86 protein-coding genes, 1 rRNA gene and 2 pseudogenes are annotated in these 93,831 nt (G+C 68.9%); 33 read left to right on the top strand and 56 right to left on the bottom strand.

Going from position 1 to position 93,831, the window contains the following annotated elements:
• Positions 1–109: 109 nt before the first annotated feature.
• Positions 110–1,192 (top strand): annotated as a pseudogene (locus ACWCO2_RS20015) (thiolase); the annotation flags it as partial.
• Positions 1,193–1,204: 12 nt separating this feature from the next.
• Complete coding sequence (gene fabG / locus ACWCO2_RS20020) at positions 1,205–1,933, top strand: 3-oxoacyl-ACP reductase FabG (RefSeq protein WP_450129248.1); 729 nt, start codon at positions 1,205–1,207, stop codon at positions 1,931–1,933.
• Between the two features lie 76 nt (positions 1,934–2,009).
• Here the strand turns inward: fabG and ACWCO2_RS20025 are convergent, their stop codons facing one another.
• Positions 2,010–3,161: a CaiB/BaiF CoA transferase family protein gene (locus ACWCO2_RS20025; RefSeq protein WP_450129249.1), complete on the bottom strand. Its 1,152-nt coding sequence runs from the start codon at positions 3,159–3,161 to the stop codon at positions 2,010–2,012.
• A 185-nt stretch (positions 3,162–3,346) separates the two neighbouring features.
• On the opposite strand from ACWCO2_RS20025, the gene ACWCO2_RS20030 reads away from it, so the two are divergent.
• The 4 genes from ACWCO2_RS20030 to ACWCO2_RS20045 all read left to right on the top strand — a co-directional run bounded on the left by ACWCO2_RS20030 (position 3,347) and on the right by ACWCO2_RS20045 (position 7,910).
• Positions 3,347–4,069: a GntR family transcriptional regulator gene (locus tag ACWCO2_RS20030; protein ID WP_450129250.1), complete on the top strand. Its 723-nt coding sequence runs from the start codon at positions 3,347–3,349 to the stop codon at positions 4,067–4,069.
• 94 nt (positions 4,070–4,163) lie between these two features.
• Positions 4,164–5,300 (top strand): N-methyl-L-tryptophan oxidase, encoded by a 1,137-nt coding sequence (gene solA, locus ACWCO2_RS20035; protein ID WP_450129251.1) that lies wholly within the window; start codon positions 4,164–4,166, stop codon positions 5,298–5,300.
• Positions 5,301–5,316: 16 nt separating this feature from the next.
• A complete protein-coding gene (locus ACWCO2_RS20040; protein ID WP_450129252.1) occupies positions 5,317–6,756 on the top strand; it encodes a sodium:solute symporter family protein in 1,440 nt (479 codons plus the stop codon).
• Positions 6,753–7,910 carry an NAD(P)/FAD-dependent oxidoreductase gene (locus ACWCO2_RS20045; protein WP_450129253.1) on the top strand — a complete coding sequence of 386 codons (1,158 nt, stop codon included), beginning with the start codon at positions 6,753–6,755 and terminating at the stop codon, positions 7,908–7,910. Before ACWCO2_RS20040 ends, ACWCO2_RS20045 begins: the two co-directional genes overlap by 4 nt.
• A gap of 43 nt (positions 7,911–7,953) precedes the next feature.
• On the opposite strand, the gene ACWCO2_RS20050 is transcribed toward ACWCO2_RS20045, so the two are convergent.
• The 3 genes from ACWCO2_RS20050 to ACWCO2_RS20060 all read right to left on the bottom strand — a co-directional run bounded on the left by ACWCO2_RS20050 (position 7,954) and on the right by ACWCO2_RS20060 (position 10,175).
• Positions 7,954–8,640, bottom strand: a complete 687-nt coding sequence (locus tag ACWCO2_RS20050; RefSeq protein ID WP_450129254.1) for a dienelactone hydrolase family protein — start codon at positions 8,638–8,640, stop codon at positions 7,954–7,956.
• Positions 8,641–8,783: 143 nt separating this feature from the next.
• A complete protein-coding gene (locus ACWCO2_RS20055) occupies positions 8,784–9,863 on the bottom strand; it encodes a J domain-containing protein (RefSeq protein WP_450129255.1) in 1,080 nt (359 codons plus the stop codon).
• A 57-nt stretch (positions 9,864–9,920) separates the two neighbouring features.
• Entirely contained in the window at positions 9,921–10,175 is a 255-nt protein-coding gene (locus ACWCO2_RS20060; protein WP_450129256.1) for a biotin/lipoyl-containing protein, read from the bottom strand.
• 568 nt (positions 10,176–10,743) lie between these two features.
• Here ACWCO2_RS20060 and efeU point away from each other — a divergent pair.
• From efeU to efeB, 3 genes are read left to right on the top strand one after another with little or no spacing between them, the layout of a single operon-like run.
• Positions 10,744–11,595, top strand: a complete 852-nt coding sequence (gene efeU / locus ACWCO2_RS20065; RefSeq protein ID WP_450129257.1) for an iron uptake transporter permease EfeU — start codon at positions 10,744–10,746, stop codon at positions 11,593–11,595.
• Positions 11,592–12,701: an iron uptake system protein EfeO gene (gene efeO, locus ACWCO2_RS20070; RefSeq protein ID WP_450129258.1), complete on the top strand. Its 1,110-nt coding sequence runs from the start codon at positions 11,592–11,594 to the stop codon at positions 12,699–12,701. The genes efeU and efeO overlap by 4 nt, the downstream gene beginning before the upstream one ends.
• Positions 12,698–13,927, top strand: coding sequence for an iron uptake transporter deferrochelatase/peroxidase subunit (gene efeB / locus ACWCO2_RS20075; RefSeq protein ID WP_450129259.1), 1,230 nt, complete (start codon positions 12,698–12,700; stop codon positions 13,925–13,927). The genes efeO and efeB overlap by 4 nt, the downstream gene beginning before the upstream one ends.
• 177 nt (positions 13,928–14,104) lie before the next feature.
• On the opposite strand, the gene ACWCO2_RS20080 is transcribed toward efeB, so the two are convergent.
• The gene (locus tag ACWCO2_RS20080; RefSeq protein ID WP_450129260.1) at positions 14,105–14,848 is read right to left on the bottom strand and encodes a methyltransferase domain-containing protein; all 744 of its coding nucleotides are present in this window, start codon (positions 14,846–14,848) and stop codon (positions 14,105–14,107) included.
• Positions 14,849–15,283: 435 nt separating this feature from the next.
• Between ACWCO2_RS20080 and ACWCO2_RS20085 the strand changes: the two genes are divergently transcribed.
• Positions 15,284–16,240 (top strand): lipid II:glycine glycyltransferase FemX, encoded by a 957-nt coding sequence (locus ACWCO2_RS20085; RefSeq protein WP_450129261.1) that lies wholly within the window; start codon positions 15,284–15,286, stop codon positions 16,238–16,240.
• Positions 16,241–16,265: 25 nt separating this feature from the next.
• On the opposite strand, the gene ACWCO2_RS20090 is transcribed toward ACWCO2_RS20085, so the two are convergent.
• The 9 genes from ACWCO2_RS20090 to ACWCO2_RS20130 form a co-directional block, all read right to left on the bottom strand.
• The gene (locus ACWCO2_RS20090; RefSeq protein ID WP_450129262.1) at positions 16,266–17,573 is read right to left on the bottom strand and encodes a lipopolysaccharide biosynthesis protein; all 1,308 of its coding nucleotides are present in this window, start codon (positions 17,571–17,573) and stop codon (positions 16,266–16,268) included.
• On the bottom strand, positions 17,570–18,703 hold the full coding sequence (locus ACWCO2_RS20095) for a glycosyltransferase family 4 protein (protein ID WP_450129330.1): 1,134 nt from the start codon (positions 18,701–18,703) through the stop codon (positions 17,570–17,572). The genes ACWCO2_RS20090 and ACWCO2_RS20095 overlap by 4 nt, the downstream gene beginning before the upstream one ends.
• Positions 18,704–18,710: 7 nt before the next feature.
• Positions 18,711–19,988, bottom strand: a complete 1,278-nt coding sequence (locus ACWCO2_RS20100; protein WP_450129263.1) for an O-antigen ligase family protein — start codon at positions 19,986–19,988, stop codon at positions 18,711–18,713.
• 1 nt (position 19,989) lies between these two features.
• Entirely contained in the window at positions 19,990–21,528 is a 1,539-nt protein-coding gene (locus ACWCO2_RS20105; protein ID WP_450129264.1) for a hypothetical protein, read from the bottom strand.
• Positions 21,529–21,554: 26 nt separating this feature from the next.
• On the bottom strand, positions 21,555–22,667 hold the full coding sequence (locus ACWCO2_RS20110; protein ID WP_450129265.1) for a glycosyltransferase family 4 protein: 1,113 nt from the start codon (positions 22,665–22,667) through the stop codon (positions 21,555–21,557).
• A complete protein-coding gene (locus ACWCO2_RS20115; protein WP_450129266.1) occupies positions 22,664–23,380 on the bottom strand; it encodes a phosphatase PAP2 family protein in 717 nt (238 codons plus the stop codon). Before ACWCO2_RS20115 ends, ACWCO2_RS20110 begins: the two co-directional genes overlap by 4 nt.
• Entirely contained in the window at positions 23,377–24,648 is a 1,272-nt protein-coding gene (locus ACWCO2_RS20120) for a nucleotide sugar dehydrogenase (RefSeq protein ID WP_450129267.1), read from the bottom strand. The genes ACWCO2_RS20115 and ACWCO2_RS20120 overlap by 4 nt, the downstream gene beginning before the upstream one ends.
• A gap of 101 nt (positions 24,649–24,749) precedes the next feature.
• Positions 24,750–25,028: a sugar transferase gene (locus ACWCO2_RS20125; RefSeq protein WP_450129268.1), complete on the bottom strand. Its 279-nt coding sequence runs from the start codon at positions 25,026–25,028 to the stop codon at positions 24,750–24,752.
• Positions 25,015–26,124, bottom strand: coding sequence for a DegT/DnrJ/EryC1/StrS family aminotransferase (locus ACWCO2_RS20130; protein ID WP_450129269.1), 1,110 nt, complete (start codon positions 26,122–26,124; stop codon positions 25,015–25,017). Before ACWCO2_RS20130 ends, ACWCO2_RS20125 begins: the two co-directional genes overlap by 14 nt.
• 491 nt (positions 26,125–26,615) lie before the next feature.
• On the opposite strand from ACWCO2_RS20130, the gene ACWCO2_RS20135 reads away from it, so the two are divergent.
• Together ACWCO2_RS20135 and ACWCO2_RS20140 are read left to right on the top strand one after the other, a co-directional pair.
• Positions 26,616–27,743 (top strand): Gfo/Idh/MocA family protein, encoded by a 1,128-nt coding sequence (locus ACWCO2_RS20135; RefSeq protein ID WP_450129270.1) that lies wholly within the window; start codon positions 26,616–26,618, stop codon positions 27,741–27,743.
• The gene (locus ACWCO2_RS20140) at positions 27,740–28,144 is read left to right on the top strand and encodes a cupin domain-containing protein (protein ID WP_450129271.1); all 405 of its coding nucleotides are present in this window, start codon (positions 27,740–27,742) and stop codon (positions 28,142–28,144) included. The genes ACWCO2_RS20135 and ACWCO2_RS20140 overlap by 4 nt, the downstream gene beginning before the upstream one ends.
• Positions 28,145–28,302: 158 nt before the next feature.
• Here ACWCO2_RS20140 and ACWCO2_RS20145 read toward each other — a convergent pair.
• Positions 28,303–28,479: pseudogene (locus tag ACWCO2_RS20145) on the bottom strand (LuxR C-terminal-related transcriptional regulator); the annotation flags it as partial.
• A gap of 15 nt (positions 28,480–28,494) precedes the next feature.
• Here ACWCO2_RS20145 and ACWCO2_RS20150 point away from each other — a divergent pair.
• The 4 genes from ACWCO2_RS20150 to ACWCO2_RS20165 all read left to right on the top strand — a co-directional run bounded on the left by ACWCO2_RS20150 (position 28,495) and on the right by ACWCO2_RS20165 (position 33,709).
• Positions 28,495–28,857 (top strand): multicopper oxidase domain-containing protein, encoded by a 363-nt coding sequence (locus ACWCO2_RS20150; RefSeq protein WP_450129331.1) that lies wholly within the window; start codon positions 28,495–28,497, stop codon positions 28,855–28,857.
• 260 nt (positions 28,858–29,117) lie between these two features.
• Positions 29,118–30,575: an amino acid permease gene (locus ACWCO2_RS20155; protein ID WP_450129272.1), complete on the top strand. Its 1,458-nt coding sequence runs from the start codon at positions 29,118–29,120 to the stop codon at positions 30,573–30,575.
• A 187-nt stretch (positions 30,576–30,762) separates the two neighbouring features.
• Positions 30,763–32,946 (top strand): RNA polymerase recycling motor ATPase HelR, encoded by a 2,184-nt coding sequence (helR, locus tag ACWCO2_RS20160; protein ID WP_450129273.1) that lies wholly within the window; start codon positions 30,763–30,765, stop codon positions 32,944–32,946.
• Positions 32,947–32,995: 49 nt separating this feature from the next.
• Positions 32,996–33,709, top strand: coding sequence for a Mut7-C RNAse domain-containing protein (locus ACWCO2_RS20165; RefSeq protein WP_450129274.1), 714 nt, complete (start codon positions 32,996–32,998; stop codon positions 33,707–33,709).
• A gap of 55 nt (positions 33,710–33,764) precedes the next feature.
• Here ACWCO2_RS20165 and ACWCO2_RS20170 read toward each other — a convergent pair whose 3' ends face one another.
• Positions 33,765–34,562: an SGNH/GDSL hydrolase family protein gene (locus ACWCO2_RS20170; RefSeq protein ID WP_450129275.1), complete on the bottom strand. Its 798-nt coding sequence runs from the start codon at positions 34,560–34,562 to the stop codon at positions 33,765–33,767.
• Positions 34,563–35,197: 635 nt separating this feature from the next.
• On the opposite strand from ACWCO2_RS20170, the gene ACWCO2_RS20175 reads away from it, so the two are divergent.
• Genes ACWCO2_RS20175 through ACWCO2_RS20185 form a run of 3 tightly spaced genes read left to right on the top strand, consistent with a single transcriptional unit; the run spans position 35,198 to position 38,353 of the window.
• Positions 35,198–36,781: a sodium:solute symporter family protein gene (locus ACWCO2_RS20175; RefSeq protein ID WP_450129276.1), complete on the top strand. Its 1,584-nt coding sequence runs from the start codon at positions 35,198–35,200 to the stop codon at positions 36,779–36,781.
• 34 nt (positions 36,782–36,815) lie between these two features.
• Positions 36,816–36,947, top strand: a complete 132-nt coding sequence (locus ACWCO2_RS20180) for a putative transporter small subunit (RefSeq protein WP_450129277.1) — start codon at positions 36,816–36,818, stop codon at positions 36,945–36,947.
• Positions 36,948–37,000: 53 nt separating this feature from the next.
• Positions 37,001–38,353: a flavin-containing monooxygenase gene (locus ACWCO2_RS20185; RefSeq protein WP_450129278.1), complete on the top strand. Its 1,353-nt coding sequence runs from the start codon at positions 37,001–37,003 to the stop codon at positions 38,351–38,353.
• A gap of 107 nt (positions 38,354–38,460) precedes the next feature.
• Here the strand turns inward: ACWCO2_RS20185 and ACWCO2_RS20190 are convergent, their stop codons facing one another.
• Both ACWCO2_RS20190 and ACWCO2_RS20195 read right to left on the bottom strand, forming a co-directional pair.
• Positions 38,461–38,745, bottom strand: a complete 285-nt coding sequence (locus ACWCO2_RS20190; RefSeq protein WP_450129279.1) for a DUF397 domain-containing protein — start codon at positions 38,743–38,745, stop codon at positions 38,461–38,463.
• On the bottom strand, positions 38,630–39,475 hold the full coding sequence (locus ACWCO2_RS20195) for a helix-turn-helix domain-containing protein (protein WP_450129280.1): 846 nt from the start codon (positions 39,473–39,475) through the stop codon (positions 38,630–38,632). Before ACWCO2_RS20195 ends, ACWCO2_RS20190 begins: the two co-directional genes overlap by 116 nt.
• A 433-nt stretch (positions 39,476–39,908) precedes the next feature.
• On the opposite strand from ACWCO2_RS20195, the gene ACWCO2_RS20200 reads away from it, so the two are divergent.
• Positions 39,909–40,157 (top strand): hypothetical protein, encoded by a 249-nt coding sequence (locus ACWCO2_RS20200; RefSeq protein ID WP_450129281.1) that lies wholly within the window; start codon positions 39,909–39,911, stop codon positions 40,155–40,157.
• Between the two features lie 79 nt (positions 40,158–40,236).
• Here ACWCO2_RS20200 and ACWCO2_RS20205 read toward each other — a convergent pair whose 3' ends face one another.
• From ACWCO2_RS20205 to ACWCO2_RS20215, 3 genes are all read right to left on the bottom strand, one after another.
• On the bottom strand, positions 40,237–41,898 hold the full coding sequence (locus tag ACWCO2_RS20205) for an ABC-F family ATP-binding cassette domain-containing protein (protein WP_450129282.1): 1,662 nt from the start codon (positions 41,896–41,898) through the stop codon (positions 40,237–40,239).
• A gap of 33 nt (positions 41,899–41,931) precedes the next feature.
• Positions 41,932–42,528, bottom strand: coding sequence for a TetR/AcrR family transcriptional regulator (locus ACWCO2_RS20210; RefSeq protein WP_450129283.1), 597 nt, complete (start codon positions 42,526–42,528; stop codon positions 41,932–41,934).
• A 276-nt stretch (positions 42,529–42,804) separates the two neighbouring features.
• Positions 42,805–43,782, bottom strand: a complete 978-nt coding sequence (locus ACWCO2_RS20215) for a M28 family metallopeptidase (RefSeq protein WP_450129284.1) — start codon at positions 43,780–43,782, stop codon at positions 42,805–42,807.
• A 294-nt stretch (positions 43,783–44,076) separates the two neighbouring features.
• Here ACWCO2_RS20215 and ACWCO2_RS20220 point away from each other — a divergent pair, with 294 nt between their 5' ends.
• Positions 44,077–45,372 carry a NupC/NupG family nucleoside CNT transporter gene (locus ACWCO2_RS20220; protein WP_450129285.1) on the top strand — a complete coding sequence of 432 codons (1,296 nt, stop codon included), beginning with the start codon at positions 44,077–44,079 and terminating at the stop codon, positions 45,370–45,372.
• Between the two features lie 53 nt (positions 45,373–45,425).
• On the opposite strand, the gene ACWCO2_RS20225 is transcribed toward ACWCO2_RS20220, so the two are convergent.
• Positions 45,426–47,399, bottom strand: coding sequence for a hydantoinase B/oxoprolinase family protein (locus ACWCO2_RS20225; RefSeq protein WP_450129286.1), 1,974 nt, complete (start codon positions 47,397–47,399; stop codon positions 45,426–45,428).
• 3 nt (positions 47,400–47,402) lie between these two features.
• Complete coding sequence (locus ACWCO2_RS20230) at positions 47,403–49,439, bottom strand: hydantoinase/oxoprolinase family protein (RefSeq protein ID WP_450129287.1); 2,037 nt, start codon at positions 49,437–49,439, stop codon at positions 47,403–47,405.
• A gap of 192 nt (positions 49,440–49,631) precedes the next feature.
• On the opposite strand from ACWCO2_RS20230, the gene ACWCO2_RS20235 reads away from it, so the two are divergent.
• Together ACWCO2_RS20235 and idi are read left to right on the top strand one after the other, a co-directional pair.
• Positions 49,632–51,185, top strand: coding sequence for a helix-turn-helix domain-containing protein (locus ACWCO2_RS20235; RefSeq protein WP_450129288.1), 1,554 nt, complete (start codon positions 49,632–49,634; stop codon positions 51,183–51,185).
• A 189-nt stretch (positions 51,186–51,374) separates the two neighbouring features.
• Positions 51,375–51,953, top strand: a complete 579-nt coding sequence (idi, locus tag ACWCO2_RS20240) for an isopentenyl-diphosphate Delta-isomerase (RefSeq protein WP_450129289.1) — start codon at positions 51,375–51,377, stop codon at positions 51,951–51,953.
• An 18-nt stretch (positions 51,954–51,971) separates the two neighbouring features.
• On the opposite strand, the gene ACWCO2_RS20245 is transcribed toward idi, so the two are convergent.
• Together ACWCO2_RS20245 and ACWCO2_RS20250 are read right to left on the bottom strand one after the other, a co-directional pair.
• Positions 51,972–52,112 carry a hypothetical protein gene (locus tag ACWCO2_RS20245; RefSeq protein WP_450129332.1) on the bottom strand — a complete coding sequence of 47 codons (141 nt, stop codon included), beginning with the start codon at positions 52,110–52,112 and terminating at the stop codon, positions 51,972–51,974.
• Positions 52,113–52,121: 9 nt separating this feature from the next.
• Positions 52,122–52,439 (bottom strand): hypothetical protein, encoded by a 318-nt coding sequence (locus tag ACWCO2_RS20250; RefSeq protein ID WP_450129290.1) that lies wholly within the window; start codon positions 52,437–52,439, stop codon positions 52,122–52,124.
• A gap of 167 nt (positions 52,440–52,606) precedes the next feature.
• On the opposite strand from ACWCO2_RS20250, the gene ACWCO2_RS20255 reads away from it, so the two are divergent.
• A complete protein-coding gene (locus ACWCO2_RS20255; protein WP_450129291.1) occupies positions 52,607–53,611 on the top strand; it encodes an iron-siderophore ABC transporter substrate-binding protein in 1,005 nt (334 codons plus the stop codon).
• Positions 53,612–53,620: 9 nt separating this feature from the next.
• Here the strand turns inward: ACWCO2_RS20255 and ACWCO2_RS20260 are convergent, their stop codons facing one another.
• Positions 53,621–53,806 (bottom strand): hypothetical protein, encoded by a 186-nt coding sequence (locus tag ACWCO2_RS20260; RefSeq protein ID WP_450129292.1) that lies wholly within the window; start codon positions 53,804–53,806, stop codon positions 53,621–53,623.
• A 344-nt stretch (positions 53,807–54,150) separates the two neighbouring features.
• Between ACWCO2_RS20260 and ACWCO2_RS20265 the strand changes: the two genes are divergently transcribed.
• On the top strand, positions 54,151–55,074 hold the full coding sequence (locus ACWCO2_RS20265; RefSeq protein ID WP_450129293.1) for a DMT family transporter: 924 nt from the start codon (positions 54,151–54,153) through the stop codon (positions 55,072–55,074).
• Between the two features lie 134 nt (positions 55,075–55,208).
• On the opposite strand, the gene ACWCO2_RS20270 is transcribed toward ACWCO2_RS20265, so the two are convergent.
• Positions 55,209–56,000: an ACT domain-containing protein gene (locus ACWCO2_RS20270; protein WP_450129294.1), complete on the bottom strand. Its 792-nt coding sequence runs from the start codon at positions 55,998–56,000 to the stop codon at positions 55,209–55,211.
• Positions 56,001–56,195: 195 nt separating this feature from the next.
• Between ACWCO2_RS20270 and ACWCO2_RS20275 the strand changes: the two genes are divergently transcribed.
• Positions 56,196–57,185, top strand: a complete 990-nt coding sequence (locus ACWCO2_RS20275) for an alpha/beta hydrolase (protein ID WP_450129295.1) — start codon at positions 56,196–56,198, stop codon at positions 57,183–57,185.
• 40 nt (positions 57,186–57,225) lie between these two features.
• On the opposite strand, the gene ACWCO2_RS20280 is transcribed toward ACWCO2_RS20275, so the two are convergent.
• On the bottom strand, positions 57,226–57,480 hold the full coding sequence (locus ACWCO2_RS20280; RefSeq protein WP_450129296.1) for a hypothetical protein: 255 nt from the start codon (positions 57,478–57,480) through the stop codon (positions 57,226–57,228).
• 70 nt (positions 57,481–57,550) lie between these two features.
• Between ACWCO2_RS20280 and ACWCO2_RS20285 the strand changes: the two genes are divergently transcribed.
• Positions 57,551–58,603: a DUF222 domain-containing protein gene (locus tag ACWCO2_RS20285; protein WP_450129297.1), complete on the top strand. Its 1,053-nt coding sequence runs from the start codon at positions 57,551–57,553 to the stop codon at positions 58,601–58,603.
• Between the two features lie 13 nt (positions 58,604–58,616).
• Here the strand turns inward: ACWCO2_RS20285 and ACWCO2_RS20290 are convergent, their stop codons facing one another.
• The 6 genes from ACWCO2_RS20290 to ACWCO2_RS20315 form a co-directional block, all read right to left on the bottom strand.
• The gene (locus ACWCO2_RS20290) at positions 58,617–59,264 is read right to left on the bottom strand and encodes a class II aldolase/adducin family protein (protein WP_450129298.1); all 648 of its coding nucleotides are present in this window, start codon (positions 59,262–59,264) and stop codon (positions 58,617–58,619) included.
• Positions 59,265–59,277: 13 nt separating this feature from the next.
• A complete protein-coding gene (locus tag ACWCO2_RS20295) occupies positions 59,278–59,769 on the bottom strand; it encodes a ribose-5-phosphate isomerase (RefSeq protein ID WP_450129299.1) in 492 nt (163 codons plus the stop codon).
• Positions 59,766–61,505, bottom strand: coding sequence for a dihydroxyacetone kinase family protein (locus tag ACWCO2_RS20300; protein WP_450129300.1), 1,740 nt, complete (start codon positions 61,503–61,505; stop codon positions 59,766–59,768). Before ACWCO2_RS20300 ends, ACWCO2_RS20295 begins: the two co-directional genes overlap by 4 nt.
• A 22-nt stretch (positions 61,506–61,527) precedes the next feature.
• The gene (locus ACWCO2_RS20305; protein ID WP_450129301.1) at positions 61,528–62,991 is read right to left on the bottom strand and encodes an FGGY family carbohydrate kinase; all 1,464 of its coding nucleotides are present in this window, start codon (positions 62,989–62,991) and stop codon (positions 61,528–61,530) included.
• The gene (locus ACWCO2_RS20310; protein ID WP_450129302.1) at positions 62,988–64,046 is read right to left on the bottom strand and encodes a 2-hydroxyacid dehydrogenase; all 1,059 of its coding nucleotides are present in this window, start codon (positions 64,044–64,046) and stop codon (positions 62,988–62,990) included. The genes ACWCO2_RS20305 and ACWCO2_RS20310 overlap by 4 nt, the downstream gene beginning before the upstream one ends.
• A 111-nt stretch (positions 64,047–64,157) precedes the next feature.
• Positions 64,158–64,856: an HAD family hydrolase gene (locus tag ACWCO2_RS20315; protein ID WP_450129303.1), complete on the bottom strand. Its 699-nt coding sequence runs from the start codon at positions 64,854–64,856 to the stop codon at positions 64,158–64,160.
• A 123-nt stretch (positions 64,857–64,979) separates the two neighbouring features.
• Between ACWCO2_RS20315 and ACWCO2_RS20320 the strand changes: the two genes are divergently transcribed.
• The 3 genes from ACWCO2_RS20320 to ACWCO2_RS20330 all read left to right on the top strand — a co-directional run bounded on the left by ACWCO2_RS20320 (position 64,980) and on the right by ACWCO2_RS20330 (position 69,830).
• The gene (locus ACWCO2_RS20320) at positions 64,980–65,768 is read left to right on the top strand and encodes a DeoR/GlpR family DNA-binding transcription regulator (RefSeq protein WP_450129304.1); all 789 of its coding nucleotides are present in this window, start codon (positions 64,980–64,982) and stop codon (positions 65,766–65,768) included.
• 167 nt (positions 65,769–65,935) lie between these two features.
• Positions 65,936–67,288 (top strand): MFS transporter, encoded by a 1,353-nt coding sequence (locus tag ACWCO2_RS20325; RefSeq protein WP_450129305.1) that lies wholly within the window; start codon positions 65,936–65,938, stop codon positions 67,286–67,288.
• 463 nt (positions 67,289–67,751) lie between these two features.
• Entirely contained in the window at positions 67,752–69,830 is a 2,079-nt protein-coding gene (locus ACWCO2_RS20330) for a prolyl oligopeptidase family serine peptidase (protein ID WP_450129306.1), read from the top strand.
• 47 nt (positions 69,831–69,877) lie between these two features.
• Here ACWCO2_RS20330 and ACWCO2_RS20335 read toward each other — a convergent pair whose 3' ends face one another.
• The 5 genes from ACWCO2_RS20335 to cmk form a co-directional block, all read right to left on the bottom strand.
• Positions 69,878–70,945, bottom strand: a complete 1,068-nt coding sequence (locus ACWCO2_RS20335) for a sensor histidine kinase (RefSeq protein ID WP_450129307.1) — start codon at positions 70,943–70,945, stop codon at positions 69,878–69,880.
• Between the two features lie 5 nt (positions 70,946–70,950).
• On the bottom strand, positions 70,951–71,628 hold the full coding sequence (locus ACWCO2_RS20340; protein ID WP_450129308.1) for a response regulator: 678 nt from the start codon (positions 71,626–71,628) through the stop codon (positions 70,951–70,953).
• Positions 71,629–71,743: 115 nt separating this feature from the next.
• Positions 71,744–73,174, bottom strand: a complete 1,431-nt coding sequence (gene der / locus ACWCO2_RS20345; protein WP_450129309.1) for a ribosome biogenesis GTPase Der — start codon at positions 73,172–73,174, stop codon at positions 71,744–71,746.
• Positions 73,171–73,845, bottom strand: a complete 675-nt coding sequence (locus ACWCO2_RS20350; protein ID WP_450129310.1) for a lysophospholipid acyltransferase family protein — start codon at positions 73,843–73,845, stop codon at positions 73,171–73,173. Before ACWCO2_RS20350 ends, der begins: the two co-directional genes overlap by 4 nt.
• Positions 73,842–74,564: a (d)CMP kinase gene (gene cmk, locus ACWCO2_RS20355; protein WP_450129311.1), complete on the bottom strand. Its 723-nt coding sequence runs from the start codon at positions 74,562–74,564 to the stop codon at positions 73,842–73,844. The genes ACWCO2_RS20350 and cmk overlap by 4 nt, the downstream gene beginning before the upstream one ends.
• Before the next feature lie 148 nt (positions 74,565–74,712).
• Here cmk and ACWCO2_RS20360 point away from each other — a divergent pair, with 148 nt between their 5' ends.
• Both ACWCO2_RS20360 and ACWCO2_RS20365 read left to right on the top strand, forming a co-directional pair.
• On the top strand, positions 74,713–75,195 hold the full coding sequence (locus ACWCO2_RS20360; RefSeq protein ID WP_450129312.1) for a cation:proton antiporter regulatory subunit: 483 nt from the start codon (positions 74,713–74,715) through the stop codon (positions 75,193–75,195).
• A 119-nt stretch (positions 75,196–75,314) separates the two neighbouring features.
• On the top strand, positions 75,315–76,493 hold the full coding sequence (locus tag ACWCO2_RS20365) for a cation:proton antiporter (protein WP_450129313.1): 1,179 nt from the start codon (positions 75,315–75,317) through the stop codon (positions 76,491–76,493).
• Positions 76,494–76,551: 58 nt separating this feature from the next.
• Here ACWCO2_RS20365 and ACWCO2_RS20370 read toward each other — a convergent pair whose 3' ends face one another.
• From ACWCO2_RS20370 to ACWCO2_RS20445, 16 genes are all read right to left on the bottom strand, one after another.
• Complete coding sequence (locus tag ACWCO2_RS20370; protein ID WP_450129314.1) at positions 76,552–77,310, bottom strand: pseudouridine synthase; 759 nt, start codon at positions 77,308–77,310, stop codon at positions 76,552–76,554.
• Positions 77,300–78,007: an SMC-Scp complex subunit ScpB gene (gene scpB, locus ACWCO2_RS20375; protein WP_450129315.1), complete on the bottom strand. Its 708-nt coding sequence runs from the start codon at positions 78,005–78,007 to the stop codon at positions 77,300–77,302. Before scpB ends, ACWCO2_RS20370 begins: the two co-directional genes overlap by 11 nt.
• A 135-nt stretch (positions 78,008–78,142) precedes the next feature.
• Positions 78,143–79,000: a segregation and condensation protein A gene (locus ACWCO2_RS20380; protein WP_450129316.1), complete on the bottom strand. Its 858-nt coding sequence runs from the start codon at positions 78,998–79,000 to the stop codon at positions 78,143–78,145.
• Positions 78,997–79,338 carry a hypothetical protein gene (locus ACWCO2_RS20385; protein WP_450129317.1) on the bottom strand — a complete coding sequence of 114 codons (342 nt, stop codon included), beginning with the start codon at positions 79,336–79,338 and terminating at the stop codon, positions 78,997–78,999. The genes ACWCO2_RS20380 and ACWCO2_RS20385 overlap by 4 nt, the downstream gene beginning before the upstream one ends.
• Positions 79,335–80,276 carry a ParA family protein gene (locus tag ACWCO2_RS20390; protein ID WP_450129318.1) on the bottom strand — a complete coding sequence of 314 codons (942 nt, stop codon included), beginning with the start codon at positions 80,274–80,276 and terminating at the stop codon, positions 79,335–79,337. Before ACWCO2_RS20390 ends, ACWCO2_RS20385 begins: the two co-directional genes overlap by 4 nt.
• Before the next feature lie 163 nt (positions 80,277–80,439).
• Complete coding sequence (gene xerD / locus ACWCO2_RS20395; protein ID WP_450129319.1) at positions 80,440–81,387, bottom strand: site-specific tyrosine recombinase XerD; 948 nt, start codon at positions 81,385–81,387, stop codon at positions 80,440–80,442.
• Between the two features lie 10 nt (positions 81,388–81,397).
• The gene (locus tag ACWCO2_RS20400) at positions 81,398–82,048 is read right to left on the bottom strand and encodes an NUDIX domain-containing protein (RefSeq protein ID WP_450129333.1); all 651 of its coding nucleotides are present in this window, start codon (positions 82,046–82,048) and stop codon (positions 81,398–81,400) included.
• A 124-nt stretch (positions 82,049–82,172) separates the two neighbouring features.
• A complete protein-coding gene (locus ACWCO2_RS20405; protein ID WP_450129320.1) occupies positions 82,173–83,879 on the bottom strand; it encodes a CTP synthase in 1,707 nt (568 codons plus the stop codon).
• Between the two features lie 187 nt (positions 83,880–84,066).
• The gene (locus tag ACWCO2_RS20410) at positions 84,067–85,005 is read right to left on the bottom strand and encodes a copper transporter (protein ID WP_450129321.1); all 939 of its coding nucleotides are present in this window, start codon (positions 85,003–85,005) and stop codon (positions 84,067–84,069) included.
• On the bottom strand, positions 85,002–86,186 hold the full coding sequence (steA, locus tag ACWCO2_RS20415) for a putative cytokinetic ring protein SteA (RefSeq protein WP_450129322.1): 1,185 nt from the start codon (positions 86,184–86,186) through the stop codon (positions 85,002–85,004). Before steA ends, ACWCO2_RS20410 begins: the two co-directional genes overlap by 4 nt.
• Positions 86,187–86,305: 119 nt before the next feature.
• Positions 86,306–88,111: a DNA repair protein RecN gene (gene recN / locus ACWCO2_RS20420; RefSeq protein WP_450129323.1), complete on the bottom strand. Its 1,806-nt coding sequence runs from the start codon at positions 88,109–88,111 to the stop codon at positions 86,306–86,308.
• 108 nt (positions 88,112–88,219) lie between these two features.
• Positions 88,220–89,113, bottom strand: a complete 894-nt coding sequence (locus ACWCO2_RS20425; protein ID WP_450129324.1) for an NAD kinase — start codon at positions 89,111–89,113, stop codon at positions 88,220–88,222.
• 11 nt (positions 89,114–89,124) lie between these two features.
• Positions 89,125–89,964: a TlyA family RNA methyltransferase gene (locus ACWCO2_RS20430; protein ID WP_450129325.1), complete on the bottom strand. Its 840-nt coding sequence runs from the start codon at positions 89,962–89,964 to the stop codon at positions 89,125–89,127.
• Positions 89,965–89,968: 4 nt separating this feature from the next.
• On the bottom strand, positions 89,969–90,196 hold the full coding sequence (locus ACWCO2_RS20435) for a hypothetical protein (RefSeq protein ID WP_450129326.1): 228 nt from the start codon (positions 90,194–90,196) through the stop codon (positions 89,969–89,971).
• A 94-nt stretch (positions 90,197–90,290) separates the two neighbouring features.
• On the bottom strand, positions 90,291–91,295 hold the full coding sequence (locus ACWCO2_RS20440) for an HAD-IIA family hydrolase (protein ID WP_450129327.1): 1,005 nt from the start codon (positions 91,293–91,295) through the stop codon (positions 90,291–90,293).
• Positions 91,292–92,224 carry a hypothetical protein gene (locus tag ACWCO2_RS20445; RefSeq protein ID WP_450129328.1) on the bottom strand — a complete coding sequence of 311 codons (933 nt, stop codon included), beginning with the start codon at positions 92,222–92,224 and terminating at the stop codon, positions 91,292–91,294. The genes ACWCO2_RS20440 and ACWCO2_RS20445 overlap by 4 nt, the downstream gene beginning before the upstream one ends.
• A gap of 45 nt (positions 92,225–92,269) precedes the next feature.
• On the opposite strand from ACWCO2_RS20445, the gene ACWCO2_RS20450 reads away from it, so the two are divergent.
• Entirely contained in the window at positions 92,270–93,556 is a 1,287-nt protein-coding gene (locus tag ACWCO2_RS20450) for a hypothetical protein (protein WP_450129329.1), read from the top strand.
• A 187-nt stretch (positions 93,557–93,743) separates the two neighbouring features.
• On the opposite strand, the gene rrf is transcribed toward ACWCO2_RS20450, so the two are convergent.
• Positions 93,744–93,831, bottom strand: a 5S ribosomal RNA gene (rrf, locus tag ACWCO2_RS20455); the annotation flags it as partial.

Here is a 93,831-nt window from a genome sequence, read left to right on the forward strand (position 1 = left end):
CCACCAAGCCCGCGCCCGCTGGTTCCACCACCGCACCCGACTCCGCCGCCGGATCCAACTCACATGACACCATCAAAGTGCGGCTGCCCTACTAGGGCAGGTCGCGCCGGGGTTGACCCCGCTGGACCTGGCCGGCCAAGCAACGGTGCGCGCTCTGGCCGATGCCGGGCTGAAAAAGTCCGATGTGGACGGTCTGTTCACCGCCTCCTCCTACTACCCGATGTCGGGCATGGACACCGCCGAGTACCTGGGCATCAGGCCGAAGTACGTCGACGGTTCGACCATCGGCGGCAGTTCCTTCGTCTCGCACGTGCTGCACGCGGCTGCGGCGATCAACGCCGGGATGATCGAGACGGTGCTGATCGTCTACGGCAGCACCCAGCGCTCCGACGGCGGGCGGCTGGTCTCGCCGTCCAAGCCCAACCCGTACGAGGCGCCCTACCGGGCCCGCCACCCGATCAGCATGTACGCGATGGCCACCGCGCGGCACATGCACCAGTACGGCACGACCCGCGAGCAACTGGCCGACGTCGCCGTCGCCGCGCGGCAGTGGGCGCAGCTCAACCCGGTGGCATTCGCGCGCGACCCGCTGACCCGCGAGGACGTGCTGGCGGCGCGGATGATCAGCGATCCGCTGACGAAGCTGGACTGCTGCCTGGTCACCGACGGCGGCGGCGCGGTGGTGCTGACCAGTGCGGATCGCGCCCGCGACCGGCCCGGGAAGCCGGTGTTCCTGCTCGGTGCGGGCGAGGCCGTCTCGCACCGCAGCATCTCGGCGATGCCGGACCTGACGGTCACCGCGGCGGCCGAGTCCGGCGACCGGGCGTTCGCGATGGCCGGGCTCGGGCCGCAGGACGTCGACGTGGTCGAGCTCTACGACGCCTTCACCATCAACCCGATCCTGTTCCTGGAGGACCTCGGGTTCTGCGCGAAGGGCGAAGGCGGCTCGTTCGTCGCCGAAGGCCGCATCGCGCCGGGCGGCAAGCTGCCGGTGAACACCAACGGCGGCGGGCTCTCCTACTGCCACCCCGGCATGTACGGGATCTTCACCATCATCGAGGCGGTGCGCCAGCTCCGCGGCGAGTGCGGCGCACGCCAGATCGAGGGCGCCGACGTGGCATTGGCGCACGGCAACGGTGGCGTGCTGTCCAGCCAGGTCACCGCGATCTTCGGCACCGAAAGCGCGCTCTGAAGGAGGATGTTGATGCTGCAGGACAAGGTCGTGGTGGTCACCGGTGGCGGTAAGGGAATCGGCTTCGCCATCGCCGAGAACTTCGTCGCCCAGGGCGCGAAGGTGGTGCTAGCCGACATCGACGGAGCTCAGGCCCAGAAAGCCGCGGAAGAACTCGATGGACCCGCGCTCGGCGTGGACTGCGATGTGACCGATCCGGACGCGGTGCAGGCGGCGATCGAGGCGGCCACCAGCGAGTTCGGTTCCCTGGACGTGATGGTGAACAACGCGGGCATCACCCGCGACGCCACCATGCGCAAGATGAGCCTCGACGACTTCGAAGCCGTCCTTGACGTGCACGTCAAGGGTGCGTGGCTGGGCACCCGGGCCGCGGCGGCGGTGATGCGCGAGCAGGGCAGCGGATCGATCGTGAACATCTCGTCGATCTCCGGCAAGGTCGGCATGATCGGCCAGACCAACTACAGCGCGGCCAAAGCCGGCATCGTCGGCCTGACCAAAGCAGCGGCCAAGGAGGTCGCGCACAGGGGCGTGCGGGTCAACGCGGTGCAGCCGGGCCTGATCCGCACGGACATGACCGCGGCCCTGCGCGAGGACGTCTGGAACGCCAAGCTGCAGGAGATCCCGATGCAGCGCGCGGGCGAACCGTCCGAAGTGGCCAACGTGGTGTTGTTCCTGGCCTCGGACCTGTCCTCCTACATGACCGGCTGCGTCCTGGAGATCACCGGCGGCCGCCACATCTGAACCCATCGGGCGGGGCGCACCACCATGCGCTCCGCCCGATGGAGATTCCAAATTTCCCTAAAATTGGGAAACCCGCTCAGCCCCCGGGCGGTTCGGCGTGGCCGTCGAGTTCGGCGAGGATGGCCTGCGTGTGCTCCCCGACCTCCGGGATCGGGTCCATGCGCGGCTCGCGCCCCGGCACCGTCACCGGAGGCAGCAGGGTGCGCAGCGGTCCGGCCGGAGAATCGACCTCGCGCCAGCGGTCACGCGCCTCCAACTGCGGGTGATCGGCGAATTCGGCGACGGTGCGCATCCGGGCGTTGGCGATGCCGACCTGCTCCAGCCGCTGCTCGATCTCCGCGCTGCTCATCGTCGCGAACACCGCCTCGATGGCGACGCCCAGCTCGAAGATGTTCGCCACCCGCTTCGGATTGGCGTCGAACCGCGGATCGCTGGCCAGCTCCGGCTGTTCGAGCACCTGCTCGCAGAACTTCACCCACTCCCGCTCGTTCTGCACGCCGAGGAACACCTTCCCGCCATCCCCCGCGGCGAACGGCCCGTAAGGCGCGATGGCTGCGTGCCGAGCTCCAGCCCGTGCCGGAGCAGCGCCGCTGTAGGAGTAGTAGTAAGGGAATCCCATCCACTCGCCCAGCGCATCGAACAGCGACACCTCGAACGCCGTGCCCTGCCCCGTGCGCTCGCGCTCGTACAGCGCGGTGAGCACGCCGGTGTAGGCGTACATGCCGCCCGCGATGTCCGCGGTCGAGATGCCGGTCTTGGCCGGCTCCTCGGGACTACCGGTGATGGACACGAGCCCGGTCTCGCACTGGATCAGCAGGTCGTAGGCCTTCTTGTCGCGGTACGGCCCCGAACTCCCGTAACCGGACAGGTCGCACACGATCAGCCGCGGGTTCTTCTCCCTCAGCTCGGCCGCACCCAGGCCGAGTCGAGCGGCCGCGCCCGGCGCGAGGTTCTGCACGAACACGTCCGCGCGGTCCAGCAGTTTGTCCATGACCTCGCGATCGGCCTCAGCCTTGAGGTCCAGGACGATGCTCTCCTTGTTGCGGTTGATCCACACGAAATGACTGGACAGCCCCTTCGCCGAGGTGTCGTAGCCGCGGGCGAAGTCCCCGGTGGGGCGCTCCACCTTGATCACCCGCGCGCCGAGATCGGCCAGTTGCCGGGTGGCGAACGGGGCGGCGACCGCCTGTTCCAGGGACACCACGGTCACGCCTTCCAGCGGAAGCATCGACCCGTTCTCCTTCCCACCGAGGATTTGTACGGCCAATCTCAGGTCAGCATTGCCCGCATGCCAGCTGCGTGTCAATGCCGCTACACGCCCTGCGAGCAACTATGGCCGTACATATCTCGGTGACTATTGCCCGCCCGAAACGAGTATTGACCGGTCAATTCACGGCGAGCTAGATTCCCCTCGTGGCAACCCCGGCCTACCTGCGCATCCGCACCGAACTGGAGCAGCGGATCCGCTCCGGCGTGTTGCCGCCCGGCACCCGGTTGCCGACCGAGGCCGAGCTGCAGCAGCAGCACTCGGTCAGCCGCGCGACCGCGCAACGGGTGCTGAGCGAGCTGGCGCAGGCCGGGCTGGTGGAGCGCCACCGGCGGCGCGGCACCTTCGTCGCCGAAGGGGCGCGGCAGGAGAGCCTGCTGCGCGTGGTGAATCCGGCGTTGCAGGGCCCGGAGATCCCGGGTCGGCACGCGGTGGAGTCGGCGGCAGTGATCCCGGCGTGCGACGCCGACGTCGAACTACCCGGCGTGCTCGACGACGCGCCGGTGAACCAGCTGCGGCGGCTGAAGTTCGACGTGGACGACAACCCGATCGCCGTCGAGCTCTCCGCGGTCCCGTTCTCGCTGGCACCACGAATGCTGGACGAGGACCTGGCCCACCTGACCGTGCACGACTACTTCGCCCGCACCGGCGTCCCGGCCGCGAAATCCCGCGTCTACATCGACCCTGTCCTGCTCGACGAGGCCAATGCGACCCGGCTGCACCTGCCCGCTGGTGGTGCGGTGATCCGGCTGCGCAGGCTGACCTGGCTGACCGACGGCAAGCTCGCCGAAGCCATGTGGCACATCATCCGCCCCGATCTGGTCGAGTTCTACCTAGAACGAACTGTTCTGTCCACATCGGACTCCTGATCCGGCTCTGCCTCAATCCTAGAACCCGACGCAACGCAATTTCCCGTGACAGTTTTGCCTAAAACTGCGCCATCTCAGCGTTCCTGGAGGGATCATGAGCAAACCTCGCGTCGCAGTGATCGGAACCGGCGTCATCGGCGCCATGACCGCCTGGAAGCTCGCCGAGCGCGGAGCAGACGTGCTCGCCTTCGACACCCACTCCCCCGGCCACGACCGCGGTGCCTCCGCCGGCGAGTCCCGCATCTTCCGCACCGCCTACAAGGAAGGATCGAACTACGTCCCGCTGCTCCAGCGATCCGAGCGGCTGTGGCGCGAGCTCGAACGCACCGCGAACGCCGATCTGCTGACGATGTGCGGAGGCCTGACCATCGGCCCACCGGACCACCCCGACGTCGCAGCAGTGCGGCAGTGCGCCGAGGAACAAGGGCTCGACCACGAGGTCCTCGACACCGAAACCGCCCGCCAGCGCTATCCCCAGCACCGGATCGACGACGACGAGGTCATGCTGTTCGACCCGGCCGCAGGAGTGATGCGCCCCGAACCCGCGGTGCAGGCCACGTTGCGAGCCGCCGAGCAGGCAGGCGCCGAGATCCTCCCCTACCACCGCATCACCGACGTCGCCGAAACCGCACGGGGATGGCGAATCGCCAGTGAGGGCAAGGAATTCGACGTCGACCACGTTGTGTTCGCCCCCGGACCGTGGACACGCGACCTGGAACCGCTGCACGCACTGCCCATCGAGATCCGGATCATCACCGCCTGCTGGTTCACCGCGCACGACACCGCCGTCCACCTGCCGGACCGGATGCCGGTCGGGATCCGCCGCCACCGCGAGATCGGGTTCTCCTTCTTCCCCGTTCTGGACGGCGTTTCGATCAAGATCATCCCGCACTACCTGGACCGGGAAACCCTGCGAGATCCGGATGATCTGCCGCGCAGCGCCGACCCCGAGTACGCCCGCGCGGCCGCCACAGCGGCAGAACGGCTGCTGCCCGGCGTGACCCCGCACCCGATCCGCATCGGCACCTACGCCGAGGGATTCACCCCGGACGAGCACGCCCTGCTCGGTCCGCTGCCCGGCCACCGCAACGCCACGGTCATGACCGGTTTCTCCGGCCACGGCTTCAAGCTCTCCCCCGTCTTCGGCGAGATCGGCGCCGATCTCGCGCTGCGCGGAAGCACTGAGCACGACATCGCCCAGCTGGACCCCAGTCGCTTCACGCGCAGATGACCACCGGAGGCGAATCATGCCCGCAGGATCGACCGGACAGATAATCGGGATCATCGTCGCCAGCCTGCTCGTGATCGGCTTCGGCGCGGCCATGTCCATCCACTTCGGACGGAAGGCGAAGAACTCGCAGGACTGGCTCTCCGCGGGCGAGTCGCTGCCGCTGATCGTCGTGATCATCACCCAGTTCGCCACCGCCACCGGCGGCGGGGTGCTGATCGCGCACGTCGGCATCGGATACAAGTCTGGCTGGTCGGTGTTCGTCTACGAGGGCTGCGTGCTGGTCGGCTTCCTCGTGCTGATGCTGATCGCGAAGTGGTTGCGGCAGCAGCGCTTCACCACCGTGCCGGACGTCATCACCCGCCTGTTCGGGCAGCACAAGCTGGTCACCGCCATCGCCGCACTGGCCGCACTGGTGGTGCCGTTCGGCTGGCTTGCCACCCAGTTCGTCGCCTTCGCACAGCTCTTCGGACAGCTCACCGGGGTCTCGCCGACCGTGCTGATCCTGCTGATCATGGCGGCATCGCTGCTGTTCGTGCTGCCGGGCGGGCTGACCTCGGTGGCGTGGACGGACTTCGTGTTCGGCATCTTCATGATCGTCATGTCGCTCGGCGTGGCGGCCTACGCCGTCCACCTGGCGGGCGGCTGGGGCCGCATCACCGAGACCGTGCCGCAGCGACTGTGGGGCTGGGAGGGCCTCACCGCCGTCGGCTGGGAGCAGATCTGGCTGTGGGTCGCGGCGATCCTGCCCGGCACGCTCACCAACCAGCTCTACTACCAGCGGGTTTTCGCCACCAAGAAGATCTCCGACGCCCGCCGCGGGCTCGGGCTGTCCGGCCTGACCATGCTCATCGGTGGCACCTACGCCGGTTGCATCGGGCTGGCGGTGCACTCGATGAACCCGGCTCTGACCAACGAGGAAGACGCCGCGGGCTGGCTGCTGACCCAGCTGCCGACCTGGCTGGTGGTCATCTTCGGCGCGTTCCTGGTGTCGACGATCGTGTCCACCACCGGTGCCGCACTGCAGTCCGTGGTGGCCAACCTGACCCGCGACGTGTACCAGAACATCGTCGGCAAGGAGCAGAGCGAACGGCAGACGGTGTCGCTGTCCCGGCTGATCACGGTCGGGGTGTCGATCCTGGCCGCGGTGCTGGCGATCCTGTTCCCCAAGGCGCTGACCTGGCTGGTCGCCACCTACGCCTACTCGGCGGCCGCGCTGGCCGCACCGATCTTCCTCGGCTACGCGCTGCACCAGCGCCGCCGCCTCGCCCCGATCGCCGCGATCAGCAGCATGATCGCCGGCATCGTCGGGTGCGCCGTCGCGCACGTTCTCGACACCACGGTCCCGTACGCGGTCTACGGAATCGGCGCGTCGGCGGTGGTGCTGCTGGTAATCGCGTTCGCCACGCCGGGGAAGCCCAGTGCAGATGTCCGCAGTGAACTAGTGAGGGAAGCATGAAGATCGCCGTGATCGGCCTCGGTGTGCTGGGCGCAAGCGCTGCCCGCGCGCTGGCGCTCGCGGGTGCCGAGGTGACCGTCTTCGAACGATCCGCACCGCTGGCCGGAACCTCCGGCACGTCGTTCGCCTGGACCAACTCGCACAACAAGAACCCGCGCTCCTACCACGATCTCAACGTCGCGGGCATGGCCGAACACGCCGAGCTGGCGAAGGGACCAGCGAACTGGTTCGTGCGCAATGGGAATCTGGAGTGGGCCGAGGACTCAGAAGGAGCCGAACGGCTCGCAGCCTCCGTCTCCGAGCTCACGGGCCGCGACTACCCGGTGGACTGGATCACGCCACAACAAGCCCGCGACCTCGTGCCCGACCTGCGACTACCGTCCAGCGTCCACGACATCGCCTACTACCCCACCGAAGGCCACATCTTCCCAGCACTGCTGGTTGCCCGGCTGTGGGGCGAAGCCCGGGAACGCGGCGCCGAACTCCGCTGCCCGGTAACGGTGCTCGGCGTGTCCGAAGTGGACGGACAAGCCAGCGTCGAGTTGTCCGACGGAAAAGCCGATTTCGACGCAGTACTGCTAGCAACAGGCCGCTGGACCGAACCCCTGACCGCATCATCCGGACACCGAATCCCGATGGCCGACCCGGACGCAGCAGGTTCAGCAACCGTCGGCCTGCTCGGCTACACCCGCCCCCTCACAACCCGCCTGGACCGGGTCCTGACCACGCCGCACCTCAACGTCCGCCCGGACGGCGCAGGCCGCTTGATCCTGCAAGGCCTGGACCTCGACGCACACGCAGACCCGGCCAACCCACCGTCCCCCAACGGCGACCACGCCCGAACCCTCTGCAACCGCCTCAACAACCTCCTCGCAGGAACCGAAGGCGCAGCCCTGGATTCCCTACGAGTAGGCCAACGCGCAATGCCCGCCGACGGCCTCACCATCGCCGGATTCCTCAACGACAAAGCCAAGATCTACACCCTGGCAACCCACAGCGGCATCACCTTGGGCCCCCTGCTCGGCCGCCTAGCCGCCCAAGAACTCCTCACCGGCGACCAAGAAGACGCACTGACCGACTTCCGCCCCCAACGCCTCATCGGCCAGTCCGACACACCCCCGCTGAAACCAGCCCGCTTCGCCGGCCAGCAGTAACCCGACCAGGCGACAGGAACCACCAGGGCAGACCTGGCCACGATCAGGTGAGGTGGCGGCGGAGGAAGTCGAGGGTGCGGGGCCAGGCCGTTTGGGCGGATTCTTCGTGGTACGAGGCGGGGTTCTGGTCGTTGAAGAAGGCGTGGCCGGCCGGGTAGAAGTAGATCTGCGGGCGGACCTGGGACTGCTGCTGGATCTTGTCGCGGAGTTCGCCGACCGCGTCCTCGCTGATCGTGCGGTCGTACTCGCCGAAGTGGCACAGCATCGGGGCGGTGAGACCGGAGAAGTCGGTGTCGGTTACCGAGGGCATGCCGTAGAAGGGTACCGCTGCGCCGACCCGGTCGCCCTGCTGCGCGGCGAGCACGATCGCGAACTTGCCGCCCATGCAGAACCCGACAGTGCCGACCGACGAGCTGCTCACCTGCTCGTGCCCCAGAAGGAAGTCGACCGCGCCTGCCAGGTCGCGGGCCGCGCGGTCAACCGGCAGCTGCTGCATCAACCGCGCGGCTTCCTGGCCGTCGTGGGTGGTGTGCCCGCCGTAGAGGTCCGGGGCGAGCGCGACGAATCCCTCTGCCGCCAGCCGGTTCGCCACGTCCGCGACGTGGTCGGTCAGCCCCCACCACTCCTGGATCACCACCACGCCCGGCCCGGTGCCGGACGGTGTCGCCAGGTAGCCGTGCGCGGTGCGCCCGTTGCTGGGGAAGCTGACGTTCTGGTGGGGGTTCGTCACCTTGGTACTCCTCTGACCGGACCGGTGGGCTGACTGGCACATGGTCGCGCCGGGCCAGGCTGATCGCACGTGCTCTGCCGGGGCGTCGACACCCGGGCAAGATCAACACCGTATCGAGGCACGCCCCGGCTGCCAACCGCCGATCAGTCGGAGATGACCTGATCGAGGACGGTGGTGAACGCTTCGCGGTCCACGCTGGCCGGGTCCTCGGCCAGCCAGCGACCGATCTCGCGGACGAACTGCGCCGGGGTCATCGGCGAGACCTGCCCGTCCTGCTCCACGGTGGTCACCTCACCGGAACGGCTCGGGTAGATCAGCACCGCGCCGCGCACCTCGACGCCGGGCAGCAGTTCCTCGAACGCCTCGACGCCTTCGGTCAAGCGGGTCGCGCCGCCGCGGAACGGATGGCCGTTGCGCCACAACGTGCCGTCCTCGTCGGCCGTGTAGTGGCCGGGCAGCCAGGTCTTGGACTCCACCAGCACGAGCCGGCGCCCGCACAGCACCGCGTGGTCGACGTCCTCGAACACTGAGCCGGGCCAGGCCAATCCGTGGAACACCCGCACCCCGGGCAACCGGGTCAGGTACTTGGCGCACAGCTCGGCGGTCAGCTGCTGCGCGCGGTTGTCCGGATCAGCAGTGTCGCGCAACCCGAAGGTCCGGCGTCCGCCGAAGTCCGCGGCGAACAACCGGTCGGCGCGGTGCGCGTGGATGTGCCGGCGCAGCAGCACCACGATCACCGCCCCGGACGTCACCAGCAGCGCGAGCCAACCGGCCAGCAGCGCGGCGGTCAGATCGACGGCCAGCCCTGCCGTCAGCAGCAGCGACCAACCGCCCACCAGTGCGAGCGTGGGCATGCGCTCCGGGCCGACCATCGGCAGGTACCGGATGCGCGCGTCCGGGTCGACGCCGTCCCACCACGCGATGTCGTCCAGCCGCAGTCGGGGCAGCCGCGGCACGTAGTTCGGGTCGTCGCCGAAGGTCCGGCGGGTACGACGAACCTTCGGCTCCGGGCTGCGCCGCTCTCCCCCACCGCCGTCGTAGCTCGCGCGGCGCACGGGATCGTTGAGGGTTTCGTAGGCCTCTTGCAGCAGGCGGAAGGTTCCCGCGGTGCCACCGACGTCGGGGTGCATGCTGCGGGCCAACGTCCGGTACGCGGACTTGATCTCGGTGGCGCTCGCATCCGGCTGCACGCCGAGCAGCTCGTAATAGTCGACCCCGCGCACGGCTCTCCTGCCTCCCACGACTGCGCGGCCATGATAGGGCTTGCGCCGAAAGCAAGATCAACCGCGTTGGGGTGTTTCGTCGACGAGCTCCGCTACGTCCTGCCCTCGGGTGACGTGGGCGCCGTCGACGAGCAGGAACCGGCTCACCGTGCCCGGGTTGTCGACCTTGACCGGGTTGTAGGTCTTGACCGCCTCGATCACGGCGATGGTCTGGCCCGCGTCGACGTGGCCACCCTCGCTCACGTACGGGTCGGCTTCGGGGGCCGGTCGCCGGTAGAAGACGCCCGGTTGCTGAGCCTTGACTGTGGACATGCTGGTAACCGTGCGCGCGGCGAGCGCCGACCGCCACTCGTGCGTGCGCACGGCGAACGCGAAAAACCCGCTGACCTTCGGGTCAGCGGGCTCTTCCACGCGGATGGCCGGGACGGCTGGGCCGCCCCTCCCTTTTGACCACCCGGAACAGCCGGGCTCGGTCCTCGGTGGCGCCTCGAACCGGCTCGGCTAGCTGTGCGGTGCACCGTCGGATTCGCGTTCCGGAGCAGGGAGGGAGCTCCGGACGACTCGTCCGACACCGCCAAGTCCATCGCCGGCGGGATCAACGCCCACCGGTGCTGCGGATCACTCTAGCCGAAGTTCCGCGCCGTGGGACCACGACGTGACGGACAGCTCGCCGCAACCCAACCAGGACAGACCGGACATCACCGAACCGGACCTTTTCGCACATTTGACACTCAGGAAAAACGGCAGGTCAAAGCGGGTGTAACGGTCTTCCGGAACGAAAAACCGGCCCGCGGAGTCGTGGTGTTCACACTTGTTTGACACCAAGGTGAGGCTTACCTAGGTTTCGGTTCGCCCGCAGTCACACAAAGAGGGAGCGTGAATGCTACTCAGTAATGCCCTGATCGGCCTGCGGGAAGGTCTGGAAGCCGTCCTGGTGGTCAGCATCCTGGTCGCCTTCCTTGTCCGCACCGAACGCCGCCGAGCCCTGCCACTGGTCTGGATCGGCGTCTCGGTGGCGGTGGCGCTGTCGGTCGGCCTCGGCGCGCTGCTGACCTACACCGCGGCGTCGCTGAGCTTCGAAGCCCAGGAGACCTTCGGCGGGATCGCCTCGATCGTCGCCGTCGTGTTCGTCACCGGGATGATCTTCTGGATGCGCAAGGCCGGTCGCAGCCTGGCAGCACAGCTGCGCGGCCAGCTCGACGGCGCGCTGGAGCTCGGCCCGGCCGCCGTGATCACCGTGGCGTTCCTGTCGGTGGGGCGGGAAGGCATGGAGACGGCCGTGTTCTTCTTCTCCAGCGTGCAGTCCGCGGGCGGCGGCACCGTGCTGCCGCTGATCGGCTTCGTCGTCGGCATCGCGCTGGCGGTCCTGCTCGGGTTCCTGCTCTACGCCGGAGCCGTGCGGATCAACCTCTCCAAGTTCTTCACCGTCACCGGCGTGCTGCTGGTCTTCGTCGCCGCCGGGGTGCTCGCCTACGGCCTGCACGACTTGCAGGAGGCCGGACTGCTGCCTGGCCTGCACACCCTCGCCTTCGACGTGAGCGCCTACGTTCCGCCGACCTCGTGGTACGGCGCGCTGCTCAAGGGCATCTTCAACTTCTCGCCGCAGACCACGGTCCTCGAAGCCATCGCCTGGCTGGGCTACGTCGTGGTCGTGCTCCCGCTGTTCCTCCGCCCGCACCGCAGCGCCGCTGCCGCCCAGCCCGCCACCACCCCCTCGGAAGTGACCGAATGAGCAACCACACCCGCGTTCTGGTTCCCGCTGCGCTCTGCGCCACCCTGCTCGCTGGATGCGGCTCGCAGCAGGACGCTGCCGGCGCGATCACCGTGCAAGCCTCCGACGACGCGTGCACGCTCTCCGCGGCGTCGGCTCCGGCCGGCACGATCCACTTCCAGGTCACCAACGCGGGCAGCCAGGTCACCGAGTTCTACCTCTACGGCGACGGGGACCGCATCATCAGCGAGGTCGAGAACATCGGCCCCGGGCTCACCCGCCAGCTCGTCGCCGAGGTCCCGCAGGGCGGCAAGTACACCGCCGCGTGCAAACCGGGGATGCACGGCGACGGCATCCGCACCGACTTCACCGTGACCGGCGCGGCCGCCGCCCAGGACGGTGCCGCGGCGCAGGCCGTGGCCGCCTACAAGGGCTACGTCGACGGGCAGGCCGCGGAGTTCGAGACGCGGACCGGGCAGTTCGTCGACGCGGTCAAGGCCGGCGACGTCGAACGAGCCAAGCAGCTCTACGCCCAGACGCGCGAACCGTGGGAGCGCATCGAGCCGGTCGCGGAGAGCTTCGGCGACCTGGACCCCAAGATCGACGGCCGCGAGGCGGACCTGGAGCCGGGCCAGGAGTTCACCGGGTTCCACCGGTTGGAGAAGGACCTGTGGGTCACCGGGCTGCAGCCGGACTCCGCCGCCATCGCCGACCGGCTGATGACCGACGTCCGCGACTTGGTGGCGCAGGCCCGGACCGTGGAGCTGACGCCGACCGGCATGGCCAACGGCGCCAAGGGGCTGCTCGACGAGGTCGCCACCGGCAAGGTCACCGGCGAGGAGGAGATCTTCTCGCACACCGACCTGTGGGACTTCCAAGCCAATGTGGACGGTGCCCGCGAGGTGATCACCGCGCTGCGCCCTGTGCTGACCGACAAGGACCCGAAGCTGCTGGCGACCCTGGATGAGAAGTTCGCCGCGGTCGACGGCCTGCTGGCCCGCTACCGGGACGGTGCGGGCTTCAAGCCCTACACCGACCTCAACCCCGACCAGGTCCGCGAGCTTGCGGCGGCGGTCGACGCCCTCAGCGAGCCGCTGAGCCAGACCGCGGGCGCGGTCGCGCGATGACCGGAGTGTCGCGCCGCCGGTTGTTCGGCATGACCGGCGCCGGGCTCGCGCTCGCCGGTGCGGGTGCCGGAGCCGGCTACTTCACCGGGCGCCACGACGAGACCACGCAGACCGAGCCGTTCCGCGGTCCGCACCAGGCGGGCATCACCACGCCCGCCCAGGACCGGATGCACTTCGTGGCCTTCGACGTGACCACCACCGATCGCGGCGAGCTGATCGACCTGCTGCGCGAGTGGACGCAGGCAGCCGAGCGGATGACGGCCGGGCTGGAGGCGGTCGAGCACGGCGCGGTCGGCGGCGCGGCCGAGGCTCCCCCGGGCGACACCGGCGAGGCGCTGGATCTGCCGGCCTCCTCGCTGACGCTCACGATCGGCTTCGGGCCGTCGCTGTTCGACGGGCGGTTCGGCTTGGCCGACCGCCGTCCGGCCGCGCTGGCCGACCTGCCGCACTTCCCCGGCGACAACCTCGACCCGAGGCGCAGCGGCGGCGACCTGTGCGTGCAGGCGTGCGCGAACGACCCGCAGGTGGCGGTGCACGCGGTGCGCAACCTGGCGCGCATCGGTTTCGGCCGGGTGGCGGTGCGCTGGTCACAGCTCGGCTTCGGCCGGACCTCCACCACTTCGCGGTCGCAGACCACACCGCGCAACCTCTTCGGCTTCAAGGACGGAACCAACAACCTCAAGGCCGAGGACACCGCCGAGCTGGACCAGCACGTCTGGGTGCAGCCGGGCGACGGTCCACAGTGGATGGACGGTGGGAGCTACCTGGTGGCCCGCCGGATCCGGATGCACATCGAGACCTGGGACCGCGCTCCGCTCACCGAGCAGGAGACGATCGTCGGCCGCACCAAGGGCAGCGGCGCTCCGCACGGCGCGGCCGAGGAGTTCGACCCGGTGGATCTGAAGGCGAAGGGCCCGGACGGCGTACCGCTGATCGCCAACGACGCGCACATCCGCCTCGCCGCACCCGAGCGGCACGGCGGTGCGCGCATGCTGCGCCGCGGCTACAACTTCACCGACGGCTCCGACGGTCTCGGCCGCCTGGACGCCGGGCTGTTCTTCGTGTGCTTCAACCGGGACCCGCGCACCCAGTTCATCCCGGTCCAGAACCTGCTGGCCAAGAGGGACTCGATGTCGGAGTACCTGGAGCACAACGGCTCAGCACTCTTCGCCTGCCCACCCGGAATCCGCGACGGCGAGTACTGGGGCCAGTCCCTGTTCGCCTGAGCCCGGCCGGTCAGGCGGTGTCGAGCTGGGACCGGTCCCGGGTGCCTGTCGTCGCACATCCTCGCCGGAGGCCGCCATCATCGGGTGCTCCCATGGGCGGCCGCCGCGCTGAAGCTGCCGCCCAACCTACCGGCGCCACGTCCTAGCTGTGCAGAACTCCGTTGCCTGAACGACTACTCACGAGTGCGCCGTCGGCAGACGTTGCGCGTCCTGGTTGTTCCGGCGTGGCCGAAGACGGTCGGCACTGGTGTTCGGGCCGAGCACGTACATCCGCGTCGTGTTCGAACGCGCCCAAGCGGCGGTGGGGCGGAGCCCGCGGAGCGTCCGGACCCGCCGTACCCGACCGCTGTTGAGGAGCACTTCCTCCTCTATCGGGTTCACGTAGATGATGCGCATCGTCCTCGGCGCGCGGTCCACCGACTCGACCAGCCTGCCGAGGACGTCGGCGAAGATCTTGCCGGTGAACGCGTTGTAGAAGAACACCACGGTCACGTCGTTCGGGATCTCGTATTCCAGCGCATCGGCGCAGATCAGCGAGACCTCGCCACAGCGTTGCCGTGATCTGTTGCCCACGACGTTCTTCCTGGCGAGGCGGGTCAGCTGCGCGGAGAGCTCGACTCCGATCACGCGCTGGAACGGGTACTGCATCGCTTGCAATACGACGCGCCCCATGCCCGAGCCGAAGTCGAGGAAGACGTCGTGGCGGCACACCTCCCGCTTCGGCAGGATCCGCCGCAGCGTCAACCAGCCCGCGGGCTGGTACCGATTCCGGCTGTCCCCACCGATGCCCAGCTCGTCGAGCTCGACGATGCCGGAGGTCCGGACCCCGTAACGGCGTTCGAAGAACACCTCGCCCGCCGCGTCCCGAAGCCAGAGGTACGGGGCCTTGAGCAAAGCCGCAATGCCATGCCGCACGTCCATGCCTCCCAGTGCCCGTCATCAGCTGCTCGGGTGCACCCACGATAGCCGTTTCCGACAGGGCAAGCGTTTTGAGAAGAACCTGGTAGCCCACAAGACTGGCTGATGGCGTCGGTGCCGGAGATCGGTCTGCCCAGCGGCCCACCGCACTTTAAACTCCCGTCAAAACGGCAACTGACCACTGCGCGAATCGACTGGGCGTCCCTACACCGGAGGTGCACTGTGTTGACGACGCGTCGTTGGAAGGAATCCGCCGTCACAGCGGTGGCTTCGAGCAGTCCGCACCAAAGTTCCCTGGACGCGTGGGACCAGCTGGTGTCGGAAACACCGGGCAGCGACGTAAGCCAGTTGCACGCGTGGGCCAGGGTTCGGCGTGCAGCGGGATTCGCACCGCTGCACGTATTCGCGTACCAGGATGGCGATCTCGTCGGAGGAGCGTTGATCCTCCACCGTCGGATCCCTGCGGTCGGCGCCGTGGGCTACATCGCCTACGGCCCGGTCATCGCGGTGAACACGCCAGTGCGCGAGGAGACGCGGAGCGTTCTGGTGCGGGCGTTCGCCGATCTGGCACGCAGTCCACTTCGGATGCTGTTCATCCAACCCGCGGAAGGGACCGACGATGTGCGAGACGAACTCCTCCGCCGGGGATTCAGGCCCTCGGAGGTGGAGGTCGCGCCAGCCGGGTCGGTTCGCGTCGACCTGCAACCCTCGCAGGAGGAGCTGCGACTCAGCCTGCGCGACCAGCGGTTGCGGAAGCTGGCGCGGACGAACAAGTGGGAGGCCAAGGGTGTGCGAGTCCGCATCGGCGACGCGCACGATCTACCCGCTTTCGCCGAACTGCACGCCTGCACCGCCGCCAACCAGGGGTTCGAAGCGTTCTCACTGGACTACATCCGCAGCCTCTACGCCGCGCTGGCACCCGACCACGTGTCGCTCTTCCTGGGCGAGATCGATGGCGTGCCCGTTGCGGGGCATCTCTACACCCGATGCGGCTATGCGCTGAAGTTCCGCCTCACCGGGTTCGACCGGACGCGGGACACGGCCGGGGTCGGGATACCTGGCGTGCTGCACTGGGAAGCGCTGTGCTGGGCCAAGCAGAACCAGTACCGGTGGTTGGACATGGGCGGGGTGCAACCGAGTTTGCTGCGATTGATGTCCGGTGGCGGTGACGGGGCCAAAGACATCCCCAGCCACGTGTGGTTCAAGATGCGGTTCGGGGGACGCCCGCACCTGTACCCGCCGCCGGTCGAGCTGATCAGCTCACCGGTGGTGCGCGTCGCCTACGACGTGGTCCGGCACGCGTCGATCGGTCGGCGTCTCATCAGCGGGTCACTCCGCGCGTTGCGCAGCGGACGAACACCTCCGCGCAGCGACCGGGTCGGAGCCTCCGCCTGACGAAGGCGTTGCTGGGAGCCCTGGCTCACACCGTCAAGACCGCACCGGAGTTCGCATCCTCGCTCCCGGCGAGGATCAGCAGTTTCGACCACAGCATGGTCGAGTTCACCGCGGACGCGACCAACGAGGCGATGATCGCGCCACCCCACCCGTGGGACGGGATGAGCACCACGTTGAGGACGATGTTCAGCACGGTGCTGGTCAGCATCGAAGCAACCCGGAACCGCTGGTGCCCGATCGCGGTCATCGCGGTGGCGACGTAGGACTCGAGGCCTACTGCCAGCGGCCACACCGCCAGCATGCGCAGAGCGTCGGCCGCAGCGGCGTAGTCGGAGGAGAGAACGGACATCGCCGCCGGGCCTGCCACCAGGATCCCCACCGCCACGATCCCTCCGTAGAGCGCCGCCAGGAACGTGATCCGACGGGCGATCTCGCGTGCGTCGGTGACCGAGCGAGCGCCAGCGGCGAAGAAGCGGGCGTTGGACGACGCGATGAGTGCTTTGAGCGGCGTGACCGCCACGTTGATCAGTCTTGTCGCGGCCCCGTAGATGCCCGCGTCCGCGCTGGTTCCGATGCGCAGCAGGAGCATCACGTCAGCCGACTCGCGGATCTTGTCCGCCCCGAAACCGACCGAGTAGGAAAAGCCCAACCGCACCTCCGCGAAACGCGGCGGGCGGAAGCGGATGATGGTGCCACCAGGAGAGCCACCGATCATCAGTTGCGACACCAGCCCGGTGAGCGCTGCGGAAGCGAGGTGGAGCCACGCCCACTCGGTCAAGGTGGCGTCGGGGTGGAAGACCACGAGACCGGTGGCGGCGAGCAGTCGGCTCGCGCCTTGGAGCAACCGCATCGCGGCGGCACTGCGGAGCTTCTCGGTCGCCTGACTCGCAAAAGCGGCTACCTCTTGCAAACCTCCGAACACGATCTCGGCGAGCGCGAGCGGCACCAGCACGAGCAACGGGCACTGCGGGAGCAGGATGTGTTGCAGAGACGCCAAAATGCACACCGTGGCAAGACCGCCCACGATCACCATGCCGTTGGCGCGACCGAGGGCGTCGTGGAGATCGACGCCCTGGCCGGCTACGCGGGCGAGCAGCAGATAACCGGTACCGGCGCTGGCGAAGGGCAGCAAGAACCACAGCATGCCGAGGGTGCCGACGTAGACCCCGTACTCGGACGGTGCCAGCAGGTGCGTGATGACCACGAAGGTGACTACCGACGCCAGCAGCTTGGCGGCTTCGGCGGCGAACGCCCAACCCGTGTTGCGCACCAACGACGAGGCGACGGGGAGCCGAAACCGGGGGAACTGCTGCCCCAGGCTCTGGCGGGTCACCTCTTCGTCCAGTCGTGCAACGCGCGGTCGTGCACTTCGAGCGTCTGCTCGGCGATCGAGTCCCAGTTGAGATCCGACTCGCACCGCGCCCGCGTGCCCGTCGCCAGCCGCGAGCGCAGCTCCCGATCGTCCAGCAACCGCGCCAGTGCCGCGGTCAGAGCGGAGATGTCGTCAGGCGGAACCAGGAGTCCGTCGCCGCCGTCGACCACCGCCGTCGACAGACCACCGACCGAGGTCGCCACCACTGGGACCCCCAGACCGCAGGCGAGTGCCTGCACACCGCTCTGCGAAGCTTCGAGGTAGGGCAGGCACACCACCGCAGCCTGGCCGAAAAGCCCAGGTACCTCGTGCTTCTCGATGAAGCGGTCGAACACCTCCAACCGGAGTGGCGGACGTGCCCGCGCGCAGTAGCGATCAAGCGCCTCCCCCCTTCCTGCGATCGTCAGGGTGAGTCCCGGGCGGGTCGCCGCGAGTCGGTTCATCGCCTCGACCAGGCGGTCCAATCCTTTGTAGGGCCACACCCGCCCGAAGAACAGGACGCCGCCCTGCTCGGGATGCGCGTCGTCGACTTCGAACCGATGGCCCGGCAGCCGCCGGTACAGCGAACCCAGTTCGCCGTGCTGCACCACGGCAACGCGATCCGCGGGAGTTCGCCAGGTCCTGACCAGATCACGGCGAAGTGCGCTGCTGTGCGTGATGAAGCGATCGATGCTGTTCTGCTGCACGCGGAGGGAAAGGTGCCCTCCCGGAACCTTGGTTCCGTCACCGGGATGCGGGGTGACGTCGTGGACCGTCACGACCTTCGGCATCCGCCGCGGTGAGCGGAGCTGCGCGAGGTTGAAGAACGGATCATTGCTCTGCTGGACGTGGACCACATCTGCTCCCACGGCCGCAGCGACGCGGTCGATCCTGGGCACGGCCCGCCAGCGGCGGGGATCCCGTCCTCGGCGGTGCGGGTAGACGAACGTTCGCACATCACCGGACAACGAGTCGCGCATGCTCCCGTGGAGACGACTGCTGTGGAGCAGCGTCACCCGCGTGCGTTCGGAAAGCGCGTTGGCCAGGCACGTCACGTAGTCGTCGTAAGCGTCGTGCACCAGGAGAACATGGCGAATCCCGGTTGCTTCCATCACCGACTCACACCCCCTCTGCCCGATCGCTGCCGAGCACGTGTCCGACGCTCATCTCCGATCCGCTGACAGGTCCGCGACGTGGTCCGGCCACCGCCGTCGAGGACCGCTGCGGTCCGAGCACATCGCCTCCCCGCCGGGCCGCAGCATCATTGGCGACAGCCGCGAACGCGCCGGCAAGCACGACGATGGGCAGCGACGGTTGCTCGATCAGCGCTTCGGTGAGTCCGTTGATGAAGAGGAACAGCACCAGGCTGTCCCGGCCGAGGTCCGGCACGCGCCGCGCGACCGCCACGTACGAAACGCACGCTGCGACCACGAGTCCGAGGCCGATCATCCCCTGCGTGAACAACACGTGGAGGAAGGCGTTGTGCGCGGTGAAAGCGCGCCAGGCGAGGTCACCGTCACGTGCGATGTCGTCGAAGACGACTTCTCCCGCTGCGGTGCCGAATCCCGTTAGCGGTACGTCCACGACGCGGTGCAGCGCGGCCCACCAGATGTCGGTCCGCCCGGTTCCGGTGGCGAGATCTCGCGACCCGTCGGCCAGCAGCACCACGCCGACGACGACCGCGAGCATGGCGAACCCGCTGCTGACCGCGGCAAGATGGGGCTTCCCGCGCCAGTGGCGGATGATCGCGAAGCCGGCGACACCGGCCAAACCGATCAGCGCCGTGCGGGTTTCGCTCAACACGACCGCCACGGCTCCCGTGCCGATGCACGCCGCACCGAGCAGCGCGTTCCTCCTCGATCGCGGGAAGACCAGCACCCCGAGGACGATCGCGATCGCCCCGATCCGCCCCAGGTGGGTGGGGGACCAGGAAAACCCCGCCAACCGCGACCCGAGCCACGCGACGTCCTGCGCGCCTACGACCGAATACGCCATGCTCCCGAGTAGGAAGACCAGGCACGTCCAAGCGATTGCGGTGGTCCAGCGCGTCCAGCCGTACAGCGAGACGAAGCACGCGCTGAACAGCCAGCAGGACACGATCCCCACTGCGATCAGCATGCCCGAACCGTTGAGCGACGACACGGACCAGGCCGCCGCCACCAGCGTCCACACCATCCAGGCCGCGGTCCAGGACAACGGCGGCCTCGTGATCACCTCGGCGAGCCCAGGTGATCGAACCACGAACAGCACCAGCGGAAGCACCCACACCACGGCCAGCAGTGCCCACCTGATGGGCCCCTGCCCCAAGCCGCCCAACGACGTGGCGTTGACTTCGGAGAAGAGCACGAGGGCAACCAGTGCGGCCGTGGCCAGCCACGGCAGACGATCGTTGTTCATGTCACGTCCCGCTGGTCCCGGGTGATCCGCTCCCCACTGGCGTCCGGTCGGCTTCGATCGGCGCAGGCACCGGCAACTCCTCCTGCTTCGCAGCCGGTTCCTCGGAGACGCGGCTGCGGGTGCGCAGCACGATTCCGAGGACTTGGACTCCGTGGCCGGCCAGAGCTGAAATCGCCCGGCGCAGGGCCCGCTGCCGGGTGCGCTTGGCGGTAGCGCTGATCACCACCACTTCGGCGAGCCGTTCGGGAAGTCGGGTACGACCAGCGTCGTCGATCGGCCCCAAGTGCACGATCATCAGGTCCGCCGACTCGCTCAGCTGCTTGAGGAACGGCACGAGCCCGTCTGCCAGCACCGCGGAGGCGACCGCGACGCGGGGTTCTACCTGCAGGTGCACCCCGCGCGAGTCAGCCAGGGCCGAGTCGACGTGCGCGACCAGTTCATCGGGACGGCGGTGGTGGTCGGACAGCAACTCGGACAACGACAACGTCCGGCCCGCCGGCGATTCCGCCTCGGTGCCAACGGTGACGACACGGCCACCGGCCGCCCGGATCCCGTGGACGAGCTCCGTGACCGTGTCCCACGATTCGGCCTCGCGGGCTTCGGCGACGCCCAACACGCAGCGAGGCGGTCGCACCTCCAGAACCCGCTCGGTCAGGACGAGCGGATCGGACTCCCCCGGACCGGAAGTCGCTGTGATGAGCGGAAGATCCCCGACACCAACGGAGCGCGCGTGGCGCGTGCTCCGGATTCGCGCGTAGCGGCTGTCGTAGAACACCGCGGCAAGTGCGGTGACCAAAGACGCCGCCAGCGCGCCGAGCAGGCCCTGCTTGCCGACGTCGGCCCTCGCGGCGGCGGTTACCTCCGCGCTGCGCAGGACTTCGACGTTGCCGGTCGCACCTTTGACCAGATCCATCGCCGCTTCCTCGCGTTCGCGCAGCAGCACTGCCCGGAGCGCTAGTTCTCCCGACCGTCGGTCTTGAAGCTCGGCGTCGTTCTGGCCGTCCAGGGCCGCCATCTGCCTGTCGACTTCGGCGAGCCTCGTGTTCGCCTGATCCAGCCGTGTTTGCCCGTTGCGTTGGATCCGTTCCCGGGATTGCGCAACGAGCAGCTCCCCGGCGACATCCGCCGCGGAAACGGCACCGCGGTTGCTCGATGCGCGTGCGACGACGTTGACGTAGGCCTGGTCAACGGGCTTGTCGACGCGGACGTCCACCAATTCCTCGCCCGTGGGAAGCCGGTCGGCGACCTGCCTGCGGAAGTCCGGTTTGGACGCGAATTCGACGAGGCGTTCCCGCTCGGCGTCGTAGAACGGCCATTGGACGCGCTCGGTGATGCCAACGCGGGAGGTGGCGGTCGTAGGATCAGCGCGCGAGTAGGACGCCAGCACGACCCCGGCTCCGGTCAGCGCGCCGACCAGCACGACGAGGCCGAAGTAGCGGAACACGACCGTGCGCAACTCGCGCACCGGCCGCAGGTGTTGGGCTGCGGCTCCCCTGCTTCGCCCGTCGTTCGACGTGGCACTGGTGTCGTGGCGTTTCAACTGATTCCCCCAAACCAGCAACAGCGCTAGTGCTGCGCAGCCGTGCAGCGGGCTACGGCTTTGTCGTAGAGTTCTTCGAATCTGGCGGCGACCCTGGTCGTGGAGAACTGCTCCTCGACCTTGTGCCGACCTCTCCACCCGGCCGAGGTGGCTCGCTCAGCGTCCGTCAAGTAACCGATGAGCGCCCGCGCCAGGGCGTCGGCGTCACCCACCGGTACCAACCCCTCAGGTTCGGCGATCGTGCTGGGAATTTCGGCGATCGGCGTCGTGATGACCGGTCGACCGGCCGACATGGCTTCGAGCACGAACATCGGTTGTGTCTCGGCCCGGCTCGGGAGCACCGCCACTCGGCAACCATCGAGTTCGGCCAGCACCCGTTCCCGCAGAACAGCACCGGCAAAGGTCAACCCCCGCAACGACGGGATCGGAATGTCCCGCGGCTTGCCGAGAACGACGAGTTCCGCGCCGGGCACCGCCGCCACCACGCGAGGCCAAGCGTCGAAGAGGACATCGGCGCCCTTCCGCGCGCTGACCTCACCCGCGAACACGACGCGCGGTGGGCAGGAGCCCGCCGGGGCCACCGATTCCCTGAGCAGCACGCAGTTGGGCAGGACGCTGATGTCGACATCATGGCCGACGACGTCGCGCATCAGCGCCGCGGATTTCTCGCCCAGCGAATGAATCACGTGGGCACTCCGGAGAACCTGGCGCAGCCGCCTCGGATTGGTCCGCACTTCCTGTTCCAGCTGGCTCGCGTGCATGGTCGCCACCGTCGGCAGCCCCAGCATCCGGCTCATCCGCAGCAGACCGCCTTCCCGCACTAGCGATCCGCGGTCGGCGAGGTGGACGTGCACCACAGGGCACTGCGACCGAGTCGACGTCCGCAACAGCGCGAGGACGGACGGGAGCAATCGCTCCAAGGATTTGAACCGCGTGTGCAACGTGGCTGAGGCGGTGAATCGGACGCTGTACCGTTGCAGCGGAAGGTGGGCGTAGGCGGCGAGTACCGACGCCATGCCACCTCCGCCTTCCTCACCGATCCGCGGCCCGAAGTGGTGCACGATCCTCGGCGCGGTGAGGTTGTCCGACCGGCCGACCGGCCGACCGGCTCCGCGTGGGTCAACGATGGTCTCGCTCACGACTCCCCCATTTCGATCGTTCTGTATGTTCGACGGGTCGCATCGAAGTGGTCCAACGCCAGCGCGACCAGGACCACGACGGCGAAGCCCAAACAGCCTCCAGCCACGATGTCGGTGGCGTAGTGCAGGTTCAGCAGGATCATGGACGCGACCATCGCGGTCGCCACGCAGCCGAAACCGACGAACACCAGTCCACTGAGGATCGTGAGGACGGTGCGCGCGCGGTGGAACCCGATCACGCCCACGGCGGTCAGGAGTGCGACCACGGTGGTGGTGTGCCCGCTGGGCAACGCCCAGTAGTCGTTGATCGTGCGCCCGATCGGCGGTTTCAGCACTTGGCTGAGGATGATGGCGGCTGCGGGTCCGATCGCCGGGAGCAGCAGGTGCGTCCACCGTCCGCTGAGATATCCGACCCCGCAGACCAAGGCAGACGCGGCCAGCGCCGGCCGCGGGTTCCCGAATTCGCCGATGTCGTGCAGCGTTCGGATGTGCTGATCGGCGATGTGCGCTCGCAACCAGCGCTCAACGGCGAGGTCGAGTGCACTCGGAACCGCGTGCCCGGCATAGCGCACGCTGAGCGCGAGCAGGACCAGCAGGCACGCACCCGCGACCAGCGCCATCGGCCACCGAAGCGGCTGTGCGATCAGCATCGGCCCGGCTGCGTTCGGCGACGACCTCCCCCGCTCCTCCTGGCGGACGCCCGCGACTTTCACAGCCGCTCCACCTCCGGGGCGCGGATCCGGTTGCGAGTGTCGAACACCCGATCGGCGTGCCGCTCCATCAGCGCCCAGTCGAAGGTGTCGTGGTCGGTCAGGACGATCACCAGGTCAGCGCGCTCCATCTGCTCGGGGTCCCCCGGCACGATCGCCACCTCCACCGGAACCTCCGCTTCGTCGATCAACGGATCGACCGCGCTCAACTCGGCGCCGAGTGCGTGCAGGCGCTTGGCCACACCCATCGCCGGGGAATGCCGCGCATCGCTCGAATTGGGCTTGTACGAAAGACCCAGCAGCAGGATCTTGCTCCCGTTCACCGCCATGTGCCGCCGGTTGAGGTGCTCCACGGCACGTGCCACGACGTAGTCCGGCATGTGCTCGTTGACGTCGTTGGCGATTTCGACGAACCGGAAGGCCTTGCCCAGTGATCGGCGAACCTGCCAGGACAGGTACGACGGGTCGATCGGCAGGCAATGGCCGCCAACGCCAGGTCCCGGGGAGAACCGCATGAAGCCGAACGGTTTGCTGGCCGCCGCGTCGATCACCGACCACACGTCCACGCCCAATCCGTGGCAGTACATGGCCAGTTCGTTGACCAACGCGATGTTGACGTGCCGGAACGTGTTCTCCAGCAGCTTGGTCAGCTCCGCCTCGCGGGTGCCCAGCACCGGAACGGTGCGGTCGACGAGCTGGTCGTAGAACTCCCGCACGGCGCGCAGCGATCCACCGTCCACACCGGACACGATCTTGGGCGTGTTGTGGAACTGCCAGGTCGGGTTGCCCGGGTCGATCCGCTCCGGGCTGTAGCCGACGGCGAAGTCCGCGCCCGCGCGCAGACCAGAACCGGCTTCGAGGATGGGCACGAAGATCTCGTCGGTCGTGCCCGGATAGGTGGTGGATTCCAGGATCACCCGGCAACCCGGCGTGAGGTAGCCGGCGAGCGTCCGTGCGGCCTCCTCGATGAAATCCAGATCGGGGACGCCTTCGCGCAGCGGCGTCGGCACGCAGACCACGGCCGTGTCGAATCCCTCCATCGCGGTGTGATCGCAGGTGGGCAGATATCTCCCCGTCGCCAGAGCCGCGGCGAGCTCCCCGTCCCCGACGTCGTTGATGAACGTGCTGGCCCGGCCGAGCAGGTCGATCCGGCTCTTGTCGGTGTCGAAACCGACCACGTCGAAGCCGACTTCGACGGCGCGCATCGCGAGGGGCAGGCCCACGTAGCCCTGCCCGATGACGACCACGCGGTGGCCTGTGCTGGCGATCATGTTTCCCCCTCCTCGCACGAGCGACGTGCCCGCGGAGATTCGTTGCGGCATTGCGAAGAAGCTCCGGACCTAGCAGAAGTACCGGTACGGCAAAGGTTGAGCTAGAAGGTGAACGACCGGTCGTTCAGCCCGACGCGCTGCTGGCGGAACAGCGCCGGGCCGCGGCTGGTCAATCGGATGCACATGGCGATCAGCAGCATCGACACGGAAAGCACGGCCAAAGCGGCGCTCGCCAGCGAGACGTCCAACGCTCGCCGCAGCAGATCGTCCCATGTGGACGGCTTGGGGATCGCGATCAGCTCGTCCGGCGTGGTGAGCACCGGCAAGCGGTCGCCGGTGAGCCCGGGCTGGTGCAGCTCAGCTCGGTCATGCCCGAACACCTCGCAGGACCTCGCAGACCCGTGCCACCTCACCGTCGCTGAGCAAGGGGGACATCGGCAGGGACAGGATTTCACCGGCCGCCTGTTCCGCCACCGGAAGCCGTTCGCCGAACTCCGCGAAGGCCGGCTGCTGGTGGCACGGAACCGGGTAGTGCACGCCCCATCCGATCTGCGCGGCTGTCAGCGCTTCGGTGACCCGTTCGCGGTCTGCGGTGCGGACCACCGCGAGGTGGTGCACCGGCGCGGCGCCAGGGGCTACCGCGACCGGCGTGCACCAGTCCGGCAGCCAGGCGCGATAGCGGGCCATCACAGAACGCCGACGATCGTTGTCGCGGTCCAGCCTCGGCAGTTTCGCCAGCAGCACCGCCGCCTGGAGGCTGTCCAGTCGGCTGTTGCGGCCGGACACCTCGTGGCGGTGGCGGTCGCGCGCCGACCGACCGTGGTTGGCCAGTTGCCGGACCCGGTCGGCCAGCGCGGGGTCGTCCGTCACGACGGCGCCTCCGTCGCCCAGCGCTCCCAGGTTCTTGCCGGGATAGAAGCTGAACGCCGCGGCGTGGCCGGCACTTCCGGCACGCCTCCCGCCCAGCCGCGCGCCATGTGCTTGAGCGGCGTCCTCGATGAACGCCAGACCGTGGCGGGCTGCCACGGATGCCAGCCGCGGCACGTCGGCCAGCTGACCGAAGAGGTGCACACCGATCAGCGCTGCCGTGCGCGAATTGACCGCAGCAGCAACGGCATCCGGGTCCAAGAGCAGGGTGTCCTGGAGGACGTCCACGAACCGCGGCCGAGCGCCGACGGTGCGCACGGCCTCGGCGGTGGCGGCGAACGTGTTCGTCGGAACCACGACTTCATCGCCACGGCCGATGCCCAACGCGAGCAGGATCAGCTCCAGCGCATCGGTTCCATTCCCGACGCCCACGCACTTCGACGCCTCGCAGTAGGTCGCGAACTCATCTTCGAAGCGATCGATATCCGGACCGCCCAGGAAATTCCCATGCTGCACGACCGACTTCCAGGCCAGATCGAGTTCGTCCTGCAGCTCGCCGTGGATGGCTTTGAGATCCAGGAAAGGAATGGGCTGGTACGCCACAGTCATTGGTCACCTCGTGATTCAGATGCTGTCGTGCGGGAGTCCGACCACCGCGCGGCGAATACCGGCCCTGACGCTCGATGCGCGGACACGACTTCCACCGAGATCCGATTTGATCCGGATTGGACGCACACGATATTCACGCTTCTGATTCACAGCGTGGAATCGGCATACCGGCCGTCGAATGCGCGATGGCGCGGCGTGCGATGACGTGAAAGAACCCCCAGTGGATAGGAGCATATCGGTGCGTCTCCGCGAGATTCCAGCGAAAACACAATCTATCACCGGTCGAGTGATGTCGAACGAACGGCCCAGCATCGATCATGCGCGTCGTTTATGGTCTTTCCTGCGCAATCGCAGGCCAGCCGCGGCACAGGTCCACCCTTCGCCGCCGACCCATGCGCCGCGTGGATCGCAGTTCCATTCACGGAATTGGGTTCGCTGCACGAAATTGTGGTGGCGCGAACGGCATCACACAACCTGGGGGGGTTACGGAATTGAGTAGTTCTACGTGGGTAGCCGTAGTCGGATATGGCTATTGGGGTTCGAAGCACGTTCGAGTTCTCAGCACCCTGCCCGATGTGAACGTCGTCGTGGTGGACGCCGACCCGGCTCGGCGGGCCGAGGCCCAGCGGAACTTCCCGGCGGCGACCGCGGTGCGGAGCCTGGCGGAGGTTTCCGACCTCGTCGACGGCGTGGTCGTCGCGACACCGCCCACGACGCACGCCGAGATCGCGATGCAGGCGCTGGACCGGGGCAAGCACACGCTGGTCGAAAAGCCGTTGGCCACGTCCGTGCGCGATGCGCACAGCTTGGTCGAGACCGCTGAGCAGCGCGGACTCCACCTGATGGCCGGGCACACGTTCATCTACAACGCCGCGGTCCGCAAACTGCGCGAGATCATCCGGTCCGGAGAGCTCGGGAAGATCTTCTACATCGACACCGCGAGGTTGAACCTCGGGCTCTACCAGCACGACGTCAACGCCATCTGGGACCTGGCCCCGCACGACCTGTCGATCATCTCCTACCTGATGGACGACACCCCGAGCTCGGTCGCGGCGTGGGCCCAGCACAACGTCAGCGGCCGGCACGCCGACGTGGCGCATCTCCGGCTGGAACTGGCGAACTCCGCGACTTCGGCCTTCGTCCACGTGAGCTGGTTGAACCCGCAGAAGGTTCGCCGCGTCACCGTCGTCGGCGACCGCAAGATGGCGATCTACAACGATCTCCTGGACGAGGACCGGGTCCGGATCTACGACTCCGGGGTCGATCTCCGGCACCCCGGCAACACCGAGAACTCCTACGCGATGCCGGTGACCTACCGCTCCGGGGACATCGTCTCTCCGCACGTGGCGTTCCGAGAACCGCTCCTTGTCCAGGACGAGCACTTCGTCGACTGCATCCGCACGGGCGCCTCGCCACTCACCTCGGGCAGGGACGGGTTGAACGTCGTGCACTCCCTCGCCGCTGCGGACTTGGCCCAGTCCACGGGCAGGTCGGTGCTGGTCGACAACACCATGGCGCAGTTCAGACGTCCAGCGATGATCGACGCGGATGGGCGGCCGCGAGATGTTCCGGTTCGCGTGGTCCCCGCGCTCGAGCACGAGAGGGGCGACGTGGCATGACGCGGACGGTGGTGGCACCGGACATCGCGGCGGTGCTTCGAGTGGACAAGCCCTGGGGGCACGAAGAGATCTTCGCGATCGCCGAAGGACGCTACGTCGGAAAGGTGCTGCACGTGCGGGCGGACCATTCCCTTTCCCTGCAGTACCACCGCGAAAAGGAGGAGACAGTTGCGGTGCAAGCCGGTCGGGTCCGGCTCGAGATCGGCCCGAGCAGCACGGACCTGGTGGCCGCTGAACTCGTTGCCGGACAGTCGGTGCACATCCCACCCAACGTCCTGCACCGGATCACGGCGATCTCGGACGCGGTTCTCCTGGAAGCGTCCACGGCGGGCCAGAGCTGGCGCGAGGACGTCGTCCGACTGGAAGATTGCTACGGTCGCGCGGACACCACAGCCCCGTAGGGCAACCCACCGACCAGATCGGCCGTGACGCACGACGTTCGGGACGACGAGTACTGGGGCCAGAGCCTGTTCTCGTGAGCGGGGGACGCAATTTCAAGGGAAATCGGACGTCTGATTTCCCTTGAAATTGCGTAAACCAGTGCGGAGCAGACAGCTGGTCAGGCGGGTTTGAGCAGGCCGTGGCGATAGGCCAGGGCGACGAGCTGGGCCCTGTCTCGGGCTCCGGGCTCGGTCAGGGCTCGGCTCACGTGGGTTTTGGTGGTGGCGGCCGGGCTGATCACCAGGCGCTGGGTGATCTCCTCGTTGCTGAGCCCTTCTTCGACCAGGGCCGCCACCGCATCGACGAGGTGGTGCCGGCCGGGGCGCGAGAGACCTGGGAGCTAGACAACATCGTCTACGACCACAACTTCCACGTCCACGAGGTCGCGTTCCGGATCATCGACATCGACGGCGCACCGCCGCCGGAGTACCTGAGCGGGCCGAAGGACACCGTGTTCGTGCCCGGCAAGACCAAGGTCCGCATCGCCGTGGAGTTCGGGCACGACACCGATCCGCGGACCCCGTACATGTACCACTGCCACATCCTCGAGCACGAGGACGAGGGGATGATGGGCCAGTTCGTGATCGTCGAGCGCGGCACCGAGCAGCACGTCCCCCGCACCCTGCCGACGGGTGGGGTCACCACCACGGGTGAGCGGTCATCCCGGCGGTAATGGGAACAACCGCGCAACCAGGTCAATCCGGCGCGTGCCGTGCGACACAATCGGGCGGTCTGGAAATGAACGGCCAGCGCTTCACGGCAGACGAAGAATTTGCCGTGCTCAACGTCGTTGACGACGATATTTGTCGTCCATAGAGTCCGACGTCGGAGCGATCAACAATTCGGCCGCCCCGGGTTCGGGGCGTCGAACCCGGTGTTTCACCATTTTCCCGCTGCGAACAACGATCGTCGGATGTCCACAGGGGAGCATGCATGTCCGGTTCCGCGCCCACCGCTGAACCCGCCGCCGGCTGGGGCCGGGTGATGCGGCGCAAACCGATCAGCCTGCTCAACGCCGAGACCGGCGCCGACTCCGGCGGCGGCGAGCTGAAGCGGTCGCTGGGCCTGGCCCGGCTGACCATGATCGGCGTCGGCTCCACGGTCGGCACCGGCATCTTCATCGTGCTCAACGAAGCCGTGCCCAAGGCCGGACCGGCGATCATCGTCTCGTTCGTGCTGGCCGCGGTGACCGCAGCGCTCACCGCGCTCTGCTACGCCGAGCTGGCCTCCACGATCCCGGTGGCCGGCGCGTCCTACACCTACGCCTACGCCACGATGGGCGAGCTCATCGCGTTCGTCGTCGGTGCGTGCCTGCTGCTGGAGTACGGAGTGGCGGCCTCGGCCGTGGCGGTCGGCTGGGGTGAATACCTCAACGCGCTGCTCGGCGACGTCTTCGGCTGGCAGTTGCCCGCCGTGCTCAGCGCACCGCCCGGCGAGGGCGGGATCTTGAACGTGCCCGCCGCAGTGCTGGTCACCGCCTGCTGCGTGCTGCTGATGCGGGGCGCCAAGGAGTCGGCGACGATCAACGCGATCACGGTGTGCATCAAGCTCGCCGTGCTGCTGCTGTTCGTCGCCGTCGCGTTCACCGCGTTCAACGCCGACAACCTCAACCCGTTCGCGCCCTACGGTGCGGCCGGTGTCGGCGCTGCGGCGTCGATGGTGTTCTTCTCCTACATCGGTATGGACACCGTCTCCACCGCCGGCGAGGAGGTCAAGGATCCGCGCCGGACGATGCCGCTGGCGATCTTCTGGTGCATCGCGATCGTCACCACCATCTACCTGCTGGTGGCCCTGGCCGGGATCGGCGCCCAGCCGTGGCAGGAGTTCGAGGGCCAGGACGCGGGCCTGGCGGCGATCCTGGGCAACGTCACCGGCTCGGGCTGGCCCGCCATCGTGCTCGCCGCGGGCGGTGTCGTGTCGATCTTCGGCGTCACGCTGACCACGATCTACGGCCAGACGCGGGTCCTGTTCTCGATGGGCCGCGACGGGATGGTCCCGAAGATGTTCCACGCGGTCCACCCACGCCGCCGAACGCCGATCCGCAACACCCTGGTCGTCTCGGCGTTCGTCGGCCTGCTGGCGGCGGTGGTGCCGCTGAACACGCTGGCGAACCTGACCAGCATGGGCACGCTGGTGGCCTTCACGGTCGTCTCGGTCGGCGTGGTGATCCTGCGCCGCACCCGCCCGGACCTGCAGCGCGGTTTCCGCGTCCCGGGCTACCCGGTGGTCCCGGCGCTGAGCATCCTGGCCTGCGCCTACCTGATCTCCCAACTGCCGTGGACGACATACCTGATGTTCGCGATCTGGCTGGGCCTGGCGCTCACGCTGTACTTCACCTACAGCATCAAGAACAGCCGCCTGGCCACCGGCGAGTTCGAACCCAGCGAGTAATCACCCGAAAACGCAGCGAGCGGTACTCAGCCCAGGCGAGTACCGCTCGCTGTTGTTCGGAGTCCCGCATCTTCGTGTTCCGCCAGCGGATTTGACACGAGTGGGAAAATGAAAAGTCGGCGTGTCCACCACTGTCCAATGAGGACTCCGCCGAACCTGGTATCAGAATAGCCGCTGCGAGGGGCAAGTGTCAAATCAGGGGTACGAAGACGAGCTGCGGTCCGAGCAGGACTACGCGGCCGAGCTCTACGCACGGCTCGACGCCGAGCGCACGCGGGTGAAGGGCGAGTTCCGGACGGCACTGCGCGATCACGGCGGAACATCCGTGGAGCGCGACGTCGAGGTGCGCATGCTGGGCAAGGAGGTCAAGCGGCTGGACGTGGCCGACAACGGGCTGTGCTTCGGCCGGTTGGACAGCATCTCCGGCGAGCGCTCCTACATCGGACGGATCGGCATCTTCGACGAGGACGACGACTACGAGCCGATGCTGCTGGACTGGCGAGCACCGGCCGCTCGCCCGTTCTACACCGCCACCGGCGCGAACCCGGAGAACATGCACCGGCGCCGCCAGTTTCACACCCGCGGCCGCGAAGTCGCCGCCTTCACCGACGAAGTGCTCGGCCGTCCCGACGGCGACGCGCAGGGCGACGCCGCTCTGCTCGCGGCTGTCAACGCGCCGCGCGGTGAGGGCATGCGCGACATCGTGGCCACCATCCAGGCCGAGCAGGACGAGATCATCCGGCTCGACCACCCGGGCGTGCTGGTCATCGAGGGCGGTCCGGGCACCGGCAAGACCGTGGTGGCCCTGCACCGCGTCGCCTACCTGCTCTACACGCAGCGGGAGCGCATGGAGCGCCACGGCGTGCTGGTGGTCGGGCCCAACCCGGCGTTCCTGAACCACATCGGTCGCGTCCTGCCGTCGCTGGGCGAGTCCGACGTGGTGTTCATGACCGCCGGTGACCTCGTGCCGGGCCTGCGCGTCACCGCCGAGGACGCTCCGGATGCCGCGCGGATCAAGGGCTCGCTGAAGATGCTGGACGTGCTGGCCGCGGCGATCGCCGACCGGCAGCGGCTGCCGGAGCAGCCGTTTCACATCGAGCTGTCCGACGTCACCGTCCGCATCGACGCCGAGACCGCGGAATGGGCGCGGCAGGAGGCGCGCGACAGCGGTGTGCCGCACAACGAGGCGCGTGCGGTGTTCACCGAGATCGTGACGTACGTGCTCACCGAGCGAGCCATCGCCCGGATCGGCCGGGGCTGGCTGACCAGGGACGACAAGGAGGCCTGGGAACAGCTGCGCGGTGACCTCATCGAGGAGCTGGCGCGCAGCGACGCGTTCACCGCCGCGCTCGACGAGCTCTGGCCCGTGCTGACGCCCGAGACCTTGCTGGCTCCGCTGTACGAGTCCCCCGAGCGCCTGCGCGCGGCGGGCGCGGACGAGGCGTTGCTGCGGGCTCAGGGCAATGCGTGGACGGTGTCGGACGTGCCGCTGCTCGACGAGCTGGTCGATCTGCTCGGTCGCGTCAAGTCGGCCGACCAGGCGGCCGAGCGGGAGCGCAAGCGGGAGGCCGAGTACGCCGCCGGTGTCATGGAGATCCTCCAGATGGAGCGCCAGGACATGATGGACGACGAGGACCACCTGCTCGCCCAGGACCTGCTGCACGCCGACGAGCTGGCGGACCGCTTCGTCGAGCGCGACACCCGCGACCTGGCCGAGCGCGCCGCCGCCGACCGGGACTGGACCTACCGGCACGTCGTGGTCGACGAGGCCCAGGAACTGTCCGAAATGGACTGGCGGGTGCTGATCCGGCGCTGCCCAAACCGGTCGTTCACGGTGGTCGGCGACCTCGCCCAGCGCCGCTCGGCCGCTGGGGCGACCTCGTGGGGCGCGATGCTGGAGCCGTACGTGCCCGGCCGCTGGGTCTACCGGTCGTTGACGGTGAACTACCGCACCCCGGCCGAGATCATGGCCGTCGCGGCTTCGGTCCTCGCCGAGTTCGCGCCCGAGGTCGCGCCGCCGGACTCGGTCCGCTCCTGCGGTGTCCAGCCGTGGTCCCGGCAGGTCAGCGGGGACGAGCTGGTCGCTGCGGTGGAGGAGTTCACGCGGGACGAAGCCGGTCGCGAAGGCACCAGCGTCGTGATCGGACCGCCGGAGGTGCCGGGCGCGGTGCCGGCGTCGGAGACGAAGGGCCTGGAGTACGACGCGGTCCTGGTGGTCGATCCGGAGCGGATCCTCGCCGACGGCCCGCGCGGCGCGGCCGAGCTCTACGTCGCCCTGACCCGCGCCACCCAGCGCCTCGGCGTCCTGCACCAGGGCGCGTTGCCGCAGGCGCTGAGCGGCCTCGACGAGGCCGTGCCCGCGCGCTCGTAGCGGAGCCGGGGCGATGGCGCGAGCGGAGTCGCCGGTCGACCATGTGCACATGGCACCGACGCTGCGCGTGCGCATCGCCCCGGAGCTGCGGTTCTTCGCCGCTCCGCGGAACCGGGGCGACGTGGTCGAGGTGACCTACGACGGCACGGCGACGCTCGGACACCTCGCCGAGTCGTTGGGCGTGCCGTTGACCGAGATCGGAGCGCTGCTGGCCGACGGTGTGCCGCGCGATCCCGGATACCAGCCGTGCGGTGGGATGACCGTCGAGATCCGATCGGTTGCGCGCCCGCAGGCCGCTCCCCCGCGGTTCCTGCTGGACGTGCACCTGGGCAAACTCGCCCGGCGGCTGCGGCTGGTCGGCGTGGACACCGCCTATCGCAACGACGCCGACGATGACGAGCTGATCGCGAAGGCGTCGCGGGAGCACCGGATGCTGCTCACCCAGGACCGGGGACTGCTGCAACGTCGGGCGCTGTGGGCTGGTGCCTACGTTCGGGGATCCGATCCGGCGCGGCAGCTGGTGGACGTCATCGAGCGGTTCGCTCCCCCGCTGGCACCGTGGACGCGCTGCACCTCGTGCAACGGGCTGCTGGTTCGAGTGTCCAAAGAGGACGTAGAGGAGGAGATCGAACCGGGAACCCGGCGTTACTACGACGAGTACGCCCGGTGCCGCGACTGCGGTCGGGTGTACTGGCGCGGCGCGCATTCCCGGCGGATCAACGCGATCATCCGCTCCGCTCGGGATGCGCACCCCGGTTGTTGAGCTGGTGCGCGAGAGGTGGCAGTTCGTCGGGGAAACCACCACCCCTCGCGGTCTGTCAGCCGGTGATCGCGTTGAGCACCGGGAGGTAGCCGTTGGCGTACCCGTTGACGTTCGGGTGGAAGGACTCCACCAGCGGGCTGCTCGGGCCGTTGATCCACTCCTCGGAGGCGCAGACACCATGACCGTCGAACGCGTCCCGGGCGTCGGCGTAGGTGAACCCGGCCGCCTCGGCGCGCTCGGAGATCACCCCGGCCAGCACGTCGGAGCCGTCGTTGATGCGCTGTCGCTTGGCGTCGGAGAAGAACGGAATGCCGCAGCTGCCGAGCGAGTTGAGGCGCGGGTAGCCGAGCACCACGACCTTGGCGTTGGGGGCGGCCTCGCGGATGTTGGCGTAGGTGGCGTCGAGCTTGGCGGGCAGCTCGTTGCGGGCCTTGTCCTCGCCTCCGGCGACCGCCGAGTCGCACTTGTCGTTCGTGCCCAGCAAGCAGTCCTGGATCACGCTGGAGAAGCCGACGTCGTTGCCACCGATGGAGATGGTGACCAGCGTGGTGTCGGAGCTGAGCTTGTCGAGCTGGTTGCTGTTGACGTCGTCGGTCACCGCGCCCGAACAAGCGGCGAAGTCGAAGTTGGCGACGTCGTGCGAATCGGCCCACAGCTGCGCGTAGGCCTTGGGGCTGCGCAAGCAGTCCCCGCTGTCGTCGAAGTACTCCCGGGAGCCGACCCCGGAGGCGTAGGAGTCGCCCAGCGCTGCGTAGTTCTCGGCGGCGGATGTCGCGAACGCCGGTGCGGCCAGCATGGTGCTCGCCGTCGCCACCACCGCCGCGGCACCGAGGACGTGCCGTAAGTGACGCATTCTTCCTCCGATCGGAGAGATCGAAAAACGTCACCATTCAAGGAGAATCCGGCCGAAAACCGGAGAAATTGGCGAGTACCCGCCAGTAACGACCGCTGCGGCACAGGAAGAGCCTTGCCGCCAGCCACCAACCGGGCGCACCCGTTCCCAGATGCGCTCGACGTTCACTGGCGACAGGGCCACGACGAGCCGGGCAGCTGCGAGACCGCCCCTACCAGCACGAGGACGGCATATTCGCAGCAAAAGCAGGGTGCGTGCCCGGTGTCGAAATCACTCCGCGCACATTAGTGCGTTGCCTGAATCCGGAGATCCATCTCCACTCCGGGACGCCCGACCGGAGCAATCTATCAGACCCCATTAGCAACCAGTTGTCTAGCGAAATGAAGAAATGTGACATAAATGTCACGTTAACTTTCACGATGCGGAAACTTGCAGCGCACGAGTTGTGGTGAAAGTTACTTCGGGGTTCATATCTCCCGAAATTTCGTATAGGCACTATTGGGAGTCGCGCATTTTCGCCCACCGGGCTCGAGAATTGCGTGCGAGCGAAAAACGATTTCGGAGGAGTAGTGTTTCAACTCAGTGCGGTATCGACCGCTCTGTTATTGATCGCATTTTACGGGCTCACGTTCCTCATGACTCTCACCATTCGGGAGAAGAAGGAGAACGTCGACGGGTTCATGGTCTCCAACGGCGCGGTGGGCTTCGGCATCTCCGCCGCGAGCATGACCGCGACCTGGGTGTGGGCCGCCTCGCTCTACGCGGCGGCCAACTCGGGCTACACCTACGGCGTGTCGGGGCCGATCCACTACGGGCTCTGGGGTGCGCTGATGATCCTGTGCATCTACCCGTTCGGTCGGCACTTCCGCAAGGTGGCGCCCAAGGCCCACACCCTGGCCGAGGTGATGCACGCGCGCCACGGCCGTTCCAGCCAGCTCATCCTGGCCGGGTCCAACATCGTCGGCAGCGTCATCAGCCTGACGGCGAACTTCACCGCCGCTGGCGCGCTGATGGAGATCCTGACGCCGTTCAGCTTCCTGCACGGCGTGCTGATCGCCGCGGTCGGCGTGCTCGCCTACACCCTGTGGTCCGGTTTCCGGGCTTCGGTGATGACCGACTTCGCGCAGCTCGTCGCGATGATGATCGCCGCCGCGCTCATCGTCCCGATGGTGTTCTTCGCGACCGGCGGCATCAGCGCCCTCGACCAGGGCATGGCCGGATTGACCGACGAGCAGGCGAACTTCTTCTCAGGTGAGGCGTTCCTGGAGCAGGGCGGTCCGTACCTGGCGGCGGTGCTCGCCTACGCCATCGGCAACCAGACCATCGCGCAGCGGTTGTTCGCGGTGCGACAGGACCGGATCAAGAGCACCTTCATCACCGCGACCCTGGGCTACGCCGGCACGGTGATCGGCCTGGGCATGCTGGGTCTGCTGGCCGTGATGGTCGGTCTGCAGCCGATGAACGGCGACATGAACAACATCATCCCGCAGATGGCGTCCGAGTACCTGTCCCCGGTGATGGTCGGCCTGCTGTTCATCATGGTGATCGGTTCGCTGTCGTCCACTGCGGACTCCGACCTCGCGGCGCTGTCCTCGCTGGTGATGACCGACATCTACGGCAAGAACCTGGCGCGCGGCAAGGTCAACCCGCGCACGATGCTCCACATCGGACGGATCACGATGATCGCGGCCACCGCGCTCGGCGTGATGTTCGCGGTGTCGAACTTCAACATCCTCGACCTGCTGGTGTTCGTCGGCGCGCTGTGGGGCGCCCTGGTGTTCCCGGTGATCGCCAGCTTCTACTGGGACCGGATCACCAACCTGGCGTTCACCGTCTCCGTGGTCGTCGCGCTGGCATTCTTCCTCGTGGCGCGCTTCGAGCTGGTCGCGCTGACCGGGATCACCGCGCTCGTGATGGAGTTCGCCGCGGTCATCGGCGGTGCCGTGGTGTTCGGCTTCATGGCGTTCGGCCTGTTCGGCAAGCAGGTCGGCTTCACCGTCGGCGGCATCGCCGGCGTGGTGCTGTTCCCGCTGATCATGGGCTTTCTGCGGGACTACCCGACGCTGCTCGGCTCGCTTGTCTCCTACGGCGTCAGCACCGTCGTGTGCGTCGCGATCAGCATGGCCAACAAGGACCGGTTCGACTTCGCGCTCATCAACGAGCGCGTCACCGAATTCCAGCTGAAGGACCAGCCCGAGCCCGTCGAAGCCGTCCGCTGATCATCGGCCTGCGACGAAGAACGGAGTACGTGCCATGGAGAACTTGCTTCTGGCCGCCTACATCCTGGTGTGGCCGGCGTTGACCGCGATCGTGCTGATCGTGATGTGCATGGCGGTGGCCAAGGACCACCGGGAAGCCAAGAAGAACAACCGATCGGTCGTCTGAGCGGTCCTCGAACCCCGACCTGATCGAACGAATTCGCATTGGAGATGCAACCGATGACGTCCCGCATTGCTGTGATCGGCGCTGGCCCCAGCGGTCTGGCCCAGCTCCACGCCTTCGAAGAAGCGCGCAAGAAGGGTGCCGAGGTGCCCGAGATCGTGTGCTTCGAGAAGCAGAGCGACTGGGGCGGTCTCTGGAACTACTCGTGGCGCACCGGACTCGACGAGTTCGGCGAGCCCGCGCACGGCAGCATGTACCGCTTCCTGTGGTCGAACGGGCCGAAGGAGTGCCTGGAGTTCGCCGACTACACCTACGAAGACCACTTCGGCAAGCAGATCCCGTCGTTCCCGCCCCGCGAGGTTCTCGCCGACTACATCCTGGGCCGGGCGAAGAAGAACGACGTCCGCCGGTTCATCCAGTTCGGCACCGCGGTGCGCTTCGTGTCGCACGACTCGGCCACCGACCAGTTCACGGTGACCGTCGAGGACCTCAGCAGCAACGAGACCCGGCAGGAGGTGTTCGACCACGTCATCGTCGCCACCGGTCACTTCTCGGTGCCGAACGTGCCGCACTACGCGGGTTTCGAGTCGTTCCCCGGCCGGATCCTGCACTCCCACGACTTCCGCGACGCCCGCGAGTTCGCCGGCAAGAACGTGCTGGTCATGGGCAGCAGCTACTCGGCGGAGGACCTGGCGCTGCAGAGCAAGAAGTACGGCGCGAAGTCGGTGACGATCACCTACCGCACCGCGCCGATGGACTTCAAGTGGCCGGAGGGCATCGAAGAGGTCCCGCAGCTGCTGGAAATGGACGGCGACGTCGCCCGCTTCAAGGACGGCACCACCCGCCAGATCGACGCGATCGTGCTGTGCACCGGGTACAAGCACCACTTCCCGTTCCTGGCCGACGAGCTGCGGCTGCGCACCAAGAACGTGCTCTACCCGGCGAACCTGTACAAGGGCGTGTTCTGGCTGGACAACCCGAAGTTGATGTACCTGGGCATGCAGGACCAGTTCTACACGATGACCCTGTTCGACGCCGAGGCCTGGTACGCCCGCGACTACGTGCTCGGCCGGGTGTCGCTGCCGTCCCGCAACGAGATGGCAGCCGACATCAACGCGTGGGTCGAGCGCGAGTCGACGCTCACCGACGACGAGGGGATGATCAACTTCCAGGCCGACCACGTGGCGGAACTACTCGCCGACGTGGACTACCCGAAGTTCGACCTCGACCTCACCCGCAAGCTCTTCCGGGACTGGGAGCACGACAAGCAGGAATCCATCACCGGCTACCGAGACCGGGGCTTCCCCTCCCCCTGCACGGGAACCGAAGCCCCGATCCACCACACCCCGTGGTGGGAAGCCATGGACGACTCCCTGGAGACGTTCCTGAACACCCCCAAGAAGAGCTGAGCCTGTCACCAACGCGAAGCGGGGCACCTACGCACAGGTGCCCCGCTTCGTCCGACGGTGGTGGGGATTTCCAAATTTCCCTAAATTTGGAAACCCCCACCACCGCATCACCGCTCGAACCGACCAGCCTTCACAGCCCGCAAGAAGGTCGTGACATTGACGTCCAACACCGGCCCGTCCGGGTCCTTCGAATCCCTGATCAAGCCGTGCGGACGAGATAACTCCACGCATGTCTGTAAGTTCTGACTGCGGCTGGACTTGAGCCATGTGTACTTGTCACTCATCGATGGTCTCCACGTTCTTGACTGCCTTCCGGAGCAACGTTCTGGTGGCCGTCGGACCCAACGCGGCCTGAGCCACGCTCTCCACTGCTTGCTCGTAGACAGCGACATCGTCGTACTCGTGCAGGAACAGCCCCGACCTCCGGTTCTCCAATGCCACCACAGGGTCAAGTTTCTCCTGCTTGATCAGCAAAAATCCACCTTCGAGCGAAGGATTCCAGCCACTCTTGTAAGGCACGATCCGCACATCGATGTTGGGGCGCTCGCTCATCTCGATGAGGTGCCGTAGCTGCTCGATCATGGTGTCGCCGTCGCCAACCACCTGCCGCAAGGCACCCTCTCCCACCAAGGCAAGAAACCTGGCGGGTTCCTTTCGCAAGATGACGTCCTTCCGGCCGATCCTGATCGCAGCTCGCGTGGCAACCTCTCCAGCCGGGACGCCACCAGCCGACATGATCGCTCGTATGTACCCAGCGGTCTGCAACAACCCTGGTACCAGCAGGGGCGCGACTTCGACTATCTCCGACGCGTTCTGCTCGCAGTCGACCAGAGCCGCGAGCTGCTGCTTCTGATCCGGCAGCCGCGTTGCAACCCACTGCGGAGCATCGGTGTCGTAAGCAAGCCCGACGATCTCCTCGTATCGGTCACCAACAACGCCGAGAGCGGTCAAGATCTGCGCGACCTGCTCGGGCTTCGGAGTCCGCTCCCCCGTTTCCCACCGAGACAGCACACCAGCATCCCGACCAAGCGTGAAAGCGAACTCCCTCAACTTCAGCCCGCGGTCCTCACGCATCTGGCGAAGTGCAGCCCCCAACGCCCGCGCTTTCGGGGTTCTGGCCATGTCACGCCTCCACAGTCACCACTACATCACTCGTTGCGATCACGGTAACACGTTGAGTAGTTACCGTCGTTGTCGGATCATTTGACAACAAGCTCCGAACAGCAGGAACGGGACAACGAAGGAGACGTGGATGTTCGGTGTTGAGGTTTGGCCTCGGTGGTTGCCTTCGCCTGGGTTGCGGGCGCTGGAGACGCACTTCGTTGCTCAGGCGGGTGGTGATGGGGCTTGCGGGGCCGTTGTCATGTGGGCCGCCGTTGGGCATCCGACCACCACTCGGCCGCGCTGCCGGATCTGCGTGCAGATCGCTGCCATGCGGACCGCTGCTCCCCATCAGGCTCGCAGCACCCGGCGTGGTCCTGCGCAGCTGCGGAATCAGGAATGCGTCAAGCGGCCACGTCGCTGAGTATCCACTTCGGACGGATGGAGGGTTTCCGTGTTCTGGCTTCAGCTCGGCGCGCTCGTTGCGATCAACCTCGTCACCTGGGGGATGCTGCTCTTACCGTCGTCGCATCGGCAGCACGGGGATGCTGGCGAGGGTTCTTACGACGTGTGGCGGTTGATCGACGACGTCGAGGCCGAGCGGACTGCTGAGTACACGGGCCGCCATCGGCTTCGCGAATGGCCGGGTGAGAGCGCGGTTTCCGCTGAACCTGTGGTGTGGCCGCCGCCGAACACCCCCTGACCGGGTCGGCGCGTCGATCCCTCCCCGACACCGCGCCGATCCTCCCCAGTAGCCGGGTTCTGCCCCCGATCTGGCCCGGCTACCGGGCCCCTTCCCTCCAGACCGGTTCTGCTGACTCGCGGACCTGGCCTTCGGCGTGGAAGACCAGGAAGCGGTCGAAGGAGCGGGCGAACCAGCGGTCGTGGGTCACCGCGATCACCGTTCCGTCGAACTCGTCCAGGCCTGCTTGCAGGGCATCCGCCGAGACCAGGTCGAGGTTGTCCGTGGGTTCGTCCAGCAGCAGGAGGTTCGCGCCTTCCAGTTCCAGCAGCAGGATCTGGAACCGGGCCTGCTGGCCGCCGGAGAGCGTGTCGAACGGGCGCTGGGCCGCTTGCACGATGTCGTAGCGGGCGAGCAGGCGGCTGGCTTCCTCACGGGTCATGCCCGCGCGCCGCTCTCCCCCGCCCATCAGCAGTTCCAGCAGCGTGCGCCCGGTGAACTCCGGGTGCTCGTGGGTCTGCGCGAACATGCCCGGCACCACTCGCGCGCCCAGACGCGCGAGACCGGTGTGCGCCACCGAGGCCAGCGCATCCTGGTCCGGTACCGGGACGTCGTCACTGCCTCCTCGGGCGAGCAGTCGCAGGAAGTGCGACTTGCCGGAGCCGTTGGCGCCCAGCACTGCGATTCGCTCGCCGTAGCGGATCTCGGTGTTGAACGAATTGGTCAGCCCGTCCAGCGCCAGGTCCTCGCAGACCACTGCGCGCTTGCCCGTGCGCCCGCCGGCCAGCTTCACCTTCACGTTCTGCTTGCGCGGCACCGCCTCCGGCGGGCCGGCTTCGTCGAACTTGCGCAGCCGGGTCTGCGCCGCCTGGTAGCGGGCCGACATGGTGTCGTTGTACGACGCCTTCTGCTTGAGCATCTGGACCAGCCGGACCAGCTTCGCCCGGTCCTCGTCCCAGCGGCGGCGAAGCTCGTCCAATCTGGAGTTCCGGTCCTCACGGGCCTGGTCGTAGGTGGCGAAACCGCCGCCGTGGACCCAAGTCCGGTTGCCTACAGCGCCCAGCTCGACCGTCACGATCCGGTTCGCGGTGCGGTGCAGCAGCTCCCGGTCGTGGGTCACGAACAGCACGCTCTTCGTGGTTTCCCTGATCTGCTCCTCCAACCACTGCTTGCCCGGCACGTCGAGGTAGTTGTCCGGCTCGTCGAGCAGCAGCACCTGGTCCGGACCGCGCAGCAGCGCTTCGAGCGCCAGCCGCTTCTGCTGGCCACCAGAGAGCTTCCGCAGTTCACGGAACCGGGCCCGGTCGTAGGACACGCCGATCGCGGCGGTGCAGCAGACGTCCCAAAGCACCTCCGCGTCGTAGCCGCCCGCGTCGGTGTACTCCGCGATCGCCTCGGCATAGGCGATCTGAGCAGCATCGTCGTCCTGCTCGATGAGCCGGTTCTCGGTCCGCTCCAGCCTCTCCGCCGCCGCGCGAAGCCGAGGCCCGGCCAACGAGACCATCAGGTCCCGCACCGTCGAATCATCGTGCGCGTGGCCGATGAACTGGCGCATCACACCGAGCCCGCCGGAGCGCACGATGCCGCCCTCGGTCGGCGCGAGATCCCCCGAAACCAGACGCAGCAGCGTCGTCTTCCCCGCGCCGTTCGGCCCGACCAGCGCGGCTTTCGCACCATCACCCACCCGGAACGAAACGTCGTCGAGCAGCACCCGTCCGTCCGGGAGGACGTAGTGCACCTTCTGCAATTCAACGTGCCCCATGGCAGTTGATTCCCCTAACTGCGCGGAAGTTCGTCAGTTCATCGGCGAGATCAGCGCGGTGATGTGGTGGCGCAGCACATCGGTCGTCAACGTGACGTCCTGCGGCCCGTGCGGGTAGACCAGGTCGAACGTCAGCCCGCCGATCAACGCGGTCAGCCGCTCCGCCTCCAGTTCGGCGTCCGGCACGTGCGCGATCGCCAGGACCTGCCGGAAGACCTCCCGCAGGTCCGCACCCATCCGCATGGCCAACGGCCGGAACTCCGGGCGCAGCCGAGCTGCGGTGATCAGCTCGACCAGGACGATCAGCTCCGTCCGGTTGCGCTTCTCGACCGGCAGCACTGCGCGGCACGCCGCCTCCACCAGCTCGCGCCGCCCTGCCGCGTCCAACTCCCCCTCGGCCTCCGGCAGCGCGGCGTTGAGCCGCCGCTCCATGCGCGCGCCGACCTCCTCGGCAGCCGCCACCATGAGACCTTCGTGGTTGCCGAAGTAGTGCCGCACCGACCCGATGTTGATCCCGGACTCGTCGGCGACCTTGCGCAGCGAAGCCTCCGCAACGCCGCCCCGGGCGACGAGCCGGAACACGGCATCAACGATCCGCCGCTTCGGTGAACTGGCAGCTGACGAGCTCATGCCGCGGAAGCTATCACGCCTGTGATAGCCCCGGCGAACGGTTTTTCCAGGCGCTGCATCGGAGGCGCGCCAGGCTCAGGTCGGTTCCAGCGGATTCGAAATGATCATCCGGTTTCGAACATTGCTGGCAGACCCAGGAATTTCGTGGCCGGCGGATGGGGGCGCCTGCCTGTCCCGCAACAGCATTCCGGGGCCTATTTAAGAAACGCGAAAGAGAGCGGGCGGCTTCCGGGGTTCGAAAGCCGCCCGCTCCCGTTCACACCAGCCGTTTGCGCGTTACGGCTGGGGGAACTGCTCCGCGTAGGTCGTCACCGCGGTGTTGATCGCCTGGAGGTTCCGGTCCAGGGCTTGGGTGTCGACGTTGTCGATCGTGTCGCAGGACTGGTGGTAGCAGGCGTCGAACGCCTCGCCTGCCTGGCCGCCCCACTTCTGCGCCTGCTCCTCGGTCTTGCTCTGCTCGGCGCCGGTGAAGGTGCCGCCCGCGGGGATGCCCACCTCGATGAACGGGCCGTAGTCGGAGCGGCCGTCGAAGTCGGTGCCCTCGGGCTCCGCTCCGGCGCCGGCCAGCGAGTCGTTGAGCAGCTTCTCGATCTGCGCCGAACCTTCCGGCCCCGGCCCGGCGCCCTCGCCGTCGGAGTCGTCGCCGTCGTAGGTGAAGTAGCCGGCGTTCGGGGAGCCGACCATGTCGAAGTTCAGGTACGCGGCGATCTGGTCCCGCTCGGCCTGCGGCAGCGACTCCACGTAGTGCGCGGAGCCGACCAGGCCCTCCTCCTCGGCACCCCAGAAGGCGAAGCGCAGCTTGTTCTTCGGGGTCGCACCGCTGCCCGCGTAGTCCAGCGCGGCCTGCAGGATCGCCGCCGATCCGGAGCCGTTGTCGTTGATCCCCGGGCCGCGGCTGACGCTGTCGAGGTGCGCACCGAACACGACCACGTTGTTGGCGTCGCCCTCGGGCGTTTCGGCCAGCAGGTTGTAGGTCGTGCCGCCCATGGCGTCGAATTCCTGGACCGTGGTGGCGAAACCGGCGCCGTCCAGCTGCGCCTTGATGTGGTCGAGCGAAGCCTTGTAGCCGGGTTGGCCCGCCGCGCGGTTCCCGCCGTTGGCCTCCGCGATCTTCTGCAACTCCTGCAAGTGGTCCTGCACCGCCGCGACCCCGGTCAGCGGTACGGCCGGTGCGCTCACCGCAGTGGCCGGCAGTGCGAGGGCCGACACCGCGGCTAACGCGGTGGCGGTCGCGAGTAGTGGTCGTTTCGGCATGCCACATCCCTTCGTCCGCTCCAAGCCGGAGCGGAACGTATCGACCAGCCCGCGGGCCGCGGTGGGTTTGACGGGAATACGCCGGAGATCGCGTTTTCCCGTATTCCCAACGGAAAAACTCCGGGAAGTGACCGATCAGTCGCCGCGGGTGCAGACCGGGCCGGCGTCGCACCAGGACGCGCGAGATGCCCATCACAAATGACAGTCCCCTGTGCACGACCTCTGACCTGCATGCGAGCATCGCCCGAGTTCCACGTCACGTCGCATTCGCGGCGTTCACCGGAGAGAAGGCTGATGCAGGTGCAGGTCTTGTGGGGTATCGGCGGCATGCTCGTGTTGCTGCTGCTGGCGTTCGCGTTGTCGACCAACCGGCGCGCGATCAATCCCCGCACCGTGGTGGGTGCGTTGGCGATCCAGATCTTGTTCGCGGTGATCGTGCTGCGCTGGGACCTGGGCAAGCAGGCGCTGTCCGCGGTGAGCAACGCGGTGCAGAAGGTGCTCGATGCCTCCAAGGAGGGCATCGAATTCATGGTCGGGCCGATCCTGCCCACCGAGGGCACCGTGGTGGCCTTCCAGGTGCTGCCGATCATCATCTTCATCTCGGCGCTGACCGCGGTGCTCTACCACTGGAACATCCTGCAGTGGGTGGTCCGGATCATCGGTGGTGGCCTGCAGAAGATCCTGGGCACCACGAAGCCGGAGTCGCTGAACGCGACCGCGAACGTCTTCCTCGGCATGACCGAGGCGCCGCTGATGGTTCGCCCGTACCTGCCGAAGATGACCCGCTCGGAGTTCTTCGCGGTGATGACCGGTGGCCTGGCCACCGTCGCGGGGACCGTGATGGTCGGCTACGCGATGCTGGGCGCGAGCCTGGACCACCTGATCGCGGCCAGCTTCATGGCCGCGCCGGCCGGTCTGCTGATGGCCAAGATCATCGTTCCGGAGAGCAAGGAAGCCGCGACCGAGCCGACAGAGAAGAAGGACGCGCCGGGTGCGGCCAAAGCCGACACCGAGGACGCTGAGGACGACAAGACCAGCACCGATGACGCGGCGGAAGCCGTCGAGGAGAAGCCGCGCAACGTCATCGACGCCGCGGCCAGCGGTGCCTCCGACGGTCTGAAGCTGGCGCTGAACGTCGGCGCGATGCTGTTCGCGTTCGTCTCGCTGATCGCGCTGGTCAACCTGCTCATCGGCGGCGTCGGCAGCCTGTTCGGACTGGCCGACCTGACCATGCAGCAGATCCTGGGCTACGTGTTCTCCCCGCTGATGTGGGTGATCGGCGTGCCGTGGGACGAGGCGGTGGCCGCGGGCGGCTTCATCGGCGAGAAGATCGTGCTCAACGAGTTCGTCGCGTTCGCCGACTTCGGCCCGCAGATCCACCAGTTCACCGAGAAGAGCGCCACCATCATCACCTTCGCGCTCACCGGCTTCGCCAACCTCGGCTCGCTGGGCGTCCTGCTCGGCGGCCTGGGCGGCATGGTCCCGTCCAAGCGCAGCTGGATCGCCCGCGACGGCTTCCGCGCCATCCTGGCCGGCACCCTGGCGAACCTGCTCAGCGCCACCATCGCGGGCATCCTGGTCGCCGCCTGACGAAAGATCGCGCGTGCGCAACGGCGTTCAACCGCCGTTGCGCACGCGCGTTTTCAGCTCCAGTGCGCAGCCGCTCGTTTCTGGAGCAGCTCCCGGTACTGGCGCGTCGTGTTCTCGTGCAGCTCGCCGGTACCCCAGTCGACGATCACGCCGTACCGCCGGATCACGTCGAGCATGTCGAGCTCGCCCGCGCGGTACCGGCGGGCCACCGCGTGCGGATCCTCGGCCAACCAGTCCCGCCGCTGCGCGGCGATGGAGGCCCGGAGTTCCCCGGTGGCGGCGGTGTCCACTTCGTACTGGTCCAGTTCCGGGTCGATCGGGAGCACCACGACTCCGTAGTCCGCGGCCGCGCGTTCGACCGACACGTAACCGTCGATGACGTCCTCGACGACGAGATCCGGGTCCCTGGTGAGCGGATCGCCGTAACCACCGCCGCCGGCCGACGGCCGGGTGAACGAGTTGCCGGGCTCGATCGCGACGTTCGAGAAGGTCGCGCCCAGGAACCGCTCGTCCTCGGTGCCCTTGTTCAGCCAGACGCCGTGCGGCAGCGAGGGCAGACCGCCCGAGATGCCCCAGGTGATCGACCGGGCGCGATCGCAGCAGTACGACATCACCGTGCTTTCGCAGTCGGTGAGCACGCCGCCCTTCTCCAGGCCGCAGCCGCCGCGATGCTTCCCCGGACCGCCGGAGTCGGTGACGATGGCGTGCTGGCTGGTCAACACCGGGGAAAGCCGTTCCTGACCTTCGACCGGTTGGACGGCGAGCCCGGGCCCGAACACCGGCGCGGTCGCCCCAGATCCGTCCTTGGTCGCCCGGCCGCCCCAGCCACCGGCCATCCAGTCGTACCACATGAAGTAGGGCCGATCGCCGGTTCGACCGTCCCGGCCGCCGACCAGCAGGTACTCCAGGTTGAACGCGCACGCCATGGCGCGCTCGGGCATGACCTGCGACCAGATCTCGAACAGCGCGTTCATCAACTTCTCGTAGGGCCCAGAGCAGAACCCGGTGACCGCGGTCGGCCACGCGGCGTTGACGACCGTTCCCTCCGGGCCGAGTTCGGCGTTCACCACCCGGTACAGCCCCGAGTTGAGCGGCACGTCGGGGAAGAACGTCTTCGTCCCCGCGTACAGCGCGGAGTGGGTCGTGCCGTAGCCGGAGTTGAGGAACGTCGACACCGCCGGTGCGCTGCCGGACAGGTCGTAGTGGATGCCGACGTCGTCGATGCGCATCTTGACCGAGATCGGCACCAACCCCTCGGGCTTGCTGGGGTCGGCGTCGAGGTAGTCGACCGTTTCCCACTCCCCGCGCGGGAGTTCGGCGAGCTTGTGCCGGACGATGCGCTCGACGTAGTCCTGCGCCCCCTCCATCGCCGCCACGACGGTGTCCTTGCCGTAGCGACCGACGAGCCGGAGGATCTCGCGCTCGCACACCGCCGTGGCTTCGGCCTGCGCGTTGAGATCCCCCATGCAGCTGTAGGGCGACCGCGTGTTGGAGACCAGCAGCTGCGCCACGTCGCGCAGCTGCTTGCCGCGGTGCCACAGCCGGACCGGGGTGATGCGCAGACCCTCGCTGAAGTGCTCCTTGGCGTTGACGTCGAATGAGCCGGGGACGTTGCCGCCGACGTCGGCCCAGTGCCCCTTGTTCTGGGCGAACCCGATGATCTCGGAGCCGACGAAGATGGGCCGGATGAAGCTGACGTCGTTGAAGTGCGTGCCACCGCGGTACGGGTCGTTCACCGCGAAGACGTCACCGGGGTTGATGTCGTCGGCGAACTCCTCCAGCACCGCCTTGCACTGGAAGTGCAGCGTGCCGACGTGCACGGCGATGTCGGAGCTGCCCTGCATCACGGTGTTGCCCGCCGCGTCGCACAGCGCGGAGGAGAAGTCCCGCGCGTAGATCACGAACGAGTAGCAGGTGCGCATGATCTGCTCGCTCATCAGGTCGACCGCGGTGACGAAGGCGTTCTTCAGCACTTCGAAGGTCACCGGGTCCAGGCCCGCAGGGGTCACCTGCTCGTTGGTCGTCATGGTTCAGGCCTCCGTCAGGTGGATGCGGATGTTCAGCCACTCGTCGATCTCGGCGCGCGCGTCCGGCGGCACGACGGTGGTGGAGTCCAGCTGCTCGATGACGGCCGGGCCGGTCAACCGGGTTCCGGCGGGCAGTTCGAACCGGTCGTGCACCGGGGTGTCGACCCAGCCCGGACCGTCGAAGTAGACCTTGCGGGTCTGCCGCGCCGCGGGTGCGGCACCGGGCGCGACCTCGTGAGGTGCGACGACCGGTTTGGGCGTGACGCCGATGGCGGTCAGGCCCAGCTGGTAGATCTGCACCGGGGTATCGTCCCGGCGGAACGAGTACTCCCGCTCGTGCTGCTCGTGGAACAGCTCGATCGCCTCGCGCAGCGCGTTCGGCCCGCTGCCGCACTTGACGGTCAGCGATCGCCACTGGCCCAGGTAGCGCATCGAGACACTCCGCTGCAGGACGGCGTCTTCAGCGCTGACGCCCTCGTGGCGCAGCCGGGCCGACGCTTCGGCCTCCAGACCGGCGAACGCGTTCTCGAACTCCTCGACGTCGGCTTCCTCGCCGACGGCGCTGAACATCGCGGACAGGTCGTGGCGGATGTCGACCAGCAGGCACCCGAGCGCGGAGGTCACGCCCGGATTCGGCGGCACCACGACGGTCGGGATGTTGAGCTCGCGCGCCACCTCCGCGCCGTGCAGCGCACCAGCCCCGCCGAAGGCGATCAGCGCGAAGTCGCGGGGGTCGTAGCCGCGCCGGATGGAGATCAGGCGGACCGCGTCGGCCATGTTGGCGTTGGCCACCTGGAGGACGGCGCTCGCGGCCTCTTCCAGCGGAAGTCCGAGCGGTCCGGCGACGTGGTCGAGGAGTGCGCCTTCGGCCAACTCCGGGGAGAGCACCTTGGCGCCGCCGGCCAGGGCGGTACCCAGCCTGTTGAGCACCAGGTTCGCGTCCGAGTTGGTCGGAGCGGTGCCGCCCGCCCCGTAGCAGGCCGGGCCGGGTGAAGCCCCGGCCGACTGCGGCCCGTTGCGCAGGGAACCGGCTTCGTCGATGTGCGCGATGGAACCACCACCGGCGCCGATGGTCAGCACCTCGATCGACGGGAAGATGATCGGGTAGCCGTACTCGACCGACCACTCCTTGGTGACCCGCAGCTCGCCGCCGTGGACCATGGCGATGTCGGTGCTCGTCCCGCCCATGTCCAGGCCGATGGCGTTCGCGTAGCCGCACTGGGTGGCGACGTGCCGGGCGGCGATGGCGCCCGCGGCGATGCCGGAGGCGGCCAGGCGGACGGGATAGCGCTCCACCATGCGCGGTGTCATCGACCCGCCGCCGGAGTGCAGCAGCAGGAGGTCGCCGCGGTACCCGCCGGCCGACAGCTCCTCGGCCAACCGGTTGACGTAGCCGCTGACCAGCGGTGCGAGCACGGCGTTGGCGACGGTGGTGTTGAACCGGTCGTGCTCGAAGATCTCCGGGAGGATCTCCGCGCTGGCGCAGATCGTCACCCCGGGCAGCTCCTCCTCGAGGATCTCCCGCATCCGGATCTCGTGGGCGGGGTTGACGTAGGAGTTGACGAAGCAGATCGCCACGGTCCGAACCGCGCGCTTGCGCAGCAGCGCCGCGACGCGGCGGGCCCCTGCTTCGTCGAGCGGTGTCACCACGTTGCCGGCGTAGTCGATGCGTTCGGCGACCTCGAAGCGGTCCCGGCGGCGGATGTAAGGCGGGGACACGTCGTTGTAGGCGTCCCAGAGGTCGTCCTTGGTGCCGTCGCGGATCTCGATGACGTCGCGGAACCCGGTGGTCGTGACCATCGCGGCCGGCTGGAAGTTCCGGGTGATCAGTGCGTTGGTGGCGACCGTCGTGCCATGCGAGAACAACGACACGTCGGCGAGGTCGATGCCACCTCGCTCGATGCCGTTCAACACCGCGCGCATCGGGTCGTCCGGGGTGGACGGGACCTTGGTGACTCGAACGCTCTTCGCGTCCTCGTCGAACACGCACACGTCGGTGAACGTGCCGCCGACGTCGACGGCCACGCGCTGCTTGGCCATGCGGGTGCCTCCTCGAGTGGTGCGGGTGGGAAAGGTCCGCCGCCGGCTGCGGTTGGAAATGAAGGTTGCCCCACACTGTGCTCGCTGTCACTGTGAAAATCACAGACGCGGTGGCGATGATCTGTCACTTCGCACAACAACGGTGGGGAGGGAAGGCCGGTGACCGGGGAGCGCCGCGGTGGGTGGTCTCAGTTGACCTTGCGCCACCTCGTCGACGAGCCGAGCCTGCAGCTGACCGTGGTGGAGCCCGGGGACCTCTCGAAGGTGATCCGCTCGGCGCACTCGGTCGAGGTCGTCGACACCGCGAACCGACCGCGCCCCGGCGCGATCATGCTCACCACCGGGCTGCGGTTCGCATCCGCACCGGACGATCCCGAACCCCAAGAACGGCTGATCTCCGATCTTGTCGCGGCCGATGCCGCGGCCCTGCTGTTCGGGACGGGTGTCCACTTCGAGCGGGTGCCGCACGGCCTGCGCGCCGCGGCGCGGGACCGGAACTTCCCGGTGCTGAGCGTGGATGCGAGCGAGACCTCGTTCGACCTCGTCGCGGACTTCATCAGCAGCGGTGCGCTGTCCGCGGAGACGTACCTGCTGAAGCGGACGGTCTGGCTGCAGAACGACCTGCTGCACGCCCTGGCCGCCTCGGATCCGGTGAGCGCGCTGGTGGTCCGGCTCGGCACGTTGTGCAAGGGGGCGGCGGTGCTCTACGAGGGCGACGGGCGGATCGTCGCCTCGACCGGTCACGGTCCCCTGCGCCTGGTCTGGGAGGAGATCAGCGCCCGCCAGCGCGAGTCGCAGCGGTTCACCGTCGGGCAGTGGACGGTCGCCACCCGGCCCTTCCTGCTCCGCGGGGTGCGGTTCCAGCTGGCGGTGGCTTCGCGCAACGGCGCGCTGCTCGACGACATCAGCCCCGAACTGCTGGAGACCGCGGAGCGGGTGCTTGCCGCCGCCAACGCATCGCGGTCGTTGGTGATCAGCCAGGAGCGGGCGGAGGCGGCCCGGATCGTGTCGGCCTTGCGCGGCGGGCTGACCGCCTCGCAAGTGCGTCAGACCTGGGACCGGTTGCGGGCTTTCAGTTTTCGCGTCGGCGACGACCTCCGCGTGGTGTCGGCGAGCCCGATCAGCGACCGGTCGCGGAACGTGGTCGAAGCCCTGCTGGAGCAGGCCGAGGTCGGGGGCGTGCCGCTGATCTTGGACGCCGGTCGTGAGGACGAGTCCGGCGAGCTGACCGCTGTGCTCGCGGCACGAGGTGCGGCGGACACCTGGCTCGACGAGCTCGCGCGCACCCATCTGGTCGGTGTCAGCGGCCCCTTCAGCGATCTCACGGTCGCGGCGCGCTACGTCCAGGAGGCCAACACCGCCTGGCACCTCGCCGGCCGCCGCCACGGCCGGGGCAGCGACCGGACCATCGTGCGGCTCGACGAGGTGGACTTCGCCGCCTGGCTGCTCACCCGCCGCGACGACGCCCAGGTCGCCGATCGGCTCGAGCGGTACTTCGGCGCGCTGATCACCTCACCGGACCTGGTGGAAACCGTGGTGCTCTACCTTGCCTGCGATCAGGACGTCAAGCGGACGGCTGAGCTGCTGTTCATCCACCCCAACACGGTCCGGTACCGTCTCCGCAACGTCGAGCAGCTCGTCGGCGGGCGGATCTCGTCGGCACAGGTCGTCGCGAACCTCTACCTCGCCTTCCAGGACGACATCCTGGCCCGCGCGGAGACCGACGTACGCCCGAGACCGCGGTGAGCGATTCTCCAGTTAGGCCCAACCCCGGCGTGTGCGAGCATCGACGTGTGCTCTGGTCAGGCCGTTGTGCCCGCTGAGCGAAGCCACCAAAGCGCGCAAAGCGATGGAAAAACGGCAGACTTGCGGCACAGTGGTGCTGGTGCCGGCACGGCACTGATCGACGACGCGAAAACCATGGAGGTCGCACCAGTGGAACAGGTGGTACTGCTCGACGAGTCCGGTAAGGCGATCGGGGTCGAGGACAAGACGACCGTGCACCACCGGGAAACCCCGCTGCACCTGGCCTTCTCGTGCTACGTGTTCAACGACCGGGGCGAGTTCCTGCTGACCCAGCGGGCCCACCACAAGCGCACCTTCCCGAGCGTGTGGACCAACACCTGCTGCGGCCACCCGGCTCCCGAGGAGGAGATGAAGGCCGCGATCGTCCGGCGGCTGAGCGAGGAGCTGGGGCTCACCGTGCGCGGCCTGGAGCTGGCGCTGCCCGGCTTCCGCTACCGCGCCGAGATGCCCAACGGGGTGGCGGAGAACGAGATGTGCCCGGTGTTCTTCGCGTTCACCGAGAACACCCCGGAACCCAACCCGGACGAGGTCGCCGAGACCCGCTGGGTGAGCTGGAAGGAGTTCAGCGCCGAGGTGCTCTCCGGCGAGACCGACGTCTCGCCCTGGTGCCAGCTGCAGGTCCGCCAGCTCGTCGAGCTCGGCCCGGAACCGGCCCAATGGCCCACCGGCCCCCGCTCCGACCTCCCCCCAGCAGCCCACGTCGCCTGACCCGGCGCCCGGGTGTCTTCAGGCGCCGGTGGACTCGTACTGGTGCTCCGGACGGCCGCTCGCGCCGTAGCGGAGGGTCATGCGGGCCTTGCCGTCCTGGGCCAGTCCGGCGAGATAGCGCTGCGCGGTGGCTCGGGCGATGCCCAGTTCGGCGGCGATCTCCGCCGCTCAGCGCGGGCCGCCCGCCGCGCGCAGCGCGTCCTGCACCAGCCGGGAGGTCACCGCGGACTGGCCCTTCGGCGCGCCCGGCTGGTCGCCCTCGTGCAGCACGCGCATGGCCCGGTCGATCTCGTCCTGGCCGACGTGGCCGCCGGTGGGCGACAGCCGCGCGTGGTAGCGGGCGTAGGCGTTGAGCCGATCCGCGAGCTCCGCGGTGAACGGCTTGACCAGGTAGTTCAGCGCCCCCGTGGACAGCGGGTGAGCAGCGCCGCGCCGATCACCCCGACGGCCAGCGCTCCGCCGGTGAAGGCCGCCGTGGTGTGCCAAGGTCGACCTCGGCTACCACCACCGGTTTGCGATCAAGTGGGCGCTGGTGGTGTCCGCGGTGGTGATCACCACGGGCTTCGCCCTCGGCGTCATCTCGATCCACTGAGCAGAACTCCATCTCGACAAGGTTAGCCTTAGCTAACCTAACCGAGAATGCGAGGCCTCCGATGCACCCAGCGCGCCTGCGGCGCCGAACCGCTTCCCTCCTCAGCGCGCTCGCCGCGCTGCTGCTGGTCACCGCTTGCGGAAGTGCGAGCAACGACCAGCAGCAGCAGCAGCCCGGCGACGGCGCCTTCCCCGTCACCATTCAGCACTCCCAGGGCACGACGGAGATCCCCAAGCGTCCGGAGCGCGTCATCGCCCTCGGCTACACCGACGTCGACCCGCTGCTCGCGCTCGACGTCGTCCCGGTGGCCATGCGCCCGTGGGGCGAGATGAACGGCCCCGGCTCCTGGGCCAAGGACCGGCTGAAAGGCGCGCAGCCGGTGCTGTTCGAGACGCAGGGCGACGTCAACCTCGAGCAGATCGCCTCGCTGCAACCGGATCTGATCGTGGCGGTCAACGCCGCCGTCGACGAATCGCTCTACCAGCGGCTCTCCGCGCTCGCGCCGACCATCGTGCGCCCCGCCGGCTACCCCGACTACGGCACGCCCTGGCAGGACACCACCCGGATGATCGGCAAGGCGGTCGGCAAGTCCGAGCAGGCCGAGCAGCTGATCACCGACACCCAGGCGCGCATCGACCAGGCCGCCGCGCAGCACCCGGAATTCGCCCGCGCCACCGGTGCGGTGGTGCTGATCAACCCGCAGGGCGGGTACTGGCCCTACACCCGCAACGACGCCCGCGGCCAGTTCCTGACCGGCCTGGGCATCCAGCTCCCGCGCGGTGTCCAGGAACTCGACGACGGCAAGCGGTTCTACGTCGACCTCAGCCCGGAGAAGACCTCGATGATGGACTCCGACGTGCTGGTGGTCATCGATCAGAAGGGCAACACCCAGCACCTGCCCGAGGACCCGCTGTTCCAGCGGCTCGACGTGGCCAAGCGCGGCGACGTAATCACCGTGCCGTTCGTGGAGACCGGGGTCGCGCTGGCGCACAACACCGTCCTCAGCATCCCGTACACGCTGGACACGGTGGTTCCGATGCTCGCCGAGAAGCTCGCCGACCGGTAGCGATCCCGCTCAGCGCCTGGTCGCGTCGGAGTCCGGGGTGCGGTCCTGCGCCGGCACCTCGGGCAGGGCCGTTCCCGTCGGCGCGGCCAGGACCGCGCGGGCCTGTTCCCGGTCGAAGGCACCGTCCCATTTGGACACGATGAACGTGGCCACGCAGTTGCCCAGGAGGTTGGTGACCACGCTCGATTTCGCCAAGTGAATAACGAGTTTCCGCAGCCGAACTGCGCCAGTCAAGACGGTCCCGGCATCAAATCCGCAACCGTGCAAAAATCAACAAAACGTTTAAGTGCCTTTTTTTGATCTTTTGCCTGCTATGCGCCGTAGGCGCATAGCCAGGTTCTAAAGCACGGCCGCGCGGGAGCTGCACGTCCTCGGTGAGCAGCTCGGTCAGCTCCACTCCTGCGGGCATGCGAGCGGGCCAGTCCGTCCAGCTCTCGAAGACGACCGCGTCCAGCTTTCCCAGGCGCAGCGCGGGAATCAGGTGTTGTGCAAAAACTGGTCAATAGTGCTTTCGCCTTTTTGTTGGCACAGTGAGGATCGTGGTCACGACTACCCCTCCCACCTCGCAGTCGCCCACCGGGACGACCAGCCCGGTGCTGCTGATGATCGCGGGAGCCGGCTGCCTGTCCTTCTCGGCGATCGTCGTCAAGCTCGCGGACGTCAACGCCGGGACAGCGGCGTTCCTGCGCTGTGCGCTCGCGCTGATCGCGCTCGTGCCGTTGGCCGTCCGGGAATGCCGACGGCACGGCCGGTTCGAGGCCTGGCTGGTGGTGTGCGCCCTCGTCGCCGGTGCGCTCCTGGGGTTGGACTACGTGATGTGGACGGCTAGCGTCCTCGACGTCGGTGCTGGGATCTCGACCGTGCTCATCAACGTGCAGGTGGTCATCTTCCCCGTGCTCGCCCGGATTTTCGGCGGAACTCCGATCCGCAGGCGCTTCCTGCTCACCTGCCCGGTCATGCTCGCCGGGATCACACTGGTCGGCGGTGCGCTCTCGCACGACCCGAACGCGCAGCACCAAGTGCGCGGGACGGTGCTGGGGCTGGCCGCCGGTGCTGCCTATGCCGGTTACCTCTACCTGAACCGGCTGTCCGGACAGCGCAGCCCGCGGCACGTGGTCACGCCGGTGTGCGTCGCGACCGCTTCAGCCGCCGCGGTGGCCGGGCTGCTCGGCACGGCCACCACCGGTATCAGTCTCGACCTTCCGGCCGCGTCCTGGTCGTGGCTGGTGGTGCTGGCGCTGATCGGCCAGGTCGCGGCTTTCCTGCTGATGGCGGCGGCGATTCCCCGGCTGGCCCCCAACACCTCAGCGTCGCTGCTGCTGTTGCAGCCGGTTCTGGCCGTAGCGCTCGGCATGATCGTCGTCGCGGAGACGCCCGCGGCGAGCCAGTTGGTCGGCTGCGCTGTGGTGGTCGCTGCGGTGTGGTTCGCCAGCCGCGCCCCGCGCCGGGCTGCCTCGTCATGAGGGCTGGAGGTCACGGGACCAGGACCACTCCCCCGGCTCCGGCGCGCCGACCAGCTTGAGGCCTGCTCCGCGGAGGTTCGGGCGATCGCGGTGTTGTCGAGGTGGGTGTGCGTCTCCGCCGTCCCCGTCGTACATCAGGTTTCCCATGCCGGACGCAGGCGTGCGCGGCAGGTGGCTGCCAGGTCGGCCATTGCGCTGGCTCGGGCGAACTCGGCCGGGGTGAACGAACCGCCTGGGCGCGTCAGGACCAGGACGCCTCCGCCCGGCGCGGTCAGGTGCATCTCCTGGCCGGCGAACGACCCGATCTCCGGGGACTCCTCCTGCCAGCGGACGTCCACCCTGCCCAGGAGTGCGCGCAGTGCCTGGACCAGGTCCGTGCAGCCGCTGACCAGGTCTGCGGCCAGGTTCGCGGTGCGCGTCGGGACGTCTTCGAGCTCTCGCACGTCTGCCCGGGCGACCACGACGTCCCTTCCGCCTGCTGCTTCGACGGCTTTGATCAGGTCCCAGCGGGTGATGCGGTCGGGGACGTGCAGGAGGGCCTCGTCGACTGCGCCGTCCTCGACCGGGTGCACCTGCATGGTTCGGATGTCGCCGCCGAGTGCGGCCAAGCCTCCGGCCAGGCGGGCGAGCCTGCCCGGGGTGTCGGTGACCGATGCGCGCAGGCGCCACAGGGTTTGGCCGACTTCGGAGGCTTCCGGGACCGGCTCGGCTGCTGGGGTTTCGGCTTGGGGTGTGTGTTTGGCGGATCGGCGGAACGCGGCGGCGACGAGCAGGATTGCGCCGATCGAGAGCAGCGCGGTTGAGCTGACCGTCGGGGCGTGCGTCATGGCCAGGTTCACCGCGCCCGCCGCCAGGGACAGGGCGGCGAGCTCGACGAGTTCGCGGGTCCAGTTCCCGCGCTGGTGGCGGTGCGGTGTGGAAGGCATGGGTCCATGCTTACGGGCCTGTGTTGCATCCGTTTGAACTGCGGTTGCGCTGGGGTTAACCGGGCGAGTCACACTGCTCGAACGGGCACTGGTTCGCCCCGTTCAGCCTTTCTCCCTTGCTGGGTTGGAGGGGCCGCCGAACACTGGGGTTGCGCGAATCTCTTGGTAGATCGACTAAACCCACGTGGAGACGACATGTCAGAACTGTCTGGGCCCGTGCTGGAGAGCGCTGCTCGGGAACTTGCTGAAGCTACCGCCGGTCATCCTCGGATCTACGAGGTGCCGCCCGAGGAGGGGCGTCGGATCCTTGCTGATCTGCAGAGCGGGGATGGTGTTGAGAAGCCTGCTGTCGATGAGGACTGGGTGACCGTTTCCGGGGGACCTACCGGGGATGTTCGGGTTCGGATCGTGAAGCCTCGTGGGGCTGGTGGGAGTTTGCCCGTTGTGCTCTACATCCATGGGGCTGGGTGGGTTTTCGGGGACGAGAACACTCATGATCGGCTCGTTCGGGAACTTTCCGTTGGGGTTGGGGCGGCGGTGGTCTTTCCGGTGTACGACCGGGCTCCGGAGGCCAAGTATCCGATCGCTGTTGAGCAGAACTACGCCGTTGGGGAGTGGGTTGCGGCGCATGGGGGCGAGTACGGGCTTGATCCTGGGCGGATCGCTGTGTGCGGGGATTCCGTGGGCGGGAACATGGCTGCTGTGCTTGCGTTGATGGCGAAGGAGCGTGGGGGTATTTCGCTTGCTGCGCAGGCTTTGCTGTATCCCGTTACCGATGGTCGGTTTGATACCGGGTCTTATCGGGAGTTCGCCGAGGGGTACTACCTGACTCGGGCTGGGATGGAGTGGTTTTGGGATCAGTACCTGGATGATCCTTCTCGGCGGGATGACGTTTACGCCTCGCCTTTGCGGGCTTCTGCCGGGGACTTGCGGGGGTTGCCGGATGCTCTCGTCATCACCGGGGAGGCTGATGTTCTGCGGGATGAGGGGGAGGCTTATGCCGGGCGGCTTCGGGGGGCCGGGGTGGGGGTTACTGCGGTGCGGGTGCTTGGGGTTGTTCATGACTTTTTGATGTTGGACAGCTTGCGGGAACTTCGGGGAACCGCTATGGCTCGGCGGTTGGTTGTTGGGTTTTTGCGTGGGGCTTTGGACAGTGGCGGGGCCGGTCGACGCGGGTTGGGCTGACCCTGCGCAGGGTTCGATCACCGTATCGAGCCACTCTTATTCAGTCGAAACTGTGTTCGATTTTTGGAATACTTGGGGCATGGCACCGCTGATGACGCCCACTGATGTCGGCACCGACGCCTCTCTTGGCACGGTGGCGACTCCGGCTGCGCCCGCTGGGGTTGGCGCGGTCGTCGAGTCGCGTCCGGCGGTGGCCTGCTCCGATGCCGAGCTCGTTGCTGAGATCGCCGAGATCGAGCGGACTGTGCGGGTTGCTCGAATGCGGCAGTTGCAGTTGATCGCTGAAGCCGAGCACCGGGGGGTTACCCTCCGGGCAGGGGGCGCGGTCGCCGCAGGTGTGGCTGCAGGGGTTGCTCCACATCGACTTGTCAGAGGCGAAGACGCGTGTTGTCGTCGCCCGCGACGTTGAGCGGCAGACGAGCAGCTACGGCGAACCGCTGCCCGCTGACCTTCCCGCCACCGCCGACGCACTGAGCGAGGGAGCCATCGGGATCGAGCATGCGCGGGTGATTTCTCGCTGCGTGCGCAGCATGCCCGAGCGCCCGCGCGATCTCGCCAAGCTCGCTGAGCGCATCAAGTACCTGCTGGACCAGGACGGGGCTTACCGCGACGAGGAAACCCAGCACGAGGCGCGGAAATTGCACTACGCCACCGGACGGGACGGCATGTTGGTCATCAAGGCGCGCCTCGACCGTGAGACCGGCGCGAAGTTCGTGGAGGCCCTCCGGCCGCTGTCAGCGCCCCGTCCCGAAGTGGACGGCGAGAAGGACCCGCGTGATGCTGGGCAGCGCAACGCCGATGGGCTCGCTGCCATGGTCGATCTCGTGCTGGACTCCGACCAGATGCCGCGCACCGGGGGTCAGCGTCCGCATCTGAACATCACCATCGACTTCGACGACCTCAAGCGGGGTCTGCTGCTCGGCGACGAGGGCATGCCCGGCACTCTGCAGGCCACCGAGCAGTCCATCACCGCGGAGAACATCCGTCGCATCGCCTGCGACTGCGAGGTTCTGCCCGTCGTTCTCGGAGGCGACAGCCTCCCGCTGGACGTCGGAACGTCCCAGCGGACGGCGCCCACGCACATCCGGGCGGCGTTGTTGCAACGCGACGGGGCGTGCGCGTTCCCGGGGTGCGACCGTCCGCCCGGGACACCGCAAGCGCACCACGTCACGCACTGGATCGACGGAGGTCCCACCACCGTCGACAACATGATCATGCTGTGCGCGCACCACCACCGCGTCATCCACAGTCAGCAGTGGCGAATCGCTTTGCACAGTGGGCGGCCGGTGTTCACACCACCGTCCGATGTGGACCCGTCGCGAACACCCAGGCCAGGCGGCAAAGCACTACCCGCCGCCTACCGCGACACCCTCCGGGATCTCATCCCTGCGCCCAGGGTCCCGGAGGGCATCGCGTGACGCCCGTTTCCGCTCAGCGCGGCTGCTGGCCGTATCCGGAGAACAGCTCCGCGCAGCGGGCCATCTCCTCCTCGCTGAGCAGGCTCGGGTCACCGACTCGCGTTGCGGTGAGCCACAGCTCGCACAGCCACTCCAGCTGGCGGGCGCGGTTGTAGGCCTTCGGCAAGGAGTCCGCGATGGTGACCGTGCCGTGGTTGCGCAGGATGCAGCCGGTGCGGTCCGTCAGGGCCTTCGACATCGACTCCGCCAGGGCGTCGGTGCCGAACGTCGCGTAGTCCGCGACTCGCACCGCGCCGCCGAAGTCCGCCATCTGGTAGTGCACCGCCGGAACTTCGTTGCGCAACAACGACAACGCCGTCGCGTGCAGCGAATGCGTGTGCACCACTGCGCCTGCGTCGTGCTCCCGATACGCCGTCAGGTGCATCGGCAGTTCCGAGGTGGGCTTGAGCTCCCCCTCGACCACCTCACCATTCAGGTTCACCACCGGGATGTCCGCCACCTGGAGGTCGTCGTAGTCGACGCCCGACGGCGTCACCGCCACCAGATCACCGCAGCGCACCGACACGTTGCCGGACGTGCCCACCACCAGCCGGTCCGCCGTCATGCGCTGGGCGATGGCGATGACCTCGCTCCGTTGCTCGGCCAGTCGCGAACTGCTCACTTCACACCTTCGTTCAACACGAGGCACCGGAAACGTCCGACGCCGACTCGTAACCGCTGATCGCCGCCACCTTCTCAGCCGACGCCGACGACTCGTCGAACTGGTAGCCCAGCCACTCCCCCGCCAGCTTGCGGGCCAGCTCCAAGCCGACCACGCGCTGGCCGAAGCACAGCACCTGGGCGTTGTTGCTCAGGATCGAGCGCTCCACCGAGTAGCTGTCGTGCGCGGTGACCGCACGGATGCCCGGCACCTTGTTCGCGCTGATGGCCACGCCCAGGCCGGTGCCGCACACCAGCAGCGCACGGTCCGCCTTGCCCTCGGCGACCAGACGCGCGGCGTTGACCGCCACGTGCGGGTAGGCCGTGTGCTCGTCGGAGCCCACGCCCACGTCCACCACGTCGGCCACGCGCGGGTCGTTCGCCAAGTCCTTCTTCAACGCGTCCTTGTACTGCAGCCCCGCGTCGTCGGAACCGACCACGATGCGCAGCGGCGCCTGCTCAGTCACTTCTCCTCGTCCTTCCTGTCACCGGCGAGCACCTCGCCGATCCGGGTGAGCGCGAGCGCCAACGACGTCGCGCCGGGGTCCGGCGTGCCGACGCTGCGCTCCGCCAGCGGTCGAGCTCGACCAGTGCGGGGACGCAGGTCCGCGGTCTTCGCCGCGGCCTCCGTGGCGACCTCCGCCGCTCGGGCCCAGGCCTCGCGACCGCTCGCACCGCCGTCGACCTCGCTGCGCAGCGCCTCCACGAACGGCACCATCGCGTCGACCAACGTCTTGTCGCCGAGCTCCGCGCGACCCAGCCGCTGCACGGAAGCCAGCGCCGCCGACGCACCGGAAGTCAGGTCGCCCGGCAGCGCCGCGCGGTGGTCGGGCAGCAGGTCGCCGAAGGACCGCAGCGCCGCGCCCCACAGGACGCCCGAGGTGCCACCGGCCTTCGCGGCCCAAGCGTCACCTGCATCGACCAGCACTGCGGCCGGGCCGACGCCCTTCGCCGCCGCTTCCTCCGCAGCCGCGATCGCCGCTGCGCTGCCGCGCGTCATGCCCCGGCCGTGGTCGCCGTCGCCGGCGATCGCGTCGAGGCGGCCCAGCTCTTCTTCCTTGCCCTGCAACAGATCCGCGAGCTCGCGGAGGGCCTTCACCACGGTCGCCGCGGTCGCCTGGCCTTCCGCCGGGGCCACCACGGTCACCTTCTCCGGCAGCTCCGGCAGTTCCTCGTCCTCGACCTCCGCGTCCGCGGCGGCGATTTCGACGTTGCCCTTGCGGTAGGCCGGAGAATCCGCCGGGGCCTGCCACAGCCGTTCCAGCTCGTCGTCCAGCCAGGTCAGGGTCAGCGAGCAACCGGCCATGTCCAGGCTGGTCACCAGCTCGCCGACCTCGGGCGCGACGACCTCGATCCCCGCCTCGGCCAGCAGGCGGGACACGGTGCCCCACACCACGAACAGCTCTTCGTACTTGGTGGCGCCCAGGCCGTTGAGGATCGCCGTCACACGACGAGAACCCGTCTCCGGGGCTTCCTTGAGCAGACCGTCGACCAGGATCTTCGCCAGCTCCGAGGCCGACGGCAGCTCCCGCTCCGAGACACCCGGCTCACCGTGGATGCCCAGCCCGAGGCCCATACGGCCCTCCGGCACCTCGAACAGGGGATGGTCCTGGCCCGGCAGTGTGCAGCCGTCGAAGGCCACGCCCAGGCTGCGGGTGCGCGCGTTGGCGTGCTCGGCGACCCGGATGACCTCGTCGAAGTCGTAGCCCTCCTCGGCCGCCGCCGAGGCGACCTTGAAGACCACGAAGTCGCCGACCACGCCGCGGCGCTTGTTCTGCTCCGCCGCCGGGGCGCTGGCCACGTCATCGGTGACCACCACGTTGTGCGCGCGGATCCCTTCGCGCTCCAACCGCTCCACGGCCAAGCCGAAGTTCATGTTGTCTCCGGCGTAGTTGCCGAAGGAGAACACCACCCCGGCGCCGCGGTCCACCGCCCGGCCGACCGAGTACGCGTCGTCGGCCGACGGCGAGGTGAAGATGTTGCCGATGACCGAACCGTCGGCGAAGCCCGGCCCGACCACGCCGCAGAACGCCGGGTAGTGCCCGGATCCGCCACCGGTGACCACGGCGACCTTGCCCCGCCGCGGCCGCTTGGCCCGCACCACACCGCCCGGCACCTGCCGGACGTAGGAGGGGTGCGCGGCCACGAAGCCGGTCACCATGTCCTCGGTGAACGTCGCCGGATCGTCGTACAAGCGCGTCATCGCACTTCTCCTCAAGCAGCAGTCAGGAGCTCGCGCCCCAGTGCGGGCGGGCGCGGTCGATCGAAACCAGGTACTCGCGGTAGCCGCGTTCATAGAACTCCACCGCGTTCGGGTGCGGCTGCACGGTGCGCCGCCCCTGAGCCCACAGCTCGCGGTCCACCGGCTCACCCAGCGAGTCCCACGCGGTCATGGCCGCGCCGCGCGCGCCCACGCCTTCCTCGTAGGGCACGTGCAGCGGACGACCGAGCACGTCGGCGAAGATCTGGCTCCACGCCGCCGAACGCGCCCCGCCACCGCAGGCCGAGACCTCACCGGTCAGACCGGCGGATTCCAGGTTGTGCCGGGCCGCGTAGGCCACCGCCTCGCACATCGCCCGGACCAGGTCCGCCTGCGCGGTGTCCAGCGACAGCCCGGTGAACTGGCCGCGCGCGTGCGGGGCCACGAACGGTGCCCGCTCGCCCGAGGTGGACAGGAACGACAGCGCCGAAACACCACCGGCACCGGGCTTGCTGCTGGCCAGCAACGTCTCCAGCTGGTCCACCCCGGCACCGACCATGGCCAGCACCCAGTCCAGGTTGGCGGTGCCGACCATCGCCGGCATCACCCGCAGGTAGCGCTGCTCCAGCGGGGTCGCCAGCCACATGCCCGCAGCCTCGCCCCGCGGATCGATGACGACCTCGTCGCGCAGCACCTGGCAACCCAGCGTCGTGCCGATCACCAGGCTGCCGTCGCCGACGTTGCTGACGCCGGAACCGAAAGCGCAGGCGGGCAGGTCGAACGGACCCGCCGACACCGGAAGTCCCGCAGGCAGCCCGAGTTCCTTGGCGGCCTTGCCGTCCAGCGCGAACAGCTTGTTGCGCGGCGCGGGCTCGGCCAGCAGCCGCCGGTGCTCGGCGATCCCGCACGCCTCCAGCGCTGCCTGCGAGTAGGTGCGCTCCGTCACGTCCAGGAACGGCAGCGAAGCGTCGGAGGCGTCCACGGTGATCTCACCGGTGAAGCGCTGCACGATCGCGTCGACGCAGTAACCGGCGACCGCGGCCCGCTCCAGCCGCTCCGGGGCGTGCTCGGCGAGGTGCGCCAGCAGCGGACCCGCCGAACCGGGGAACATCCCCGACCCGGTGAGCTCGAAAACCTGCCGCTGCACACCGGATTCGCCCCAGCTGTCCAGCACGTCGGCCGCGCGGGCGTCCAGCCACGAGATCGCCGGGCCGACCTGCTGGCCCTGGTGGTCACGCAGCCAGAGACCGTCGCCCTGGCCGGTGATGGCCAGGGCTTCGACCGCTTCGCCGGTGCTCTCGGCAACCGCAGCGACCTCGCGCACCACCCGGACCACCGAGCCGATGACCTCGTCGAGGTCCTGCTCGACCCGGCCGCCGGGCAGCCGGTTGAGGGTGCTGCGCATGCTGTGCGTGACCAGGGCGGTTCCGTCGCGGTTGAGCAGCGACGCCTTGGTCACGGAAGTTCCGACGTCAACCCCGATGATCATGGCTGCAGGCCCTCGAACTTCGCCAGCACGTCCGGGTTGGCGACGAAGCGCGGGCGCTTGCCCTCGAGGTACAGCGCGACCTCACCGGCCACGATCTGCGCGGCGCGGTGCGCGGTCTGGCGGGTGGCGCCAGCCAGGTGCGGGGTGGTGATGACGTTCGGCGCGTCGAACAGCGGCCAGTCGCGGGGCGGCGGCTCGATGTCGTAGACGTCGACGGCCAGCGCGCCGAGCCGACCGGACTTCAGCAGTTCCGGCAGCGGTGCGTAGTCCAGCAGGCCACCGCGCGCGGAGTTGATCAGCACCGCACCTTCCGGCAGCAGCTTGAGGTTGTCGGCGTTGAGCAGGTTCTTGGTCTCCGGCGTCAGCCTCGCGTGCAGGCTGACCACCGAGCTGCGGCGCAACAGGTCGTCGAGCTCGACCAGCTCGACGCCGTCGCGCTCGGCGTCCTCGGTCTTGACGAACGGGTCGGAGACCAGCACGTGCGAGCCGAAGGCCTTGAGCACGCGGGCCACGATCTTGCCGATCGCGCCGTAGCCGACGAGACCGACGGTGGCGCCCTCGAGCTCGATGCCGGCGTTCTCGTAGGCGTAGTAGTCACCGCGCCAGTTGCCCGACTTCAGCTCCGCGTCGGAACCGGGGATGCGGCGGAGCGCGGCGAGGGTCAGGCCGACCGCGAACTCGGCTGCCGCGGCGGCGTTGCGGCCCGGCGCGTAGCTGACGATCACGCCGTTGTCGGTGGCGGCCTGCAGGTCGACGTTCACCGGCCCACCGCGGCAGACGCCGACGAACTTCAGGTTCGGGGCGGCGGCCAGCACGTCGGCCGTGAACGGCGCCATCTGGGTGGCCACGATCTCCGCGTCGCCCAGCGCGTCGAGCAGCTGCTGCTCGGTGCCGCTGGCCTCGAGCACGTTGCCGACCGGGCCGAACGGCTCCACCGGCCACGGCAGCTTCAGGGTGCTGAACTGCAGGTCGTGCGCACCCGCGCTGTCGCGCAACGCATCGACGAACACTTCGGGGGCGACGAAGTGGTCGCCTGCGGCCAGAACGCTGGTCATGGAGGACTCCTTTGCCACAAAGGCTGTCTTGCTGCGCTGCCCCGATTCTGCGTGCTCAGAACCGTTCTACCTGCCCAGAAGCGGGGCGACGCTAGGTAGGAAGGGGGGGGGTCAGCTGCCGACCGGCTCCGGCAGCGAGCCCACCAGGCGCTGCCGCACGTCGTCGAGGTCCGAGGCGATGTAGCTGGCACCAGCCAGCGCGTCCTCGGCCGGCGGGTAATCGGCGTTCGGGATGGCCACCACGGTCATCCCGGCGGCTGCGGCCGCGCGCAGCCCATTGCTGGAGTCCTCGACCGCCAGGCACTGCTTCGGGTCCTGGCCGAGCTTCTCGGCGGCCGACAGGTAGACGTCCGGGCTGGGCTTGCCCTTGGGCACCTCGGCGCTGGACACGGTGGCGCTGAAGTGCTTGACCAGGCCGTGGCGGTCCAGCACGGCGTCGATCAGGCGACGCGGCGCGGAGGAGGCGAGCGCGATCGGGGCACGCGCCGCGGACTCCTCGACCATCCGGGCCGAACCCGGCAGCAGCTCGATCTCACCGCCGTCGAGCGCGGCGATCATGTCGTCGACCACGATCTTCTCGGTGGCCTCGGCGGATTCGGTCGCCTCGGCGAACTCGGCGAGGAACGCCGACCACTCGGGGGCGCTCATGCCCTGGACCTGCCGGGTCTGCGCCACGGTCCAGGTCTTGCCGCGAGCGGCGGCGAACTCGGCCCACATCCGCTCCCAGAGGTGTTCGCTCTCGACCAGGACGCCGTCCATGTCGAACACGACCGCGCGGTGGGCGCCGTTCGGCCCCTCGGACTGGGTCATCTCAAACCTCCCGCCAAACACTGGTACGCCTCAAATTAACATGATCAACGTTAATTGTCACCCTTTGGTTGATAGTTCAGCGTCACCTCCCGGACAGCGCTCCGCGCGGTGCAAGATGACCGCATGGCGTCCGCACCGAAGAAGCAGTCCCCCCGAATCCTGCGGCAGCAGAAGATCATCGACCACGTGGTCGCGCAGGGTTTCGCCAGCGCCGCGGAGCTGTCCGAGCTGACCGGCGTCAGCCTGATGACCGTGCACCGCGACCTCGACGACCTGGTCACCCGGGGCCTGCTGCGCAAGTACCACGGCGGGGTCTCCGCTCAACCGTCGACGGTGTTCGAGAGCAGCTCGGACTTCCGCCTGCACACCCACACCGCCGAGAAGGACGCGCTGGCCAGGGACGCGCTGCAGTTCATCACCCCCGGCATGTCGGTGATGCTGGACGACTCCACCACCGCGCTCGCACTGGCCAGGCTGCTGCCCGACGTCGGCCCGCTGACCGTGGTCAGCAACTACCGGCAGGTGCAGGAAACGCTGCGCGACGTGCCCGACATCCGGCTGATCGGCCTGGGCGGGGAGTACTCCCGCACCCACGACTCCTACCTGGGCCTGCCCTGCCAGGAGATGATCAACGCCTTCTCGGTGGACATCGTGTTCCTGTCCACCTCGGCGATGAACGCGCGGCTCACCTTCCACCAGGAGCAGGAGATCGTGCTGGTCAAGCGGGCAATGCTGGCCAGCGCCATGACCAAGGTGCTGCTGATGGACGCCAGCAAGGTGGCCCGCTCGGCACTGCACCAGTTCGCCCCGGTCAGCGCCTTCGACCACGTCCTGCTGGCCGGCGACCTGGACGCCGCCCTGGTGGAGGAGATGCGCGAGCAGACCGACGTCCGGCTCGCCCCCTTGGAGTGATCGAGCCACTGCGGAGTGATCAACTGCTCCGCTCACGCAGAGGCACGACTCATATCGTTTAAATTAACGTCTTGCGCGTTAATATGAACGGAGTGCATGATAGCCAGCACTCGTAGACCGGCCCGCTGTGAGCGCGCGCCGAGAACTTCCACTCCTTGGAGACAGTGATGTCCCAACAGACCGCAGCGGAGGCCGAGGCGAACCGCCCGGCCAGCAGACTCGACCGCATCGGCATTCCCAAGCCCCTGTTCTGGGGCTTCGTCGCCGTGCTGATCTTCATGATCGGCGACGGCGTGGAGACCACCTTCCTCTCGGACTACCTCCAGCAGCCCGAGGGCGGCGGACTGCCCGGATCGACTGCGGCTTTCGCCACGGTCACCATCTACGGCGTCGCGGCGATGATCGCCTCCTGGTTCTCCGGCACGCTGTCCTCGATCTGGGGCCCGCGCCGGGTGATGTGGCTCGGCGGCGCCTGGTGGATCGTGTTCGAGCTGCTGTTCCTGTTCGTGGCGCTGCCCTCGCACAACGGGACGCTGATCGTCGCCACCTACGGCCTCCGCGGCTTCGCCTACCCGCTGTTCGCGTTCGCGTTCCTGGTGTGGGTGCAGATCGCCAGCCCGGTCAAGATGCGCGGCTCGGTCGCCGGTTGGTTCTGGTTCGCCTTCACCGGCGGTCTGCCGACCCTGGGCGCGGCGCTGGCGGCGGTGGCGATGGGCGGCTTCGGCCTGAGTCAGCGCGGCACCCTGGTGCTGTCGCTGGTCGTGGTCACCGTCGGTGTGCTCATCGGTAGCTTCGCGGTCCGCGAGAAGCACGGCCTGCTGCCGATCGCCGACGAGACCGTCGAGAACCCGCGCAGCCTCAAGCGGCTGGCCGAGGGCGTCGACATCCTGTGGCGCGACCGCCGCACCCTGGCCGGTGGTCTGATCCGCATCGTCAACACCGCGCCGCAGTACGGCTTCTTCGCGATGTTCCCGTTCGTGCTGGGTCCGGCCACGCCGGGCGGCGGTTTCCTCACCGCCGCGGAGGTGGCGACCCTCGCCTCGATCAGCTACGGCGCCAACATCGCCGCGAACCTGTTCTTCGGCGTCTTCGCGGACCGCTTCGGCTGGCGGCGCACGATCACCTGGTTCGGCTGCGTGGGCTGCGCCATCGCGACCCCGCTCTGGTACTTCACCGCGGTGACCACCCAGAGCTTTGCGGTGACGGCCACCTTCGGCGTCGTCTACGGCATCCTGCTGGCCGGGTTCGTCCCGCTGTCGGCGCTGATGCCGTCGATGGTCTCCCCCAAGGACAAGGGCGCGGCCCTGGCCATCCTGAACCTCGGTGCCGGTGGCGCCGCGTTCGTCGGCCCGGTCGTGGTCACCATCCTGTTCCCGCTGGTCGGTGGCGGCGGTGTGGCGATCGCCTTCAGCATTCTCTACATCCTGGTCGCGCTGCTGAGCCTGAAGGTCAAGGACTCGTCCGACCCCGGCGAAGCGCGCAAGCAGGGCGCGGCGGCGCAGACCGTTCCCGCGGCCTGATCGCACTGATCGATGAGCCCGCGTCCCCTTCCGGGGGCGCGGGCTCACGACGACCGCTTTCATCGCATCCACCTCCGCGTCAGCGATGGCACGGAAAGCGCCGTGGCCAACGCCGCTCCGGCACAGATCAGCACGATGTACCAAGCAAAACCAGGTGGGCTCCAGGACAGCACGAGCACGCCACTGGAAGTGTCCGGAATGCGCACTCGAAGCAGCGGTCTCGAAGTAGCTTCGCCCCAGGTACTCCCCGAGCACCCCGAGGAAGCACAACTGCAGACCGCTCATTCCGGCCAGCCCGACCAACAGCGCTTCGTCCACCGGCAACTGCGCACCGTCCACAATGGTCTCGAAAACCGCGCGACCCAGCCACGCAGCCGACGCGACACACCGACGAATAATCCGTCCGCGTGGCAGATCGGAACCTGCCCGCACCTCGGAAGGCCGCGAATGGCAGGCTGGATCCATGTCGTCCGCGTCATTCCCCCGCCGCAGCGCCCGAACTCAGGGCTTCAGCCTCGGCACTCCCCGGAATTTCACCGCCACCGGCGATGGTGCGACGGTGCTGTTCCTGCGCTCGGCCAGCGGCACCGATTCCCGCAACTCCCTGTGGGCGCTGGACACCGCCACCGGCCAGGAGCGAGTGCTGGCCGATCCGGCTGCGCTGCAGGAGAACGACGAAGTCACCCCGGAGGAGCAGGCCCGCCGCGAACGCGCGCGGGAACGCGCGAGCGGCATCACCGGCTACGCCGCCGACCGCGCGGGGAGCTCGGTCGTCTTCATGTTGTCCGGTCGGCTTTTCCACACCGAGGTCGCGACGGGCGAGACCCGCGAACTCCCGGTGCACCGGCCCGTCGCCGACCCCCGTCTGGACCCCGACGGCCGACGCGTGTCCTACGTGTCCGGTGGCGCGCTGCGCGTGATCGACGTGGACGCTTCCGGTGACCGCGCGTTGGTCGAACCCGACGGCTCGAACATCACCTGGGGCGCAGCGGAATTCATCGCGGCCGAGGAGATGAGCCGCTTCCGCGGCTACTGGTGGGCACCCGACGGCTCGCGGCTGCTGGCGGCCCGGGTGGACGAATCCCCGGTGCAGAACTGGTACCTCGGCGACCCGAACGACCCGGCGCGCGAACCGACCCCGATGCGCTACCCGGCGGCCGGGACCGCGAACGCCGAGGTGACCCTGGCGCTGGTCGACCTCGACGGCAACCGCGTCCCGGTCGAATGGGACCGGCAGGCGTTCCCCTACCTGGTCACCGCGCACTGGTCGCAGCACGGCCGCCCGCTGATCGCCGTGCAGACCCGCGACCAGCGCACCCAGCTGGTCCTGTCGGTCGACCCGAGCACCGGCCGCACCACCGAGGTGCATCGCGACACCGACCCGCACTGGGTGGAGATCAAGCCGGGCTGGCCCTCCTGGACCCCGGACGGACGCCTGGTGCGCATCAGCGCCGAGGAGGGCGCGTACCGGCTCGTCGTCGGCGACCGGCCGTGGACGTCGGCACCGCTGCAGGTCCGCGGCATCGTCGACATCACCGACGACGACATCGTGGTCTCCGCCTCGGAGCAGGACCCGACGCAGGTGCACCTCTACCGCGTCACCGAAACCGGCGCCGAAGCGCTGACCACCGAGCCCGGCGTGCACGTCGGAACCCGCTCCGGCGAGGTGCTGGTGGTCGCCAGCACCACCCTGGACGAACCGGGCACCCGCGTGCGCGTGCGGCGGAATGGCCAGGAGATCGCCGAGATCGCCAGCCGCGCCGAGGCCCACGGCATGGACCTCAACGTCGAACTGCTGCGCCTCGGCGACCGCGAGCTGTGCAGTGCCCTGCTGCTGCCCAACGGCTACCAGCCCTCGGACGGTCCGCTGCCGGTGCTGCTGGACCCCTACGGCGGTCCGCACTCGCAGCGGGTGCTGTCCCGCCAGCAGGGCTTCCTGACCTCGCAGTGGTTCGCCGATCAGGGCTTCGCGGTGCTGGTCACCGACGGCCGAGGCATGGCGGGTCGCGGCCCGGACTGGGACCGCACCATCGCCGGCGACCTGGCCAACCCGCCGCTGCAGGACCAGGTCGACGCGCTGCACGCGGCGGCCGAGAAGCACCCGGAGCTGGACCTCGACCGGGTGGCCATCCGCGGCTGGTCGTTCGGCGGCTACCTCTCGGCCCTGGCTGTGCTGCGCCGCCCGGACATCTTCCACGCCGCGGTGGTCGGCGCCGGAGTGGTCGACTGGCGGCTGTACGACACCCACTACACCGAGCGCTACCTCGGGGACCCGAACGAAGCACCGGAGGTCTACGAGGCGAACTCGCTGCTCGCGGACGCCCCGAAGCTGGACCGCCCGATGCTGATCGTGCACGGCACGGTGGACGACAACGTGGTCCTGGCCCACGCCCTGCGCCTGTCGGCGGCCCTGACCGCAGCGGCCCGACCGCACACGGTCCTGCCGCTGCCGGGCATCAGCCACATGCCCACCGACGAGACGACCAGCGAGAACCTCCTGCTCCTGCAGGTCGACTTCCTCCGCAAATCGCTCGCGCGCTAGTGCGGTCAGAGGATTTCCAGCGGGTCCTGCGCCAGCACCCAGGCGATTCAGCCCTGCTTGGGCAGGACCGCCGTCAACCGGAATCCACCGTCATCGGACGGCCGCCCATCGAGCTGACCACCGGCCATCCGCACTCGCTCCGACAACCCGGCCAGCCCCGAACCACCGCTGCCCACATCAACGGTGTGCCCGCGCGGCGCGCTGTTGGTGACGACGATGTGCAACGCTCCCGCGTGGCTTTCCAGATCCACCTTGATCACCGCGCCCGGCGCATGCTTGGAGGCATTGGTCAGGGCTTCCTGAACGACCCGGTAAGCAGCCCGTTCCACTGCGAGCGGCACATCGGGATCCCTCACCTCGCGCGCCAGCTCCACTTCCACCCCGGCAGCGCGGGCCTGCCCGACCAGCTCCGGAATGGTGTCCAACCGAGCCCGACCGGTGCTGCCCAGCCCGAGGGTCGCGCGCATCTCGTCTAACGCCTGCTTCGCCAACCCGCGCAGCCGACCCGCCGTCTCCTGCGCGTCGGGATCCGCGGTGGTCGCACCGAGCGCTGCCGACTCGACCGCGATCAAGGTGACATGGTGACCGACGGCGTCGTGGATCTCCCGCGCGATCCGAGCCCGCTCATCGGCACGCGCGGTCTCCGCCTTCGCCTCCAGCTCCGCCGCGGTAGCCGCCTCCAACCGCCGCAGGCTTTCCGCCAGCTGCTGCCGCAACGCCACAAGTGCCCCCAACGCGAGCGGAGCACCGGCCGCCAGCAGCACGTACGCCAAGGTCAGCACCACCGACCCCACCGGCAGCGACTGCAGGAGCAGCACCGGCGCGACCGACACCCCAGCTGCCAAGACCACCCAGGCGATCAGCGACTTGGCCTGCGGCTGAGCCCGGCCGAGCGCGAACAGCGCCACGATCGCCGCAGGCCAACCGAGACCACCTGCCAACGCGGGCATGCACAGCAGCACCGTGATGCGCGGCCACCGCTTCCGCAGCGGTAGCAGGAACGCCGCGACCAGCCCGGACACCACCGCGTAGCCGAACGGATCGGGGGTCGCCAGCACTGCGGCGGCCGGGATCGCGACAGCCAGCGCCTCGAGGGTGAGAACACGCCACCGCACAGCGCTCACCAGTGGTTGCCCACGCCAGCGACGCGCTGAGCGATCAGCGCGGCCTGCACGCGGTTCTGCGCGCCGAGCTTGCTCAGGACAGTCGACACGTAGCTCTTCACGGTGGCTTCGGTCAGCCCGAGCCGCAGCCCGATGTCGGCGTTGGAACGCCCGCCGCCCAGCAGCTCCAGCACCTGCCGCTCCCTAGCGGACAGGCCCCGCACCAGCTGGACCTCGCGCGAGTTGTTGGTCGTGCTGCGCAATCGGGGCAGCAGCCGCGCGGTGATCCGCGGATCCAGCACCGCGCCACCGGCCGCCAGGTCGTGCACCGCCCGGACCAGCATCGCCGGGTCAGCGTCCTTGAGCAGGAACCCGCTGGCACCGTGGCGCAGCGCGTCGGACACGTAGTCGTCCAGGTCGAACGTGGTCAGCACCGCCGCCACTGGCGGGTCCGGCAGCTTCACCAGATCGCGCAGCGCGGACAGCCCGTCCTTGCCGGGCATCTGCACGTCGATCAGGGCGACGTCCACGCGGTGGGTGCGCACCGTGGCGAGCAGCTCGTTCCCGTCACCGGCCTCGCCGACCACTCGGATCGTGCCGCTGCTCTCCAGCAGCAGACGCAGGCCGCGACGAAGCATCGACTCGTCGTCGGCCAGCACCACCCGGACCGGTTCCCCACGGTCGTCCGCCTGCACCTCTCGGCCACCTCCCCTAGCTCCGAAAGGGTTGATCAGCAGACTAGCGGGGTGGTGCGCACGTAGCGCGCACCCCACCCGAGCACACCGCGATCATCGGCCGAGCACACCGTGATCAGCGGCGTCCGTCCTTGGCCTTGCGCTCGCGCACCCGCACCGAGATCCGCACCGGGCTGCCGACGAACCCGAAGGCCTCGCGCAGCTTGCGCTCCAGGAAGCGCCGGTAGCCGGGCTCCAGGAAACCGGTGGTGAACAGCACGAACGTCGGCGGCCGGGTCTGCGCCTGGGTGGCGAAGAGGATCTTCGGCTGCTTTCCGCCGCGCACCGGCGGCGGGTTGGCCGCGACCAGCTCGGACAGCCAGCCGTTCAACCGGCCGGTGGGCACGCGGTTGTCCCACGAGTCCAGCGCGGTGCGCAGCGTCGGCGCCAGCTTGGCCACCGCACGACCGGTCTTGGCCGAGACGTTGACCCGCTCGGCCCAGCGCACTCGGACCAGCTCGCGGTCGATCTCCTTCTCCAGCATGTGGCGGCGGTCCTCGTCGACCTTGTCCCACTTGTTGTAGGCGATGACCAGCGCCCGGCCCGCCTCCTCGACCATGGAGATCACCCGCAGGTCCTGCTCGCTGATCGGCTCGGACCCGTCGATGAGCACGATGGCCACCTCGGCGGCCTCGATGGCGGCCTTGGTGCGCAGCGAGGCGTAGTACTCGGTGCCGCTGGCGGTCTTGACCCGCTTGCGCAGACCCGCGGTGTCGACGAACTTCCAGGTGTCGTCGCCCAGGTCCACCAGCGAGTCGACCGGGTCGACCGTGGTGCCCGCTTCGTCGTGCACGACCGAGCGCTCTTCGCCGGTCAGCTTGTTGAGCAGGCTCGACTTGCCCACGTTCGGCTTGCCGACCAGCGCGACCCGCCGCGGCCCGCCGCTGGCGCCGAAGACCTCGCGCGGGGTCTCCGGGAACACCTCCAGCACGGCGTCGAGCAGGTCACCGGAGCCGCGACCGTGCAGCGCGCTGATCGGCATCGGCTCGCCCAGGCCCAACGACCACAGCGAGTGCACGTCGGCAACACCGCGCTGGTCGTCGACCTTGTTGGCGGCCAGCAGCACCGGCCGCTTGGAGCGGCGCAGCACTCGCGCCACGGCTTCCTCGGTCTCGGTGGGTCCCACGCGCGAGTCGACCACCAGCAGCACCGCGTCTGCGGTGTGCATGGCCAGCTCGGCCTGCGCGGCCACGGAGGCCATCATTCCCTTCGCGTCGGGCTCCCAGCCGCCTGTGTCGACCACCGTGAACCGGCGGCCGTTCCACAGCGCGTCGTAGGCCACCCGGTCCCGGGTCACTCCGGGGGTGTCCTGCACGACGGCCTCACGACGACCCAGCAACCGGTTGACCAGCGTGGACTTGCCCACGTTGGGGCGGCCGACCACGGCCAGCACCGGTTGCGGAACCGGCGGCGCGGCGTCCTCTGGGCCGACGACCCCGTCGAACTCGGCCCACTCGGTCTCGTCGGACCACGTGCCGTCCAGGCCTTCCAGCGACTCGTCGGTCACGCTCGTTTCCCTCTCACATCGTCTTCGCGGTGGTCGGCGACCAGCCGGTCCAGTTCGGCGATCAGCTCGACCAGTTCGTTGCGCACCGCTTCGGTCGCCAAGACCAGGCCGGTGCGGCCCTTGCCAGCGGGCAGCGCGATCGGTTCGCCGAACAGCACGTCGATCCTGGGCAGAAGCCTACGGCCCCGCCCTTCCGGACGTCGCGTGCCCCGGACGGCGATCGGCAGCACCTGGGCACCGGAGGCCCGCGCCAACCAGGCCGCGCCGTGCTGCGCGTTCTCCACGTCACCGGACCCGCGGGTGCCTTCGGGGAACACCCCGACCAGCCCGCCAGCCTTGAGGATCCGCACCGCGGTCAGCAGCGGTGTGCGGTCGGCTTCACCGCGCCGCACCCCGATCTGCCCGATCTGGCGCAGGAACCAGCCCAGCGGGCCCTTGAACATCTCTTGCTTGATCAGGAACACCGCGTTGCGCGGCAGCATTCCGATCAGCAGCGGCCCGTCCAGCAGCGAGCTGTGGTTGGCCACCATCACCACCGGGCCGGTGCGCGGGATCCGCTCGGCCCCGTGGATGTGCACTCGGAAGGGCAGCCGCACGATCCGCCGCGAGATCCACTGGCCGAACCGGTGCATCCGGGGCGAGGCGTCCTCGGGCAGGGTCTGATCCCTCATGCTCCTGGTCCCCCGTCGGTCAGCAGGCCGCGGCTCTCGACATGCTTGTGCAGCTGCTCGAGCACGCCCGCCACGTCCAGTTCGGTGGTGTCCAGTTCCAGCGCGTCGTCGGCCTTGCGCAGCGGCGCCACCTTGCGCCCGGAGTCCAACGCGTCCCGCCGCTGAACGTCGGCGTGCGTGCGGTCCAGGTCCCCGGTCCGGCCCTCGGAGACGTCCTGGGCGGTGCGCCGCTGAGCGCGGGCTGCCGAGGAAGCCGTCAGGTAGACCTTCAGACCGGCATCGGGCACCACGACGGTGCCGATGTCGCGGCCTTCGACCACGATGCCGCCGGGCTCGGACAGCGCTTCGCCGATCAGCTCGCGCTGCAGCGCGACCAGCTGGTCCCGCACCTCGGCGACCGCCGACACCGCGGACACCGCGCCGGTCACCTCCGGGCCGCGAATCTCCTGGCCGACGTCCTGGCCGTCGAGCAGCACCGAGGGCCGCTCCGGGTCGGTGCCCATGGTCAGCTCCGCCGCGCGCGCCACCCGCACGATCTCGGCCGCGTCCGACGGCTCGACCTGCGCGCGCAGCACGGCCAGCGTCACGGCGCGGTACATCGCACCGGTGTCGAGGTAGATCGCCCCCAGCGCCGACGCCAACTTGCGCGACACCGTCGACTTGCCGGTGCCCGACGGACCGTCGAGGGCCACCACACCGCGGAGCTTGGCGTGTGCCACGTGCTCTTTCCTCCTGCTCGTCGCCGCACCCGGCCAGCGGCCGGACCAACCGTCCATTCTGCCTGGTCCCCGGCTGCGGGTCCCAATCGCATCCCGATCCACCCGAAGTGCCGGACGAAACGGATGGATCACCGAATATGGTGCATGGGTGGACGTAACAGTGACTCCGCTGCCGGGACTCGGCACGCAGCAGGACTTCACCACCCGCTCCGGCCACCGCATCGGTGTGATCACCTACCGGGACGGCCGGTTCGAGCTGATCGTCTCCGACCACGAAGACCCGGACAAGGTCGCCGCCTCGGTCGACCTGACCACCGCCGAGACCAGCGCACTGGCGAACCTGCTGGGCGCTCCGCAGCTGGTCGCGAAGCTCACCGACCAGCAGCGCGAGGTCACCGGGGTCACCACCTGGCAGTTGCCGCTCGCACCGGGTTCGCCCTACGACGGCCGCAGCCTCGGTGACACCGAGATGCGCACCCGCACGTCGGTGTCGATCGTCGCGGTGGTCCGCGACGGCACCGTGCACGCCTCGCCCCGCCCGGACTTCGAGTTCGCCGGCGGCGACCTGGTGGTCGTCGTGGGCACCAGCACGGGCCTGAAGGCAGCCAGCGGAATCCTGGAAAAGGGCTAATCCCAGCCCTTCTCCCCCTTCCCGGTCACCGACCGGGACACGCGTGGCCAACGGCGCTCCTCGCGTGCTGATCCCACAGAACAACTCCATACGCAGTACACGCGAGAGGAAACACCACGGTGCACGACACGGCGATCTCGTTGATCGAGCTCGGCGCGGTTTTCTTCGGTCTCGGCGTGCTCGGCAGGCTCGCCTGGAAAATCGGGGTTTCCCCGATCCCGCTTTACCTGCTGGGCGGACTCGCGTTCGGCACAGGTGGGCTGATCCCGCTCCACGGCATAGAACCGTTCACCCACCTGGCCGCCGAGATCGGCGTGGTTCTCCTGCTGCTGCTGCTGGGTTTGGAGTACTCCGCGGGCGAACTGGTCACCGGGCTGCGCCGCTCGTGGTTAGCGGGCCTGATCGACATCGCGCTCAACGCGATTCCCGGCGCGGTGGTCGCGCTGATGCTGGGCTGGGGCCCGATCGGCGCGCTGACCATGGCCGGTGTCACCTACATCTCGTCGTCCGGCATCGTCGCGAAGGTCCTCGGAGACCTGGGTCGGCTCGGTAACCGGGAAACCCCGGTGATCCTGTCGATCCTGGTCTTCGAAGACCTGGCGATGGCCGTCTACCTGCCGATCCTGACCGCCCTGCTGGCCGGCGTCAGCTTCCTCGGCGGGCTCACCGCGGTCGGGGTGTCGCTGGTGGTGATCACCCTGGTGCTGGTGATCGCGCTGAAGTTCGGCAAGTACGTCTCGGCGCTGATCGATAGCCCGGACCCCGAGGTCTTCCTGCTGCGGCTGCTGGGCTCGGCCCTGCTGGTCGCCGGCATCGCCTCCGAGCTGCAGGTCTCGGCCGCCGTCGGCTCGTTCCTGCTGGGCATCGCGATCTCCGGTTCGACCGCGGCGAACGCCACCCGGGTGCTGGAGCCGCTGCGCGACCTGTTCGCCGCGCTGTTCTTCGTGGTGTTCGGGTTGAACACCGACCCCTCCGAGATCCCGCCGGTGCTGCCGGTGGCGCTGGTGCTCGCGATGATCACCGCGGCGACGAAGATCCTCACCGGCTGGATCGCCTCGCGAATGCAGGGCGTGGGCCGGATGGGTCGAGCCCGAGCCGGTGCCGCGCTGGTGGCACGCGGTGAGTTCTCCATCGTCATCGCCGGACTCGCGGTGGCCTCGGGCGCGGTGTCCGGTGAACTGGCCGCGCTGGCCACGGCCTACGTGTTGCTGATGGCGATCCTCGGCCCAGTCGCGGCCCGAGTGGTGGAGCCGGTGGCCCGCCTGTTCGTCAAGCCCCCCGCCGCCCCCAAAGCCTGAAAAAAGCATCGAGGCCGCCGATCTCCCAGGAGATCGGCGGCCTCTTGCCTTGCGCGAATCACATACCGACGATCCGGTACAGCGAGCCGACTTCCTGGCGGTTGAGCGGGCGGATCGCGCCCGGGCGCTCGGTGGTCAGGCGGACATCGCCGATCCGGGTGCGCACCAGGCGCTGCACCGGGTGACCGACGTGCTTGAGCAGTCGGCGCACGATGTGCTTGCGGCCCTCGTGCAGCACGATCTCCACCAGCGCGCGGTTCTGGTTGGTGTCGACGACCTTGAACCGGTCCACCTTCACCGGACCGTCCTCCAGCACCACGCCGTTGCGCAGCTGCTGGCCCAGGTCCTTCGGCACCGGGCCGATGACCTCGGCCATGTAGGTCTTGCGCACCTTGTAGGACGGGTGCATCAGCCGGTTGGCCAGCTCGCCGTCGTTGGTGATCAGCAGCAGGCCCTCGGTGTCCTGGTCAAGCCGCCCGACGTGGAACAGCTTGCCCTGGCTCTCGCGCAGGTAGTCACCGATGCACGGCCGCCCCTTGTCGTCGGACATGGTGCACAGGATGCCGCTGGGCTTGTTGAGCATCAGGTGCGTCAGGTCGTCGTTGGCCATGACCCGGTTGCCGTCGACGTGGATCACCGCGGTCGCCGGGTCGACGCGGCGGCCCAGCTCCATGACGACCTCGCCGTCGACCTCGATGCGCCCCTCGACGATCATCTCCTCGGCCGCGCGCCGCGAGGCCACCCCGGCCTGGGACAGCACTTTCTGCAGGCGCACGCCTTCCTCGGCGGCGTTGGACGGGCGGTTCTCAGACGTCATCGATCGAATCCACTTCGGGCAGCAATGGGGCGAGCGGCGGCAGATCCTTCAGCGACGACAGGCCCAGCCGCTCCAGGAACAGCTCCGTCGTGCAGTACAGGTTGCCGCCCGTCTCCGGGTCGGTCCCGGCCTCTTCGATAAGGCCGCGCCCCACCAGGGTACGGATGACGCCGTCGACGTTCACACCCCGTACGGCCGCCACCCGCGATCGGGTCACGGGCTGCCGGTAGGCGATGACCGCCAGCGTCTCCAGCGCAGCGCGGGTCAGCTTCGAGCGCTGCCCGTCGAGCAGGTAGCGCTCGACGTAGGGCGCGTAGGTCTCCCGCGTGTAGAACCGCCACCCGTCGCCGACGCGGCGCAGGTCGATGCCGCGCTCGGCCTCGGCATAGCTCTCGGACAGCCGCCGCAGCGCCTGGCGGATCCGCCGGACCGGCTGCTCCAGGGTGTCGGCCAGCAGCTCCTCGCCGGCGGGAACGTCCACCACCAGCAGCAGCGCCTCCAGCGCGGCGTCGAGCGCGGCATCGGACGACAGGTCCGGCGCGCTCGAGGTCTCCGCAGTTTCCGCCTCTCCGCGATTCACAGTGTTGTTTGTGTCTGGATCAATCTCGCGTTTCGCGGTTTCCTGTGGCTGGTTTGCGTCACGTTCCCCTGAGGTGCGGCTGAGCAGGTCTGGGGTTGTTGGCACCGGGTCGCTCATCCAGTTCCGCCTCTCCGCGATTCACAGTGGTGGTTACGTTCGGGATCGATCTCGCGTTTCGCGGTTTCCTGTGGCTGGTTTGCGTCACGTTCCCCTGAGGTGCGGCTGAGCAGGACCGGGGTTGCCACCGGTTACTCACCCGTACTCCTCTTCGTCGGCATCCGCATTGGCGCGCTGCACCTCGGCGTCGGCCTTCGCCTGGTCGAGGCTGCCGCCGACCCACCGCACGACCAGTTCGCCCAGCGGCGTCTCCTGCTCGAACCGCAGCACCTTCTCGCGGTAGAGCTCCAGCAGCGCCAAGAACCTGGCCACCACTTCGACGGTGTGCCCGCAGTCCGAGGTCAGCTCCGGGAACGTGGCGCTGCCCTTCTCCGCCAACCGCACTCGCAGCAGCGCCGCGTGCTCGCGGACCGACACCCCGTGCTGGTGGATGTGGTCCAGCGACACGGTGGGCGGCGGCTTGGGCCGGAACACCGCGGCCGCGACCTCGGCGAACCGCTGCGCGTCGACCCCGATCCGCACTTCCGGCAGCAAGTTCTCGAACCGCTCCTCCAACGACACCGAGCGCGGGTAGCACCGCAGCGCCCCGGCTTCGAGCTCGCCGAACAGCGCCGCTACCTGCTTGTACGCGCGGTACTGCAGCAACCGCGCGAACAGCAGGTCGCGGGCTTCCAGCAACGCCAGGTCGGCCTCGTCCTCCACGTCGGCCGCGGGCAGCAGCCGGGCCGCTTTGAGGTCGAGCAGGGTCGCGGCGATCAGCAGGAACTCGGTGGTCTCGTCGAGGTCCCACTGATCGCCCAGCGCTCGGGTGTAGGCGATGAACTCGTCGGTGACCTTGTGCAGCGCCACCTCGGTGACGTCCAGCTGGTGCTGCGAGATCAGCTGCAGCAGCAGGTCGAAGGGGCCTTCGAAGTTCTCCAGGCGGACGGTGAACTTGCCGCTGCTACCGGAATCCCCGGGTACCTGCTCCTCCTCGGCAGCGGGTTCGGTCACTCGCCGGACTCCCGCAGGCGGCGGACCAGCTCCGAATCAGCACCCCGCTCGTCGAGGTCGGCCAGCACCAGCGCAACCGCTTCCCGCACCACTCGACCCCGGTCCACGGCGATGCCGTGGTCGGCCCGCAATGCCAGTCGTGCCTGCTCCAAGCCCAGCAACTCCTCGTCGGAGACGTACACGGTGATCTTCGCGTCGTGCTTGCGCCGACCCGTTCCGGACCGCTCGGAACGGGCAGGTGCGGCCGGTTCCGGTTTCGGCGCGTCGGCGTGATCCGTTCGAGGAACAGTAGTACGGAACAGTTCAGCGGCTCCGGGCAGGGCAGCCCGCCGAGTCATCTGGCGATCACCTCGCGGGCCAGCGCCCGGTAGGCCTGGGCCCCCGCCGAGCGCGGCGCCCACCTGGTGATCGGCTCCCCCGCGACCGTGGTCTCCGGGAACCGGACCGTGCGGTTGATCACCGCGTCGAACACGACGTCGCCGAACGCCTCCACCACGCGCGCCATGACCTCGCGGGAGTGCAGCGTGCGCGGGTCGAACATGGTGGCCAGTATTCCGCTGATCTCCAGCTTCGGATTCAGCCGCTCCCGCACCTTCTCGATGGTGTCGATCAGCAGCGCCACCCCGCGCAGGCTGAAGAACTCGCACTCCAGCGGGATGATCACGCCGTCGGCGGCGGCCAGCGCGTTGACCGTCAGCAGGCCCAGCGACGGCTGGCAGTCCACCAGGATGTAGTCGTAGTCGGCCAGCGCGGGGCGGAGCACCCGGTGCAGGGTCTGCTCCCGGCCGACCTCGGCGACCAGCTGCACCTCGGCCGCGGACAGGTCGATGTTGCTGGGCAGCAGGTCCATGCCCTCGACGGTGGTCCGGCGCACCACGTCCTGGACGTTGACCGAGCGCTCCATGATCACGTTGTAGATCGTCTGATCCAGCTGGTGGGGCTGGACCCCGAGGCCGACCGAGAGCGCGCCCTGCGGATCGAAGTCCACCAGCAGCACCCGGCGTCCGTACTCCGCCAGTGATGCGCCGAGATTGATGGTCGATGTGGTCTTGCCCACCCCGCCCTTCTGGTTGCACATCGCAAGCACGGCGGCGGGACCGTGCCGGTCCAGCAGCGGCGGTTCCGGGATGCGCCGGAGCGGTCGACCGGTGGGACCGATATCGCGGGAATTCGGCGCCAGACCAGCACCTTCCGCGTGGCCCGTCGTCTCGGGGGCGATGCTCAGGTCGACCGCGCCCCGGGACCGCCCGTCGGCGGCGGGCTGCGGTAGCGACATGGCGATCAGACTCCTTTTGTACCGGTGGCGATCAACGGCAGCCTAAGTGGCATTCACGACCAGCGGCAACGTGCCCCGCCGAGGTGTCCGAAGTTCTTTGTGATCTCCGTGTGATCAACGTCTACCGCCAATGCGCCCGCGCCGCATGCGCAGCGCGCTCAACTCACCCCGAAGCGTGTGCGCGGGGGTGGGCCGTCGCGTAGACCTCGCGCAGCGCGTTCACGGTGACCAGCGTGTAGACCTGGGTCGTCGTCACGGAGGCGTGGCCGAGCAGTTCCTGCACCACTCGGACGTCCGCGCCGCCTTCCATCAGGTGCGTGGCAAAGGAATGCCGCAGCACGTGCGGAGAAACATCACCGGCGACCCCGGCGCGTTTCGCCGCGGTCTTCAACGCGTTCCACGCGCTCTGCCGAGAAAGCCTGCCACCGCGCGAGTTCACGAAGATCGCCGCACTCCCCCGCCCCCGTGCCACCAACGCGGGCCGCGCGCGCACCAGGTAGGCGTCGAGCGCTTCCAGCGCGGGACGACCGATCGGCACCAGCCGCTGGCGACCCCCCTTGCCGTCGAGCCGAACGGTCCGGTCGGTGCGGTCGACGTCGTCGAGGTCCAGGCCGACGGCTTCGGAGATCCGCGCGCCGGTCGAGTACAGCAGTTCCAGCAGCGCCCGGTCCCGCAGCCCTTTGGCGTCGTCTCCCCCGGCGTGCTCGAGCAGCGTCCCTACGTCGCCGATGGACAGCGCTTTCGGCAACCGCTTCGGCAAGCTCGGCGGCGCGACCTCGCGCGCCACGTCGACCGCGAGCTTTCCCTCGGCGTGCGCGAACTTGTGCAGCCCGCGCGCCGCGACCAGAGCCCGCGCCGCCGACGACGAGGCGAGCGGCGGCCGTTCCTCGGTGCCTTCCCGGAGTTCGGCCAGGAAGTCCGAGAGGTGCTGGGCGCGCACTTCGGTGAGCCCGGAGATCCCCGTGCCGACCAGGAATTCGCCGTACCGGCGCAGATCCCGGGCGTAGGAGTCCAGCGTGCTGCGCGCGGTACCGCGCTCCACCGCGAGGTGGTCGAGGTAGCCGCCGATCGCTTCGCGCAGCTCGGACGGCAGTTCTTCGAGCCCTTTCACCCCAGCCCCTTCACCGGGACAGCCGTCGGCGGAACCGCTGCGGCCGGTCCGCCCACTCGGCGTCGACGGGCCGGGCCGGACGAGCACCGTCGCGCACCGCTCGGGCGGCGAGCAGCCCCGACACCGCGGGGGCGTTCACGATCTCCCCGGCCAGCACCATGTCCACCGCCTCGACGAACGGCACGCGCCGGATGACCAGATCGGCCTCCTCATCCCCCACCGCCTCCGGTCGGTCCACATCGGACAGACCGGTGGCCAGGAAGATCCGGATGCTCTCGTCGGTGAAACCGGGCGAGGACACGACGTCCACCAGGACCGACCAGTTCGCCGCGGCGAGCCCGGCCTCTTCGACCAGCTCCCGCTGCGCGGTCCGCACCGGGTCCTCCCCGGCGACGTCCAGCAATCCCGCGGGCAGTTCCCAAAGCCGCCGCCCCACCGGGTAGCGGTACTGGCGCAGCAGCACCACCTGGTCCTGCTCGTCGATCGCGACCACGGCCACCGCACCGAGGTGCTCGACGACCTCGCGCCGCGCATGCCCACCACCGGGCATCCCGACTTCGTCGGCCCGCAACGCGAGGATCTTGCCGATGTAGACGTCCTCGCTGGCCAGAGTGGTGAACTCGTGCTCGCCGTTGGTGCGCGCAACACCGCTTCCCGTCATGTCCACCCGCCCACCCTAGATCCGACCAGCACAACCCGGCGAACGTCGAGGACAACGCATTGCGCGAACACCAAGGCGCCGCCTGGTTCGGACACGACCAGGCGGCGCCTCGACAGTCAGCGGGTCACGCGCTCGGCGCGGGCTCTTCGACCGGCTCGAGCTCGACCGGCAGCCGCTCGGCGGCGCGGTAGTCCAGCGCGGCTTTGACGAACGCGGCGAACAGCGGGTGCGGACGCGTCGGGCGGCTCTTGAGCTCCGGGTGCGCCTGGGTACCCACGAAGAACGGGTGCTCCTCGCGCGCCAGCTCCACGAACTCCACCAGTCGACCATCCGGCGAGGTGCCGGAGAACACCAGGCCGGCCTTGCTCAGCCGGTCGCGGTAGGCGTTGTTCACCTCGTAGCGGTGGCGGTGCCGCTCATCCACCTCGGTCGAACCGTAGGCCTCGGCCACGATCGAGTCGGTGCGCAGCTTCGCCGGGTAGGAGCCCAGGCGCATGGTGCCGCCCATGTCCCGGTCACCGGAGACCACGTCGGTCTGGTCGGCCATGGTGCTGATCACCGGGTGCTTGCAGGACTCCTCGAACTCCGCGGAGTTGGCCTGCTCCAGCCCGGCCAGCGACCGCGCCGCCTCGATCACCATGCACTGCAGGCCCAGGCACAACCCGAGCGCGGGGATGCTGTGGGTGCGGGCGTAGCGGATGGCGCCGAGCTTGCCCTCGATGCCACGCACGCCGAAGCCACCGGGGATCATCACGCCGTCCATGCCGGACAGCGCCTGCGCGGCACCCGCGTCGGTCTCGCAGGTGTCCGAAGCGACCCAGGTGATCTCCACCTTGGCGCGGTGCGCGAAACCACCGGCGCGCAGCGCCTCGGTCACCGACAGGTAGGCGTCGGGCAGGTCGACGTACTTGCCGACCAGCGCGATGCGCACCTTCTCGGACGGGTTGTGCACCCGGTCCAGCAGGTCGCCCCACACCGACCAGTCCACGTCGCGGAACGGCAGGCCGAGCCGCCGCACCATGTAGGCGTCCAGGCCCTCGCGGTGCAGCACGCGCGGGATGTCGTAGATCGACGGCGCGTCCGGGCAGGCCACCACGCCGTCGGTGTCGACATCGCACATCAGCGCGATCTTGCGCTTGAGGTCCTCCGGCAGGTCCCGGTCGGAGCGGCACACCAGCGCGTCGGGCTGGATGCCGATGTTGCGCAGCGCGGCCACCGAGTGCTGGGTCGGCTTGGTCTTCAGCTCGCCCGACGGAGCCAGGAACGGCACCAGCGAGACGTGCAGGAAGAAGCAGTTGTCCCGACCGACGTCATGGCGCACCTGGCGGCAGGCCTCCAGGAACGGCAGCGACTCGATGTCGCCGACGGTGCCGCCGACCTCGGTGATCACCACGTCGGGGGTGCGGCCGTCCTCGTCGGGCTCGGCCATCGCGCGGATTCGCGCCTTGATCTGGTCGGTGATGTGCGGGATGACCTGAACCGTGTCGCCCAGGTACTCACCGCGGCGCTCCTTGGCGATGACCGCGGAGTACACCTGGCCGGTCGTCACGTTGGCGTTGCGGGTCAGGTCGCGGTCCAGGAACCGCTCGTAGTGCCCGATGTCGAGGTCGGTCTCCGCACCGTCCTCTGTGACGAACACCTCGCCGTGCTGGAACGGGTTCATCGTTCCCGGATCGACGTTCAGGTAGGGGTCGAGCTTCTGCATCGTCACCCGCAGGCCGCGGGAGGTCAGCAGTTCGCCCAGGCTGGACGCCGTGAGCCCCTTACCCAACGAGGAGGCAACGCCCCCCGTGACGAACACGTGCTTGATCGTGCGTGCTTGCGGCGCCAACAAATGCTCCCCGTGGTCAAGCCGTCCCCTGGCTGGATTTCTGCACTGGCAGGACGGCTGGATCCGTCGCTCCCACGGAATTCCAGCCTAACGCACGTCAGCCGAGCCGCACACCGTGACCCCCACTGCTGATCCAGTGCCGGAGGTCCTGGTCAACCGCCATCCGGGCGGATGATCTCCGATCCACTCAGCCGCGCGTGCTCGGCACCGGCCCTTGTGCGCTGCTCGCCACTCCGTAGTGGCCCGCCTGCCGGTCGGCCTGCTCGCGCAGTGCCATCACGACCGCCACCCGGCCCGAGGCGCTGTCGGCGTTGTCCACGGTGGACAGGTTCGATGCGATCGCCGGGTCGGCCCGCACCACGCCGACCGGCCCGGTGCCGTCGGCCGATCCGAGCTCACCGGCCAGCACCGCGCCCTGCCCGGCGCGGTCGATCTGGGTGGCGAACCGGGCCAGCGTCGCCGCCTTGTCCCCGGCGCTGTCGCCCTCGGTGCGACCACCGGTCAGCACCACCGCCAGCTGCGCGGGCCGCAACCCCGGCGATGCCGTGGCGAAGCCGCCGTCGGCCAGCCCGGAGAACGCTGCCGCCCGCTCCGGGTCACCGGTCTGCGGCTGCCCGGTCTGCGGGTTGAGCAGGGACAGCGGACCGATCAGGCCGCCGGCCAGGGTGCCCGGGTCGGCCGCCGTGGGCAGCTGAACCCCGGCGGGCAGCAGCTCGGCGACCACGCTGCGCAGCTGGTCGGCCCGGTCCGGGTCGGCGAACCCCTCGCCCAGGCGCACGTCGCCGGTCAGGTCCGCGCCCGCGTCGCGCAGCAGCCGCGACACCGCCTCCCGCTGCCGGTCGGGCACGTCCGCCGAGCTGATGAGCACGACGCTGCGCTGCGCCAGCTGCCCCTGCACGGCCATCGGCCCCACCGCGAAGTTGAACTGCTCGGAGGACGCGACCTGCGCCTTGAGGTCGGTGCGCTCGGCGTTGAGCTGCTGGACCTGCTCCTGCAACGAGTCCCGCTCGTTGCCGACCCCGGCCAGCAGCCGGTCGCTCATCGAGGTAGAACCGAGCACCACACCGACCGCCAGCGCGAGGAAGACCGCGGCGATCGACACGATGTGATACCGCATCGAGATCACGTGAAAAGCCCCTTGAAGTATGCCGCCACCTGGCCGCCGGTGTCGGCGACCACGTTCATGAATGCGGTGCCCAGACCGGAGACCAGCAGCGCCACGACTGCCACCAGCAGCACTGCGACGATCATCAGCACGACGGCGCTGGTCGGCGTCCGGCTGCGCCGCAGGGTGGCCACCGCCCGACCGTCGATGATCTTGCTGCCGATCCGCAGCCGGGTCAGGAAGGTCGACGGGTTGGAACCGGAGCGTCCGCTGTCCAGGAACTCGCCCAGCGTCGCGTGGAAGCCGACCGTGACCACCAGGCTCGCCTTGTGCGCGTCGGCCAGCAGCAGCGCCAGGTCCTCCGGGTTGCCGGAGGCCGGGAACGTCACCGCGCCGATGCCGAGGTCCTGGATGCGCTCCAGCCCGGGCGCGTGCCCGTCCAAGTGGGCGGGGATCACCAGTTCGGCACCGCACTTGAGGGTGTCGGTGCTGATGTTGTCTGGATCGCCCACAATGATGTCCGGCTTGTGCCCGGCCTCGCGCAGCACGTCCGCCCCGGACTCAACGCCGATCAGCACCGGCCGGTACTCGCGGATGTACTTGCGCAGCCGCTTGAGGTCGTCGGCGTGGCCGTAGCCCGGCGCCAGCACGAGGACCTGCCGGCCCTCCAGCGACATGCTCAGCTCCGGCACGCCGATGCCGTCCAAGATGAGCGTCCGCTCCCGGCGCAGGAACTCGATGGTGTTCGCGGAGAACGCCTCCAGCTGCGCCGACATCCCGGCCTTGGCCTCGATGAGCAGATCGGCGACCGAGTCGGCGTCCTGCGCCGTCCCACGGCCGACCTCCCGCTCGCCGACGAACACCCCGCCCTCGTGCAGCCGGATCTTCGTGCCGTCCTTGATCCGGTGCGCGAGCTCGGCACCGACGCCGTCGACCAGCACGATCCCGGCCGACAGCAGCACCTCGGGCCCGAGGTTCGGGTAACGCCCGGAGATCGACGGCACGGCGTTGACCACCCCGACCACACCGGCCGAGACCAGCGCTTCCGCCGTGCGCCGGTCCAGGTCGGCGTGGTCGATCACCGCGATGTCGCCGGTGCGCACCCGGCGCAGCACGTCGTCCGAGCGGCGCTCGATCCGGGCGACCCCGACCAGGCCGGGCAGGTTGCCCTGCTGGCGAGCAAGCAGACCGCTGAGTTTCATGCACCGATGGTGACAAATCGATCACCTGATGTCGGTCCGCCACGCCGAGACCCCTGGTCCGCATGGAGCAGAAAATGTTCGGCCAAATAGCGCAGCGGGAAATGCGGTCGGTTTTCCGCCTACTTCGCGCTCTCCGCCTTCTTCTTGACCGGCTTCTTCCGCCGGAAGCGCTCCTGGGCCAACTTGTACGCGGTGGCGGTGTTCAGCAGCTCCTCGGCGTGCGCACGACCGGTCTCGGTGGAGTCCATCCCGGCCAGCATCCGCGCCAGCTCGACCACCCGCCGCTCGTCGGCCACCACCCGCACGTCGCTGCGGGTCAGACCGCCGTCGGCACTTCCCTTGTCCACCACCAGGTGCCGGTCGGCGTAAGCGGCGACCTGCGGCAGGTGCGTGACGACCACGACCTGGTGGGTGCGCGCCAACCGGGCCAACCGCCGCCCGATCTCCACCGCCGCGCGTCCGCCGACCCCGGCGTCGACCTCGTCGAAGACCAGTGTGGGCACGGTGTCGGCGTCGGCCAGCACGACCTCCAGCGCCAGCATCACCCGCGACAGCTCACCACCAGAAGCGCCCTTGTGAATCGGCAGCGCCGGCGCGCCGGAGTGCGCGATCAGCTGGAGTTCGACCTCGTCCACGCCCTCCGGTCCCGCGTGCACGCTCTTGCCCTGCACCTGCAGCGCGTTCGGATCGCCGGCCTCGGCCGACTTCGGCTGCACCACGACCTCGAGCCGCGCCTGCGCCATGGCCAAGCCGTCCAGCTCCTCGGACACCGCAGCCGAGAGCCCGACCGCGGCCTCCTGCCGCGCTTCGGTGAGCTCGACGGCGAACTCGGCCAGGTCGACGGCGAGTTCGTCGCGGCGCGCGGCCAACGCGGCCAGCGCTTCCTCGGAAGTGTCCATTCCGGACAGTCGGGTGCGGGCGTCCTCCGCCCACTCCAGCACACCGTCTACGTCCGCCGCGTACTTCTTCGTCAGCTGCTTGAGCTCGGACTGCCGCGCCAGCACCTGCTCCAGGCGCGCCGGATCGGCGTCCAGTCGGTCCAGGTAGCTGCCGAGCTCACCGCCGACGTCCGCGAGCACCGCCACGGCTTCGCCCACCCGCGACTCAAGCTCGCGCAGCGCGGGATCCTCAGCAGCGGACAAGCGCCGCCGCGCCTCCCCGATCAACCCGATCGCACCGGGCGCGTCCGGATCACCATCCGCCGCACCGGTCAGCGCCAGCTGGGCACCCGCGGCGGTCTCCCGCAGCTGGTCCACATCGGCCAACCGCCGAGCCTCGTCCACCAAGGCGACGTCCTCGCCCGGCTCCGGTGCGACCGCCTCGATCTCACCCAGCCCGTGCCGCAGCAGGTCCGCTTCCCGCGCCAGTTCCCGGGATCGCTCGGTGCGTTCGGTCAGCTCCCGCACCGCTTCCGCCCAATCGGCGCGCACCCGCTGGTAATTCGCGAGCACCTGCAGCACCGGTTCCCCGGCGAAGCGGTCGAGCACCGCGCGCTGCTCGCCGGGCCGCAGCAACCGCAGCTGGTCGTTCTGCCCGTGCACCGCCAGCACCTGCTCGGCCAGCTCGGACAGCAAGGCGTTCGGAACCGAGCGTCCCCCGAGGTGGGCGCGGGAACGACCATCGGCGGCGACCGTGCGGACGGCGATCAAGCTTCCGTCGTCATCGGGTTCGGCCCCGGCGTCGGAAGCGACCTTCGCCGCTGGTGAGTCGGTCGTGGTCTGGAACCGGCCCTCCACGACAGCACGCCGCGCACCGGAGCGGACCCGGGAGGCATCGGCTCGACCGCCGCCGAGCAGGTGCAGCCCGGTGACCACCATCGTCTTGCCGGCCCCGGTCTCACCGGTGACCACGGTCAACCCCTGGTGCAGTGCGAGCGTGGCGTCGTCGATGACGCCCAGTCCCTGGATGCGCATCTCCGCCAACACATCAAGCACCCTACTGGCACGCTCGGACCGACGATGCCCCGCTGGGAATAACGAAATGCCCAACTCGTCCCAGCGCAGGCCAGCCCGGCCAGTTGAGCCCAGGACGGTTCAGCGCGAGGCCGGTCCCCGCCAACCCTGCACCGGCAGCTCGAACTTGTGCACCAGGCGATCGGTGAAAGCGGTGTCGTGCAGCCGCACTAGGCGCAGCGGGCTGCTCCCCGCCACGACCTCGACCCGCGCCCCCGGCGGCAGGTCGAAGTGCCGCTGCCCGTCGCAGCTGAGCACCGCGTGGTGGCCGTGCTGGTCGATCTCCACCGCCACCAGCGACTCCCGCGACACCACCAGCGGCCGGGCGAACAGCGCGTGCGCGTTGCTCGGCACGACCAGCAGCGCCTGAACCTCCGGCCACACCACCGGTCCCCCGGCGGAGAACGCGTACGCCGTGGATCCGGTCGGCGTCGAGCACAGCACCCCGTCGCAGCCGAACGCCGACACCGGGTGGCCGTCGACCTCCACGACGACGTCGAGGATCCGCTCCCGGCTGCTCTTCTCCACGCTGGCCTCGTTGAGCGCCCAGGTGTGGGCCAGGACCTGGCCGTCCAGCTTCGCGGTGACCTCGACCGTCATCCGCTCCTCGACGTGGTACCGGCCCTCGACCACAGCGGTCAACGCCTCGTCCAGCGCATCGGAATCAGCACCGGCCAGGAATCCGACCCGGCCCAGGTTCACGCCGAACACCGGAACATCGGCCATCCGCGCCAACTCCGCCGCGCGCAGCAAGGTGCCGTCGCCACCGAGCACCAGCACCAGCTCGGTACCCGCAGCCGCCTCCGGCCCGGGCGCCACGACCCTGCTGTAGCAGTCGGCGCTGAGCTCAGGCGCTTCCTCCGCCAGCGCTCGCACCCGCAGTCCGGCGCCGATCAGCTGCCCGGCGACCTTCTCGGCGGTGCGCAAGTTGTGCTGCCTGCCGGTGTGCACCACCAGCAGCACCTCTCGGGTCAACTCCCACTCCTTCACCGGTGCGAGTTCTTCACCGCGGTCTGCGGTCCCTGCCGAACTGCTTCAGCGATCAGCGCTTCCGCGGCCTCCACGTCAGTCTTCTCCCCCGGCCGCAACCACAGGAAGTACTCGACGTTGCCGGACGGACCCGGCAGCGGACTGGCGACCACACCGCGCAGCCCCAGACCGTTCTCAGCGGCGACCTGCACGACCTCCAGCACCGCTTCGGCCCGCAGCTCCGGATCGCGCACGACCCCGCCCGAGCCCAGCCGCTGCTTGCCGACCTCGAACTGCGGCTTGACCATCGGCACCAGATCGGCGTCCGCGGTCGCACAAGCCGCCAGCGCCGGGAGCACCAGCTTCAACGAGATGAACGACAGGTCGGCCACCACCAAGTCGACCGGCCCGCCGATGAGCTCCGGGGTGAGCGAGCGGACGTTGGTGCGGTCGTGGATGTGCACCCGCTCGTCGGTCTGCAACTTCCAGACCAGCTGGCCGTAACCGACGTCGGCGGCCACCACCTCGCGCGCCTCGCGCCGCAGCAGCACATCGGTGAACCCACCGGTCGATGCGCCCGCATCCAAGCACCGCCGCCCGGCGACGGTCAGCCCCTCGGGCTCGAAAGCTTCCAGCGCACCCAACAGCTTGTGCGCGCCGCGCGACGCCCAACCCGGGTCGTCCTTGTCCTCGGTGACCACCACCGGCGCGTCGGTCTCAACAGCGGTGGCGGACTTGCGCGCCACCATCCCACGCACGGTCACCCGACCCGCGTCGACGAGTTCGGAGGCGTGCTCGCGGGACCGCGCCAGCCCGCGTCGAACCAGTTCGGCATCCAACCGCGCCCTGCGTGGCACTGCGTCAGCTCCTGTGTGCAGTCGTTCCGGAGAGGAGGTGGTCGGCCTTCGACAGGGCCTCGGTGAGCGCGGCGTGCACCGCCTCGAAGCGTTCGACGTGCTCGGCGACGGGCGTCTCCGACACCTCGTCGAGCGCGGCGACCGCCGTCCCGATGGCGTCGATCGCCGACTGGCCGTCGTCGGACGAGCGCGCCAGCATCGCGGGATTCGGCATCTGCCCCGGAGAGGTCATCCGCTCCTGCTCCCCTCGATCACGCCGCGACCGCTGTGCGGCGACGTCCCCACGCTATCCGAACGCCCCGACAGAGACACGCGACGTCCACCGCTCAGGCCAAGCCCAGCTCTCGCAAGGCGGCCTTCGCGTGCTCGTCCGCGCCGCGCACCGCCACTGGACCGGAGGAAGCGGCCCACCACGTCGAGCACAGCGCCCGCAACGCGACGAGGGCATCGGGCTGCTGACCGGATCCAGCCAGCTCCAGCCCGTCGTCGTCGACCCGGACCTGCCACCCGTCCTGCGCCGAGATCGCTACCTCAGCGGGGTCCTGCAACAGCCCGTGCAGATCGGCGGCGACGTAGTCGGGACGCATCTCCGGCGAAGTGCCGAGCAGATCCGCCGGGGTGTTGACCCCGGTCAGGACCATCAGCGATGGCATTCCGGCGTTGACCGCGCCCGCGATGTCGGTGTCCAACCGGTCGCCGACCATCAGTGGCGACTCCGCTTGCGCCGACGAGACAGCGCGATCCAGCAGCGGGCGCTCCGGCTTGCCGGCCACCAGCGGCTCCTGGTCGGTCGCCGCGCACAGCAGCGCGACCAGCGAACCGTTGCCCGGCGTCAGACCGCGTTCGGTCGGCAGCGTCCGGTCACCGTTGCTCGCGACCCACAGCGCCCCGGCCCGGATCGCCAAGCAGGCCTCCGCGAGGTCCCGGTAGGCGATGTCGGTGGACAGCCCCTGCACCACCGCGACCGGATCGTCGGCGAAGTCCGACACCGGCACCAGACCAGCGTTGTCCACTTCGGACACCAATGCGGCGGAACCGACCACCAGCACCCGCGAACCAGCGGGCAACTTCTCGGCCAGCACCGCGGCACCGGCCTGGGCGCTGGTGCTCACCTCGGCCCGCTCCGCGGGCAGTCCGAGACCGGTGAGGTGATCGGCGACCGCCTGGTCCGGCTTGGACGCGTTGTTGGTGACGTAGCGGACCGCGACACCGCGGCGGTGCACTTCCCGAACTGCCTCAAGGGCACCGGGAACCAGTTCACCGCCGCGGTAAACCGTGCCGTCCAGGTCGAACAGCACGACGTCGTGGCCGTCGAGCAGCGTCCCGCTCACTGCGCTCGCGCGCCCTCTTCGGCGTCCTTCTTGGGTTCAACGGCGTCAGTCTTGTCAGCTGCCGACTCGTCCGTGTTCTCCCCGTCCTCGTCCGAGGTTTCGCCGTCCGAGGTGTCCTCGTCGGCACTGTCGTCTTCGGACTCGTCCGCGTCGTCGAACTCGTCGTCGTCCGCGTCGGAGATCCCGGCCGCGGCCTCGGCCTCGGTCACGAGCTCCTCGACCACGTCGGGGCCGCCGATCTTCTCGGCCAGCTCCTCCAGGCGCTCCGGAGCGTCGGTCTCCTCGTCGTCATCGGCGTGCGCCGCGTGCACGAACCAGGTGAAGGCGTCGCGCTCACGGCCGGCCGCCAACAGGTTGTCGGCGTAGGCGTAGAACAGCCGCGCGCTCCACGGGTCCTGCCGCTGCGGGTCGAGCTCAGCGGTCTGCAGGCTCACGATGGAGGCCTCGACCTCACCGAGGTCGCGACGCGCGCCGGCGGCCACGATGCGCAGCTCGACGGCGTCCTCCTGCTCGAGCTGAGTCGCCTCCTGGCTGCGGGCGAGCTCGACCGCGCGCTCGGGGCGGCCCAGCGCACGCTCGCAGTCCGCCATCATCGCGAGGTGGCCGGGGCCACCCGCCATGCGACGAGCCGCGCGCAGCTCGGACAGCGCCTCGCTCCACTCACCCGCCAGGTACGCGGCGAGGCCGTTGGCCTCGCGCACCGACGCAAGTCGGGAAGCCTTCAGCCGGGCGTAGCGGGCGTGCTCGAGCGCCTTCTCCGCGTCCGTGTCGACCAGCTGACCGGCCGCGATGAGGTGCAGCGCGACCAAGTCCGCCAGGCCCTTGGGCACCGAGAGCAGCTCGCGACGCACCTCGGGGTCGAGGTCCTTGGGGTCCAGCCCCTCGGGCAGCTCCGGCGCAGCCTTCTTCGCCTCAGCAGCCTCGTCCACCTGCTGCTCGGAGTCCTCCCGGACCTCACCGCGCTCCCGGTCATCATGACGCGGCCGGTCATCACGTCGGTCGTCCCGGCCCGGCCGGTCATCACGCCGGTCGTCCCGGCGCGGCCGGTCATCACGTCGGTTGTCGCGCCGGTCGAAGCGGTCCCCGTCCCGGCGGGGACGGTCGTCGCGCCGGTTGTCCCGGCGGTCGTCGCGGCTGCGGTCGTCGCGACGCGGGCGGTCCTTGAAGTCCCGGTCGTCCCGGCGCGGCCGGTCACCGAAGTCACGGTCATCGCGGCGCGGCCGGTCGTCACGACGGGGCCGGTCGTTGAAGCCGCGGTCATCGCGCCGTCCGTAACCACCACGCCGGTCGTTGTCCTTGCGGAAACCGCCACGGTCGTCGCGACGGAAGTCGCGCCCGCCCCGGTCATCGCGGCGGTCCCTGTTGTCCCGGTTGTCTCGCTGGAAGTCCCGGCGGTCCCGGTTGTCACCGCGGTCGCGGTTGTCGCGTCGGAAGTCCCCGCGATCCCCACGGTCGTCACGGCGGAAGTCCTTGCGATCGCGGTCATCACGCCGGAAGCCACCGCGGTCCTCGCGGCCCTTGTTGAAGCCCCCGCGGTCATCGCGGCGGAAACCGCCACGGTCATCGCGCCGGTCGTCACGGCGGAAGTCCTTGCGGTCCCGGTCGTCACGGCGGAAGCCACCGCGGTCCTCGCGGCCCTTGTTGAAGCCCCCGCGATCGTCCCGGCGGAAACCGCCACGGTCGTTGTCCTTGCGGAAACCGCCACGGTCGTCGCGACGGAAGTCGCGCCCGCCCCGGTCATCGCGGCGGTCCCTGTTGTCCCGGTTGTCTCGCTGGAAGTCCCGGCGGTCCCGGTTGTCACCGCGGTCGCGGTTGTCGCGTCGGAAGTCCCCGCGATCCCCACGGTCGTCACGGCGGAAGTCCTTGCGATCGCGGTCATCACGCCGGAAGCCACCGCGGTCCTCGCGGCCCTTGTTGAAGCCCCCACGGTCATCCCGGCGGAAACCACCACGGTCATCGCGCCGGTCGTTGTCCCGCCGGTCGTTGTCCCGGCGGAAACCACCGCGGCGGTCCTGGCCGCCCTGGTCGCGGCCACCGAAGTCGTCCCGACCCCGGCGGTCGTCGCGGTAGCCGCCACGGCCGCGGTCATCGCGGTCGTTGCGGAAGCCTCCGCGGTCGTCCCGGGAGTCGAAGCGGCGCGGACCGCCCTGCGAACCCCGGCGCTCGAAACTTCCACGACCCCCCTGGCCGCTTCGGCCGGCACCGGCCCCGCGGCGGAAGTCGCCGCGCTTGTCGTCGGAACCGGACACCGAACCTCCTGAAGCAGAAATACTGAAGTCCCCACCAGCGTAGACCCACCTTCTGGTGGGCTGTGGCGGGCCGCCTCCCGAATGCGAGCGGGGGCAACTCTCGGTCATGATCCAGCGTGAACCTGGTCATGAAAAACAAAGGGGGCCGACCGGAGATCCGTCCCGCAAGGACGGGTCCGGTCGGCCCCTCTAAATAGTGTGTCGGCGGTGTCTTACTCTCCCACACCCTGTCGAGTGCAGTACCATCAGCGCTGGGGAGCTTAGCTACCGGGTTCGGAATGGGACCG

Source organism: Saccharopolyspora sp. NPDC002376 (assembly GCF_053593195.1).

What these genes read in the sequence shown, in the direction of transcription:
- ACWCO2_RS20255 (WP_450129291.1), top strand. Translation starts at nt 52,607, where the DNA reads ATGCACCCAGCGCGCCTGCGGCGCCGAACCGCTTCCCTCCTCAGCGCG.
- ACWCO2_RS20215 (WP_450129284.1), bottom strand. Translation starts at nt 43,782, where the DNA reads ATGCCGAAACGACCACTACTCGCGACCGCCACCGCGTTAGCCGCGGTG.
- ACWCO2_RS20040 (WP_450129252.1), top strand. Translation starts at nt 5,317, where the DNA reads ATGCCCGCAGGATCGACCGGACAGATAATCGGGATCATCGTCGCCAGC.
- ACWCO2_RS20230 (WP_450129287.1), bottom strand. Translation starts at nt 49,439, where the DNA reads ATGGCCAAGCAGCGCGTGGCCGTCGACGTCGGCGGCACGTTCACCGAC.
- ACWCO2_RS20210 (WP_450129283.1), bottom strand. Translation starts at nt 42,528, where the DNA reads ATGAGCTCGTCAGCTGCCAGTTCACCGAAGCGGCGGATCGTTGATGCC.
- ACWCO2_RS20270 (WP_450129294.1), bottom strand. Translation starts at nt 56,000, where the DNA reads ATGCCTTCCACACCGCACCGCCACCAGCGCGGGAACTGGACCCGCGAA.
- ACWCO2_RS20120 (WP_450129267.1), bottom strand. Translation starts at nt 24,648, where the DNA reads ATGATCGCCAGCACAGGCCACCGCGTGGTCGTCATCGGGCAGGGCTAC.
- ACWCO2_RS20175 (WP_450129276.1), top strand. Translation starts at nt 35,198, where the DNA reads ATGACTCTCACCATTCGGGAGAAGAAGGAGAACGTCGACGGGTTCATG.
- ACWCO2_RS20450 (WP_450129329.1), top strand. Translation starts at nt 92,270, where the DNA reads ATGACGCGGCCGGTCATCACGTCGGTCGTCCCGGCCCGGCCGGTCATC.
- ACWCO2_RS20310 (WP_450129302.1), bottom strand. Translation starts at nt 64,046, where the DNA reads ATGACCAGCGTTCTGGCCGCAGGCGACCACTTCGTCGCCCCCGAAGTG.
- ACWCO2_RS20330 (WP_450129306.1), top strand. Translation starts at nt 67,752, where the DNA reads ATGTCGTCCGCGTCATTCCCCCGCCGCAGCGCCCGAACTCAGGGCTTC.
- ACWCO2_RS20180 (WP_450129277.1), top strand. Translation starts at nt 36,816, where the DNA reads ATGGAGAACTTGCTTCTGGCCGCCTACATCCTGGTGTGGCCGGCGTTG.
- ACWCO2_RS20130 (WP_450129269.1), bottom strand. Translation starts at nt 26,124, where the DNA reads ATGACTGTGGCGTACCAGCCCATTCCTTTCCTGGATCTCAAAGCCATC.
- ACWCO2_RS20225 (WP_450129286.1), bottom strand. Translation starts at nt 47,399, where the DNA reads ATGACGACCAACGAGCAGGTGACCCCTGCGGGCCTGGACCCGGTGACC.
- ACWCO2_RS20315 (WP_450129303.1), bottom strand. Translation starts at nt 64,856, where the DNA reads ATGACCCAGTCCGAGGGGCCGAACGGCGCCCACCGCGCGGTCGTGTTC.
- ACWCO2_RS20300 (WP_450129300.1), bottom strand. Translation starts at nt 61,505, where the DNA reads ATGACGCGCTTGTACGACGATCCGGCGACGTTCACCGAGGACATGGTG.
- ACWCO2_RS20350 (WP_450129310.1), bottom strand. Translation starts at nt 73,845, where the DNA reads ATGAGGGATCAGACCCTGCCCGAGGACGCCTCGCCCCGGATGCACCGG.
- efeO (WP_450129258.1), top strand. Translation starts at nt 11,592, where the DNA reads ATGAGCAACCACACCCGCGTTCTGGTTCCCGCTGCGCTCTGCGCCACC.
- ACWCO2_RS20320 (WP_450129304.1), top strand. Translation starts at nt 64,980, where the DNA reads ATGGCGTCCGCACCGAAGAAGCAGTCCCCCCGAATCCTGCGGCAGCAG.
- ACWCO2_RS20025 (WP_450129249.1), bottom strand. Translation starts at nt 3,161, where the DNA reads ATGCTTCCGCTGGAAGGCGTGACCGTGGTGTCCCTGGAACAGGCGGTC.
- scpB (WP_450129315.1), bottom strand. Translation starts at nt 78,007, where the DNA reads ATGAGCGACCCGGTGCCAACAACCCCAGACCTGCTCAGCCGCACCTCA.
- ACWCO2_RS20370 (WP_450129314.1), bottom strand. Translation starts at nt 77,310, where the DNA reads ATGACGTCTGAGAACCGCCCGTCCAACGCCGCCGAGGAAGGCGTGCGC.
- ACWCO2_RS20100 (WP_450129263.1), bottom strand. Translation starts at nt 19,988, where the DNA reads ATGAACAACGATCGTCTGCCGTGGCTGGCCACGGCCGCACTGGTTGCC.
- ACWCO2_RS20095 (WP_450129330.1), bottom strand. Translation starts at nt 18,703, where the DNA reads ATGGAAGCAACCGGGATTCGCCATGTTCTCCTGGTGCACGACGCTTAC.
- ACWCO2_RS20185 (WP_450129278.1), top strand. Translation starts at nt 37,001, where the DNA reads ATGACGTCCCGCATTGCTGTGATCGGCGCTGGCCCCAGCGGTCTGGCC.
- ACWCO2_RS20390 (WP_450129318.1), bottom strand. Translation starts at nt 80,276, where the DNA reads ATGTCGCTACCGCAGCCCGCCGCCGACGGGCGGTCCCGGGGCGCGGTC.
- ACWCO2_RS20305 (WP_450129301.1), bottom strand. Translation starts at nt 62,991, where the DNA reads ATGATCATCGGGGTTGACGTCGGAACTTCCGTGACCAAGGCGTCGCTG.
- ACWCO2_RS20400 (WP_450129333.1), bottom strand. Translation starts at nt 82,048, where the DNA reads ATGACGGGAAGCGGTGTTGCGCGCACCAACGGCGAGCACGAGTTCACC.
- ACWCO2_RS20140 (WP_450129271.1), top strand. Translation starts at nt 27,740, where the DNA reads ATGACGCGGACGGTGGTGGCACCGGACATCGCGGCGGTGCTTCGAGTG.
- ACWCO2_RS20190 (WP_450129279.1), bottom strand. Translation starts at nt 38,745, where the DNA reads ATGTCGCTGTCTACGAGCAAGCAGTGGAGAGCGTGGCTCAGGCCGCGT.
- ACWCO2_RS20205 (WP_450129282.1), bottom strand. Translation starts at nt 41,898, where the DNA reads ATGGGGCACGTTGAATTGCAGAAGGTGCACTACGTCCTCCCGGACGGA.
- ACWCO2_RS20170 (WP_450129275.1), bottom strand. Translation starts at nt 34,562, where the DNA reads ATGCGTCACTTACGGCACGTCCTCGGTGCCGCGGCGGTGGTGGCGACG.
- ACWCO2_RS20220 (WP_450129285.1), top strand. Translation starts at nt 44,077, where the DNA reads ATGCAGGTGCAGGTCTTGTGGGGTATCGGCGGCATGCTCGTGTTGCTG.
- ACWCO2_RS20435 (WP_450129326.1), bottom strand. Translation starts at nt 90,196, where the DNA reads ATGACCTCTCCGGGGCAGATGCCGAATCCCGCGATGCTGGCGCGCTCG.
- ACWCO2_RS20155 (WP_450129272.1), top strand. Translation starts at nt 29,118, where the DNA reads ATGTCCGGTTCCGCGCCCACCGCTGAACCCGCCGCCGGCTGGGGCCGG.
- solA (WP_450129251.1), top strand. Translation starts at nt 4,164, where the DNA reads ATGAGCAAACCTCGCGTCGCAGTGATCGGAACCGGCGTCATCGGCGCC.
- efeU (WP_450129257.1), top strand. Translation starts at nt 10,744, where the DNA reads ATGCTACTCAGTAATGCCCTGATCGGCCTGCGGGAAGGTCTGGAAGCC.
- ACWCO2_RS20325 (WP_450129305.1), top strand. Translation starts at nt 65,936, where the DNA reads ATGTCCCAACAGACCGCAGCGGAGGCCGAGGCGAACCGCCCGGCCAGC.
- fabG (WP_450129248.1), top strand. Translation starts at nt 1,205, where the DNA reads ATGCTGCAGGACAAGGTCGTGGTGGTCACCGGTGGCGGTAAGGGAATC.
- ACWCO2_RS20080 (WP_450129260.1), bottom strand. Translation starts at nt 14,848, where the DNA reads ATGGACGTGCGGCATGGCATTGCGGCTTTGCTCAAGGCCCCGTACCTC.
- efeB (WP_450129259.1), top strand. Translation starts at nt 12,698, where the DNA reads ATGACCGGAGTGTCGCGCCGCCGGTTGTTCGGCATGACCGGCGCCGGG.
- steA (WP_450129322.1), bottom strand. Translation starts at nt 86,186, where the DNA reads ATGAAACTCAGCGGTCTGCTTGCTCGCCAGCAGGGCAACCTGCCCGGC.
- ACWCO2_RS20060 (WP_450129256.1), bottom strand. Translation starts at nt 10,175, where the DNA reads ATGTCCACAGTCAAGGCTCAGCAACCGGGCGTCTTCTACCGGCGACCG.
- ACWCO2_RS20195 (WP_450129280.1), bottom strand. Translation starts at nt 39,475, where the DNA reads ATGGCCAGAACCCCGAAAGCGCGGGCGTTGGGGGCTGCACTTCGCCAG.
- ACWCO2_RS20275 (WP_450129295.1), top strand. Translation starts at nt 56,196, where the DNA reads ATGTCAGAACTGTCTGGGCCCGTGCTGGAGAGCGCTGCTCGGGAACTT.
- ACWCO2_RS20045 (WP_450129253.1), top strand. Translation starts at nt 6,753, where the DNA reads ATGAAGATCGCCGTGATCGGCCTCGGTGTGCTGGGCGCAAGCGCTGCC.
- ACWCO2_RS20165 (WP_450129274.1), top strand. Translation starts at nt 32,996, where the DNA reads ATGGCACCGACGCTGCGCGTGCGCATCGCCCCGGAGCTGCGGTTCTTC.
- ACWCO2_RS20385 (WP_450129317.1), bottom strand. Translation starts at nt 79,338, where the DNA reads ATGACTCGGCGGGCTGCCCTGCCCGGAGCCGCTGAACTGTTCCGTACT.